General features: G+C 66.0%; 99 protein-coding genes and 1 pseudogene (1 of these 100 cut by a window edge). 39 read left to right on the forward strand and 61 right to left on the reverse strand.

Translation table 11 applies throughout. The features are described from left to right. The 3 genes and pseudogenes from AC1RJ9_RS18150 to AC1RJ9_RS18160 all read right to left on the reverse strand — a co-directional run. Nucleotides 1-569 (reverse strand): annotated as a pseudogene (locus tag AC1RJ9_RS18150) (copper homeostasis membrane protein CopD); the annotation flags it as partial. A 3-nt stretch (nt 570-572) separates the two neighbouring features. Further along, nucleotides 573-935, reverse strand: coding sequence for a copper homeostasis periplasmic binding protein CopC (copC, locus tag AC1RJ9_RS18155; RefSeq protein ID WP_066685876.1), 363 nt, complete (start codon nt 933-935; stop codon nt 573-575). A gap of 88 nt (nt 936-1,023) precedes the next feature. Next, nucleotides 1,024-3,369, reverse strand: coding sequence for a heavy metal translocating P-type ATPase (locus tag AC1RJ9_RS18160; RefSeq protein WP_492838820.1), 2,346 nt, complete (start codon nt 3,367-3,369; stop codon nt 1,024-1,026). 830 nt (nt 3,370-4,199) lie between these two features. Between AC1RJ9_RS18160 and AC1RJ9_RS18165 the strand changes: the two genes are divergently transcribed. Then, nucleotides 4,200-4,736 carry an ATP-binding protein gene (locus tag AC1RJ9_RS18165; RefSeq protein ID WP_492838818.1) on the forward strand — a complete coding sequence of 179 codons (537 nt, stop codon included), beginning with the start codon at nt 4,200-4,202 and terminating at the stop codon, nt 4,734-4,736. On the opposite strand, the gene AC1RJ9_RS18170 is transcribed toward AC1RJ9_RS18165, so the two are convergent. Together AC1RJ9_RS18170 and AC1RJ9_RS18175 are read right to left on the reverse strand one after the other, a co-directional pair. Next, the gene (locus AC1RJ9_RS18170; RefSeq protein ID WP_492838816.1) at nt 4,733-5,212 is read right to left on the reverse strand and encodes a hypothetical protein; all 480 of its coding nucleotides are present in this window, start codon (nt 5,210-5,212) and stop codon (nt 4,733-4,735) included. The two genes, AC1RJ9_RS18165 and AC1RJ9_RS18170, sit on opposite strands and share 4 nt — an antisense overlap. A 487-nt stretch (nt 5,213-5,699) precedes the next feature. Next, the gene (locus AC1RJ9_RS18175; protein ID WP_143324475.1) at nt 5,700-6,089 is read right to left on the reverse strand and encodes a hypothetical protein; all 390 of its coding nucleotides are present in this window, start codon (nt 6,087-6,089) and stop codon (nt 5,700-5,702) included. A gap of 192 nt (nt 6,090-6,281) precedes the next feature. Here AC1RJ9_RS18175 and AC1RJ9_RS18180 point away from each other — a divergent pair, with 192 nt between their 5' ends. Continuing rightward, complete coding sequence (locus tag AC1RJ9_RS18180; protein ID WP_099582488.1) at nt 6,282-7,226, forward strand: LysR family transcriptional regulator; 945 nt, start codon at nt 6,282-6,284, stop codon at nt 7,224-7,226. 188 nt (nt 7,227-7,414) lie between these two features. Here the strand turns inward: AC1RJ9_RS18180 and AC1RJ9_RS18185 are convergent, their stop codons facing one another. Then, the gene (locus tag AC1RJ9_RS18185; protein ID WP_099582487.1) at nt 7,415-8,920 is read right to left on the reverse strand and encodes a tryptophan halogenase family protein; all 1,506 of its coding nucleotides are present in this window, start codon (nt 8,918-8,920) and stop codon (nt 7,415-7,417) included. 64 nt (nt 8,921-8,984) lie between these two features. Further along, entirely contained in the window at nt 8,985-12,020 is a 3,036-nt protein-coding gene (locus AC1RJ9_RS18190) for a TonB-dependent receptor (protein WP_199170747.1), read from the reverse strand. A 310-nt stretch (nt 12,021-12,330) separates the two neighbouring features. On the opposite strand from AC1RJ9_RS18190, the gene AC1RJ9_RS18195 reads away from it, so the two are divergent. After that, nucleotides 12,331-13,665, forward strand: a complete 1,335-nt coding sequence (locus AC1RJ9_RS18195; protein WP_492838812.1) for a sugar porter family MFS transporter — start codon at nt 12,331-12,333, stop codon at nt 13,663-13,665. Between the two features lie 69 nt (nt 13,666-13,734). Beyond that, nucleotides 13,735-14,943 (forward strand): ROK family transcriptional regulator, encoded by a 1,209-nt coding sequence (locus AC1RJ9_RS18200; protein WP_099582603.1) that lies wholly within the window; start codon nt 13,735-13,737, stop codon nt 14,941-14,943. Here AC1RJ9_RS18200 and AC1RJ9_RS18205 read toward each other — a convergent pair. The 6 genes from AC1RJ9_RS18205 to AC1RJ9_RS18230 form a co-directional block, all read right to left on the reverse strand. Continuing rightward, on the reverse strand, nt 14,940-15,719 hold the full coding sequence (locus AC1RJ9_RS18205) for an SGNH/GDSL hydrolase family protein (protein ID WP_492838809.1): 780 nt from the start codon (nt 15,717-15,719) through the stop codon (nt 14,940-14,942). The two genes, AC1RJ9_RS18200 and AC1RJ9_RS18205, sit on opposite strands and share 4 nt — an antisense overlap. Then, nucleotides 15,716-19,150 carry a glycosyl hydrolase 2 galactose-binding domain-containing protein gene (locus AC1RJ9_RS18210; protein WP_492838807.1) on the reverse strand — a complete coding sequence of 1,145 codons (3,435 nt, stop codon included), beginning with the start codon at nt 19,148-19,150 and terminating at the stop codon, nt 15,716-15,718. Before AC1RJ9_RS18210 ends, AC1RJ9_RS18205 begins: the two co-directional genes overlap by 4 nt. 52 nt (nt 19,151-19,202) lie before the next feature. Next, nucleotides 19,203-20,693, reverse strand: a complete 1,491-nt coding sequence (locus AC1RJ9_RS18215) for a carboxylesterase/lipase family protein (RefSeq protein ID WP_099582602.1) — start codon at nt 20,691-20,693, stop codon at nt 19,203-19,205. Next, complete coding sequence (locus AC1RJ9_RS18220) at nt 20,690-21,859, reverse strand: AGE family epimerase/isomerase (RefSeq protein WP_492838805.1); 1,170 nt, start codon at nt 21,857-21,859, stop codon at nt 20,690-20,692. Before AC1RJ9_RS18220 ends, AC1RJ9_RS18215 begins: the two co-directional genes overlap by 4 nt. Further along, nucleotides 21,843-22,766: an ROK family protein gene (locus AC1RJ9_RS18225; RefSeq protein ID WP_099582482.1), complete on the reverse strand. Its 924-nt coding sequence runs from the start codon at nt 22,764-22,766 to the stop codon at nt 21,843-21,845. The genes AC1RJ9_RS18220 and AC1RJ9_RS18225 overlap by 17 nt, the downstream gene beginning before the upstream one ends. A 126-nt stretch (nt 22,767-22,892) precedes the next feature. Next, the gene (locus tag AC1RJ9_RS18230; RefSeq protein WP_492838803.1) at nt 22,893-24,107 is read right to left on the reverse strand and encodes a glycoside hydrolase family 27 protein; all 1,215 of its coding nucleotides are present in this window, start codon (nt 24,105-24,107) and stop codon (nt 22,893-22,895) included. 674 nt (nt 24,108-24,781) lie between these two features. On the opposite strand from AC1RJ9_RS18230, the gene AC1RJ9_RS18235 reads away from it, so the two are divergent. Continuing rightward, nucleotides 24,782-24,985, forward strand: coding sequence for a hypothetical protein (locus tag AC1RJ9_RS18235; protein ID WP_062097789.1), 204 nt, complete (start codon nt 24,782-24,784; stop codon nt 24,983-24,985). Nucleotides 24,986-25,021: 36 nt separating this feature from the next. Here the strand turns inward: AC1RJ9_RS18235 and AC1RJ9_RS18240 are convergent, their stop codons facing one another. Continuing rightward, entirely contained in the window at nt 25,022-25,282 is a 261-nt protein-coding gene (locus tag AC1RJ9_RS18240; RefSeq protein WP_231737527.1) for a S1/P1 nuclease, read from the reverse strand. Nucleotides 25,283-25,328: 46 nt separating this feature from the next. On the opposite strand from AC1RJ9_RS18240, the gene AC1RJ9_RS18245 reads away from it, so the two are divergent. From AC1RJ9_RS18245 to AC1RJ9_RS18255, 3 genes are all read left to right on the forward strand, one after another. Further along, entirely contained in the window at nt 25,329-25,733 is a 405-nt protein-coding gene (locus AC1RJ9_RS18245) for a helix-turn-helix transcriptional regulator (RefSeq protein ID WP_099582479.1), read from the forward strand. Between the two features lie 29 nt (nt 25,734-25,762). Continuing rightward, entirely contained in the window at nt 25,763-28,087 is a 2,325-nt protein-coding gene (locus tag AC1RJ9_RS18250; protein WP_492838801.1) for a TonB-dependent receptor, read from the forward strand. Nucleotides 28,088-28,484: 397 nt separating this feature from the next. Next, a complete protein-coding gene (locus AC1RJ9_RS18255; RefSeq protein WP_492838800.1) occupies nt 28,485-29,756 on the forward strand; it encodes a GntR family transcriptional regulator in 1,272 nt (423 codons plus the stop codon). Between the two features lie 141 nt (nt 29,757-29,897). Here AC1RJ9_RS18255 and AC1RJ9_RS18260 read toward each other — a convergent pair whose 3' ends face one another. Continuing rightward, entirely contained in the window at nt 29,898-31,577 is a 1,680-nt protein-coding gene (locus AC1RJ9_RS18260; protein ID WP_143324472.1) for a tannase/feruloyl esterase family alpha/beta hydrolase, read from the reverse strand. A gap of 230 nt (nt 31,578-31,807) precedes the next feature. Further along, on the reverse strand, nt 31,808-33,898 hold the full coding sequence (locus AC1RJ9_RS18265) for a hypothetical protein (protein WP_492838799.1): 2,091 nt from the start codon (nt 33,896-33,898) through the stop codon (nt 31,808-31,810). A 365-nt stretch (nt 33,899-34,263) separates the two neighbouring features. On the opposite strand from AC1RJ9_RS18265, the gene AC1RJ9_RS18270 reads away from it, so the two are divergent. Then, complete coding sequence (locus tag AC1RJ9_RS18270; protein WP_492838798.1) at nt 34,264-35,160, forward strand: bestrophin family protein; 897 nt, start codon at nt 34,264-34,266, stop codon at nt 35,158-35,160. Here AC1RJ9_RS18270 and AC1RJ9_RS18275 read toward each other — a convergent pair. The 3 genes from AC1RJ9_RS18275 to AC1RJ9_RS18285 all read right to left on the reverse strand — a co-directional run bounded on the left by AC1RJ9_RS18275 (nt 35,157) and on the right by AC1RJ9_RS18285 (nt 37,828). Continuing rightward, on the reverse strand, nt 35,157-35,642 hold the full coding sequence (locus AC1RJ9_RS18275) for a universal stress protein (RefSeq protein WP_099582473.1): 486 nt from the start codon (nt 35,640-35,642) through the stop codon (nt 35,157-35,159). The genes AC1RJ9_RS18270 and AC1RJ9_RS18275 overlap by 4 nt on opposite strands. Before the next feature lie 172 nt (nt 35,643-35,814). After that, nucleotides 35,815-36,588, reverse strand: a complete 774-nt coding sequence (locus AC1RJ9_RS18280; RefSeq protein WP_099582601.1) for an SDR family NAD(P)-dependent oxidoreductase — start codon at nt 36,586-36,588, stop codon at nt 35,815-35,817. A gap of 28 nt (nt 36,589-36,616) precedes the next feature. Then, nucleotides 36,617-37,828, reverse strand: a complete 1,212-nt coding sequence (locus AC1RJ9_RS18285) for a CynX/NimT family MFS transporter (protein ID WP_492838797.1) — start codon at nt 37,826-37,828, stop codon at nt 36,617-36,619. Nucleotides 37,829-37,930: 102 nt separating this feature from the next. Between AC1RJ9_RS18285 and AC1RJ9_RS18290 the strand changes: the two genes are divergently transcribed. Beyond that, the gene (locus tag AC1RJ9_RS18290; RefSeq protein WP_492838796.1) at nt 37,931-38,959 is read left to right on the forward strand and encodes an amidohydrolase family protein; all 1,029 of its coding nucleotides are present in this window, start codon (nt 37,931-37,933) and stop codon (nt 38,957-38,959) included. A 119-nt stretch (nt 38,960-39,078) separates the two neighbouring features. Here AC1RJ9_RS18290 and AC1RJ9_RS18295 read toward each other — a convergent pair whose 3' ends face one another. After that, entirely contained in the window at nt 39,079-39,771 is a 693-nt protein-coding gene (locus AC1RJ9_RS18295) for a helix-turn-helix domain-containing protein (RefSeq protein ID WP_492838795.1), read from the reverse strand. Between the two features lie 329 nt (nt 39,772-40,100). Here AC1RJ9_RS18295 and AC1RJ9_RS18300 point away from each other — a divergent pair, with 329 nt between their 5' ends. Further along, a complete protein-coding gene (locus AC1RJ9_RS18300) occupies nt 40,101-40,940 on the forward strand; it encodes an SDR family NAD(P)-dependent oxidoreductase (protein WP_492838794.1) in 840 nt (279 codons plus the stop codon). Between the two features lie 15 nt (nt 40,941-40,955). On the opposite strand, the gene AC1RJ9_RS18305 is transcribed toward AC1RJ9_RS18300, so the two are convergent. Continuing rightward, nucleotides 40,956-42,332, reverse strand: coding sequence for an MFS transporter (locus tag AC1RJ9_RS18305; protein WP_492838793.1), 1,377 nt, complete (start codon nt 42,330-42,332; stop codon nt 40,956-40,958). Between the two features lie 285 nt (nt 42,333-42,617). On the opposite strand from AC1RJ9_RS18305, the gene AC1RJ9_RS18310 reads away from it, so the two are divergent. The 3 genes from AC1RJ9_RS18310 to AC1RJ9_RS18320 all read left to right on the forward strand — a co-directional run bounded on the left by AC1RJ9_RS18310 (nt 42,618) and on the right by AC1RJ9_RS18320 (nt 45,092). Continuing rightward, nucleotides 42,618-43,694, forward strand: a complete 1,077-nt coding sequence (locus tag AC1RJ9_RS18310) for an amidohydrolase family protein (RefSeq protein ID WP_099582468.1) — start codon at nt 42,618-42,620, stop codon at nt 43,692-43,694. 86 nt (nt 43,695-43,780) lie between these two features. After that, complete coding sequence (locus AC1RJ9_RS18315; protein WP_492838792.1) at nt 43,781-44,227, forward strand: hypothetical protein; 447 nt, start codon at nt 43,781-43,783, stop codon at nt 44,225-44,227. A gap of 19 nt (nt 44,228-44,246) precedes the next feature. Continuing rightward, a complete protein-coding gene (locus AC1RJ9_RS18320) occupies nt 44,247-45,092 on the forward strand; it encodes a fumarylacetoacetate hydrolase family protein (RefSeq protein WP_492838791.1) in 846 nt (281 codons plus the stop codon). A gap of 7 nt (nt 45,093-45,099) precedes the next feature. Here AC1RJ9_RS18320 and AC1RJ9_RS18325 read toward each other — a convergent pair whose 3' ends face one another. Beyond that, a complete protein-coding gene (locus AC1RJ9_RS18325) occupies nt 45,100-45,774 on the reverse strand; it encodes a TetR/AcrR family transcriptional regulator (RefSeq protein WP_492838790.1) in 675 nt (224 codons plus the stop codon). 164 nt (nt 45,775-45,938) lie between these two features. Between AC1RJ9_RS18325 and AC1RJ9_RS18330 the strand changes: the two genes are divergently transcribed. Then, a complete protein-coding gene (locus AC1RJ9_RS18330; protein WP_099582464.1) occupies nt 45,939-46,802 on the forward strand; it encodes an SDR family oxidoreductase in 864 nt (287 codons plus the stop codon). A 73-nt stretch (nt 46,803-46,875) separates the two neighbouring features. Here AC1RJ9_RS18330 and AC1RJ9_RS18335 read toward each other — a convergent pair whose 3' ends face one another. Genes AC1RJ9_RS18335 through AC1RJ9_RS18365 form a run of 7 tightly spaced genes read right to left on the reverse strand, consistent with a single transcriptional unit; the run spans nt 46,876 to nt 52,551 of the window. Beyond that, complete coding sequence (locus AC1RJ9_RS18335; RefSeq protein WP_492838789.1) at nt 46,876-47,589, reverse strand: SDR family oxidoreductase; 714 nt, start codon at nt 47,587-47,589, stop codon at nt 46,876-46,878. Then, complete coding sequence (locus AC1RJ9_RS18340; protein WP_492838787.1) at nt 47,580-48,407, reverse strand: SDR family NAD(P)-dependent oxidoreductase; 828 nt, start codon at nt 48,405-48,407, stop codon at nt 47,580-47,582. Before AC1RJ9_RS18340 ends, AC1RJ9_RS18335 begins: the two co-directional genes overlap by 10 nt. A gap of 22 nt (nt 48,408-48,429) precedes the next feature. Next, the gene (locus AC1RJ9_RS18345) at nt 48,430-49,242 is read right to left on the reverse strand and encodes an SDR family NAD(P)-dependent oxidoreductase (RefSeq protein WP_492838786.1); all 813 of its coding nucleotides are present in this window, start codon (nt 49,240-49,242) and stop codon (nt 48,430-48,432) included. Continuing rightward, nucleotides 49,242-50,156 carry a VOC family protein gene (locus tag AC1RJ9_RS18350; protein ID WP_295106707.1) on the reverse strand — a complete coding sequence of 305 codons (915 nt, stop codon included), beginning with the start codon at nt 50,154-50,156 and terminating at the stop codon, nt 49,242-49,244. Before AC1RJ9_RS18350 ends, AC1RJ9_RS18345 begins: the two co-directional genes overlap by 1 nt. Before the next feature lie 27 nt (nt 50,157-50,183). After that, the gene (locus AC1RJ9_RS18355) at nt 50,184-50,942 is read right to left on the reverse strand and encodes an SDR family NAD(P)-dependent oxidoreductase (protein ID WP_197425281.1); all 759 of its coding nucleotides are present in this window, start codon (nt 50,940-50,942) and stop codon (nt 50,184-50,186) included. Further along, the gene (locus tag AC1RJ9_RS18360) at nt 50,939-52,336 is read right to left on the reverse strand and encodes an MFS transporter (RefSeq protein WP_492838783.1); all 1,398 of its coding nucleotides are present in this window, start codon (nt 52,334-52,336) and stop codon (nt 50,939-50,941) included. The genes AC1RJ9_RS18355 and AC1RJ9_RS18360 overlap by 4 nt, the downstream gene beginning before the upstream one ends. Next, a complete protein-coding gene (locus tag AC1RJ9_RS18365) occupies nt 52,333-52,551 on the reverse strand; it encodes a ferredoxin (RefSeq protein ID WP_062097838.1) in 219 nt (72 codons plus the stop codon). Before AC1RJ9_RS18365 ends, AC1RJ9_RS18360 begins: the two co-directional genes overlap by 4 nt. 149 nt (nt 52,552-52,700) lie before the next feature. Here AC1RJ9_RS18365 and AC1RJ9_RS18370 point away from each other — a divergent pair, with 149 nt between their 5' ends. From AC1RJ9_RS18370 to AC1RJ9_RS18380, 3 genes are all read left to right on the forward strand, one after another. Continuing rightward, a complete protein-coding gene (locus AC1RJ9_RS18370; RefSeq protein WP_062097840.1) occupies nt 52,701-54,077 on the forward strand; it encodes an aromatic ring-hydroxylating dioxygenase subunit alpha in 1,377 nt (458 codons plus the stop codon). Nucleotides 54,078-54,108: 31 nt separating this feature from the next. Further along, a complete protein-coding gene (locus tag AC1RJ9_RS18375; protein WP_492838782.1) occupies nt 54,109-54,687 on the forward strand; it encodes a 3-phenylpropionate/cinnamic acid dioxygenase subunit beta in 579 nt (192 codons plus the stop codon). An 83-nt stretch (nt 54,688-54,770) separates the two neighbouring features. Further along, the gene (locus AC1RJ9_RS18380) at nt 54,771-55,697 is read left to right on the forward strand and encodes a quinone oxidoreductase family protein (RefSeq protein ID WP_062097844.1); all 927 of its coding nucleotides are present in this window, start codon (nt 54,771-54,773) and stop codon (nt 55,695-55,697) included. Between the two features lie 47 nt (nt 55,698-55,744). On the opposite strand, the gene AC1RJ9_RS18385 is transcribed toward AC1RJ9_RS18380, so the two are convergent. Further along, the gene (locus AC1RJ9_RS18385) at nt 55,745-56,293 is read right to left on the reverse strand and encodes a glutathione peroxidase (protein WP_062097846.1); all 549 of its coding nucleotides are present in this window, start codon (nt 56,291-56,293) and stop codon (nt 55,745-55,747) included. A gap of 119 nt (nt 56,294-56,412) precedes the next feature. Here AC1RJ9_RS18385 and AC1RJ9_RS18390 point away from each other — a divergent pair, with 119 nt between their 5' ends. Beyond that, the gene (locus AC1RJ9_RS18390) at nt 56,413-56,811 is read left to right on the forward strand and encodes a limonene-1,2-epoxide hydrolase family protein (RefSeq protein ID WP_099504304.1); all 399 of its coding nucleotides are present in this window, start codon (nt 56,413-56,415) and stop codon (nt 56,809-56,811) included. A 105-nt stretch (nt 56,812-56,916) separates the two neighbouring features. Then, nucleotides 56,917-58,197, forward strand: a complete 1,281-nt coding sequence (locus AC1RJ9_RS18395; RefSeq protein WP_099582457.1) for a cytochrome P450 — start codon at nt 56,917-56,919, stop codon at nt 58,195-58,197. Between the two features lie 167 nt (nt 58,198-58,364). On the opposite strand, the gene AC1RJ9_RS18400 is transcribed toward AC1RJ9_RS18395, so the two are convergent. Further along, nucleotides 58,365-60,800: a TonB-dependent receptor gene (locus AC1RJ9_RS18400; RefSeq protein ID WP_492838781.1), complete on the reverse strand. Its 2,436-nt coding sequence runs from the start codon at nt 60,798-60,800 to the stop codon at nt 58,365-58,367. A 257-nt stretch (nt 60,801-61,057) separates the two neighbouring features. On the opposite strand from AC1RJ9_RS18400, the gene AC1RJ9_RS18405 reads away from it, so the two are divergent. After that, nucleotides 61,058-61,831 (forward strand): SDR family NAD(P)-dependent oxidoreductase, encoded by a 774-nt coding sequence (locus AC1RJ9_RS18405; protein ID WP_492838780.1) that lies wholly within the window; start codon nt 61,058-61,060, stop codon nt 61,829-61,831. On the opposite strand, the gene AC1RJ9_RS18410 is transcribed toward AC1RJ9_RS18405, so the two are convergent. From AC1RJ9_RS18410 to AC1RJ9_RS18425, 4 genes are all read right to left on the reverse strand, one after another. After that, a complete protein-coding gene (locus AC1RJ9_RS18410; protein WP_492838779.1) occupies nt 61,828-62,718 on the reverse strand; it encodes a fumarylacetoacetate hydrolase family protein in 891 nt (296 codons plus the stop codon). The two genes, AC1RJ9_RS18405 and AC1RJ9_RS18410, sit on opposite strands and share 4 nt — an antisense overlap. Before the next feature lie 91 nt (nt 62,719-62,809). Continuing rightward, complete coding sequence (locus AC1RJ9_RS18415) at nt 62,810-65,068, reverse strand: TonB-dependent receptor (protein ID WP_492838777.1); 2,259 nt, start codon at nt 65,066-65,068, stop codon at nt 62,810-62,812. 175 nt (nt 65,069-65,243) lie between these two features. Next, a complete protein-coding gene (locus AC1RJ9_RS18420; protein ID WP_492838776.1) occupies nt 65,244-66,866 on the reverse strand; it encodes an AMP-binding protein in 1,623 nt (540 codons plus the stop codon). Between the two features lie 208 nt (nt 66,867-67,074). Continuing rightward, nucleotides 67,075-68,097, reverse strand: a complete 1,023-nt coding sequence (locus AC1RJ9_RS18425) for an NADPH:quinone oxidoreductase family protein (RefSeq protein WP_492838774.1) — start codon at nt 68,095-68,097, stop codon at nt 67,075-67,077. A 242-nt stretch (nt 68,098-68,339) separates the two neighbouring features. Here AC1RJ9_RS18425 and AC1RJ9_RS18430 point away from each other — a divergent pair, with 242 nt between their 5' ends. From AC1RJ9_RS18430 to AC1RJ9_RS18460, 7 genes are all read left to right on the forward strand, one after another. After that, the gene (locus tag AC1RJ9_RS18430) at nt 68,340-69,620 is read left to right on the forward strand and encodes an MFS transporter (protein ID WP_062099290.1); all 1,281 of its coding nucleotides are present in this window, start codon (nt 68,340-68,342) and stop codon (nt 69,618-69,620) included. Between the two features lie 76 nt (nt 69,621-69,696). Continuing rightward, a complete protein-coding gene (locus tag AC1RJ9_RS18435; RefSeq protein WP_099582613.1) occupies nt 69,697-70,491 on the forward strand; it encodes an enoyl-CoA hydratase/isomerase family protein in 795 nt (264 codons plus the stop codon). Nucleotides 70,492-70,526: 35 nt separating this feature from the next. Then, nucleotides 70,527-70,925, forward strand: a complete 399-nt coding sequence (locus AC1RJ9_RS18440) for a Zn-ribbon domain-containing OB-fold protein (RefSeq protein WP_062099292.1) — start codon at nt 70,527-70,529, stop codon at nt 70,923-70,925. Then, the gene (locus AC1RJ9_RS18445; protein ID WP_062099299.1) at nt 70,925-72,115 is read left to right on the forward strand and encodes a thiolase family protein; all 1,191 of its coding nucleotides are present in this window, start codon (nt 70,925-70,927) and stop codon (nt 72,113-72,115) included. Before AC1RJ9_RS18440 ends, AC1RJ9_RS18445 begins: the two co-directional genes overlap by 1 nt. Nucleotides 72,116-72,165: 50 nt before the next feature. Continuing rightward, nucleotides 72,166-73,134 carry a VOC family protein gene (locus AC1RJ9_RS18450; RefSeq protein ID WP_062099301.1) on the forward strand — a complete coding sequence of 323 codons (969 nt, stop codon included), beginning with the start codon at nt 72,166-72,168 and terminating at the stop codon, nt 73,132-73,134. A gap of 2 nt (nt 73,135-73,136) precedes the next feature. Further along, the gene (locus tag AC1RJ9_RS18455; protein ID WP_099504300.1) at nt 73,137-73,658 is read left to right on the forward strand and encodes a carboxymuconolactone decarboxylase family protein; all 522 of its coding nucleotides are present in this window, start codon (nt 73,137-73,139) and stop codon (nt 73,656-73,658) included. After that, a complete protein-coding gene (locus tag AC1RJ9_RS18460) occupies nt 73,655-74,626 on the forward strand; it encodes a DMT family transporter (protein ID WP_492838771.1) in 972 nt (323 codons plus the stop codon). Before AC1RJ9_RS18455 ends, AC1RJ9_RS18460 begins: the two co-directional genes overlap by 4 nt. A 12-nt stretch (nt 74,627-74,638) precedes the next feature. Here AC1RJ9_RS18460 and AC1RJ9_RS18465 read toward each other — a convergent pair whose 3' ends face one another. The 4 genes from AC1RJ9_RS18465 to AC1RJ9_RS18480 are packed head-to-tail and all read right to left on the reverse strand — an operon-like array spanning nt 74,639 to nt 78,047. Next, nucleotides 74,639-75,307 carry an SDR family NAD(P)-dependent oxidoreductase gene (locus AC1RJ9_RS18465; RefSeq protein WP_099504298.1) on the reverse strand — a complete coding sequence of 223 codons (669 nt, stop codon included), beginning with the start codon at nt 75,305-75,307 and terminating at the stop codon, nt 74,639-74,641. Nucleotides 75,308-75,325: 18 nt separating this feature from the next. Continuing rightward, nucleotides 75,326-75,967: a glutathione S-transferase family protein gene (locus AC1RJ9_RS18470; RefSeq protein WP_492838769.1), complete on the reverse strand. Its 642-nt coding sequence runs from the start codon at nt 75,965-75,967 to the stop codon at nt 75,326-75,328. Further along, the gene (locus AC1RJ9_RS18475; protein WP_062099309.1) at nt 75,964-77,160 is read right to left on the reverse strand and encodes a thiolase family protein; all 1,197 of its coding nucleotides are present in this window, start codon (nt 77,158-77,160) and stop codon (nt 75,964-75,966) included. Before AC1RJ9_RS18475 ends, AC1RJ9_RS18470 begins: the two co-directional genes overlap by 4 nt. After that, a complete protein-coding gene (locus tag AC1RJ9_RS18480; RefSeq protein WP_082749720.1) occupies nt 77,157-78,047 on the reverse strand; it encodes a 3-hydroxyacyl-CoA dehydrogenase in 891 nt (296 codons plus the stop codon). Before AC1RJ9_RS18480 ends, AC1RJ9_RS18475 begins: the two co-directional genes overlap by 4 nt. 307 nt (nt 78,048-78,354) lie before the next feature. On the opposite strand from AC1RJ9_RS18480, the gene AC1RJ9_RS18485 reads away from it, so the two are divergent. From AC1RJ9_RS18485 to AC1RJ9_RS18505, 5 genes are read left to right on the forward strand one after another with little or no spacing between them, the layout of a single operon-like run. Beyond that, nucleotides 78,355-79,452 carry an acyl-CoA dehydrogenase family protein gene (locus tag AC1RJ9_RS18485; protein WP_492870915.1) on the forward strand — a complete coding sequence of 366 codons (1,098 nt, stop codon included), beginning with the start codon at nt 78,355-78,357 and terminating at the stop codon, nt 79,450-79,452. Beyond that, nucleotides 79,452-80,462, forward strand: coding sequence for an acyl-CoA dehydrogenase family protein (locus AC1RJ9_RS18490; protein ID WP_099582594.1), 1,011 nt, complete (start codon nt 79,452-79,454; stop codon nt 80,460-80,462). Before AC1RJ9_RS18485 ends, AC1RJ9_RS18490 begins: the two co-directional genes overlap by 1 nt. Beyond that, on the forward strand, nt 80,462-81,262 hold the full coding sequence (locus AC1RJ9_RS18495; RefSeq protein ID WP_062099316.1) for a crotonase/enoyl-CoA hydratase family protein: 801 nt from the start codon (nt 80,462-80,464) through the stop codon (nt 81,260-81,262). Before AC1RJ9_RS18490 ends, AC1RJ9_RS18495 begins: the two co-directional genes overlap by 1 nt. Before the next feature lie 6 nt (nt 81,263-81,268). After that, the gene (locus AC1RJ9_RS18500) at nt 81,269-82,405 is read left to right on the forward strand and encodes an acyl-CoA dehydrogenase family protein (RefSeq protein WP_492838764.1); all 1,137 of its coding nucleotides are present in this window, start codon (nt 81,269-81,271) and stop codon (nt 82,403-82,405) included. Nucleotides 82,406-82,425: 20 nt separating this feature from the next. Continuing rightward, the gene (locus AC1RJ9_RS18505; RefSeq protein ID WP_062099318.1) at nt 82,426-83,205 is read left to right on the forward strand and encodes an SDR family oxidoreductase; all 780 of its coding nucleotides are present in this window, start codon (nt 82,426-82,428) and stop codon (nt 83,203-83,205) included. On the opposite strand, the gene AC1RJ9_RS18510 is transcribed toward AC1RJ9_RS18505, so the two are convergent. From AC1RJ9_RS18510 to AC1RJ9_RS18520, 3 genes are all read right to left on the reverse strand, one after another. Then, a complete protein-coding gene (locus AC1RJ9_RS18510; protein ID WP_492838761.1) occupies nt 83,202-84,107 on the reverse strand; it encodes a fumarylacetoacetate hydrolase family protein in 906 nt (301 codons plus the stop codon). The two genes, AC1RJ9_RS18505 and AC1RJ9_RS18510, sit on opposite strands and share 4 nt — an antisense overlap. A 190-nt stretch (nt 84,108-84,297) precedes the next feature. Further along, on the reverse strand, nt 84,298-86,757 hold the full coding sequence (locus AC1RJ9_RS18515; RefSeq protein WP_099582592.1) for a TonB-dependent receptor: 2,460 nt from the start codon (nt 86,755-86,757) through the stop codon (nt 84,298-84,300). A 196-nt stretch (nt 86,758-86,953) separates the two neighbouring features. Further along, nucleotides 86,954-87,574, reverse strand: coding sequence for a TetR/AcrR family transcriptional regulator (locus tag AC1RJ9_RS18520; RefSeq protein ID WP_158235513.1), 621 nt, complete (start codon nt 87,572-87,574; stop codon nt 86,954-86,956). A gap of 67 nt (nt 87,575-87,641) precedes the next feature. Here AC1RJ9_RS18520 and AC1RJ9_RS18525 point away from each other — a divergent pair, with 67 nt between their 5' ends. From AC1RJ9_RS18525 to AC1RJ9_RS18535, 3 genes are read left to right on the forward strand one after another with little or no spacing between them, the layout of a single operon-like run. Continuing rightward, nucleotides 87,642-88,373: an SDR family NAD(P)-dependent oxidoreductase gene (locus AC1RJ9_RS18525; protein WP_099582590.1), complete on the forward strand. Its 732-nt coding sequence runs from the start codon at nt 87,642-87,644 to the stop codon at nt 88,371-88,373. A 26-nt stretch (nt 88,374-88,399) separates the two neighbouring features. Next, nucleotides 88,400-89,698, forward strand: coding sequence for an acyl-CoA dehydrogenase family protein (locus tag AC1RJ9_RS18530; protein WP_099582589.1), 1,299 nt, complete (start codon nt 88,400-88,402; stop codon nt 89,696-89,698). Beyond that, nucleotides 89,695-90,759 carry a phosphotransferase family protein gene (locus AC1RJ9_RS18535; RefSeq protein WP_492838758.1) on the forward strand — a complete coding sequence of 355 codons (1,065 nt, stop codon included), beginning with the start codon at nt 89,695-89,697 and terminating at the stop codon, nt 90,757-90,759. The genes AC1RJ9_RS18530 and AC1RJ9_RS18535 overlap by 4 nt, the downstream gene beginning before the upstream one ends. Before the next feature lie 53 nt (nt 90,760-90,812). On the opposite strand, the gene AC1RJ9_RS18540 is transcribed toward AC1RJ9_RS18535, so the two are convergent. Continuing rightward, nucleotides 90,813-92,147, reverse strand: a complete 1,335-nt coding sequence (locus AC1RJ9_RS18540; protein ID WP_062099327.1) for an amidohydrolase family protein — start codon at nt 92,145-92,147, stop codon at nt 90,813-90,815. Between the two features lie 183 nt (nt 92,148-92,330). On the opposite strand from AC1RJ9_RS18540, the gene AC1RJ9_RS18545 reads away from it, so the two are divergent. Then, entirely contained in the window at nt 92,331-92,732 is a 402-nt protein-coding gene (locus tag AC1RJ9_RS18545; RefSeq protein ID WP_492838757.1) for a VOC family protein, read from the forward strand. Nucleotides 92,733-92,743: 11 nt separating this feature from the next. On the opposite strand, the gene AC1RJ9_RS18550 is transcribed toward AC1RJ9_RS18545, so the two are convergent. Continuing rightward, a complete protein-coding gene (locus AC1RJ9_RS18550; protein WP_233206826.1) occupies nt 92,744-93,592 on the reverse strand; it encodes an IclR family transcriptional regulator in 849 nt (282 codons plus the stop codon). A 137-nt stretch (nt 93,593-93,729) separates the two neighbouring features. Here AC1RJ9_RS18550 and AC1RJ9_RS18555 point away from each other — a divergent pair, with 137 nt between their 5' ends. Further along, a complete protein-coding gene (locus AC1RJ9_RS18555; RefSeq protein WP_199170755.1) occupies nt 93,730-94,191 on the forward strand; it encodes a hotdog domain-containing protein in 462 nt (153 codons plus the stop codon). A 29-nt stretch (nt 94,192-94,220) separates the two neighbouring features. On the opposite strand, the gene AC1RJ9_RS18560 is transcribed toward AC1RJ9_RS18555, so the two are convergent. The 11 genes from AC1RJ9_RS18560 to AC1RJ9_RS18610 form a co-directional block, all read right to left on the reverse strand. Then, complete coding sequence (locus AC1RJ9_RS18560) at nt 94,221-95,060, reverse strand: NAD(P)H-binding protein (RefSeq protein ID WP_099582586.1); 840 nt, start codon at nt 95,058-95,060, stop codon at nt 94,221-94,223. Nucleotides 95,061-95,167: 107 nt separating this feature from the next. Further along, nucleotides 95,168-96,376: an NAD(P)/FAD-dependent oxidoreductase gene (locus AC1RJ9_RS18565; protein WP_099582585.1), complete on the reverse strand. Its 1,209-nt coding sequence runs from the start codon at nt 96,374-96,376 to the stop codon at nt 95,168-95,170. 121 nt (nt 96,377-96,497) lie between these two features. Continuing rightward, on the reverse strand, nt 96,498-97,328 hold the full coding sequence (locus AC1RJ9_RS18570; protein WP_099504283.1) for an HpcH/HpaI aldolase/citrate lyase family protein: 831 nt from the start codon (nt 97,326-97,328) through the stop codon (nt 96,498-96,500). Then, nucleotides 97,325-97,774, reverse strand: coding sequence for a MaoC family dehydratase (locus AC1RJ9_RS18575; RefSeq protein ID WP_099504281.1), 450 nt, complete (start codon nt 97,772-97,774; stop codon nt 97,325-97,327). Before AC1RJ9_RS18575 ends, AC1RJ9_RS18570 begins: the two co-directional genes overlap by 4 nt. After that, on the reverse strand, nt 97,774-99,639 hold the full coding sequence (locus AC1RJ9_RS18580) for an acetyl/propionyl/methylcrotonyl-CoA carboxylase subunit alpha (protein WP_492838755.1): 1,866 nt from the start codon (nt 99,637-99,639) through the stop codon (nt 97,774-97,776). Before AC1RJ9_RS18580 ends, AC1RJ9_RS18575 begins: the two co-directional genes overlap by 1 nt. 5 nt (nt 99,640-99,644) lie before the next feature. Beyond that, the gene (locus AC1RJ9_RS18585) at nt 99,645-101,246 is read right to left on the reverse strand and encodes a carboxyl transferase domain-containing protein (RefSeq protein WP_199170763.1); all 1,602 of its coding nucleotides are present in this window, start codon (nt 101,244-101,246) and stop codon (nt 99,645-99,647) included. 11 nt (nt 101,247-101,257) lie between these two features. Continuing rightward, nucleotides 101,258-102,421: an isovaleryl-CoA dehydrogenase gene (locus AC1RJ9_RS18590; protein ID WP_062099353.1), complete on the reverse strand. Its 1,164-nt coding sequence runs from the start codon at nt 102,419-102,421 to the stop codon at nt 101,258-101,260. Nucleotides 102,422-102,437: 16 nt separating this feature from the next. Continuing rightward, on the reverse strand, nt 102,438-103,841 hold the full coding sequence (gene lpdA / locus AC1RJ9_RS18595) for a dihydrolipoyl dehydrogenase (RefSeq protein ID WP_492838753.1): 1,404 nt from the start codon (nt 103,839-103,841) through the stop codon (nt 102,438-102,440). Between the two features lie 4 nt (nt 103,842-103,845). Beyond that, nucleotides 103,846-105,102 (reverse strand): dihydrolipoamide acetyltransferase family protein, encoded by a 1,257-nt coding sequence (locus AC1RJ9_RS18600; RefSeq protein WP_099504273.1) that lies wholly within the window; start codon nt 105,100-105,102, stop codon nt 103,846-103,848. A gap of 3 nt (nt 105,103-105,105) precedes the next feature. After that, the gene (locus tag AC1RJ9_RS18605; RefSeq protein WP_062099359.1) at nt 105,106-106,119 is read right to left on the reverse strand and encodes an alpha-ketoacid dehydrogenase subunit beta; all 1,014 of its coding nucleotides are present in this window, start codon (nt 106,117-106,119) and stop codon (nt 105,106-105,108) included. 4 nt (nt 106,120-106,123) lie between these two features. Next, a complete protein-coding gene (locus AC1RJ9_RS18610) occupies nt 106,124-107,353 on the reverse strand; it encodes a thiamine pyrophosphate-dependent enzyme (RefSeq protein ID WP_062099361.1) in 1,230 nt (409 codons plus the stop codon). 192 nt (nt 107,354-107,545) lie between these two features. On the opposite strand from AC1RJ9_RS18610, the gene AC1RJ9_RS18615 reads away from it, so the two are divergent. Beyond that, entirely contained in the window at nt 107,546-108,019 is a 474-nt protein-coding gene (locus tag AC1RJ9_RS18615; RefSeq protein WP_062099363.1) for an Lrp/AsnC family transcriptional regulator, read from the forward strand. A 16-nt stretch (nt 108,020-108,035) separates the two neighbouring features. Here the strand turns inward: AC1RJ9_RS18615 and bioB are convergent, their stop codons facing one another. From bioB to AC1RJ9_RS18645, 6 genes are all read right to left on the reverse strand, one after another. Next, nucleotides 108,036-109,067 (reverse strand): biotin synthase BioB, encoded by a 1,032-nt coding sequence (gene bioB / locus AC1RJ9_RS18620; RefSeq protein ID WP_492838752.1) that lies wholly within the window; start codon nt 109,065-109,067, stop codon nt 108,036-108,038. A 25-nt stretch (nt 109,068-109,092) separates the two neighbouring features. After that, the gene (locus AC1RJ9_RS18625; protein WP_158235511.1) at nt 109,093-109,752 is read right to left on the reverse strand and encodes a MerR family transcriptional regulator; all 660 of its coding nucleotides are present in this window, start codon (nt 109,750-109,752) and stop codon (nt 109,093-109,095) included. Between the two features lie 77 nt (nt 109,753-109,829). Next, a complete protein-coding gene (locus AC1RJ9_RS18630) occupies nt 109,830-110,759 on the reverse strand; it encodes an electron transfer flavoprotein subunit alpha/FixB family protein (RefSeq protein WP_492838751.1) in 930 nt (309 codons plus the stop codon). Beyond that, nucleotides 110,759-111,505, reverse strand: coding sequence for an electron transfer flavoprotein subunit beta/FixA family protein (locus AC1RJ9_RS18635; RefSeq protein ID WP_099582580.1), 747 nt, complete (start codon nt 111,503-111,505; stop codon nt 110,759-110,761). The genes AC1RJ9_RS18630 and AC1RJ9_RS18635 overlap by 1 nt, the downstream gene beginning before the upstream one ends. Next, nucleotides 111,502-111,903, reverse strand: a complete 402-nt coding sequence (locus AC1RJ9_RS18640; protein ID WP_099504263.1) for a MerR family transcriptional regulator — start codon at nt 111,901-111,903, stop codon at nt 111,502-111,504. Before AC1RJ9_RS18640 ends, AC1RJ9_RS18635 begins: the two co-directional genes overlap by 4 nt. After that, a protein-coding gene (locus AC1RJ9_RS18645; RefSeq protein ID WP_492838750.1) for an acetyl-CoA carboxylase biotin carboxylase subunit crosses the window boundary here: on the reverse strand, nt 111,900-113,317 show its 3' portion. Its footprint extends 577 nt past the window's final position; the window shows 1,418 of its 1,995 coding nt (coding positions 578-1,995); the start codon falls outside the window, past its right edge; the stop codon is at nt 111,900-111,902. The genes AC1RJ9_RS18640 and AC1RJ9_RS18645 overlap by 4 nt, the downstream gene beginning before the upstream one ends.

Here is a 113,317-nt window from a genome sequence, read left to right on the forward strand (position 1 = left end):
TGGAAGGTCGGCGCCTGTCGCGCGTCACGCCGACTGACCCCGGCCAGCCCCAGAAAGAACACCAGGGCGCCGACCCAGACGGCGGCCGCCGCGAGGTGGGCGATGTCGGCCGCCAGGTGCAGGCTCCCGCCGAAACCTTCGGTGGCCGCGCCGTGGCCCATCCAGGCCATGCTGGCCGCAGCCACGGCCCCCAACGTTGATACAGCGATCCAGGCGGCGCGGCCGGGCGGCGCGAGCAGAAGCACGTGCAGCGCCACGACCGCGGCCAGGGCCCGTGCGAGCGAGGCCGCGCCCATCGCCATCTCGCTGATCACCGAGGTCAGGATCGAGGGATCCAGCGCCGCGGAAAGCGACCCGGCGACCACGGCCGTTTGCAGCACAAGACCCAGGAGACTGGCCACGACCAGCAGCGCGGCGCAGCCCGCCAGGAGCCGACGCGGCCAGCCCAGCGCCACGGCGCTGGACGGACCCGCGGCCGGCAGGGCGTAGAGCGCGAAGAGCGCCCCGCCCGCCAGGACGAAGCACGTCACATATTGCGCCCAGCGAACGAGGACTACCGCGGTCTCCATCGGCTACTTCACCGTGAAGGCCAGGGTCCCATCCATGCGGTGGCCGTCATCGGCGGCGGCCGCATGCCAGGTGAGCTTGTAGGCGCCCGCCATCAGCCGGCCCTTGGGCACGCCCGTGATCGTCTTGCGGTCGGCCGAGACGGTGGTCTTGACCGGCGCCTTCATGCCGTCGGCCATGGCCAGCTCGAAGCTCGAGAAGGCTGGGGCGAGCTTTTCATTGAAGGTCAGGCGGATGGTCTTGGGCGCGGCGACCGTGGCGTTGGCGGCGGGGTCGGAGGCCACCAGCTTGGCGTGGGCGCTGGCCTGGCCGCCGGCCAGGATCGAGGCCGACAGAACGGCGGTGGCGAGGAAAGCGCGGTAGGTCATGGGGCGGTCCTGTTGAAAGGCGACTTTGTCCTAAGTTCCTACGCGGGCGGCGGCCCAACCCCTCAACAACGCCCGCGCCAGTCAGCGCCTAAAGCCGCACCGCCCGCAGGCGCAGCGCATTGCCGACCACGCTGACCGAGGACAGAGCCATGGCCGCCGCGGCGATCGCCGGCGACAGCAGCCAGCCGAACACCGGATAGAGCACCCCGGCCGCGATCGGCACGCCCGCCACATTGTAGGCGAAGGCGAAGAACAGGTTCTGCCGGATGTTGCCCATCACCGCTCGCGAGAGGCGACGCGCCTTGACCAGGCCCTCCAGGTCCCCGTGCAGCAGCGTGACCCCGGCGCTCTCGATGGCGACGTCCGAGCCCGCGCCCATGGCGACGCCGACCTCGGCCGCCGCCAGGGCCGGCGCGTCGTTGACGCCATCGCCCGCCATGGCGACCTTGCGGCCTTCAGCCCGCAGGCGCTTGACCACGGCGGCCTTCTCGTCGGGCAGGACGTCGGCCTCGACCTCGTCGATGCCCAGCCGCTTGGCGACGGCCTGGGCGGTCGTGCGGTTGTCGCCGGTCAGCATGACCACGCGCACGCCGTCCGCCTTCAGGGCTTCGACGGCCTTCTGGGTGGTCGGCTTGACCGGGTCGGCGATGGCCAGCACGGCGGCGACCACTCCGTCGATGGCGACATAGATCGCCGTGGCGCCGTCCTGGCGCAGCGCGTCAGCCTGGTCGGCGAGCGGCGCCGACGCCACGCCTTGCTCGTCCAGGAAGCGGGCCGAGCCGATCGCCAGGACGCGCCCCTCGACCTTGCCGACCACGCCCTTGCCCACGGGCGAGTCGAAGTCTTCGGGATGCGACAGCGGCAGCTCCAGCGCCGCCGCGGCTCGAACGATCGCGTCGGCCAGCGGATGCTCGCTGGCCCGCTCCAGGCTGGCGGCCAGGCGCAGGATCTCCTCCTCCGTGAACCCCGCCGCCGGGCGGATCGCCGTGACGGCCGGTCGGCCTTCGGTAAGCGTGCCGGTCTTGTCGACGACGAGGGTGTCGATCTTCTCGAAGCGCTCCAGGGCCTCGGCGTTCTTGATCAGGACGCCGGCGGCCGCGCCGCGGCCGACACCGACCATGATCGAGATCGGCGTGGCCAGCCCCAGGGCGCAGGGACACGCGATGATCAAGACCGAGACCGCCGCCACCAGCGCGAAGGCCATGCTCGGCGGCGGACCGAACGCCGCCCAGGCGCCGAAGGCGATCAGGGCGACGAGCATGACGGCCGGCACGAACCAGCCCGATACCTGGTCGGCCATCCGCTGGATGGGCGCGCGGCTGCGCTGGGCCTCGGCCACCATCGCCACGATCTGCGAGAGCAGGGTGTCGGCGCCGACCTTGTCGGCGATCATCAGGAAGGAGCCGGTCTTGTTCAGGGCGCCGCCGATCACCTTGTCGCCCGGCGACTTGTGGACTGGCATGGACTCGCCGGTCACCAGGGACTCGTCGACCGAGGCCTCGCCCATCAGCACCCGACCGTCGACGGGGATCTTCTCGCCGGGGCGGACGCGCAGATGGAAGCCGGCCTGGATCTCCTCGACGGGAATCTCGAAGTCCTCGCCGTCGAACATTCGGCGCGCGGTCTTGGGCGAAAGGTCCAGCAGCGCCTTGATCGCGCCGGAGGTGTTCTCGCGCGCGCGCAGCTCAAGCACCTGGCCCAGCAGCACCAGGACCGTGATCACCGCGGCGGCCTCGAAATAGATCGGCGTCGAGCCGTCGGGACGGCGGAAGGCGGCCGGGAAGAGCTGAGGCGCCAGGGTGGCGACCACGCTGTAGGTCCAGGCCACGCCGATGCCCATGGCGATCAGCGTGAACATATTGAGCTGGCGCGTCGCCAGCGAGCGCGCGCCACGCTCAAAGAAGGGCCAGCCGCAGCCCAGAACCACGGGTGTGGCCAAGGCCAATTGGACCCAATTGGACACCCCTGGCGTCAGGTGAAGCGCCATCAGTCCGATGTGGCCGCCCATTTCCAGCGCGAAGACGGGCAAGGCCAGGGCCAGGCCGATCCAGAACCGGATCGTCATGTCGCGCAGTTCGGGATTGGGGCCGCTGTCGGCCGTGACGGTCAGCGGCTCCAAGGCCATGCCGCAGATCGGGCAGCTGCCCGGGCCGGACCGCCGAATCTCTGGGTGCATCGGGCAGGTATAGATCGCGCCCGGCGTCGCTTCGGACGATGCCGCCTTCGGCGCGGCGACGTCTTGCAGGTAGCGTTCAGGCTCGGCGTCGAACTTGCGCGCGCAGCCGGTCGAACAGAAGTGGGAATGCCGCCCCGCATTCAGGCGGTGCTCCGGCGCGGTGGCCGGATCCACGCTCATGCCGCAGACGGGATCGCGATGCTCGCCGACTGGGACGCCAGGGTGGTGATGGCCATGGTGTGAGTTCGAACCGGACATCACTTCTCTCCATGCGTCACACGATAATTCGCAATACGCATGCCTCGAAGCTATCCCTCGTTGGGCTAGATCAAACGGCGACGGCCACTGCCGGTTTCTCAGTTGTTGGCGAGGCCGATTATGATCGCTACCCCAGTTGGCGTCGTTCGCTGGGTAGCTTTATTTCCGATAATCTCTATTAGACGTGAAATATCGTTATATTGGCGGATTTTATTTTTATGTTGTCCCTGACTCCGATAGCTGCGAGTCGCAGCCCGCCTTGGATCTGTTGCCACGTCGTTCCGGGTTTTCACGATTTTCTGACTCCAATCGTGCGACTGGCTGATCGCAATTGCTGCGACTGGCAAAGTGCGTCGAAGCCAGGCGTCGAGCACAGTGCTGGTGATCCGGGCGGTTCGGCCCATCCTCCACTTCACCCATAAGCGCAAATGCGACACCACCGCGCCGCGCGTCCTGCCGCATAGCAAGGTGAAAGACGTTAATCCGTCGATGGCCGGGTGAAAATGGCGTCTCAGGTCCTTACTGGACTTCCATCCATACATAGCCAACCGTCTCCGAGCTCACCTCCACATAGGACATGGGGGCGAGTCGCTGGTGCAGTTGGAACTAGACATTAGGGGCTGGATTTATCCTTCGCTGCGATAGGGCTGCGCGTTGAACTAGGCAACGACGAGGAGGGACAGCTGACCGCCCCGGAGAGCACCCAGCGGCTGTTGATGAGGCAGCGCCATCAAGCGTTCGATTGGACGCCAACGCCAATCGGGCCGATGGCGTCATGGCCTCGCGCGCTCCAGACAGCCTTGAGCATCGCGCTCGGGTCTCGACAGCCCATGTTCATCGCCTGGGGCCCCGAACTTACGTTTCTCTACAACGACGCTTACGCGGAGATCCTCGGCGACAAGCACCCCGGCGCGCTCGGACGCCCGTTTCAGCAGGTGTGGTGGGACATCTGGGATGACATCAAGCCGCTGGTGGACCGCGCCCTGGCTGGCGAAGCCACGATCCATGTGGGGCTGGAGACTTTTCACCACCAACATGGATCCGAGCTGAGGCCCGGGCGGTACTTGCAGCTCTGCGTCCACGATACGGGTGTGGGCATGGACGAGGCCACTCGGGTCAAGGCGACCGAGCCTTTCTTTTCGACGAAGGGCATCGGTCGCGGCACAGGCCTTGGGCTATCCATGGTCCACGGCTTGGCGGCTCAGCTCGGCGGCGCGCTCTCTTTGGAAAGCGCTCTTGGCGAGGGGACCACGGTGAAGATATGGCTTCCGCTGTCGGGCGCCGATCCAACCGCGCTCGCATCGGCCTCGGAGTCTATCGGCCTGAGCGGACTTGCCTGCTCACGCCCGAGCGGCGTCGTCGCCTAGTGACGTGTTGAGCCAAGCCCGGCAATTTGCGCGGCGACCGTTCTAGCGGCCTCTTGGGCCACGAGAACAATGCGTTCGCTAGCGCCTCGAGACTTCATCCGTTCGGCCCCCGGCGCAAAGTTCAATCGCCAGGTCACCGAGCGCTCAGCGCCGGGTGCTCCAAGATCACGAATTGAGAGCTGAAGGTTGCCCTCTCTAAGGACGGGAATGATCAGCGGCAGGGCAAAAGCCGCGTCGGAATAGCCATCAGGCGTCTCAAATGGAAAGACCTGCTCAAGTCCCTCGCACACAACGGCCAGGGCGCCCGACGTCGCCGTTTGGTCGAGATCCAACTGGACCGTGAGCCAGCATTCGATGAGGCCGGGTCGACTGCCCGCATAGATGTCAGCGCCAAGAATGCCGATATAGGCTGAAGAGCCATCGGGGCGGTGCTCGACCTTGGAGCAAAGGAGTGCAGAGCGCAGACCGGTGATCATCGAACGGCGACGCTATTCGATTTACTACTGGAAGCAAGCAGGCTTGAGATCGTTTGCCTCTTAAGGGTTCTCGTTCGGTTCGCGCTCCTCTCCGAGTTGGCAGCGCTCCGGCGCATCACCAGCGGACTCTTCCCTCGCCTTTGGTGGCGGGCACTTCTCCATTTTGGGGCGCGACCAGGCGAGCTATGCGTTGTCGCCGGCCTCGTCGATGAAGAGCGCTAGTGAAAGCGGCGCGTCGAACAGGGGTCGTCGAGGTGCAAACGATAGAAGGTTCTGGGCGGCTCGCTCTTGGTGGCCATCTCCCAGGCGTCGCCTATTTCGTCCCGCGCCGGGGTCGAGGTCGGGGCCGGCTGGAGCGGCACCGGGAAGGCCCCCGAGCCCCCCAGTCAGCCTGAACCTGAGCCATCCCGACATCGGTTCGCGCGCTTACAAGCGTCACTCCCGGCCGCGCCGCCGGCTAGGACTGCGGCGACGTCTTCACCTTGATCTAGAACGCCGAAGGACTGAGCGGCCTCTCCCCCGGACGCGCGACAAAACCCCCGCGTCCGGCGACGCGGGGCGAGGCGTGGGACCAAGGGTTCGGGGCGGGCCACGGCCCGCCCCTCCCCTCATTCGGCCGCCAGGATGGCAGGGTTGGGATCGCAGTCAGGGCCACGTCGGGGATCTGGCCGACCTGCGCCGGAGGCCTCACGCGGCGCAGCGCGCAGCCTTGGGCCGGTCGTTGATCCCCTTCCAGGAAGTCGCGCAGGATCGCCTTCTGCGTCTTGACCTTCTCGCCGACATTACCGTCGGCGACCTTCTTGCCGCCGAGCTCGGCCAGCATGGCGTTGATCGCATCGGCCTTGGAGACGGCTTGCCATTCTGAATACCACAACACATTCTGATATCGATCGGATCACGAAGGCGGTCGGGGGAGCATCGGAATGACCGAACCGTCATCGGCGTCGACGACGCCAAGCCCGGGCGGAGACTTTGCGACGCCCGAGGGCCCATCGCCGGTTCCCCCCGCGCTCGCCCTGGTTCACCCAGGAAAAGTCGATCTTCTATCCGCTCGGCCGATAGCGGTGCCATGAACGCCGTGAATTTCAGAACCGCTGACCTCAATCTCTTCCGGGTGTTCGTCACCCTACTGGAAGAAAAGAACGCCACGCGCGCCGGCGAGCGCCTGGGTCTTTCGCAATCAGCGATCAGTCACGCGCTGCGGCGCCTGCGCGCTATGGTGGGCGATGATCTCTTCATCCGCGGCCAAACGGGCCTTCGACCGACCCCGCGCGCCTTGGAGATCGCCGAAACCGCCCGCACGGCGCTGGAGCTGCTGGAAACCGCCGTCAACACACAGCGGTTCGACCCCGCCGTCGATCATCACGTCTTCACCATCGCGGCGGGAACCTACATCTCGTATGTGCTGGGCCCGATGATCGCCGAACGCGTGATCACCACCGCGCCCCATGTGGAGATTCATTTCCGCAACCTCTATGCGGGCATGACCGAGGACCTCGACACGGGCAGTCTGGACATGGTGATCGGCTGTTTCGAGGCCATTCCCGGACGATTCAGCTACGCCCAGTTGTTCGAGGAAAGCGGTGCCTGGGTCATGCGCGAGGGTCACCCGGCCGCCGCCGCCGGTCTCGATTACGAAACCCTGGCCCATCTCCCGCGCGTTGGGGTGACCGGCGGCAATGACGATCCGGATCGGACCTCATCGGGGCACCTGGGCCTGCGGCGGCTTACGTCCTGGGGCGAACAGTACGCTTTGGGAGAAAAGCCCTATCAGCCGTTCTCGACCCAGGACGCGTTCAGCGCCTTGAACATCGTCAGCCACTCGGACATGGTCTGCATCCTGCCTCGCCGCCTGGCCCAGACGAGCGTCAAACGCGGCAGGCTGGTGATGATCGAGCCTCCCAACGCGCCGCCGCCAACCCCGTTTGGAGCGGTCATGCGCGCCAGCGACGGACCGGCCTCTCCCAACGGCTGGCTTCTGGAGATTTGTCGCGCGGCGGCGACGCGCCTCTAGCCGCCTGGCCAGGAGAGGTCTCGCGCTGTCGGTCTCTCTGCAGGACAGACGGGCGCCTATCCGGCGTCGCCATTCCGCCTTCAAGGCCCGTTTTGCCCAAACGCGGCACGAGGTCCGCCCCCGGTCTAACGCACCGTCCGGGGCTTCGTCGCCACAATCATCAGGTCGCCGCGGCAGGCAGGCCGCGGCTAGGCCTTTAGACTCGATAGGAAGGCCTCGTGAGACATGGCCAAGGCTCGGGCCCGCGTGATCGCCGCGCGCATTCGGCTAAAAGCGCTATCCAGTTCGGGCTTGGTGAAGTAGTCCGCCATCGGATCATAGGCTCGCGGCGTGATCTCGAAGCCAGCGTACATCGACAGCCAGCTGGGATCGTGGAACGACTCCCACTCATAGCGAACCATGGTCCCACGGCTGGCGAACATCCGCATCTTGTGGACCAGGGGCTCGGGCAGGGTCACCTGACGCACCTGGTCCCACATCGCCTCGCCCTCGCGGCGGTTGGCGAAATAGTGCAACAGCAGAAAGTCCCGGATCCGTTCGTACTCGAGAGTGGTGATGCGATTGTATTCGTCGGCCAGAGCAGGGTCGAAGTCCAGGGTCGGGAACAGCGCGCCCAGCCGCTCCACGCCGCTCTGGACGAGCACGATGCTGGTCGATTCCAGCGGCTCCATGAACCCGGCGGCCAGGCCCAAAGCGATGCAGTTCTTCTCCCAGAAACGATGGCGGTGTCCGGTCTGGAAGCGCAGCAGGTTGGGCTCGGCCAAGGCCCGTCCTTCCAGCCGCGAGATCAGGGTCGCCGTCGCCTCGTCGTCCGAGATATGCCGGCTGGAGTAGACATAGCCGTTGCCGACCCGGTGCTGCAGAGGGATCCGCCACTGCCACCCGGCCGCCAGGGCCGTGCTGCGAGTATAGGGCGTCAGCGGACCGTCGCGCTCGCAGGGCATGGCCACGGCGCGGTCGCACGGCAGCAGATGAGTCCAATCCTCGTAGCCGACGCCAAGCTGTTGGCCCAGCAGCAGGCTGCGAAAGCCCGAACAGTCGATGAACAGGTCCGCCTCCAGAACCCGGCCCTCCTTCAGCGTCACGCCGGTCAGGAAGCCCGTCTCGGGGTGTTTGGACACCTCGACCACCGTGCCATCGACATGGGTGACGCCCAGCTCGGACGTCGCCTTGCGTCGCAGGAACTGTGCATAGAGGCCCGCGTCGAAATGGACCGCCCAGTTGAAGACGCCCAGATCGTTGGGCGGCGAGACCGGCGGGTCCATCATCTGGTTGGCCATCGCCAGCTGGGTGCACAGGCTGTAGGCGGCCAGCGGAGTCGCGTCGCCCTCGGCGCGGCGCTTGAGCCAGAACTGGTGGAACGCCACCCCGCGTGAGGGCATGCCGTAGAGGCCGAAGGGGTGGAAGAAGCTGTCGCCTTCCCGCTTCCAGTCGCGAAACTCGATCCCCAGCTTCACGGTGCCCTGGGTGGCGGCCATGACCTCGGCTTCGGTCACGCCGATATCGCGGAAATAGTCGCGGATCGCCGGCACGGTGGCTTCGCCGACTCCGACGGTGCGGATGTCGGGCGACTCCACGACGGTGATCTGGATGTTCTGCCGCGCCAGCCGGCCGGCGAGCCAGGTCGCGGCCATCCAGCCGGCCGTGCCGCCGCCGACGATCAGGAGCGAACGGACAGGGTTGGTTTGCGCCATCTGGTCCCACGAAAAAGATGCGGCCTGCCCGCAGGATGGGGCAGGCCGCAGGGGGAGGGCTAGATCAATATTTGAAGCGGACGCCAGCCACGTAGCGGGCTTCGAATACGTTGTTGTAGGCGTGCTCGTCCTTCCAGGTGAGGTAGTACTTCTCGTACTCGCTGGTCAGGTTGGTGCCCTGGACGTAGACGGTCAGGTTCGGCCTAACGTCGTAGCTGACCGAAGCGTCGAGATATTCAGTCGGTGCCTGGTACATCTCCAATCCCGAGATGCCGCCAAAGTCCTGGGAGACCGCGCGCTTGGAGCGGTAGTTCCAGGCGATCCGGGCCTGCAGCTTGGAGTCCTGGTAGTACGCGGCGATATTGGCCTGGTACTTGGAGTTATCCTGGAACGGGATCGAGGCTCCGGCCAGGTCGGTCTTGCCCGACTTCGACGGCGAGTAGGTGAAGTTGGTGTCGACGCCGAAGTTCGACAGCATCGACGGCATGAACTCCAGATCGCTGAAGGCCAGCTTGGCGCCGCCTTCCAGACCCTTGAGCGTGCCGCCTTCGCCCTGAACCTGCGTGCTGATCGAGACGCTGCGGTTACGCACTACCCCGTCGTTGTCGGGCAGGTCGGTGCGGGTGATCGCCCCGTTCTGGATGAAGCTGTCGACCTTGATGTAGAAGGCGCCCACGCTCAGCAGGCTGCCGCGACCCAGATAGTATTCCAGCGAGCCTTCGAAGTTCTTGGAGCGCCAAGGATCCAGCTGCGGGTTGCCGTTCTGGCTGCCGCCGGTCACCCGGAACACCGGCGAGCCGGGGTTGGAGGTGTCGATGGCGTAGGTCGGGTTCAGCCCCCCGCCCCACTGATTGAGATCCAGCAGCGTCATGGTCTTGGAGGCCGCGACGCGGAACTTCAGGTTCTCGGCCAGATCGAAAGCAACATTGATCGCCGGCAGCACGTCGGTGAAGTCGCGCTTGGTCTGGATGCTGCCGCCCAGCAGGTTGGCCACGCCGTAGGGGCGTGGGCTGCCAGTGACGTACTGGGTGATGTCCAGCTTAGTCTGGATGACCTTGACGCCGGCATTGCCGTTGAAGCTCAGGCCGAAGAGCTCGCCCTTCAGGTCGCCCTGGACGTAACCCGAGGTCTGCTTGACCCCGACATTGAACGAGGCGCCGGGGTTCATCACCTCGACATTGCCCGGGTAGTAGTTGTTCTGGAACGCCAGGGCGTTGTCCATGGCCGCGGGATCCAGGACGTACATCGACGGCACACCGGCCACGCCCGGGTTGAACAGCTTGACCTGGCCTTTCAAGGTCGGATCGTTGGCCTTGCGCGTCAGGCCGGCGGTATAGGCGCCCGCCGCGTTGCCGGCGCTGCAACTGGCGTCATTGAGCGGCACATCAAAGGCCTTCCACTTGACCAGACAGCCCGTGCCGTTGGAGGCGGCGCTGCCATAGAGCGGCGCGGCGCGATCGAACTCGAAATCATCGATCGAGCGCTCACTGTAGCGCACGCCGCCCGAGATCTTGAAGCTGTCGCTGAACTCGTACTTGCCATCGGCGCGGATGACCTTCAGGTCGCCCTCGCGGCGATAGTTGCCTTCCGACGACATGGTCTTGAGGGCGTAGTCATTGATGTCGCTCAGTTCGGTCAGCAGCTGGCCCGGCAGGGTGAAGACAGGCTTGCTGCCCGTAAAATCGACCTTGGCCGGCAAGGACGCCGCGCCCGCCAGGGTGTTGACCGTGTAGCCACCGGTGTTGAACGGGCGGTCGCCGCCTAGCGAGGCGGGATAGTGCCCGATGCCGCCCGGCTGCCACTGCGCCCCGTTCGACAGGCTGAACTGCAGATAGCTCTGGTCGTAGTACTGGTGGGCCTTGCCGTAGATGCCGCGCACCGAGCCGGTGAACTTGCCGCCGTTGTCGTACTTCAGTTCCAGATTGTAGTTCTGCGACTGGGACTGGTAGCGGTCGTTCTGGGCGTAGGAGTCGAAATTGCCCAGGTCATAGTTGTAAACCTGGGTGGTGTTGACGTGGTAGCCGCCCACGACCGCGCCGGTGTCACGCGACTTGCCCGGCGTGAACTCGGCGGCCTGCCAGTTGACGTCCTGCATCTGGAAGCCGGCGGTGCGGTCGTGCTCGTCCTGCTTGGTGAAGAAGGCGTCGCCACTCAGTTCCAAGGCGTCGTTGAGCTTCCATTGGGCGGACGCATTGACGCCCAACCGCTTGCGCTCGTTGATCTTGTTCCAGCCGGTGAAGCCCTGCGGCACGATGAAGGCGTCGGTGGCGTCGCCGTCGCCATTGACGTCGCGCCCGCCCGCCACGGCGGTCCCGCGCGTCCGACCGGTAGGCGAGAACCCGCCCGACGAGGTGACGTCGGCCATGCCTTCGTTATGCAGGGTGGCGCCGTAGCCTTCTTGAATGCCGTTGTGGCTGTTGGACAGGCGGACATCCGAATAGGCGGCCGACAGCAAGGCGCCGAAGCGGTCGTTGCGGAAGGAGACCAGGCCGTTGACGTTGGGGTCGTACTTCTTGGTCTTGTCGCCGTAGGAGCCTTCGGCCGCGGCGGCGAAGGTCAGGCCTTCCTTCAGGTCGAAGGGACGGCGGGTGCGCAGGTTCACCGTACCGGTGATGCCGGCATTCAACTGATCGGCCGTCGTGGACTTGATGACGTCCGCGCCCGAGAACAGTTGCGAAGGAATGTCGTTGAAGTTGGGCTGCACAGTCGTGATCGATTGGGCGCCCAGATAGGTTTCGCCGTTCAGTAGAGTCGAGACCTGCGGCAGGCCACGAATGTTGATCGTCGAGCCTTCGCCGGCGCTGCGCAGGATCTGCACGCCCGGAATGCGCTGCAGCGAGTCGGAGATGGTGTTGTCGGGCAGCTTGCCAATGTCCTCGGCCGAGATCGCGTCCACCACCGAGGCGGCGTCGCGCTTGATGCTGACCGCGCGCTGTTGCGAAGCGCGAATGCCGGTGACGACCACCTCTTCAACCGTGGAATCGCTCTGGGCCTGAGCCGGCGCGGCGGCTTGCGCGTGAGCAAGGCTCGGCCCGGCGATTGCCACTCCCGAAACGGCGGCCATCAGCAGGCTACGCCGCGCATGTTTGAATCGAGTCACTTCCCCTGTCCTCCCTGACCTCGTGCATTCGAGGCGTATCTGGCGAGAACCGGTTCGAAGGGCGGCGTCCCTTTCAGGACCCACCAAGCCTCCTCCCCGGCAGCGGCTTTTGCCGTCTTCGGAAAGCACCATTATCCGGCCCCTTGCTCGGGTCAACTTAAATGATTTGTTTTTTCTTATTTTTGCATCACCTTCCCTTGGAGCCTCGTTATGCAGGGCTTGCTCATGCCGTCGCGCGATCCAAACTCGCACGAGACGGAAGAACAGAAGAAGTGGCGACGACACGCATCGCCCGAACCGGGAGGCCAGGATGGAAAGTTCGCCCGCCATGCGGCCCATGAGTCCCACGCTCGTCGGCGCGGTCGCCGCCGCGGCGCTGGCGGGGCTGTTGTTCGGCTTCGACACCGCCGTCATCGCCGGGGTGACCGGCGACATCAGTCGCGTCTATAGGCTGACGCCCGCCACCCTGGGGATCACCGTCTCCAGCGCGCTGTGGGGAACGCTGCTGGGCGCCATGGCGTCGGGCAAGCCGGGCGATCGCTACGGAAGCCGCGATGGCCTGCGCGCGATGGCCGTTCTCTATTTCATCTCCAGCATCGGGTGCGCGCTGGCCTGGTCCTGGCCCGTGCTGCTGACGGCGCGCTTCATCGGCGGCGTGGCGATCGGCGGGTCGTCGGTGCTCGCGCCCGTCTACATGGCTGAGATCGCGCCGGCCCGCCGCCGCGGAGCGCTAGTGGGCCTGTTTCAGGTCAACATCGTGGTCGGCATCCTGGTGGCCTATCTGAGCAACTTCTTGCTGGATCAGCTTGCCCTGGGTCTAAGCGCTTGGCGCTGGAAGCTGGCGGTCACCGCCCTCCCCGCCACTCTTCTGTGGCTGATGCTGGCGCGCGCCCCGCAAAGTCCGCGATGGCTGAGGGCGCAGGGACGGGATGAAGAGGCGCACGCGGCTCAAACGCGACTGGGCGGCGATCTGGATCCTTCGGAAGCCCCCAGCCCGCCCGGCGCGCGACTGAGCTGGCGCCTCTATCGCAAGCCTATCCTTCTGGCGGTGACCTTGGCGCTGTTCAACCAGCTGACCGGCATCAACGCCCTGCTCTATTATCTCAACGACATCTTCGCAGCGGCCGGCTTCGGACACGCCACCGCTGGGCTCCAAGCCGTGGCGATCGGCGCGACCAACCTGGTTTTCACCCTGTTAGCCATGAGCGTCATCGACCGTTTTGGGCGCAAGCGCCTGCTGCTGGTCGGCTCGGTCGGCATGGCCGTCTGCCTGGGCTTGGCGGCCTGGATCCTGGATGGCGGCCACCATTCGAGTTGGCTGCTCTACGTCTTGGTCGGCTTCATCGCCGCCTTCGCCTTCAGCCAGGGCGCGGTGATCTGGGTCTATATCAGCGAGATCTTCCCTACGCCCGTACGCGCCCGGGGACAGGCGCTGGGCGCCTCGACCCATTGGGTGGCCAACGCCCTGATCGCCGGCGCCTTTCCAACCGTCGCCGCCTGGAGGCCCGGCGCGCCGTTCGTCGGTTTCGCGGCGATGATGGTGCTGCAGATGGTCGTCGTCGCCCTGTTCTACCCCGAGACGATGGGGGCGAGATTGGAGAGCATCGCCAAGGCGCTCCACGCCGACAACGACCGATTGGCCTGACCGGTTTTGCTTCGGTCGTCACAGATGCTATCGGGCAGTCTTCGAGAACGGGTTGGAGCAGTGCGCCACGTGGCAAGTCAGGACCCCGCCAAGACCGCGCACCGGGGCGCAAGCCTGTCGGGCACCAACCTCGAGCGGGCCGGCGACTACAACCAGCGCGTGGCGCTGCAGTCGATCCGGATCGGCGCGGCCAAGACCAAGCAGGAAGTCGCCGCGCTCACGGGCCTGACCGTGCCGGCGATCACCAACATCACCAATCGCCTGGTGGAAGACGGTCTCATTTTGGAAGCCGGCAAGCTGCACGGCGCCCGGGGCCAGCCGGCCATGACCTTCGCCATCAATCCCGACGGCTGCTTCTCGATCGGCCTGAATATTGACCGCGATCACATCACCATCGTGCTGCTCGACTTCGCCGGCCAGGTTCGGGGCCGGGTGAGCCAGGAAATCGCCTTCGCGAGCCCTGAGGATGTCGTGTTGTTCTTCGAGGACTCATGGAAGTCGCTTCTGAAGACAAAGGGGGTGCGGGCCGATCGCATCGTCGGGGTGGGCGTGGCGATTCCCGACGACATCGCCAACGTCGACCTGCCCCACCGTCCCGCCGCCTACGAGGCCTGGAACCGGGTGGACCTGCGCAAGCTGCTGTCGCGACGCCACGACCTGCCCGTGATCCTCGAGAACGACGCTGCGGCGGCCGCGTTTGGTGAGCTGCATTTCGGTCATGGCATGCAGAAGCCCAGCTTCTTCTACATGCTGATAAGTTCGGGCCTGGGCGGCGGGCTCGTGGTCGAAGGCGAGTATTTCCGCGGCGCCCAGGGGCGCAGCGGCGAACTGGGCTTTCTGCCCGTCAAATCCGAACGCACGTCCGCGGCCACCTTGCAGGACGCGGTCTCGCTGTCGGCCCTCAATGAGTTTCTCGGCGAGGCCTACGCGGTCGGCGACCCTGGACAGCTGGCGGATCTGCCCGTCGAGGCGCAAGACCGCATCGACGCCTGGATCGATCTAGCGGCCGATCTGCTTTACGATCCGCTGATCTCGATCAGCTGCCTGATCAATCCACAGGCCGTCTATATCGGCGGGCGCCTGCCCGAGGTCTTGATCGACAAGCTGGCCAAGGCGGTGACCCAGAAGCTCAGCGTTCGTCGCTCGATCCTGACCATGGCGCCGGTCTACCGCGCCGCCCTGGCGGCCGATGCGCCCGCCATGGGCGCAGCGATCCTGCCGATCATCAACCGCTTCCTGCCATCGCGCTCGGCGCTGCGCAACACCGATCAGGCCTAGGCGCGCACCGCGCGCAGGGCCTTCAGCGCCACCGGCTCCATCAACCCATAGCCCTCCATCGTCGGGTGGACCTGATCATAGGACAGGCCCGGTTTCATGCCGGCGTGACCGTCGTCGAGCGCGGCGGTGTAGTCGGCGAATCCGTGGCCCTGGCTTCGTGCGAAGCCCGCCAGCCAGGCGTTGAGGCGCGGGATCTCGACATCGGGCCGCAAAGCCGGACGCCAGGGATAGGTCGCCGCCGGCGTCACCGCCCCCAAGATCACCTTGACCCCATTGGCCTTGGCCAGGGCGGTCATGGCCCGAACGTTGTCGCAGGTCGCCACCGGATCGTAGGGCCCGGTGTTGCCGGCGATGTCGTTGGTTCCGGCCAGCAGGTGCACGGCCGCCGGCTTCAGGGCGATCACGTCGGGCCAGAACCGCGCCAGCATCTGGGCCGTGGTCTGGCCGCCGATCCCGCGCCCGATGAAGCCGTTGTCGGTGAAGAAGGCTGGATGCCTGTCGAACCAACCCTGGGTGATGGAGTCGCCCAAGAACACCACCCGCCGGCGCTCCGGCGGAAGGGCCGCATCGGCGAGGTTGGCCTGGCGATAGCGCGCCAGCCACGGCCAGTCGGTGTGCAGCCGCAGCTCCGCGGCGGCGTCGGCCGCCGTTGGAGCCGGCGCTGGGACTAGAGAAGAGGCCTGGGCGAACGCCCGTCCGCCCAGCGCCAGCCCCGACGCCACCAGTCCCGACGCCGTCAGCGCCGCCGCCAGCAGCCCTCGACGATCGGCCCTCATCGCACCTTCGCCGCGACCGGGATCACGTTCCAGCCTCGCAACTCGACCTTCGCGCCGGCCATCGCCTCGCCCGAATAACGGATCTCCACCGTCCGGCGCTCACCTGGCAGCAGCGAGACATAGTTGTCGGCGTAGTAGGCCGGCAGAATCCTGGCGCCCTTGGCGTCCACCAGGGTCAGCTTGCCATTCAGGGCCGGGGCCGAACCGGTGTTGGCCAAGGTCACGGTGACCAGGGTCTCCGCGCCCGACTTGCCAGCCGCAGCGGCCAGCGACACCGGCTGGGCGGCCATGGCCGACAGCTTGCGCTCGCCCTCGGCGTCCTTGGCGGTCCAATAGAGGTTGCTGGACAGCGGCGCGCCGTCGGCGGCGGTCAGGTCCAGCCGCACCACCACCGCGCCCTGGGCGAGCGGTCCCGACAGGTCCAGCGTCTCACCCAAGGCGGTGCTGTTGGCGCCCGCGTCGATCCGCGAGGTCCGATCGGCCAGCAGCTTGCCGTCCAGGCCCAGAACCCGGGCCCGCAGGCTGGCGCCGATGATCGGCGTCAGGCCATTGTTGACCAGGGCCAGGCGATGGTCCGGCTGACTCATCTGGACGTGAATGATCTCCGCCCCCTTCTGGGTTCCGTAGAACGCGGCATGGGTGTCATAGTCGTGGCTGAGGATCTGCCACATGGTCGAGGGCCAGGCCGGCTGGGTCATCCACAGCAGGCGTCCCGACGACTTGGTCCACAGCTCCTGGTTCATGCCCTCGAAGATCGCCCGGTGCGTCTCGTAGTTCAGTAGTTGGGCCTTGCGCTCGAAGTCCTCGACGCTGGTTGGCGCGCCCAGCTTGGCGGTCAGGGCGTCCAGGAACGACTTGGTCGCCCCGTTCCCGGTCGGATGCCAATCATGATAGGCCCAGCTGTCGCTGATCGGCCAGCGGTCGGGCGCGGGCACGGCGGCCTCGAAGGCCTCAAGCGTGGGGAACGACGGCGTGCCGACCTCGACCGAGAAGCCCTTGGCGTGGTCGGTGAAGTAGGTCTGCGGCTCCTTGTAGCTGTAAGGTCCGCTGTTTTGGAGGTTCACCCGGTTGGAGCTGCCGGTGTACCAGCGCGTGCCGTCCAGATCGTGGACCAGCTTTTCCAGGCCTTCATTGAGGATCGGCTGCGGCACGCCTTCGTTGCGGCCGAACCACAGAACGATCGAAGGGTGGTTGCGGTAGCGGCTGATCACGTCGGCCGCGTTGGCCAGGAACAGCGGGACGTCCTGGGCTTCGAGATTGTAGTCCTGGGTCGAGTCCCAAAAGTCGTTCAGCACCAAGAGGCCGTACTCGTCGGCCAGGTCGAAGAACGCGTCTTCGGTGTTCTGGCCCACCCAGTTGCGGATGATGTTGAGGTGGGCGTCCTTGTGCAGCCTGAAATAGGGCTCCAGACGGGCCCGGTCGACGCGCTTGCGCCAGTCGTCGGTGCCCCAGTTGCCGCCCCGCGCGGCGATCTTCACGCCGTTGACCTTGATCACCAGATAGGGCGTCAGGCTGGCGTCGTCCGCGTCGCGGACCGCTGGCGAGGCGTCGCCCTGGGCCGTCAGCGAGGTCGCCCAGCCGTCAGCGACCTTGCGGATCCCCTCGTGACTGCCGTCGGTGATGTCTTGCCCCAACTGGCGGGCCTTGGAGAAGTCGACCTCCACGCGGCGCAGATGGCCCGACGGGCTCATCAGCGACAGATCGTAGGTGATCTGGCGAATGCCGAACCGGATCGTCTTCTGGTCCGAGGCCTGGCCATCGACGGCCACCGACAGCTTCAGGTCGTGCAGGGCCGGATCGCCGTAGCCATTGGGCCACCACAGCTTGGGATGGGCCACCGACAGCTGCGGGAACTCGGCCGGGCTCAAGACCACCGATCCGGCGCCCGGCGCCAGGGTGACGGTCTTGGAGACGTTGAAGCCGTCGAAGGCCGCCGTGACCGTGGCTTGCACTGGATGACCGGTCAGATTCTCGACCGGGGCGGTGATCTCGATATCGGCCTGACTATTGTCGGCCTTCGGAAGCGTGGTGACGACATGGGCGTCGCCCAGTCGCGCCTCGCCGCTGGCAGTCAGCACCACGTCTTGCCACAGGCCCGTGTTGCGATCGCGCACGCTGGGGATCCAGTCCCAGCCTTCGCTGGCGATGAACGTCGGGCCGTCCAGGGCCATCATGCCGCCGTTCTCGCCGACCCCGGCCGTCAGCGACTCCTCGTGGGCCAGGCCCGGATGCGGCGGCGGGGAGACCTTGACGGCCAGGGCGTTCTGGCCGGGCTTCAGCTTGCCGGTCACATCGAATTGGCCGCGAATGAAAGCGCCCTTCAGCTCGCCCAGCTTCTCGCCATTCAGCCAGATTTCGGCGGCGTAGTTGACGCCCTTGAACGTCAGCAGCAGGCGCTTGCCCGCCGCGCTCGCCGGCGTCTCGAAGCTGCTGCGATACCAGTAGGCCTGCTTGTTCAGGCTCTCGGGGATCGCGGTGTTGTTCAGACCATAGTCCGGATCCGGATAGACGCCGCGATCCACCAGGGTCGTCAGCACCGTGCCCGGAACGGTGGCCGCGTACCAAGCCCTTGCGTCGTAGGTCGGCGTGGAGACCACCGCGCCGTCCTGGGCGACCTTGGGCGCCTCGACCAAGCTCCAGCGCTTGAGCGTCCAGGCGTCGGGGCCGTCGGCGACAAGGGCCGGCCCGGCATAAGCCGGCTTGGCGACCGGCGCGGAGATCGCGCCCTTGCCCTTGGGACGCGTCCAGGCCTCTTGGGGCGTCACCTGACCGTACATCTGGCGCACCTGCACCGGCCAGTTTGGGCTGCCGGACTCATAGACGGTCAACGGATCGGGTTTGCGCGCCGCCGCCGTCTTGATCTCAGACGCGGAAAGCGCCCGCCCCTCGGCCGCGAAATCGGCGATCCGGCCGGCGAAGGGCGAAAACCCCGCGACCTTGCGCGGCGCCAGGGCGATGATGGCCGGTGTCGCCGCAGCCGCGACGGGCGCCTCGCCGGCCGACGCGCCGTCGACATAGAGCGTGACCTTGGCGCCATCCGAAACGGCGGCGACGAAACGCCAGTCGCCAGGTTTGATTCCGGTCTTGACGCTCAGCGGCCGACCGCCGGTCCAGACACCGAACGCGCCGCCGTCGATCATCAGAAACCGACCGCCGGCCGCCGGATCGCCCAGGCCGGCCACGAGGGTGGGCGCCGAAACCACCTCGGAGGCCTTCACCCAACCATGGATCGACCAGGGCCCGCCCGCCGGGAGGATATCCCCCTCGGTCTTTCCGGCCAGCGGCCGCGATAGGCCGCCGCCGCCCGCCGGGAAATCGGCGTTGTAGGGTCCCCAGGCAGCTTGCGCCGCCGCGGCGACGGGCGCGGCCAGGGTCAGGGCGGTTGCGGCCAGCAGGGCGGTCTTAAAAAGGCGTTGGCGCAGGGTCGTCATGGTCTCTTTCCTCCGCGCGGCTTTGTCGCCGCTTTGTTGTTTGCCGTGAGCGTCACGGTCTTTGGATGTGCTCGCAAGCAGCGCTGGCCAAGCCTTGCCGGACGACCGGTCCGTTGGTCGTGAAGGCCAGGTAGCGCCCGGAGGCGCCATAGGCCGGCCACGACGGCAGGCCCGGGGTGCTGGGATCGCCGGTGCGCGCGAAGTTCAGCCAGTAGGCCTGCAGGGGCGGTCCCTCCGCGCCGTCGAGCACGTAGCGCAGCTCGGAACCATGGCTGACGTCCGCCGCGCCCGGCGCGGGAACTTCCAGTTCATAGCGCCAGACCTGCGCGCCCAAGGCGGTTCGCTGTGCGGCCACGAAGTTTCCGGGGCAGCGGAACATGCGATCGGTGGCGACCCGCAGGGCGATATCGCCGGCGACCGGATCGGGCGCCGGCGGCGTGGCCTGATCCAGACCGTAGACCTTCAGCAAGGCGTCGGCGTCCGGCCGGGTTCTGATCCAGGCGCGCGCACGCTCGGCGTCGGCGCCAAACAGCGCGATCTCCCGCGTGCTGTCGCCGACGATCATCGCCGCGGCCCCGCCCTCGGCCAACAGGACCTCCGGCGCGCGAGGCAACACCCTTCCGTCGACCACGGCCTGGGTCCAGATGAAGCTCTGGTCGTCGATCGGCGCGGTCAGACCCTTGGCCGCCCGCAGCAGGTCCGCGCCGGAGGTCCGGCGCAAGGCCGCCAGGCCCAAGGCGCCGGAAACCGCTCCGGTCACGCCCGCCCGGCGCGCCAGATCCACGCCGATGGCCTCGTTCTGCGCCAGGGTGCGCGGGGCGAAGCCAAAGCCCGGCGTGCCGCTCTCCAGGATTCCCCGCGCGAACAGGCCTTGCGCCTGCGGCGCCAACATCAGCAGACCCACGTCCTGCGCTCCGGCCGAATGGCCAAACAGGGTGACGTTGTCCGGATCGCCGCCGAACGCGGCGATGTTGGTCCGAACCCAGTGCAGAGCCGCGATCAGGTCCATCAGCGCATAATTGCCCGACGCGCCGCCGCCTTCGGCGCTTAGCGCCGGGTGCGACAGAAAGCCGAAGACGCCTAGGCGATACTGTACGCTGACCACCACCACGCCCTGGCGCGCCAGGCGGGAGCGAACCACGCCGTCGCCCGATCCAGCCCAATTGGCGCCGCCATGGATCCAGACCATGACAGGACGCCGCGCCGTAGGATCGAGGGCCGGCGTGGAGACGTCGAGATAGAGACAGTCCTCGCTGGAGCGCGCCGCGTCCTTGTCGTTCCAGCCCAAGGGGGCCTGCAGACAGGCTGGTCCGGGGGCGCTGGCGGCGCGTTCGCCCGTCCAGCGCAGGGGCTGGGGCGGACGCCAACGCAGGTCGCCGACCGGCGGTCGGGCGAACGGCACGCCGAGGAACAGGCTGGTTCCGCCCTCGCCCGTCACGCCGACCAGCGGACCTTCGGCGGTGACGATGTGCGGCGCGGCCTGGGCATGCGCCGCCAGGGGCGCAACCAGCACGGCCGCGACGGCCAGAATGGTCTCGGTCATGCGGCGCAACGGACGTCTCCCAAGGCCGCGCCCAGCACCTCGATCGCACAGACGATGTGATAGAAGGAACTGGCCGGCGCCGGGCCGTTGGCCAGCGCGCCGTCGGCGGTCATGGTGTCGAACCAAAGGCCCCGCACCGGCGTGCGCAGATAGAGCTCCAAGCCCTCGACGGCGTCGGCGACGATATCCCACCACGGTCCGTCGGCTTGGGCGCTCGCCAGGGCCCAGGCTTTGATCCGCTCGGTCTGCGGCCAGAGCCTGGCCTGCGCGTCATGGATCGAGAAATCGTCCAGCAGGCCATTCATCGCGACGTTACGGACCGGGTCAACCCCGAAATCCTCGGCGTTGGCGATCAGGCGCATGGCCGCGACCCGGGCGGCGAGCATCAGCGGATCGGTCTTGGCCAGGCGGCTCCAGCTCAGCAGCAGCCAGGCCCACTCGAACTGGTGCCCGGGCTCGACGATGCGCCCGGCCTCCCCCGGCGCGGGCCGCCAGGTCTCGTCGAAGAACTCCCGCAAGGCGCTGTTGACCGGCGCGATGAAGTGCTCCAGCGCCAAGCCGACGATCTGACGCGCCGTGCTGGACCACGCCGGATCCTCGCTCACAGCCATCCAGGCCAAGCAAGCTTCGAGCAGGTGCATGTGGGGGTTGGAGGCCAGCGGCAGCGATGGCGGCAGCGTCGTCTCGAACCCGCCGGGGCGCCCGAACTGGACGATGACCGCCCGCAGCAGAACCATCGCGGCTTGCTGGGCGTCTTCACCCAGCAGCGGCTTCAGGCTCGCCAGGGCCAAAAGCGCGAAAGCCTGATCGTAGAGAACCGCCGCTTCATCCAGCACCTGGCCGTCCGCCGCGACGAGGGTCCGGATCAGTCCGTCGGAGCGGATATAGCGGGTCGTGAAGGCCTGGAGGCCTCGGCGCAGCACCGACTCGTCGACCTCAGCGCCGAGCCGGCGCGCGGTCTGCAGTGCGTAGAGCTGCCGGGGCTGGACCCTGGCGCGGCGCGGCGCGTTGACCGCGACGCCGTCCGCGTCGAGGATTTCGTGAAAGGCGCCGCAGGCGTCGATCCCGGCCTTGCCCCACAGCGGGACGGCGGCCTCGGTCAGCCAGTCGAGCAGGCGGACATAGCCGGCCCGCGCGCGGGCCTGGGGATCAGGCTGCGACTTCATCGGCCCACGCGCCCAGATCCCACAGACGGGCCGCGCCGCGCACGCCCGACGAGTCCCCCCATTGGGCCTTGACGATCCGCGCCGACCATTGGTCCGAAAAGACCCGTGGTTCGATCAGTCCCGGGAGGCGCTCGTAGAGCATGTCGATATTGGACAGACCGCCGCCGAGCACGAAGACGTCAGGATCGAGAATATTGCAGATCACCGCCATGGCCCGGCCAAGGCGCTCGACCAGTCGGTCGAAGGCTGCGGAGGCCTCGGCGTCGCCCTGCCCCGCCGCGGCCAGGATCGCCTCGCCCGTCAGGTCGCGCCCGGTCCGCGCCTTGAAGTCGCGACGCAGACCCGAACCCGAGACCCAGGTTTCCAGGCAGCCATGCTGGCCGCACCAACAGGCCGGCCCAGGAACTTCATCGGCTGTCGGCCAGGGCAGCGGAATATGGCCCCATTCGCCGCCGACGCCGTTGGCGCCTTCGACCAGTTTGCCGTCCACCACCAGGCCTCCGCCGCAGCCGGTGCCCAGGATGATCGCGAAGGTCGTCCGCGCGCCCTGCGCCGCGCCGTCCACCGCTTCGGACAGGGCCAGGCAGTTGGCGTCGTTGGCCAGGCGGATCGGCCGGCCCAGAGCCTCGGACAGGTCTTCCCTGAACCGGCGGCCGTTGAGATAGACGGCGTTGGCGTTGCGCATCACGCCCGTCCTTGGCGACACCGATCCGGGCGCGCCGATGCCGATCGACCCGCGCCCGCCGACCTGTTGCTCGGTCCGGCCGATCAGGTCGCGCAGGGTCTCGATGGCCGCGTCATAGGTGTTGGGCGTGGGCGCTCGCAGACTGGCCAGCAGCCGCCCGTCTTCCGACAGGGCCGCGGCCTCGATCTTCGTGCCGCCAAAATCGATGCCGATCCGAACCATGGCGCGCCTCGCCTCCCTAAGCTGGACGCGCGGCCGATGGCCAACGGTCTCTTGCCCTGGCTTACCCGCGCGAAACCGGGCCGCCAAGGGATTTAGAAAAATATTTTTGCTTATTTTACGCCGAGGTCACGGCTGGACTCTTAACATGACGACGCCATGCGACGCCGCGGTCGCCTGGTACCGGCCCGTATGGATCCCGACGTCCTTGCCCGCCCAGAGATCGCGAACCTTGGCCTGCAGCGTCGCCGGGTAATCCATCTGGCTCCAGTCGAGGCTGATCTGGGCCGGCGCCGCGCCGCGATTGAGCAGGACGACGGCCCTGCCCCCGCCCTGCAAAGGCCGGATCCAGACTTCCAGGTCGCCTTCCTTGGACACCCGTCGCCCCTGTTGGCCGAGCGGATCCTGATCCACCGCGATGACCTCGCGGTTGGTGAGGATCGCCTGGGTCGAGGCGTCCATGCTGACGATGTCGTTGCCGGCGATCAGCGGCGCGGCCAGCATCGCCCAGAGGCTGAAGTGCGAGCGATACTCCTCGGCGGTCATGCCCCCGTTGCCCACCTCCAGCATGTCCGGGTCGTTCCAGTGGCCAGGACGGGCGTAGGGATAGAGTTCGGCCTGCTTGTCGACGATGTTCATCACGCCGGAGCTGTAGTCGCGCACACCCTCCCACTTGTCGTAGATGTCGCCGGTGGTGCGCCAGAGATTGCCGACCTTGTCGGCCCACAGCCAGGGCTTGGAAGTCCCCCACTCACAGATCGACAGCATGATATCGCGGCCGCTCGCCTGCAGGGCCGCCGACATGATGTAGTAGGCCGAGCGGGCGTCCTGCGCGCCGGCCATGCACCAGTCGTACTTCAGATAGTCCACGCCCCAGGCCGCATATTGCTTGGCGTCCTGATACTCATGCCCCCAGCTGCCGGGGCGGCCGCCGCAGGTCTTCAGGCCCGCGTCCGAATAGATGCCGAACTTCAAGCCCTTGGCGTGGATGTAGTCGCCCAAGGCCTTCATGCCGCTGGGGAAGCGCTTGGCGTCGGGCTGGATATCGCCGTGCGCGTCGCGCGCGCCGTGCCAGCAGTCGTCGATCACCACGTACTGATAGCCCGCCTCGCGCATGCCGGAACTGACCATCGCGTCGGCGGTCTTGCGGATCAGCGTCTCGTCGACATCGCAGGCGAACCTGTTCCAGCTGTTCCAGCCCATCGGCGGCGTGCGCGCCAGACCATTGTCCTTGAGCGGCGGCGGCGGATCGTCCGCCCGCGCCAAGCCGGCGGCCGCCAGGAGGGAAAGCGCCGCGATCCCTGGGACCACCCAACGACGTTTAGGCCTCAACTGGCGATCCATGGCGATGATCCTCCCCGCTTCTTTGACGCTGACCACAAGCCAGAGCGGCGAAATTCACCTCAATCCACGCTTAGCAGCAATTATAAAAATAACTTCATTTTATTATCATGCCGGCCGAACGCCTTTGGCATCTCCTGGGCGCCGACCGTTCCGACGCCAAGCTGCGTTGAAGCAGCCGCTGATCGCCCCACTCGTCCGCCGCTCTTGCCGCGCCAAACCCGCTTTCGAATCCGATTGACTTTCTTGCCTCGCGGGATGAGAACAATTCAAGAACTCGAAGTCGCCATGTCCGCTTCACGCGCCCTCAGCGCGCGCCCCAACCCCGAGCGGATCATCCGCCGCATGACCGTCAAACTGCAGCGCGTGCGCCAGTGGCGGCGCCGCCTGGCCGCACCCTGATGTTCACCTTCGAGGCGGCACGCGCCGCGCCCGGGATCCTGCCGCGACAGGATCGCGTATCCCCCGTGCGCGTTGGTGACAGCCGCCTATCGACAGTATTTTCCAGTCGATGGCGCGCAGCATGCTCCCCTGAAGCTTGAGCTTCAGAGCTAGAAGTGTTCCCGCCTGAATTGCAAGTTTTGAGAACTCAAAACCAGGAGGTGCTCATCGTGGGTCGCCTTGAAAGCGTCACCAATCGGGCGCGACGTCGCGCTCTCGCGCTGACAGGAGGAAACATGCGCAAGTCCCTCGCTCTCGCCGCCGCCATGGTCATGGCGCTTTCCGCATCCAGCGCGGCCCTGGCCGCCGCCCCGTGCCGCGACGCCAAAGGCAAGTTCATCAAGTGTCCGGCTGCGGCTGCTCCGGCCAAACCGAACATGTGCAAGGACGCCAAGGGCAAGTTCGCCAAGTGCGGCGCGCCGGGCGCCAAGCCCGCCTGACCTCGGCGATCGAGAGGCGGTGGCGACACCGCCCTTCTACTTGAACGCCTCGTTGAGCAGCAGAGCCAGGCGAACGCCGGCGCGCTCCACCTGCAGGGCGACAGCCTCTTTGGCCTGGGCCTCATAGCCGTCGGGCAACGCCAGGGGAGCGGCGTCGCTGGCGCATCCGGGCTTTGACCCGAGCGTGTAGACCTTGGCGCGGGCGACATCGAACGCTTCCATCGCCCAGGTCGTCGCGTCGCACCTAGACGCCTCCGGTTGGCGCAGCACGCCTTGCGAGCTGCGCGCCTGAGCCAAGCCCGGGATCTGGCGGCGGCAGGGCCGTCTGATCCTAGAGGCGCCGATGAGACAGTTCCTGACCACCGAGGAGGTCTCCGAGCGCTACCGCGGTCAGATCTCGACGGGGACGCTGGAGAATTGGCGCACCCAGCGGATCGGTCCGCCCTTCGTCAAGATCGGCAGAGCCGTGCTCTATCCGCGCGACGAACTGGACGCCTGGAACAAGCGCAACCTGGTGACCTGCGCCAACGGCAAGATGGAAGGCCGCCGGCGCCGGCGGACCGTCGAACGCCCGGCCGAGCCGCGCTCTTTCGGCGGACGCCATCGGCTTCCAGCGCGCCGGGACGGGCAGACACAGTCTGCCGCCCGTTCCTTCTCTATTGAGAAGCACATTCTTGTACAGCTCAAAAACATGTGCATAGGATGCGTTCAAGTCAGGCGCCTAAAAATGGCGATCCGGCATCAGTGATCGGTGCTCAGGCCGACGGGGAGGAAAACATGAACCAGCCGAAATTCGGCGCGGGCGAAGTCGTGCGCGCTGCGCGCAAGGTCGGCCTTTTCTGGCTCTGCGCGAGCAGTTGCCTGACCTTGCCATCCATCGCCCTGGCCCAGACCACGTCCACAGCGCCCGCGGCCAACACGCTTGAAGAGGTGGTGGTCACGGCTCGCCGGCGCGAAGAGCGGCTGCAGGACGTGCCGATCGCTGTGGTGGCGGTGAGCGAGCGTCAGCTGGAAGAAAAGAACATCAAGAACGTCAACGACCTGACCGTCGTCGCGCCAGGCCTTTCCATCCAGAACACCACGGGCAACCGCAACAACGTCACCTATTCCATCCGGGGGCAGGGACAGGCGTTCGGACAGAATTCGCCGGGCGTCGTCGCCTATTTCGCAGAAGTGCCCGACTTCTCGAGCGCGATCTTCGACCTTCAGAGCGTGCAGGTTCTCAAAGGGCCGCAGGGGACGTTGTTTGGGCGAAACACCACCGGCGGCGCTGTGCTGTTCTCGCCGCAACGTCCGACGGAGACCCTCAGCGGCTACGTCGTCGGGCGAGTCGGCGACCTGAACCGGCACGATCTTGAATTCGCCGTCGGCGGCCCGATCATCGGCGACAAGCTCATGGTCCGCGTCGCAGGTCAGACCCTCAATCGCGACGGATACACCAAGAACCTCTACAATGGGCGAAAGCTCGACAACGAGAACCGCCGAAGCGTTCGCGCCAGCGTGCTTCTGCGGCCCTTCGACGGGTTCGAGAACCTCACCATCTATCAGGATGACGAGGTCAAGGAGAGCGGCTCGGGCTCGAGCCTCGCCTTCGTGGCGCCCAATATCAACAACGCCCCGATCCTGTCGCAGCTGCAAGGCTACCTGGCGGCCCAAAAGGCGCGCGGGCCGCGTGTCATCAACGCCAGTTGGCCCGACTATACGGTCCTCGATGGTCACGGGATCCTCAACTCGACCTCCCTACGCCTGACCGACCACATCACGCTGAAGAACATCGTCAGCAACCGTCACTACACCGGCGGACAGTCCTACGACCTGGACTCCACGCCGCTCGACCTTCTGAACGTCACCAACCCGCCGGGTAAGAAGATCGAGTCCACGACGGAGGAGTTCCAGATCCAGGCCAGCTGGAACGCGGTCAACACCGTGGTCGGTTACTACCGGGAGAACACAAAATCGCCGGTCAATGTCGGCTTCGACACCAAGCAGTTCTTCTCCGCGCCCGTGCTGGGCGCCCTGGCGCCGCCCTTGGCGCTGGCCTTCCCCAATGGCGTCGCCATCCAGGCCATCGCCTATGGCAACAGCTCCAACTCGTCCGAGGCCGTCTTCGGCCAGGTGGACTGGAAGGCGACCCAGAAGCTGACCCTGACAGGCGGGATCCGCCGGACGGAAGACTATCGGCGCTCGTTCTCCCAGACCTTCCTGGTCCTGCCTGGACAACCCGTGCCCACCGGCCCCACCGCGACGGGCCCGTCCTCGTCGGGCGTCTTCAAGGCCACGACCTGGAACGTCGCAGCCAACTACACCTTCACGCCCAACCTCAGCGCCTATGCGACGGTGCGGCGCGGCTACAAATCCGGCGGCTTCAACGGCACGGCGCTCTCGGCGGCGGACAAGTATTTCCAGCCTGAGTTCGTCACCGACCACGAAGTCGGCGTGAAGGGTCAAACCACCCTGGGCGACATGCATTTCCGCTACGCCGTCGACGCCTTCTACGACGACTACACCAACATCCAGCGCTTCATTAACCTGCCCACGACCCCCGCCTCGACCGTCACGCGCAACGCCGCGTCCGGGAGCATCAAGGGGCTCGACGTCGATGTGGCGGCCCAGCTGGCGGCCCATTTCGACGTCTCGCTGATCTACACCTACATGGACGCCAGCTACGACAAATACGAAGATCCGGTGCAGGGCGATCTGACCTCCAGCCGGTTCCCCAACACGCCCAAGCACCAGCTGACCCTGACGCCGCGCTTCACCTACGACCTGGCCGGCGACTGGGGCTCGCTGAGCGCCCTGGCCAGCATCTACTACCAAAGCGGCATGGCGCTGGATCCGGCCAACAAGCCCAACGGCAATCCCGCCGTGGCCCTCTCGGCGATGGGCGCCAATGTGCCCGGCTACACGCGGGTCGATCTGCGGGTCGACTGGCGCGATATCCGCCAAAGCCCGGTCAGCGCGGCCTTCTATGTCCGCAACGCCTTCGACAAGGACTACGTGGTGGGCAGCAACAATCAGCTCTCAACGCAGTTCGGCGTCGGGACCTTCCTCTACGGGGCGCCGCGCCAGGTGGTCTTCGAGCTTCGCTACGCGTTCCATTGATCCCTGTGTCGCGCCGGTCCAACGCCGGCGCGCCACGTCACGACGCGATGAGCGCCGCCTCCCGGGGCGGCGCACTTTTTTGACCCAGACCCTCGCGGAGATGCTGGCGTTGGCGGACCGCTGACGGGCGTCTTGGCCCTCGATCCGCTGCTGAGGCGCCCCGCCCTTAGCCAATCTGGAAGGCGGGGCCAGTAGGCTAAAATAGGCGCCTGTTTTCATCCGACGCCAATCTGTCTACTAGGAAGAAGGGCAGATTGGGCCGGGGTCTCCGCAGTTGACGACAGAACCGTTTGACGCCGTGTCGCCACCGGCGGATTTCGGGCCGGATTCGGCGGGCGCTCGGCTGGCGGAAAGAATCGCGCGCGAGGTGCTGAGCGCCCGCTCGCCCCCCGGAACGGTGATCGCATCGCAACAGGACCTGCGCGCCTCGCATGGCGCAGGACGCGCCGTCTTCCGCCAGGCCGTACGCATCCTGGAGGAACGGGGCGTGGCCTACATGCGGCGCGGCCCCGGCGGTGGGTTGGTGGTGGCCGAGCCGAATCCGGACTTCGTCGGGCGCTCGCTGTCGATCTTGGTCGAGAGCCTGACCCGCGACATCCAGCAATTGGGCGTCCTGCCCTACGCGCTCGAGACCCACCTTTTTCTCCATGGAGCGCCCCGTCTAGGCCCAGAAGCCTGCGAGCGGATCCGGGGCCTGATCCATCGCCTCGATCGGATGGCCGAGGCCCAATTTCAGGCGGTGGGGGGCCACCGCCTACTGCATCAGGCCATCCGGACCGCCTCGCGCGAACCGGCGGTGCTGCTCGCCAATCGGACGGCCAGCGAGTTCGCCAGCGACATCATGCCTTACAGCATCAATGTCAGCGTTGAGAGCGAGCGCGGAGAAGCCTGGCGCATCACGCGCGAAGCCGCTGAAGCGCTGATCGCCGGCGATACGCCCACGCTGTTCGACTGTCGCCGCCGGATGCTGGCGATGTTCCACGCCAGGTGGCCGACCTGGAACGAGACCGACCACGACCCGGGCTCGCCGCTGAAGACCGTCGATCCGGGTCGGCCCGAGTTCAACCGCGCGGGCAACCAAGCCGAACGCCTGACCCGCGAAATTCTGCGCGAGATCCGCTCCAAGGGCTGGCGAGCCGGAGAGCGTATCGGCAGCGGCGCCGAATTGATGGCGCGATATGGCGCCAGCACGACCATCCTGCGCCAGGCCGTGCGAATGCTCGAGGAGCACTCGGCGGTGGAGTTCATCCGGGGCCGCAAGGGCGGGCTCTATGTCGCCACCCCCAACCGCGCGCGGACCATCGCCCAGGCCGCAGCCTTCCTTGCACGCAGCGCGCCGGCTCCCGCCGACATCCACGCCTTTCTGACCCAATTGATCCTGGAAGGCCTGAACCAGGCTCGCGCGGCAAGGCTGGCTGGCGGGCGCAAACAGCCCCAGGCCCGCGAGACGATCGCCTTTGGTGATTTTTGCACGTTCGCCGCGACGCAGTGCGCCAACCCGATGGTCGAGCTGTTCGTCGAGATTCTCTTGCCGTTCGGGGTCCAGCAAAGTCAGGCCGCAACCCAGCCCGGCGCCGTCCTTGACGCCTTTACGGCGGGCGATCTGGCCACCCGACGGCGCCTGTTCCTGACGGCGGCCTGGAAGGCGGACGGCTCGGAGGCGCGTTGACGATCGTCCGGACCGCCTCTGAAGGCGTTCTGTGAGGCGATGTCGGCTGGCGCGCCGGACCGTGGGGTCGGCGTGGCGGGACCGCCTTGCACGGCGCGATGCGGACCGGCCCCGGCTTGAGCGCCGGGGCCGGCGATCGATCTAGCGGGACGCCACCTTGACCGGCGCCTTGCAGGACCAGTTGTGGGCCTCGCCAACCGCGCCCGGGACGCTGGCCTTCGAGCGGTCGAAACTCGCGACCAGCGGATAGGGGCAGAGCAGGAAGTCGCGGGCGTCGCCGGTCGGCGGCGGCACCAGAACACCGGAGACCTGCTTGGTCTTGGGATCGGCGAAGGTCAGCTGCACGCGATCGGCGCCGCGGTGGGCGACGGCCGGGCCGGGCTTTTGGCTTTTTTCCACCCAGTTGATCAGCTGGTCGAGCAGCACGTCGGGGGCGTCTTGCGGGCCGGTGCCGCCGCCGCAATGGCCCATGCCAGGAACACGGTAGAAGCTGGCGAACTCACGCAGGGCCGCCATGCCGCCGACCTTGGCCGCGGCGTCGGCGTAGTACTGCTGCATTTCGGTGTCGATGCAGCAAGGATCGCTGACACCGTTCCACATCAGCACCTTGCCCCCGCTCTTCTGCAGGCCGCGCAGATCGGCGCTATAGGGGTAGCCATAGCCGACCCTTTGGGCCGCCTTCCACCAGGCGTCGATCTGATCCTGGTTGTTGAAGTCGAAGTCCTTCAACGCGTCGAAGTCCTTGCCGAAATAGACCTTGGCCAGCGAGCTGCCGATGACGTAGCCAGCCGAGGACTTGGCGATGTTCTCGTTGGTCGGCGCGTCCGACCAAGGCGGCGGCACCATGCCCAGGAACCCGGCCCAAATGCCGATGTTGGAAACGGGGAAGCCGACCTTGATCGCGCCCTTGGGTCCGCGCGGACCGGCCACGATCGCCTGCAGGGTCTTCAGTTCGGCGGCGGTCAGGCATTCGGGGCCATCGGCCGACGCGCACTTGATCTTGGTGAAGTCGAAGCGGCAGGCGGTGTGGTCCCAGATGACGCCGTCCTTGGCGCCGTCGAGTTCATCGCAATCGGCCGTGACCTTGCGATCGACCATGGCCAGCTTGGCCGGCGACAGCCAGGCGCCCGGTTCACGCTGGGCTTGCTGGGCGGCGTTGATGAACGCCAGCATGGTCGCCGAACTGCGCCCGCCGGGCGCGCCCAGCAGGACCCCGTCGAAATCACCCGGATATCGCTGGATGGATTCGGTCGCCATGCGCCCGCCGCCCGAACAGCCCGAGAAGTAGCGATAGAAGGTCGGCGCGCCGTAATAGGCGCGGGTGATTTGCTGGGTGGCCACGGCCGTGGCGTGGGCGGCCAGATGGATGTGGTCCTCAGCCAGCACCGGGTCGCTGAGGAAGCCCCAATCCAGCATGTTGCCCTGGTGGCCGGTATCGGTGCCGGCGACGGCGAAACCCTTGACCAGGGGATTGCCGCCGGGGATTTGGGAATCGGTCGGCACATAGCCGGCCGAACCGCCCATGCCGATGAAATAGTAGCGCTTGGTCCAGCCCTCGTCGGGCAACTGGAGCCGGAAATTGGCCTTGTTGGTCGCGCCGCCGGCATGGGTCGTGGTCACATAGCCGTCGATCTTGCAGTGCGGCGTCGGCGCGGCGGTCGGCACGGCCGAAACAATGGTGGTGTCCGCCGGCGAGATGGCTTGGATGGCCTTCACGTCGCACGTCGCCGCGGCGGCCGCAGAGGATGGCGACCCGTACAGCGTCGCCGCGCCGGCGATCATGGCGCAGATCGCCAGCTGAAGTTTCAGTCTGTCTTTCACCGCTTGCTCCCTAAGGTTTCGCCGACTGTGTTCGGCTTGCTCATTCTTGGCGGGGCGTCGCGACGGCTGGCCTAAACCGTGACCTCAATTCCCATTTCGGGATCGCACGCCCTTGGCCATTAGAGGCCTTTGGAGAACGGTGTCCAGTCAAGAGTTCTGTATCTAGAATCTCGTTCTGAATATTTCGATCCAGTAACCCGGCCTGCGGCCGGGTTACTGGACGCGGCGGACTAGCTCACGACGATGCGGGCCGACGCCACGTTTTCGATTTGCCGGCGAGCTGTCGGGTCACCCTCGCGGTTCAACTTCACCCGGGCCGTGGCGAAATACGTACCCGGCCGGTCATAGGCATGGGCGAACGACAGGGTCAGTTCGGTCTGACCCGGCGCGATCGGCTGATTGACGGCGAAGCTCCCCGACCCATCCAGGTCCCAATCGACCCGCGTGAAGGTTCCCGCGCCGGGCGGCGCCTCGGCCCTCACCGTCAGCTCGACCTGTCCGCCGGGCGAGATCTGGCGGCGCAAGGCGCCGTCGGCGGTCACCGACACCACGGGCTGAGTGCCCCCGCGCGCCTTGGCGGTCGGCGGCAGGCTGATCTTGCCGTCGACGAAGCTATACTGCGTCTCGGGAGGAGCCACGCCCTTCTCCACCCAGGCAGCGAGATCGACCAGCCCTTGTTCGATGCTGGGCATGTAGTCGATCAGCCAAGTGGCGGTGGCGCGTTTGGGGTCGGAAGGCAGGAGCATCGGCGGGACATGCTCAGCGTTCTGGGTCCACTGCAGCCGGAACCGTTCACGAGCCTTTTCCGCACCTTGGGCCTGCTCCACGGCGCGTTTGTAGATCACGCCCTGAGGCGGCCAGAGCGAGGCGTCGTGGGTGTGGTGGATCCACAGGAGCTTGCCCTCGTACTGCCCCGAATATGGCACGCCCATAAGCGGCGACTGCATCGGCAGGCCGTGCTGGGGATAGATCGGCTGGCCATCGACCCGGAGGAAGTCGTTCAGCGGATCATCGGAAATGTGGTGCCGGTAAGCGTAGCAGAAGGCCAGGAAGGCGTGGTTGTCGACATGCACCTCGTCGCCGACCTGGACGCCGCGGAACCGCTTCAGATTGGCTTCGGCGCGGCCATCACAGAACAGCATGTCGCCGATCGACTTGGTGCAGTAGAGCTGACGTCCTTGCGCGGCGCCGGAAACGACACGAACGCCGGTCCCGCTGCGGTAGCCCTCGCCCAAGCCCTTGACCTCGACGCCGATGGGCATGTCGAACTGCCCCGTCGAGGAGGCCATGAACATCGCCATCGGCTTGGCGTCGGCGAATTCGGGACCCGCGAAATCCTCGCCGCTCAGCAGGTCCTGAGCGGTGATGACGCGGGTGACGGGCAGGACCTGGTCGATCAGATCGTCGCGCACGGCTTCTGGCTGATCGAAACCGACATAGCCTGGCTGGGTCCAGAAGGCCTTGAAGTAATCGGCGTCCTCTTCCAGCAACATGTCGGCGATAGACGACCACAGCCAGATCTGGCCCATGGGCTTGGCGATCATGAACTCGTCGCCGCGGGGATATCCCAGCCGATAAAGGTTGGCCAACTCCTCGCGTTCGTGGGTGTTCAGCCCCAGGAAGGGATCGCCGCCGCCGCCGGGTTGCATGGCGTCGATGACGCGTTCGAGCTTGCCGCCGCGCAGCAGGCGCTGAACGTTGAACATCGCGCCAAACGATAAGGGCTGCTCGCTCCGCACGCGCGAATTGGTGCCGTGCGGCTCGATGTTGCCGCCGCCCATGAACGGGAGGGCGCCGTCATAGACGCCGTCGCAGTATTCGAGGCACAAGGGCGAGCGGCGGCCGCCGCCGCTGCCGCCCCAGACATAGCTGAAATCCGGCTCCCGACCGTAGACCTGCTTGGCGATATGCTTGGAGAAGCGGGCGCTCTCGACGCTGGCGCGATAGCCATAGAGACCCGGATCGACGCCGGCCCTTGGATCCACGTCGTCGCCGATATGGCCCGAATTGGATTCGACCATGTAGCCGCCCAGCTTGGTCATCATCTCCAGTCCGCCAAGAATGGCGCCCATGGCGCCGGCGAACGCTTCTTCATGGCCCGCGTGCGCGCCCTCGAGCGGGTGGTACATGCGCCCGCCCCACTCGCCCGCGTCCGGAAAATAGAAGGTGAAGCGCGTGTCGGTGTTTTCGAACCCGCCGTGGACGTTGCGGTGGGGATAGGGCTGCTGGCGAAGCTCATCGCGATCGATGTATGGCCGGCCGAAATAGGCGTCTCTGACGGTGTAACCCTCGGTGTCGAGGCTGGATTTAGCTTCTGACATCACACTCCCCAATCTGTGACCTCTATGCGTCCGATCCTTGGCGCCGGCGCGTCTCACGGGTAGTGCCAAGCCGGCGCCTCCGTCAATCACCTCGCCTGGCGATTTCCGATAAAGAGCCCACTAATTTTCGCCATTTTTCGAAACGATCACGACGCTACGGTCAACTATTTCGAAAAACTGGGGCGCTTAAATAGCTTCGCGCGCACAGCGCACCGCGATATCGAGATCAGGGAAAACCGACGCCCTATTCAAGCATCCGCGCACGCGAAGGCTCTCACAAGCGCTGGGCGTCCGTCCCGAGGCTGACGCCCAGCCCGCGCCTCATTGCTCGCGTAAGGCACGATCGATTGAGAGGGTGAGCGTCGATGATCGTCAGAGACAGACCAGGACTGGGCGAGGTCCTGACGGCGATGCACGGCTCCATCGTTCCCAAGATCGCCGGCCGCCTGCTGATATTGGCGGCGATCTCAGTCGGCGCGGTCTTACTCCACCGCACCTTGCCCGAGCCCATGGGTCACCTTGGCGCCATGCCCTTCACCTTGATCGGCCTGGCGTTGTCGATCTTCATGAGCTTCCGCAACAACGCTTGCTATGATCGCTGGTGGGAAGCGCGCAAGCTCTGGGGGCGATTGATCATCGCCGCCCGGTCCTTCGCGCGCCAGACCGCCGTCCTCGACGCCGAGGTCCGAGAGCCCCTGCTGCTGGGTCTCTGCGGCTTCGCCCATGGCCTTGCGGCCAGGCTACGGGATCAGGACGAATCCGCCGCGATCAGGCCCTGGATCGCCGCCGACGACGAGCCTGAACCGCCCAATCCTAGTGATGCGGTGCTGGCCGAGGTCGGCGCGCAATGCGCGCGATTAGCGGCGCAAAAGGCGCTCTCCGACATCCACTATGCGGTTTTGGAAAGTCAGCTATCGGACCTTAGCCAGGTCCAGGCCGGCTGCGAGCGGATCAAGACAACGCCCCTGCCCTTCGCATATTCGCTGCTGCTGCATCGGACGGCCTTGCTGTTTTGCCTGCTGCTGCCGTTCGCCCTGGCGCCGGCGTTAGGCTGGTGGACGCCGCTGCTGGTGCTGATCGCCAGCTACACCTTCTTTGGCCTGGACGCGCTGGGAGACCAGCTGGAGGATCCGTTCGGAACCGACGACAACGACCTTCCACTCGACGCCCTGGTGCGCACCGTTGAGCGCGAGCTTCTACACGCCATCGGGCGATCCGACCTGCCGCCGCCGCTGGCCCCGCTCCGTTATCGGCTCACCTAGGCGTTTACGTGCTGGGCGGCTTTGGAAAACTCGGCCTCGAAGTCCTGATCGCTGATGTCGCTTCGCGCCACCAGCAGGCTGCAATCGAGATTATCGACGATGTAGGCCCCGTTGGCGCCGCTCCACCAACGCTCAAGCAAGCTACGCTTGCGGTGACCGACCACGACCAAATCGGCGCGGACCTTTCTGGCGTAGTCTCCGATCTGCTGGGCCGGCTCGCCGCGAACCAGCGCGCCGGTTGAATCCAAGCCCAGCATCTCCAGCTTTCGAAGCCCTTCGTCGAGGACGGCGCGATAGGCTTCCAAGTGGCCGTGGGCCGCGCCGACATGCGCGCCCTCGGCGAGAGCCAAGCCGCCGCTTTCGGCCAGGACCGATAGCAGGAAGACCTTGGCGCCGCATCGCTTGGCCAGCAACGCGCCCTCTCGCAACGCCGCGCGCCCCGCCTTGGTGCTGTCATAGGCCAGAACAATCCGCCGATACATGATGAAGCCCTATTCCTTGCGCGCTCGGGCGCCGAACGCGGCGGCGCCGGAAACCGCCGACGCCAGCCTTCGAAACCGATCTTCTAATCTTGAACGAAATTGACAAGCTTGTTCAGCTTTTCGTTGACTCCGTCGCGGGCTCGCTCGCCAGGCGCTGCATGGACGCCGCCGCTCAGGCCGACATCATCACCCCCGAATGGAGCGCCATCTGCCCGCCATCGGCGTTGAGGATCAGCCCCGTGAGATAGGAGGCTTCGTCAGAGGCCAGGAAGGCGATCGCCTCGGCCTGCTCCTGCGCGGTCCCCATGCGCCCGAGCGGGACGCGTGCGATCCGGGCGCGCAGCCGCTCGGAAGCCATGCCATCGGCCCCGGTGGTCAGGTCGGTGGCCGTAATGCCCGGACACACGCAGTTGACCCGGAGGCCATAGCGTCCCCATTCGACCGCCAAGGACCGCGTCAGGCCGATCACGCCATGCTTGGAGACCACGTAGCCCAGTTGATGGGGCACAGCGGCCAGGCCGGCGATGGAGGCGACATTGATGATCGCGCCCCGCGCGGCCGGGATCATCGCCGCCTTGGCGACCGCCTTCGACCAGAAAAATTGCGAATAGAGATTGATGCGCAGCACCCGGTCCCAAGCCAGGAAATCCTCGGCGGGCGCGACGACCGACACGCCGGCGTTGTTCACTAGGATGTCGATCCGATCGCGGGCCTGCATCACCTCGGCGACGGCCTGCGCCGCCACCGTCTCGTCGGAGGCGTCGCCCGGTATGGCGAGGGCTTGGCCGCCCGCCGAGCGGATGTCGGCGACGCTCGACAGGGCGGCGGCCTCGTCAAGGTCGTTGACGGCGACGAACGCTCCTTGCGCCGCCAACAGCAGCGCCGTGACCTTGCCAATGCCGCCGCCGGCTCCCGTCACGATGGCGACCTTGTTTGCGAACCGCATGGTGACTCCGTCCTGAGCGTTCATCCCGTTAGGCCCGCGCCAGCTTGATCGAGGTCGGCGACACCTGGGCCGAGACTAGACTGGCGCGGCCGGCGATCAGGCCGGTGATGACCAGACCGGCCCCGATAACCACCACTAGGCCGGCGACGGCCTGGAACCCGCCCGTCCACTGGCGGACGAGCCCGACGCTGAGCGGCGCAAACGCGGCCGGGACGTAGCCCACGCTTTGGGCCATGCCTGACAGGTGCGATGCGACATGGCTGTTGGCCGAGCGCAGCAGGACCATGGTCAAGGCCAAGGCGAACAATCCCCCCTGAGCCAGCCCCTGGATGACCGCCCAGACCCAGACGCCGGAAAGCGGCGCCAGCAGCAGGCCCAATAGTCCGGCCGCCGCGGCCACCGAAAGCACGACCGCGATCATCGACTGAGCCGGCTTGCGCGTGGCGAGCGAGGGCACGGTGAGCGAGGTCGCCAACTGGACTACGATCAGGACGGACAGCACCAGTCCCGCCGTCACCGCGTCCAATCCCCGTTCCCGCAGGATCGGCGCCAACCAGCCCAGCACGCAAAACGCGAGCGCCGACTGCAGGCCCATGAACAGGGCCACGCTCCATGCCAGTCGATCGCGCCACAGGCCCACGACCGGTTCGACGACCAGATCGTCGCGCTCGACCTTTCGCCCCAGCTGTAGCGACCACAGCAGCAAGGCCCCCACCACCGGCGCCGCCCAGATCGACAGGCCCACGCGCCAGCCACCGCCCAGCGCGGTCTCGATAGGCACGGTGACGGCGGCCGCCAAGGCCGCGCCGCCCGAGATCGCCGTGACATAGGCGCCGGTCACGATTGCGGTCCGATCCTCGAAATCCCGCTTTACCAGGGTCGGCAGCAAGACGTTGGCTATGGCGATCGCCGCGCCGGCGAGGATGGAAAAGGCAAACAGGGCCCACACCGCCCCGAGCGCGCGCCCGGCGGTTCCAAGCCCGATCAGCGCCAAGGCGCCAAAAAGCGCGCGCTCGGTCCCCAGCCGATGGGCCAACCGCGGCGCCAAGGGCGCGCACAGGCCAAGACACAGCACCGGCAAGGTGGTCAGCAGCCCGACCTGCCAGGCGGTCATTCCGGTCTCATGCACGACCTCGGGCAAGCGCACCGACAGGCTGGCGAACACCAGGCGCAGGCAAAATGCGGCGCCGACAATGCCGGTCGCCAGCATGAGACGGCCGCTGGGCTTGATCTGCTGCATCGCTCGCCTCCCCACGCGCCATACGAGATTCTGCCGGCACGGGTTGCCACAGATCATTCGACGGTGAGAATATCAATCTAATAACAGATCGACGAGGAAACCATGCTGATCGACGTGCACGCCCACCTCTTCACGCCAGGCATGATGAAGCGACACCCGTTCTGGGGCCCCTTCATGAAGCCCCAGGGCCTGACGGTCGGGCATTTCTCCCTGGGCACCAAGCAGCCCGCCAAGGCCAAGGACGACGCAGAGGCCGAAGCGAACCTGCTGGCCCGCATGACCCATTCGGCGAGACTGGCGGTCATGGAGCAGCGCGGCGTCGACAAGCTGGTTCTGTCCACGCCTTCGCACGCCTTCATGTACTGGGCCGGCGCGTTCGGCACCGAATACGCCAGGATCTGCAACGACGAACTCTCGGCCTTCTGCCAGGTGATGCCCGACAAGTTCGACTTCTGGGCCCACGCCAACTTGGCCGATCCGGATGCGGCGGTCGAGGAGATCGACCGCGCCGTGCGCGTTCTGGGCGCCAAGGGCCTTTGTGTCGGCGGCACTAATTTCGACGGAGTTCAAACCTACGACGAGCGCCTGTTTCCCGTCTGGGCCAAGCTGGCTGAACTCGATGTTCCCATCATGGTGCACGGGTTCAACCAGTCGATCTATCTGGGCGAGCGCCATCACGAGGATCGGTTCGAAACGACGTCCATCGTGGGCGACTGCGTCGATGAGACCCTGTTCTTCTGGTACCTGATCTGTGGTGGAGCCCTGGACGCCTTCCCGACTCTGAAGACCTACATCACCCACGCTGGCGGCATGGCGGTGTTCCAGCTGGGCCGGCTGTCTGAATTGAACGGGGCAATGGCCCCCGATGCGCGTAACCAGCGTCCGCTCATGGACTATATGAAGAACTTCTACTTCGATCTCGATGTCCACCACCCGGCCCTGCGGCGGGCCGTGGTGGAGGTGATCGGTCCAGACCAGCTGCTCTATGGCACCAACTTCGGCGGGGCCTACGACCATGGCGACCTCACCGCCGGGATCGACCTTTCCGAAACCGATCGCGAGAAGATCCGCAGTGGCAACGCCATGCGGTTGCTCAAGCTCGATATGGGCCAGGCGGTGCGGGCCGCCTGATCCCGTCAAGCCGGTGGTGTCGGTCCGGCGATACGGCGCAAGGGCGTCGACATCGCTGGCCAGATCCCCGGGGGACCACCGGACGGCGCGCCCCGCGAGCCTTCGTCGATGTCACGAAATCAGCCCGTCGGCGCCGCCGGACGGCCGGGCCGGCGGCTTGCGCCGGCCATGTCGTCGACCAAGGCTGGCTGGGCCGGGGGACCGCGGAAATCGGCGCGCGGCTCGGCCGAGAAGGGACACGTCAGGACCGCGAGGGCGGCCTCGAAGATGTCGCTGTGGTACTGTTGGTGGCTGACATAGCCGCCAGGCGACAACTTCAGCTTTCCGCCCAGCTCCGAAATGCCGTTTAGGAATATGCTAGCGCTCAATGCGAGCCGGCGACGAAACACGTCCGCCCCCAGATGCGACAGGCTTTCGCTCAATTTGCTGCGGATTTCGGTGGAGGCCGGCGAAATGTCGGCCGAGCGTTCGAACGGATGCTCCTCCGGTTCCAGCTGCATGACGGCGAGCGTGAAGCGCGCATAGTCCCTCATGGCCTGTACTTCCAACATCGTCACGAGCGGCGAGAACAGACAGCTGAGCAGCCGCGGCACGCTGAAATCGCCCTCGGCCCGCGCGACCTCGAGCAGGGTCTGGCGATGGGCTTCCATGGCCGGCAATCGCATCTCGGACACGGCCTGGATCAGGCCCAGCTTGGAGCCGAAGTAATGCTGAACCACGTAGTTGTTGGCCTGCCCCGCGGCCGTCGCCAGCTGCCGTAGCGAGACCCCGTCAAGACCGTGCTGACCATACAGGCGCTCGGCGACCAGCATCAGCTTTTGGGCGGTCTTGGGGTACTCCTGAAAACGTCTCGGCATGCTCGATCCTTGCCCGACTGCCAGCGAAAATAAAAGCCGGCGCTCGACGATCAGACGCCGAAACCCGCCTAATTAAGTCACTTGACTTATAGTAGGGATAAATCTTCCATGCCGCGAGGCGTTTCGTTCGCTGCGGCGCGCCGCCACAAACAGGCCTCGAGCGAGACCCCCATGCGCTGGAAGGGATCGCGCTCCGCCAGCGTCCGGTCAGGGATGGCGGGATGTGCGCGATGGCGGCGCGTGGACACGTGCGGAAGCAACCACCCTACGAGAACGGAAGATCCATGACACGTTTGACCGGCAAGACCGCTGTCATCACCGGGGCCGGCTCGGGGATCGGTCGCGCCTCGGCGCTGAAGTTCGCGGCCGAAGGCGCCGCCGTGGCTGTCACGGACATCCTGGGTGACACCGCCCAGGCCGTCGCCGAGGAAATTCGAAGCGCCGGCGGACGGGCCGTGGGCTTCGCGGTCGACGTCGCCGACGACCAGGCCTTGAAGGGTATGGTCGAGCGCGCCATCGCCGAGTTCGGCCACCTCGACATCCTGTTCAACAACGCGGTCAATACGGCGGCGGGCAAGCGCAAACGAGACGTGGACTTCCTGGAGTTCGATCCAGCGGTCTTCCAGGAGATCGTTCAGGTCAACGTGCTGGGCGGGGTTTTGGCCTCCAAGTACGCCCTGCCGCACATGCTCGAGCGCGGCGGCGGCTGCATCCTGTTCACCTCCTCGACCAGCGCCCTGGGCGGGGATGTCGCGCAGTTTTCCTATGGCGCGTCAAAGGCGATGGTGAACTGGTACGTCAAAACCATCGCCACCAACTACGGCAAGCAGGGCGTGCGGTGCAACGCGGTGATCCCCGGGGTGATCGAGACCCCGGCTATGAAGGCGTGGGCCAGTCCCGAGATGCATTCGGCATTCATGAAGCTGCAGAACGCACCGCGTCTGGGTCGCCCCGATGACATCGCCAACCTTGCCGCCTATCTGGCTTCGGATGAAGCCGCCTTCATGAACGGCGGACTGTACAAGTGCGATGGCGGGATGACCGCGCCTCTGCCCTTCGCCCAACTGCAGCTCGACTATCTGATCCCCCAGCACAAGCCAGCCGCCGATCGCGTGCCCCCTTGATCCGCGGGCTGGCCGTCAGGACCGCGCCGTATCGGCTTCCGCCGCCGCCTCCAAGGCCTCCAAGGCCTCCAAGGTGCGCTGGTAGGGTTTCAGCCCCGACCAGGTCAGCCATAGGCCGAGAAGCGCGATGGGGCCGCCGACGACGGCGAGCGCATAGGGCAGCCCCGCATCGTCCTTAAAGACATGATCCGTGACCAGGGCGACCGACATCGGTCCAAAGCCGATGCCCACCAAGCCGCCGATGAGCAGATAGATCGCCACCGCCTTGCCTCGCATACGGTTCGGCGTAATCGCCTGCACGGCCGTCGGCGCGGCGGCTTGGGCCATCGCGAAGCCGGTGACGACCACCGTCAGCAAGGCGAAGCTGAGCCACGGCGCGCCGACGAGGGACCATAGGCTCACCGTTGGCAAGACCAGCAGCCAGGCCAGCATCGCCACGCGAAGCCGCGCGGCGGGCACGCGCTTGGCGGCCCAACGATCGCTGAGCCAGCCGCTGATCAGGGTCCCGACAAGGCCGCCGGCCGCGACCAGCACCCCGATGATCAAGCCCGAGGTCTTGGTCGGAATACCAAAGCGGCGATCAAAGAGGGTCGGCGCCCAGGCCAGGGTCCCATAGCCGATCACGGCGACCACGCCCGGATAGGTCAGCACGCGCGAAAAAGCGGCGGCATGGCGTTTGAGATAGCTGAAGAAGCCTCCCCAGCCGGCGCTCGTCTTCGACAGAAGCACGCTCACCGCGTCCCGGCGCACGGGCTCGCGGATGGTCAGCAAGAGCAGGGCCAGCGCCAGACCCGGCGCGCCAGCGACCAGAAAGGTCAACCGCCAGGGCGACATCAGCCCAACGCCCGGCAGGTTGAGACCCGCATCGGGGATGATCCGTGCGATCAGCGCGCCCAAGATCAAGGATGCGCCCGAACCAATGGCCAAGGACAGATAGTAGACGCTGAACGCGCGCCCCCTCCGTTCGGGCGAGACGTAGTCGGCGATTATCGAATAGGCGGCCGGCGCTAGCACGGCCTCGCCGATCCCCACGCCCATCCGGGTCAACACCAGCGCGTCGTAGCTCTGCGCAAAACCCGACAGAACCGTCATCACGCTCCACAGAACCATGCCGACGATGATCAGATTTCGCCGGATCGTGCGGTCGATCAGCCAGCCGAACGGCAGCCCGGCAAAGGTGTAGAAGAGGGCGAAGGCGTATCCCTGAAGGAAGCTGAAGGCGGTGTCGGAAATGCCAAACTCGGCGCGGATGGGGCGCACCAGCAGCGCGGGCAGCTGCCGGTCCAGTTGCGAAAGCAACGTCGCCACGAACAGGACGCCGATCACGTACCAGGCATAGCGGATCGGGGGATAGGGCGTCTCGGTCGCCGTCGCGCTCGCCTGTCTGTGCATTGTCCGTATCCTCCGCCGATAAACGCCCTTTTGGGGCCCCGGGCGCTCCGTCGTAGAGTCGACGTCGCCTCTTTCGCCTCGCGCGCTCAAGGCCGCGACGCGTCGGACGATAGGCGATCGGGCCTCGGCGCTGTCAAGGTTTGTTTTGACAGCCGAATTACATTCGCGTTAGAGAATGAACTGAACACTATCGACCAAACCGTTCAAAAAATGCGATAGTCGCGCCAGGGAACGCACATAGCTCGAAGAGCTCCGCCAGGGGGCCTCGACGCAGGAGGAAATCAGATGCTGATCGATCTTCACGCTCACGCCCCGCTGCCGGGCTACTACAACCAAGATCCGCACTGGGGCCCCTTCTTCGAAAAGCATGACGACGGCCATATCCGCCTGCGGGTCGGCGAATGGGTGCTGACTCTGGGCTCGCCCGAGCGTCGCGCCGCGGTCAAGCGGGGCGAGACGATGGAAGTGGCCGAGTTCATGTCGAAGTGGAACGATCCCAAGCACCGCCTGGCCGGCATGGACGCTCTGGGTCAGGACGCCCAAGTCCTCTCGGTGCCGTCGCACTGCTACATGTACTGGGCCGAGCCGGAGTTCGCCAACCGGTTCTCGACCACGGTCAATGATACCCTGGCCGAATACTGCAGCCGTTCGGACGGCCGGTTGATGATGTGGGCCACGGCCGCCCTGCAAGACCCGGTCAACGCGGCCAAGGAAATCCGTCGCGCCTGCACCGAGCTGGGGGCCAAGGGCCTCAGCGCCGGCGGTTCGAACTTCGGCGGCCTCGAGTTCGACGATCCGCGCATGGACCCGATCTGGGAGACCCTCTGCGACCTCGATCTGCCGATGTTCGTACACGGCTACAATCAGTCTGTGACCTGGGGGTCCAAAGCCAACACTGACAAGTACGAGACGACGGCCATCGTCGGCATGAACTATGACGAGACCAAGTGCTTCTGGTACCTGATCTGCGGCGGCGTCCTCGATCGCTTCCCTAAGCTGAAGGTCTATATCACCCACGCGGGCGGCTTCGTGCCCTACCAGCTTGGCCGCCTGGCCCAGACCATCAAGAACCTGGACGTGGTCCACAACAAGAAGGACCTCGAGGAGTACCTGCCGAACTTCTGGTTCGATCCGGAACTGCATGAACTGCCGATGCGTCAGGCCCTGGTCGAGGTCATCGGCGCGGACCGGCTGGTCTATGGCACCAATTTCGGCGGCAGCGACGCGATCCGTGGCGACCTTACCGACGGCCTGCGGATTTCTCCGGAAGATCTCGAAAAGATCCGCTGGAAGAATGCGGTCGACCTGCTGAATATCGACCTGGACAAGATGGGTCGCGCGACCAAATCGATCGCCGCCTAATTCCAGTCTCCGGCGCGGCGGCTCCTTGAAGAGCCGCCGCTTGCCGTTCCGAGCCGTCGCCGGCTTGGCGCGAGGTCCAGGACCCCATGACCCATCCGACCGACTGCAAGATCTGTGGAATGCTGCATGCCGCGGCGACCGAAGACGTCGTGCTTGCCGGCCCGCTTTGGGCCGTCGTGGCCATGCAGGATGTCCCCGGAATGCTGATGGCCTTCACCCGCGATCATGATCGCGGCGTGGGCTTCCTGTCAGATGGAGCCGCGGCCGAGCTTGGCCCGTTAATCAACGCCCTTTCCGCCAGACTGGTCGCGACCGGGGCGTTCGAAAGGACCTCCGTCATCTATCTGGGCGACAGCAACGCCCATACCCATTTCATGCTGCTGGGTCGCAAGCCTGGGGATGAGCGCGTGTTCGACAATGCGCCCCTGCTGGCTCGGTTCGCCGCCAAGGACCGCGATCGCGCGCGGGCCATTGTCGCCGATTTGCGCGACACCCTTGGCGGGACGCTCGCGCCCGCCGCTGCCTCAGCCTAGCCAACGTCGAGGAAAGCCGATGAAACTTGCTCGATGCTCGGATGGCGGCGACGCGTTCTGGGCGCTCGTCGATCCCGACGCCGACACGGCTCAGCCGATCGCCGGCGGCGTGTCGGACTGGGGACCCGATGTGACGCGGGGCGGCGGCCAGGACGCCCTCACCTTCAAGGGCCCGATACGCGCCCTGTCGTCGCTACGCCTGCTGGCGCCGTGCGAGAACACCAGCAAGGTCGTCATCGCCGGCGCCAACTACAGCAAGCACCTGGTCGAATTCGGCGTCGCTGCGCCAACCCAGCCCATCGCCTTTCTCAAGGCGTATGGCGCCTTGATCGGCGCCGCCGATCCGATCCGCTATCCGCCGCTGACCGAGCAACTGGACTATGAGTGCGAGCTCGTTGTGGTGATCGGCGACGCGGCGATCGACCTGGACGATCCTCTCGCCTGCGTGCTCGGCTACACGGCGGGCAATGATGTCAGCGCGCGAGATCTGCAGCGCAGCGGCCCGCCGGGCATCGGCATGGACCTCTATGCCGCCAAGAGCCAGGACAAGGCCACGCCGGTCGGCCCGTGGATCGTCACCCGTGATGAATTTGCGCCGGGCAGCCCGGCCTTGCGCCTGTCGACGACGGTCAATGGCGAAGTCCGGCAAGACGGCACCACCGCCGACATGACGTGGGACGTTCCCGAGCTGATCCGGTTCGTGCATCAGCGTGTCAGCTTCGGCGTCGGCGACCTGCTGTTCACCGGCACCCCCGAGGGCGTGGCCCAGGCGTCCGGCCGCTATCTGAATCCCGGCGACCTGGTCGAGGTCTCGCTCGAGGGCGTGGGCGTCCTGCGAAATCAGATTGCGTCCCGCGCCGGCTGACGCCCGCTCATCTCGCTTTGCGCGCGTTCAGGATCTTGTCGACCGTCTGCTGCAGCCTTAGCGCCAAGGGTTGGCCCTCGCGAGGGGAGACCACGGTCTCGCTGAGCGCCAGACGCACCATCATCTCGGCGATGGCGCTGCGATCGACCGAGACACCGATATCTTTCTCCCAGGCGTCGAACACCGTTTCCAGCGCCGACAATACGCGCGCGATGAAATGGTCGAAGTTCGACTCGAAGTACTGCAGCACGAACGCCGGCTCGACGTGCAGGAACTGAGACCCTCTGCGGGTCTCATTGTTGGAGACGCTGTAGCGCAGAAAGGCCCCGAACCGTTCGGCCGGCGTTTCGCATCCCTCCATCGCGTGGCTCAACTCGTCATCGGTCTCGGTCCTGAGCCGCAGCAGCACCGCTTCCAGGACCGCTTCCATCGACGGGAAATACCGATAGAGCGTCCCGCGCGAGACGCGGGCTTCGTCGCAAACCTCCTGCGCGGTGATCCGAGGGGTGCCATGGTTCATCATCACGTTCTGCGCGGCGTTGATGATGTTCTCGATGGTCTTGGCCGCCCTCGGGTCGGGTCGGCGCGGACGAACGTCGACGTTGGAAGCGGAAGCTTCCGCGCGTCTGGCCGAGCGCCTGGCCAGGATGTCCGGACGAGCCGTCCGGGCGCTGGAGGTCATGCTTGGGGTGCTCCGATATACAATCTTCAGCCTAACTTGCGTCGCCTCGGCGCGCAAACCGCGTACGGCTCGCTTTCGGAAAATAAACGAGACAAAAATCGGAGCTTTGACTAGAAAATATCGACATCGGACAGCTCGTCAGAAGCTTCGAGGAAACATCGGACATGCATATCGATCTGAGCGCCAAACGGGTGATTGTGACCGGCGCGAGCCGAGGAATCGGGCGGGCCACGGCCGCGGCCTTCGCCCGCGAAGGCGTGCGGCTGGCGATCTGCTCGCGCAACCCCGACACGCTGTCGGCCGTCGCTGAAGACATGCGCGTGCTTGGCGCCGCGGAGGTCATCGCGGTCGCGCTCGATGTGCGCAATACCGCCGCCGTTCGCGCCTTCGTCAATCAGGTCGCCGAAACCTGGGGCGGCGTCGACGTGCTGGTCAACAACGCCGGCCAGGGCAAGGGCGGCAGCCTCGAAACCTTGGAGCCCGAGGATATCCTCGACCACGCCAACAACATCCAGATCGCCCATTTCCGGTTCGTCCAGGCGGTCGTGCCTCACATGCGCGCGCAACAGTGGGGGCGGATCATCAACATCAACGCCCTGGCCGGGGCCCTGCCGACGCCGGACGGCATTCCCTCGGTGACCAACCGCGCCGCGGGGATCGCCCTGGCCAAGCTCTTGGGCCAGCAGCTGGCCAAGGACAACATCCTGGTCAACAGCCTGAACATGGGTTGGATCGATACGGGCCAGTGGGATCGCCACTACAAGGAGATGCCCCCGTCCATCTCGCGCGAGGAGTTCCTCGAAATGGTGGTCAAGGTCGTGCCCCTCGGTCGGTTCGGCCGTCCCGAGGAGGTGGCCAATGTCTGCCTGTTCTTGGCCAGCGACCTTGCGACCTTCCTGAGCGCGGCCTCGATCGATGTCTCGGGCGGCCTACAGGGCGCGATCGCCTACTATCCCACCCTCAAGCGCGAAATGCAGGAAATGGGGCTGGAGCGTCAGGCCACTCTCGAAGCGGCCTCCGCCGCCTAGGGCCGCACCGCGCCGGGTCGTCATCCCCGCACCGCCGCGGGGATGACGCATCGCGGCCTTGGAGAGGCCCGGCTTAGTGGGCTTCGCTTTGCGGATAGATCGCCAGGCGCGCGATGGTCGCGTGGTCGGGCTGCTCAAGCATGAACCGGATGGCCCGAGCGATATCTTTGGGATCGAGCGCGACCGGATCTTCAATCTTCGCCGCCGCCATCATCCTGTCGAACATCTCGCTTGAGGTCGAACCCGGCGCGATCGATCCGACCTTGACGCCAGCCGCGGCCAGTTCGATCCGCAGCGATTGGGTGAAGGCCTCGAGCGCATGCTTGAGCCCCCCATAGACGCCGCCCGCCCGGGAGATCAGGTAGGCGCTGATGCTCGACACGTTGATGATCGCGCCAGACGACTGACCGCGAAACTCTCGAGCGAACACGTAGGACGAGCGCACCACGGCCTCGAAGTTAACCCGGATCATGTAGCTGACGGCGTCGAGATCGATGGTGTCCATCGTTCCGACGGCCATGACACCGGCATTGTTGATCACCACGTCGGCGCGCCCAAATCGCGCCTTGGCCAACGCCAGAAGTTGCTCTGGAACATCGGGCTCGGCGATATCCGCCGCCAGCAAGGCGCTGGGGCCCGGCAAGGTCGCGGCCAGCGCCTCGAGCTTCTCCAGCCGGCGGCTCGTCAGCACCAGATTGCACCCGGCGTTGCTCAGATCGAGCGCCGTCGCCGCGCCAATGCCGGCGGAGGCCCCGGTCAGGACGACGGTTTTTCCCTTCAACTCCATTGGCCGGGCGCCTTTCTCATGCCTTCGATAGTGGGCCGCATGTCGGCCACGCTGGGCAGGTGCGCGGTGAACCCGCCGTCGACGGAGAGGATCTGGCCGGTGACGTAGGAGCTGAGGTCGGACGCCAGGAACACCACCATGTTGGCGATGTCGCGCGGGGTCCCCAGGCGCGGCACCAGGCAATGGCTCAGGAAGATGTTCTGGATGTGCGCGGGCAGCCGTTGCTCCATGCCCGGCTGGATAATCAGACCTGCGGCGATGGCGTTGACCCGCACGCCCTTGGGGCTATATGCGGTCGCCAGGTGACGGGTCAGGGCGTTCACCGCGGCCTTGCCCGCCGCATAGGCGAAATTGCTGACGTCGCCCGAAAGGGACTGGCCCGACGAGATGTTGACAATCGATCCGCCGCCCCGCGCCAGCATCGACGGGATGGCGTGCTTGCAAAACAGCATCGGCGCGCGGGCGTTGATCGACTGGACCTGATCCCAAAGCTCGACGGACATCTCAGGGATGTCCAGGTCGCGGGATGAAAAGCCCGTCGCGCCGGCGTTGTTGTCGAGGATGTCGACGCCGCCGAAGGTCGCGACGGCGAACTCGACCACCGCCCGGATGTCGTCCTCGTCGGTGATGTCCCCGACCTTGCAGGCCACCTCGTGACCTTGCGCCTGCAAGCGATCGGTGACCGCTGAAAGCTCCGGAGCCCGAAGGTCGGTCAGCACGACCCGCGCGCCCTTTTCGGCCAGCGCCAGCGCCGTCTCCGAGCCGATAGAGCCGGCCGCGCCGGTGACCAGCGCCACCTTGCCGTCCAGTAAACCCATCTGTGTCTCCCCTTGGACGGCTCTAGCCGCCTTGTTGTTCCATCTCCGCGACGTTCGGCGGTCGCGACTGGTAGCCTGGCATGTGCAGACCGCCATCGACGTTGATCAGTTCGCCGGTCACGAAGCGCGACATCTCCGAGGCCAGGAACACCGCGACGGGCGCGATATCCTCTTCAGGGTCGCCGTTGCGCAGCAGAGGCTTGCGCGAGGCCGCCATCTCGGCGAAGCCCGGCATGGCTTCGGCCATGCGGTGAAAGACCGTGCCCATCGCCGCCGGCGACAGCAGGTTGACCCGGATGTTGAACCGCCCCCACTCGTGGGCGGCGCTACGCGTGAGGCCGCGGAGCGCCGATTTGGTGATGTTGTAGTCGGCGTTCAGCCAGGCGGCTGTCTCCACGTCGATCGAATAGAAGTTGATGATCGAGCCGCCGCCGCGGGCGGCCATGTGGGGCCGCGCGGCTTGCATGGCCCACCACCCCGCCCAGAGCCCCGAATGCAGGGTGCTGTCCAGCATCTCGTCCGTCTTCTGCTCGAGCAGGACCTTGGGGCTGAGGGTGAAGGCGTTGTTGACGAGGATGTCGAGGCCGCCGAACAGATCGACCGCCTTCTGCACCGCGCCCTGGATCTGGTCCTTGACGCGCACATCGGCCTTAAGCACTTCGGCCCGCCCGCCCAGCTCCTCGGTCAGCTCCGCCTTGATGGTCGCGCAATAGTCCTCGTTGAATTCGGCGACCAGGACGGTCGCGCCTTCCCGGATGAAACGGCGGGCGATGCCGCGGCCGATGCCGCCGCCGCCGCCCGTGACCAAGGCGACCTTGCCGTCGAGCAGCCCCATCAGCGCAGCTCCTCGGGCGTGCGGATGGTCGTGCCGAGGATGGGCCCGACCAGCTGGTGCCCCCAGTAGCTCAGGCGCTCGGCGTTCAGTTCGAAGGGATCGCCGGGCCAGGGATGGGTTTCGGCGATCACTTCGACGGCGAAGCCCGAAGGGCTGAAGTGGTAGAAGGAGAAATGCGGGTCCTGGGTGTGTTGCCCCAGGGTCATCTGCACTTGGATCTGGCGCTTGTTGACGATGTCCCAGGTTTCGCCGACATCACGAAGATCGCCGGTCAACAGGCCGATGTGCTGGATGCCCATCCGACCGGGGGCGTGGCCATAGCCGATGTCGTGGCTGGTCAGGTTGTTGAGCCCGGCGCGATAGAACCCGGTCCGGCCCTTGCCCGCGCCCGATCCATACCATTGGAAGCCCATGATATTGATCAGGAAGTCGTCCAGCTCCGGGCCATATTCCGGGGTCATCACCACGACATGGCCAAAGCCCCGGCCGTAGGTGTTGAAGCCGCCATGGCGACGGCCCGGCACAAACGAGCCAGGCTCGCCCTTCTGGCCGTAGAACAGCTCGTACTGATAGCCCACGGGATCCTTGAATCGGACCACATCGCGCACCCCGCGGCGAACCTTGAGGTCATCGCCGCCCTGCTCCACGGCGATGCCCGCGTCCTGGAGCTTCTTGACGGCCTTTTCGAACGCGATCCGGTTGACGCATTCCCAGCCGATATAGGCCAGCTTGTCGATCGGCCCAGGCTGGAAGGCGAAACGATAGCGCCGATCGTCCATCTTCAGATAGAGCGCGTCCGGCTCGTCCTCCGGCGAGGGCGCGATGGCCAGACCCAGGACTTCGGGTCCGTAGCTGCGCCAGGCCTCGATGTTGGGGCTTTCAAAGCCCAGATAGCCGATACCCCGGATATCCATGGTCCAGTTCCTCGTCTTGTCGCTTGGCTAACAGGCGGTCGTGCCGCCATCGATGATGATGTCCGCACCGGTGATGAAGGCCGCTTCGTCGGTGGCCAGGAAGGCGGCCATGCCGACGATATCCTCCGGCTCGCCTGGACGGCCGAGCGGAATATTGGCGGTCAGCTGGGCGCGGACGGTGGGGTTTTCGACAAAGGCGCGCGTTCCCGGCGTGACGACGAAGCCGGGGCTGATGCTGTTGGCGCGGATGCCGACTGCGGCGCCCTCCAGCGCCATCTGCCGGGTCATCGCCACCACACCGCCCTTGGTGGCGTTGTGGGCGATGGTTCCGTTGCCGCGCGAGCCCTGCCATCCCGCCGTGGACGCCACATTGATGATCACCCCGCCGTGCTTGGCCAGATGGGGCCAGGCGAACTTTGTCGTCAGGAAGACGAGGTCGAGCTCGTTTCGCAGGGTGTAGCGCCAGTCCTCGATCGAAAGCTCGGTGATCGAGCCGAACTTCGCGGCCGAGGCGTTGTTGTAGAGAATGTCGATCTTGCCGTAGTCGGCGACGGCCTGGTCGATCCAGGCCCGCGCGCCGTCAGGGTCACCAAGATCGCAGGCCATGGTGGTCATGCGCCCTCCCGTCTGGGCGACCAGCCGCGCGGTCTCGGCGTCGGCCTCGGCGTTGACGTCGCATCCGGCGACCACCGCGCCCTCCGCGACGAACCGAAGCGCCGCGGCCCGGCCCTGGCCGCCCCCCGTGCCTGAGATGAGCGCGACGCGCCCTTCCAGTCGACGCATCATGCCGGTCCTCCGCTCGCCGCATCACGCGCGTCCAGCTCGAGGCGGATGGCCGCATGCTTTTCGCGCGTCAGCGGATAGGTGAAGGCCAGCCAGGCTCCCAGGAGAAACAGCGCCGCCGAAGGACCCGCGAACACCATTTCCAAGCCGGAGATGGCTTGCGGGGTGTTCGCGCCCAAAAGCGCGGGCTTGTAGCCGACCAGAGCCAGGGCGGCGAAGGCCAGGCCGACCGCCAGGGCGCCGCCCAACTTCCAGCTGCTGATCAACAGCGCATAGAGCACGGCGGTTTGATCCGAGCCGGATTCGAGCCGCAGTTCGTCGCCCGCATCGGCCATCATCGCGCGTGGCAGCAGGTTGAAGGCGCCGAACGACAGCCCCCAGCCCATCATGCCCACCGCCATCGCCGGCAGATTGTGGTCAGGCAGGAAGATGAACGCCACGCTGACGATGGCGGCCAGAACGCCCGATATTCCAAGCACGAAATGCTTGTCGAGCCGCCGCGCCAGCCAGGCTACGGCGGGTACGGTGATCATGGCCGTGACCACCTGGGCGATCAGAACGACGCCGACGGCGCTGCGCTCCAGCCCCTTAGCGGCGGTCACGAAGAACACCAGCATCGCCGAGGCGGTGCCAAACCCAAGGCCAAACAGAAGGTCGATGGCGGCGATCCTGAAGACGGCTTTGCGGCCGACCACGGCCAGATAGGCTCTGATCCCGACGATATGTCTTTGGGTGACGAGCAGGGTCTCCGGGACGCGCCAGGCGGCCAAAGCCACCGCCGGCGCGGTCAGGACGATGATGATCCACCCCATGAGCTGGGTGGGCGGCAAGCCGGTCCCGCCAAGCTTGGCAGAGATGATGGGAAAACCCATCACGGTCAGAATGCCCAGCAGAGAGGCGAACTGAAGCCAGGCATAGACCCGCGAGCGCTCGTCGTAGCCAGCCGCCAGGCCGGAGGCGAGCGCCAGTTGCGCCAGCGACAGGACAGACCACCCCAGGAAACTGGCCGTCAGGGTCACCAGCAGATAGACGGGTCCCACGCCTGGCTTGGCCATAAACAACAGATAGACGGCCAACATGAGCGCCGGCGCGCCCAGGACCAGCCATGGGCGATAGCGGCCCCAGCGGGTGTGGGTTCGATCCATCGCCGCGCCGAGCAGCGGGTCAACGACGATGTCGAACACGCGCACGCTGGTGAAGATCAGGCCGATCAACGCCAGCGGCAGGCCCAGAACCGTCGCATAGTGTTCCGGAATCATGACGACGAGCGGCAGCGACAGCGCCGTTAGCGGCACGCCCAACAAGGCCAGCGACAATAGCCCGGGCAGCCTGGGCCGGCCGGACGCGCGGGCTGGGGCGGCGACCGCGCTGCTCGCGGCGTCTGGGACGGCCGTCATCCCTCAACGGCTTCCACGACGATGGCGCCTTGGGGGCAGGACTCTGCGCCTTCGATCGCCCGTTCCAACAGCTCGGCGGGCACGATGTCGGTGGTCACAACCACAAGCCCCCCCTCGAGCTGATAGATCTCGGGGCAGATCTCCACGCAGGTGCCATAGCCGCAGCAGGCGCTTCGGTCCGCCCTGACGCGATGCGGGGTCGCTTCTGAACTCATAACCTTCCTCCGTGCCGGGCGCCCCTTTGGGGCTTCTCCGGAGGGCCAGCGGCCCGTCGTTCCTCACTGAATCGAACAGTTGCATTTTCTATACAGAAATGCCACCTCTGTTCAAAATTATATGGCGCCTAGCGCTGCGGAGGACACCCATGCTGGACCGGACACGGACGACGCTTTCCGACGGGACGACGATCGACGACTTGATCAACGTGCAGACGCGCGAGGTCCAACTTCGGGCGATCTCGGACCCGGAACTCTACGACATCGAGATGCGCAAGGTGTTCGGGAAGACCTGGCTGTTGCTGGGCCATGAGAGCGAGATCCCGAACTCGGGCGACTTCATCACGCGACTGATGGGCTCGGACCCGGTGCTGATCACGCGTCAGAAGGACGGCTCGATCCGGGTTATGCTCAACGTGTGCCCGCACCGGGGCATGCGCGTGTGCACCAGCGACGCGGGCAACGCCAAGGTTCACACCTGCATCTATCACGGCTGGGCGTTCAAGAACGACGGCGACTTCATTGGCGCGCCCGTCGCCGCCGAGCAGATGCACGGCACGATTCTGCCCAAGGAAAAGCTCGGCCTGACCCAGGCGCGCACCCACCTCTACGGGGGCCTGATCTTCGCGACCTGGAATCTCGACGGCCCCTCGTTCGACGAGTTCCTCGGCGAGATGAAGTGGTACTACGACATGCTGTTCCAGCGCACGGATCGGGGCCTGGAAGTTCTCGGCCCTCCGCAGCGCTTCACGATTAAAGCCAACTGGAAGACCGCCTGCGAACAGTCGGCCGCCGACGGCTTCCACACCCTGACGCTGCACCGTTGGCTTGGCGAGTTCGCCAAGTTCGGCGATGGCGACCTGACCACCTCGATGTACGGCACCGAAGTCAGTTCGCTCCAGGGCCATGCGCTGCGGTGCATGCCCGCCGCCAACAAGTTCAAGCAGGCCGCCGGCTTCCGCGACGGGAACCTGACGCTCGAGGAGAAGCTGGCGATCGTGCCGCCGCCCGGCATCACCAAGGAAATGCTGCCCCAGCTGATCCGCAACCTGACGCCTGAACAGCTGGGCCTGCTGGTCGACAGTCCGCCGCAGGTCGGCGGGATGTTCCCCAACGTCCTGATCGCCTTCATCTATGTGCCTCAGCCCGATGGCGAGATCATCGGCCTGACCTCCCTGCACACCTATATTCCTAAGGGGCCGGACGAGCTGGAGTTCTGCAACTTCATCCTGGCCGAGAAGGACGCCCCCGAAGAGCACAAGCAAAAGGCCCTGCAGTTCGCGGTCCGGATGCTGGGCACCTCGGGCATGGTCGAGCAGGACGACTCCGACACCTGGCCCCACATCACCCAAACGGCCAAAGGCGCGGCCGCGCGCAACATCACGATGAAGTATCAGGCCGTCTGCACCACGCCTCCGCGGGCCGACTGGCCCGGCCCGGCCCTGGTCTACGAAGGCTTCACCAAGGACGACACCCAGTGGAACTGGTGGCTGGCCTACCGCGACCTGATGAACAGCTCGCTCTGATCATCGCCGCCATCATCAGGACCTGACCGCCATGACCATCGACGTCACCGCTACCGCCGACACCGCCGTCGCGCCGGACGCTTTCCGAGCCAATCGCGTGCCCGTGGGCTCGCCCGCCTATAATCAAATCGCCGAGTTTCTCTATGAGGAGGCCTGGCTGCTCGACGAGATCCGGCTCGCCGAATGGGTCGAGCGCCTCGACACCAATCTGCGTTACACCTGCCCGGTGCGCCAAACCCGGCCCCTGAGCCAGAACGCGGCCTCCATCGTCCGGACCGTGATGCACTTCGACGAAACCTACGCCTCGATCCGAGGCCGGGTCGGACGCATCACCGACACCCGCAGCGCCTGGGCCGAGGATCCGCCGTCTCGCACGCGACGTCTGATCACCAACATTCTGGTCGAATCGACGGACAATCCCGACGAGTTCGAGGTGAAGAGCTATCTGCTCTGCAGCCGCAGCCGCTTCGAGGAAACCAATCTGCTGTTCCTCAGCTGCGTCCGCCACGATCTGCTGCGACGCCATGGCGCCAGCTTCAAGTTGGCGCGGCGGGAAATCATCGTCGACCAGACGGTGCTGGGCTTCCCGAACCTCGCCATCTTTCTCTGAGCTGACACAGCTCTGATCGGCGGCGGTCTGGCTCACCAGACCGTCGCCGATCTTGGTTCCAAGACCAATCCAGGATTTGCCACATGCGCGCCGCCGTCATCTCCGGCAACGGAGTCGCTCCGGTCCTTCAGGATTTTCCCGAACCGACGGCGCGGGTGGGATCGGTCCTTATCGATGTCGACACCGCCGGGCTCGGAGGCTGGGACGTCCTGGGCGCCTATCGTCTCGGCGTTGAATATCCTTGCGTCATCCGCGGCGAGGGCGTTGGCCGCGCCGAGGATGGACGGCGGGTCTATTTCGGCGAACGCTCGATCGCACCGTGGGGGGCCTGGGCGGAAAAGACCCTGGTTCCGGCGGCGGAGGTCTGGGATGTTCCCGACGACATCGACGATCGCACCGCCATCACCATGGGCATCGCCGGTACCGGGATTCTGGTGCCGTTGGAAGCGGCTAACATCCAGCCCGGGGAGAGCGTACTGATCCTCGGCGCCACGGGCGTCCTGGGACAGATCGGCCTGCAGTTGGCCCGAAGCCTCGGGGCGGGTCGCATCGTGGCCGCAGCCCGTAACCCAGCCGCCCTGGATCGGCTCGTCGAACGCGGCCTGGCCGACGCCGGCGTCGCCCTGGGCGGTGAGAACGACACCGAAGCGCTCAAGGCCGCCAGCGGCGGGGACGGCTTCGACATCGTGCTCGATCTTGTGTTCGGCAAGCCGTTCTTGTCGGCGGTCAAGGCCACCAAGTGGGGCGCGCGGCTGATCACCATCGGCACGGGCGCGGGCCGGGTGGTCGAACTCAACATCGGCGACCTGCTGTTTCGCACCCTCACCTGCATCGGCACCGGACAACGCCCGCCCGCCGATCGCGAAGCGATCTGGCGGCGGCTGCTGGCGATGCAGAAGGCTCAGAAGCTGATCATCGACTACGTCGACTATGACTTCGCCGACGCCGCGGCGGCCTGGGCCGCCCAGGTGTCAGGCCCCCACGCTAAGATCACCGCGAAGGTGCGCTAGGCGCCATGGCGAAGGGCCCTCCCCCCCTTCGCCATGGGCGGCGGACCTCAGTCCGCCGACAGCGCCTTGTCCACCGCGGTGACCAGACGCGGGTCGGCCGCGTCGATATCCGGCGCGAACCGGTCGATGACCTGGCCATCACGACCGACCAGGAATTTTTCGAAATTCCAGACCACCTCGCCCGGACCGCCCGTGGCGATACCATAGCCTTTCAGCCGCTCGCGCATCGGCCCATCGCCGGTCGCCTCCGGCTTCAAGGCCGTCAGCCCCGCGTACAGCGGATGGATGTCGTCGCCCTTGACGCTGATCTTGGCGTAGAGCGGAAAGGTGACGTCGTAGCTGGTCTTGCAGAAGCTGGCGATTTCGTCGTCGGCGCCCGGTTCCTGGCCGTTGAAGTTGTTGGCCGGGAACGCCAGCACCTCCAGGCCCTCGGCCTGCTTGGCGCGATAAAGCGCCTCGAGCCCCTCGTATTGCGGCGTCAATCCGCATTTGGAAGCGACATTGACGATCAGCAGAACCTTACCGGCGTGGTTGGCCAGCGTGTCCGGTTCGCCGCCGATGCGGGTCAAAGGGATGGCGGTGATCGCGTCGGTCATGGGGACTCCATTGATTGCCTGCGGCGCTTGCCGCCGTCAGCGCGCAGCCTAGCAAAGCGCCATCGGCATCGCGCGTCGAAATTAAATTCCGCCATCAGAATTCTTAAGGAACGCGCCCGATGAGCCGTGCGCCGATCGATATTATCCGGACCTTTCTGGACGCCTGGTCCGAGGGGCCCGAGCGGCTCGAGCAGGCGATCCGCGATCTTTTTCGGGCCGACACGGAATGGACCAATATGGGCCTGTCGCGCACGGTCGGCGCCGACGAGGCGCTGGCGCTGGGCGCGCAGTTCGAGGCCAGCATGGGCTATGCGACAATCATCGTGGAAACACTGCATATCGCCGCGACGGGCAATGTCGTCCTGACCGAGCGCGTTGATCGCCTCCTGGCCGCCGACGGGCGCGAGATCGGCGCCTTCTCGATCGCGGGCGTTTTCGAGTTGGACGACGACGGCCGGCTCGTTCGATGGCGAGACTACACCGACCCGGGCGCCGTCAGCGCGATCCACGGACACTGAAGGACCCAAAGCCAAATTCCCATGGACTTCTCTTCTAGAATACTATTCTGCATTTGAAATAATCTGAGTCCGCACAGCGGGCCGAACTTCCGGGAAGGAACACCGATGAGCACCGCCCAGATGGCTCCCAACAAGGATCTTGCCGACGGCTTCGCCCAGGTCGGCGCCCTGTTCGCGGGCAACGACAAGAACCTCGAGGCGATCTATCGCCACCATCGAAACAACCTGCCCGTGATGGAGGGCGACATCTGCGCCGAGCTGGGCGCGGCCTCCTTCGCGGGCCAGACGGGCCGGCCGATCTATACGATCTTCAAGCACGCCGACGTGATGAAGGTGTTGCGCGACACCAAGACCTTCACGAGCGGGATCCTGATGGAGACGGGCCTGGGTCCGTTCCTCGACGGGCTGATGATCACGGGGCTGGACGGCGATGAGCACCGGCAGCTACGCGGCATCTTGCAACCCTCGTTCACGCCCGCGGTCATGGAAGAATGGCGCGAGACCTATATCCGCCCCCTAATCAAGCGCTCGTTCGTTGAGCCGCTCGTGCCGCTGGGCAAGGCCGAGCTGATCGGCAGCGTCGGCGTGATGTTCCCCATTCACGTGGTCTACGCTGTCCTGGGCTTCCAGGACGACGATCCCGCTGCGCTCGAAGCCTTCGCCACCAAGGCGCTGAAAGTGCTGGGCGGCATGGCCAACGACCCGGAGGCCAAACGCGCGGCCTTCCAGGCCTTCCAGGAGCTCTATGACCCGACCCTGGCCGCCGTCCAGGCCCGCCGGGCTTCCGGCGCCGAGGGCGCGGACCTGATCAGCCGCCTGATCCGGGCCGAGTTCGAGGGTCGAACCCTGAACGATCATCAGATCACCAATTTCGTGCGGATGATGCTGCCCGCCGCGTCGGAGACCACCTCCAGGACCTTCGCGATCATGATGACCCACCTCTTCGACCACCCCGAGGTGCTCGAGCGCCTGCGGGCGGATCGGACCTTGATGCGGAAGGTCTTGGACGAGAGCGTCCGCCACGACGCGGTCGCCACGTTCAAGGTCCGCGAGTGCCAGACCGAGGTCACGCTGCAGGACGTGACCATCCCCAAGGGCGCGATCATTTCGGCCTGCGTCGCCTCGGCCAACCGCGACGAGGCCGTGTTTGACAATCCCGACGCGTTCGACATCGACCGCAAGCAGATGGCGGCCTTCGGGTTTGGTTTTGGCGCCCACATGTGCGTCGGGATGTGGCTGGCCAAGGTGGAGATCGAGGAGGCGGTCGGTCTACTTCTAGACATGCTGCCCAATCTGCGTCTGGACCCGGCCCACCCCCGGCCGGAGGTGCGAGGCGTCTCCTTGCGCGGCCCGGACGCGGTCCATGTGGTGTGGGACGCCCCGTAGGCGCTCGCACCCCATTTCCCGCTGCGGCGCGAAGCGCAGGGCCCCCATCGCGCGATGGGGGCCCTTTTGGCGTCGGCGAAACTCTTTTCGGCCGAACATTGCTTATGAAAAAAGCCGCCGACCGTTAAGCGGTCGACGGCCAGTCAGCCCCGAGCGGAACTGCGGGATTAGAAACGCTTGGTGAGGGAGGCTCCGTAGGTTCGCGGCTCGCCGATGAAGTCCGTCGCAAAGCCAAGACCCGCGGCATAGACGTCGGCGAACTGGCGGACGTTGTATTCCTTCTTGGTCAGGTTCTTCCCGTAGATGGCCAGTTCGATGTTGTGAGCGTCGAATTCGACGGTAAAGCGGGCGTTCAGCAGACCATAGCCTGGCGTGCGGGTCAGGACGTTCGCCGTCGCATAGATGCCCTGGGTCGTGGCCGATTGCTGGGCGGCCGGCGTGACCGGATTATAGAACTGCTTGCCCAGATAGGCGTAGTCGGCGTGCAGCGACACGCGCCCGAACGAGGTGGGCAGGGTCTGGGTGGCGCCCAGGTTGAATTGAACCTTGGGAAGCTGCGGCAATTCCTCGCCGCTCCGGTCCACCGGGCAGATCGACGAGGCGCCCGCGGCCTTGCAGCCCGTCAAGGACGCGCCCGGCACGGACTGCTGCTCGATGAACGATCCGCTCTTATACTTGCCGTTCATCAGGCTGAGGCTGCTGGTCAGCTCCATGCCCGTCCACGGACGGTAGGCGCCTTCCAGCTCCACGCCATAGACCCGGGCGTCGCCGGCGTTGACGATGAATTGGGTGCTGGCCCCAGCCGGCGTCAGCGCCGCGGCGTTGCGCTGAACGTCCGACTGCCAGGAGTGGAAGACGGCGATGTTCGTGCGCAGACGGTTTTCCAACCATGTGGCCTTTAGGCCCGCTTCGACGTCCCGCGTGGTCTCGGGCCGGAAGGCCGGAAGGCCGCCGGCGCGCGTGTTCCAACCGCCAGACTTGGACGCCCTCCGCGTCTGCACATAGGCGAACACATCGTCATTGACCTGCCAGTCGATGCCGAATGTCCAAGCGGGATAGTCGAAGCTGGTCTTCTGGGTCTGGGCGCATACGCCCGCGACATCCGGGTTGGGCAGGTTGCACGTCGTGGCGACGCCCCAAGTGGAATAATTATACAGCTTGGTGTCGCGATCGTCCCAGGTCCAGCGAAGCCCGCCCGCGAGCCGGACGGCCTCGGTCAGCTGATAGTAGCCCTGACCGAAGACGCCGACCGAGCGATTGTGCACGTCGGCGAGGTTTTGCCCGGCCAGGCCGGCATAGGGACGGGTGGTGGCCGAATACGGCAGGAAGCCGAAGTTCTGCGACCGGCTGAATTCCTGGCCCTTCTCATCGGAGAAATAGCCGCCCGCGATGTAGGTGAACTTCTCGCCGACGCCCCCGTTGATCTGGAGTTCCTGCGACCATTGCTTGGAGCTGTAGCCGGCCCAGGTCGTCAGGATCGGGGCGGGCGTGCCGTCAGTGTCGACGACGCCGTCGGTATCGCTGAAGCGATAGCCAGTGATCGACTTCAGGGTCACGCCGCCCAGGTCCACCGAACCGTTGAGGCCAAAGCCATAGGCCTCCAGGCGATTGCCCAGCGGCATCGAGTACATGGCCCGGACATTGGCCGGCAGGCTGGCGAAGTTGGGATTGCTCGTCGGGACGAAGAAGCCCGTCGCGTAACTGTCGTAGAAGCCGCGATTGTGCAGGGAGGCGTTCAAGGTCGAAGCCAGACCGAACGGCCCGAACGAGCCGGTGGGTCCAAACAGCTCCGGCGCATAGGCATGCAGCGCGGTGAACTGGCCGTTGTCCTTGATCTTGTTGTAGTCGCCCGACAGGATCAGGCGAACCGGACCGTCTTCGTATTTGAGCTTGGCGCGAACGAAATCGCTGTCCTGGGCCCAGATGTCGCGGCCCAGCGGAATGTCCTGGCCGTACCCGTCGCGGCTCTTGGTGTTGGCGACCAGCCGGCCGGAGATCTTGTCGGTCAGGCCGCCATTGAGCACGAGGCTGGCGCCGTACTGGCCGTAGTTGCCCGCCTCGATCTTCACCAGGCCGCTGTACTCCCCGGTCGGGTCAGCGGACAGGATGTTGACCGCGCCGCCGATGGTGTTGCGGCCAAACAGCGTTCCCTGCGGCCCGCGCAGGACTTCGACGCGCTGCAGGTCGAGCAGGTCGGTGAGCCCTTGGGAGGGCCGCGGAATGTAGACGCCATCGACATAGATGGCGACGGCCGGGTCGTTGGAGACCAGGGCCTGCAGGTTGCCTTGGCCGCGCATAGCCACGAAGGCGAAACCCGACGCGGAAGGCGCGCCGGTGGCGATCGAGAGGCTGGGCGTTGTGCGTTGGAGATCGGTAACGTCGGCCACCTGGGCGCGCTCCAGCGCGGCGGCCCCGATCGCGGTGACCGCGACCGGCGTGCTCTGGAGATTTTCCTCCTGCCGGCGGGCGGTGACGACGACTTCTTCCAGCTGGTCCGACTGGGGCGAGGCTTGAGGCGCGGCGCTCTGGGCGAACGCAGGCGCCGTCAGCGCCGTGCAGGCCAGCAGGCCCAGCGCACTTCCGCGCCACAGAAATTTGGACACAGGTTGATTGGTCCTGAACGGCATCGAAACCTCCCCTCGAGGGTCTAGCGCCCCCGCATTTTATGGCCGCCAGCGACCACTATGTTTACGGTCAAACTAAACAGAATTGGAAATCTGTCGCAAGAATAAAAATCTGAGATAAGAAGATCATTCCATAGAGCGACGATCGGTCGCGCTTTCGCCACACGCGCCGCCAAACCTCATCAAGCGCCCGCCAAACGCCACCACTTCTCCGCACACGGACAGACGAGACCGGCATGACAGACACAGCCACCCTTTCGGGAAAGAAGATCATCGTCACGGGCGCGGCGCGCGGCATCGGCGCCAGCGCCGCCAGGGCGTTGGCCGCAGCCGGCGCGAGAGTCTGCGGTCTGGATGTTTCGGTCGCCGCGGCCGGCGCGCCAGAGGTTAGGGACGCTGGGCGGCTGACCTTCGATCTGTGTGACGTGTCCTCGCGCGCCTCGGCGACGACGGCCATCGATCGGGCCGTCGATGAGATGGGGGGGCTTGATGTCCTGGTCCATGTCGCCGGGATCCAGCGCTACACGCCAGCGGAGGCGATCACCGACGAGGAGTGGGACCTTGTGGTTGGCGTTAACGCCAAGGGCACGATGATCGCCAACCAAGCCGCCTTCCCCCACCTCAAGGCGCGCGGCGGCCGTATCGTCAATTTCGCATCCGCGGCCGGCGCCACGGGCCTGCGCGGCTGCGCCCACTACGCCGCGTCGAAGGGCGCGGTCCTGGCCTGGACGCGCACGATCGCCCAGGAGTGGGGACGCTATGGCGTCTCGGTCAACGCGGTCGCGCCCGGCATGTGGACGCCGATGTACGACACGACCCGCGCGGGCATGTCGCCCGAGCAGCTTGAGGCCCACGACCGGGGCATGGCTATGATGATCCCGCTGGGCGGCCGGCTCGGCGACCCGGACACGGATATGGCGCCGGTGCTGGTGTTCCTGGCCAGCGACGCCTCGCGCTTCATCACCGGCCAGACCCTGGCTGTGGATGGCGGTCTGATGATGGTGCGCTAGCCTTGGTCGCCCGCCCCTGCCCGGGGCGCGTCCACGATCGGATTGACCAGCGTCCCGACGCCCTCGATCTCCACGCGCACCACGTCGCCCGGCGTCAACCACTGGGGGCTGGCCGACGCCGCCGCGCAGCCGGAAGGCGTTCCGGTGGCGATCAAGTCGCCGGGATAGAGCGTGAAGATCGTCGACATCAGGTGAACCAGGTGCGCGACGTCCCAATGCATTTCGGCGATGTCGGCGCTCTGCCGCAGCTCGCCGTTGACGTGGGTGGTGAGCCGCAAGCCCTTGCAGCCTGGCGGCAACTCGTCAGCGGTGACGATCTCGGGACCGAGCCCGCCGGTGTTGAGGAAGTTCTTACCGGCGGTGACCGCCGAAGGAATGTAGTTGTAGGCGCGGACGCTGCCGTCGTTGTGGCAGGCATAGCCGGCGACGTGCTCGAGCGCGCTTTCGCGCGGGATCATCCGCCCGCCCCGGCCAATGACAACCATCAGTTCGCCCTCGTAGTCGAGGGTGTCGGAGACTTCCGGCCGCCAGATAGGCCGGTTGTGGGCGACCATGGAATCGGGCGCGCGCAGGAACATGCCCGGAAACGTCGACGCCTCGGCGTTCATTTCGGCGACGTGCTTCATGTAGGTCTTGCCCAGGCCGATAATCTTGTCCGGTCGAGGGATGGGCACCAGGTGGCGCACGCTCTCGAGCGGGTGACGGGCGTGGCCGGGCGCGGCGGCGGCGGCGCGTTCGGCCGCCGCCAGGGCCTGGGGACCAGCCGCCAGCAACCCGCGGAGGTCTCGCGGCAAATCCGGCGCGGCGACACCCAGATCGATCACCTCATCGCCGAGACGCACGCCAGCGGTCGGCGCGCCGTTCAGATCAAAGGACAACAATCGCATCGTGATTTCCTTGCGATCGGCAGGCGAGCCGGGAAGCGCGGTCCGCCCGGATCACCGCGCCGCAGAGTTTGGCGCGAGCCGGGCGCGTTTGTCAGAAGGCGTAGGAGACACTGGCCCCGTAGGTGCGCGGCGCGCCGATCACCACCGTGTTGAAGTTGCTGGCGGCGAAGGATCCCGAGCGCGCGCCGAAATATTCGTTGGTGAGGTTCTTGCCGTAGAAGGCCACGGTGACCGGCACCCGCGCCAGCGTGAAGGACGCCTGGGCGTTCAACAGCCCGTAGCCGCCCTGACGAACGGAATTTCGCTGAAAGTCGGTCAGGGGAACCGGGCCCGCTCCAGTGATGGTGACGGTGTTGAGGAAGTAGACTTCGGAGCGGTGATTGTAGTCGACATGCAGGTCCAACCGCCCGGCCGACAGGTCGACCGGGTAGTCGGCGCTGAGCGCCACGGTCGTCTTGGCCACGGTTGGCACCGCCGATCCCTTGTAGGGCCCGTCGGTGAATTCCGGATGGATCAAGCCAAGCGCCGCGTTGAGGCGCAGGCGGCCCACAAGCGCGGTCGCCTCGAACTCGCCGCCATAGATCTCGGCCTTACCCGAATTCAGCACGGCGATGATCACCGGGCTGGCCGAAAGAATGGCGTTCTGCTGAATTCCCGAGAAGGTCGAGAAATAGCCGCTCGCGCCGATCCTGAGGCGCTTGTCGAAGAAGGTGAGCTTGGCGCCGGCCTCATAGCTTCCCACGCTCTCCTCGCCGAACGGCGTGTAGAACGCGGCGGTCGTGCCGCTGGCCTGCTGAAAGCCGCCCGACCGGTAGCCCTTGGAGAATTTGCCATACAGCAGACCATCTCCAGGGAGCCGGTAGTCGACGCCGAGCGTGAACGGAACGGTGTTGAAGTGGATGTCGCGCGGCGTGTAGAGGCAGCCGCCGGGCGCGGCGTTGAGGCCGATGGCCGTAAAGGGGCAGGCCGCCGGCGTCACCGCCGAGGCGGGCGGTTCGGGATTGGTCGAATTGGCCGCCGAGACGGCAAAGCGCGCGGGCGTATAGACCATGCTGCGCGTGTCCTTGACCGCCCGCAGCCCGGCGGTGAGACGCAGGCGCGGCAGGACTTCCAGGCCGATCTGGCCAAACAGGCTGACCGATTCATTGGTCGGTCGGATCGTGTTGTCCTGAATGGCGGTGGGCACGCGGGTGATGGGCGAATTGCGGATCTTCTCGCGGAAATAGTACGCCCCGGCGGTCCAGGTCAGCCGGTCGGCGAGGGTGGTCCCATAGAGTTGAAGCTCCTGCGAAACCTGGTGGCCGTCCAATTCGAAGGTGCGGACGTCAGCGGTCGGGAAGGGCGTGCCGTCCAGGTCCGCCGCGCCCTCGAAATCGATGTTGCGATACCCTGAGATCGCCTTGAGGGTGGCGAAGCCGAGGTCGGCGGTGAGCGTGCCGGTCCAGTCGTAGACCTTGGACTGGTTGAGGGGATTGTAGCCCGCGTAGCTGGTGCGCGACTTCGGCGCGGCCACATAGGGCGCATATTGCGCGGCCGTCAGGCCAGGCTGATAGGCGTTGAGCACCCACAGCGGCTGATGGTTGGCGCCGGCATAGTGATCGAAGCTGACGTCAAGCCGCATCCGGGAGGTCAGGTCCGCGCGGAGGCTGGCGCGGATATAGTCGTCGTTCTGATCGGCGACATCGCTCGCGAGCGTGGGATTGTAGCCGTATCCGTCGTGCTCGACGTGGCTGTAGACCAGTCGGGCCGCCAGCTTGTCGGCGATGATCGGCAGATTGACCACGCCGGTTCCGGAGATGGCGTTATAGTTGCCGTATCCCAGCTTCAGCGACCCGCCAAAGTCGTAAGTCGGCTTGTTGGTCGTGATGTTCAGCGCCCCACCGATGGTGTTGCGGCCAAACAGCGTGCCTTGCGGACCGCGCAGGACCTCGGCCGAGGCGATGTCCACCATGGCCAGATTGCTGCCCTCAGGACGGGCGTAGTAGATGCCGTCGACATAGGTGCCTACCGCCTGATCCACGTTGGGCAGGACGCCGCCGGGCGCGACGCCACGGATCGCCAGGATCAGGTCGTTGTTCCCATAGGGCGTGGCCGTAAAGGTGATCGACGGCGCGTTCTCGGTCAGGGCGCGGACGTCCGTGATCTGGCGCCGTTCCAGCTCGCGGGCGCCGAAGGCCGTCACCGCGACGGGCACGTCCGCCAAGCGCTCCTCCCGGCGCTGGGCGGTGACGATAACCTCCTCAAGGCCGGTGGGCGCGGCCTGAGGAGCGGCCTGAGCGCTCGCGATCGAGGGCAGGAAAACAAGCGAAACGCCCGCGCAAAGCGCCGATTTCCAGCTGGAATTGGTCATGGATCGTCCCTCCCTTGAGCGCTATGCGCGGCCACGATCTGGACGATTTCAACGAACTCGCACGATCGCTTATGAGCGGAAGGGAACTCAGCTCCGCATTTAAGTCAATCGCTTTAATCTGATGGAAGAATTCAATTCTGCTATCAGGATAAAATACCTCGCGGCTGGCCTTGAGTTATCGGCTTGGTTTGATGTCCGTGGTCTCGATGTCCCAGGTGTTTGGCGTCGCGCCCTCGTCGCGAAGCTGGAACTTCAGCACCCGCCCCTGCGGATTGACCGGCAGCTCCGCACGAAACTCGATGTAGCGCGGCACCGCGTAGTAGGGGACGCGTTCGATTAGCCATCGGCAGAGCGCCTCCTCCGACAGGACGGCGCCCAGCTTCAACTTGGCGGTCACCTTGAGGTCGTCTTCCTGGAGCTTCGATGGCACGGCGTGCACGGCCACCTGCTCGATCGCTGGGTGGGCCAGGATCGAGGTCTCCATCTCGAAGCTGGAGATGTTCTCGCCGCGCCGGCGCAGGTAGTCCTTCTTGCGATCGACAAAATAGAAGAAGCCATCCTCGTCGAACCGGCCGATATCGCCGGTATGGAACCACATGTTGCCCATGACCTTGAGGGTGTCCTCAGGTCGACGCCAATAACCCTTGAAAATGATGTCCGGCATCAGCGGACGGCACACAACCTCGCCGGACACGCCGACGGGCACTTCGTTGTCGTTGTCGTCGAAAATGCGCACGTCCAGCTCTGGCGCGGCCTTGCCAGACGAGCCTTCCGCGTAGGCGCCGTCGGCCGGCATCGAGGTCAGCAATCCCTCGGTCAGACCATAGACGTTGGATCCGATCTTCTTGGCGCCAAAGCGCTCGCGCCAGATCTGCTTGATGTCTTCGGGAAAAGGATTGCCTTTCACCGTGTGGACCTGGCCAAAGCAGCGCGCCATGGCTTCATGCTCCTCGGCGCGCGCGAGCAAGGTCCCCAGCGAGCCCAGGATAGAGACAACGGTCGCGCCGGACGCTTCGATCGCCGGCCAGAAGCCGGAGACCGAGAACTTGGGCGCGAACGAAATCGTCGCCCCGACCAGCATCACCGACACCACCCCGGTGGCGATGGCGTTCATGTGGAACAGCGGCAGGGGCGTCCAGTAGATGTCGTCCGGTCCGAACGGCGCTGACCGCGTCAGCATGCGCGCGAAGTGACACATCTGATTGCCGGTGATCATGCACCCCTTGGAGGGGCCCGTGGTCCCCGAGGTGTAGATCAGCGCATTGAGCGCTCCGGGATCGGGCAGATCCTCGAACGCGCTGTCGTCGCCACCCCGGTGGTCGTCGAGCGAGACGATCGTCAGGGCCGAACCTGGCGCGGGCTCGAAGGCGCCGCGGACCAACACCGTCTTTAGCGCTGTCAGTTGATCCTCGATATCGAGGACGCGCTGCAGGTAGCGCGCCTCGCAGACCAGCAGGAGCGCGCCAGCGTCCTCGATCTGGTGGCGCAAAAACTGCCCGACCAGCGCGGTGTTCAGCGGCACGCTGATCGCGGAGATCTTGTTGGCCGCGATCCAGGTCGTGACCGCGTCGACATTGTTGTCGAGCATCGAGACGATCGGCGTTCCGGCGGCCAAGCCCAGGGCCTTCAACTCGTGAGCGAAACGGTTGCTCGCCAGATCGAACGCGGCGTAGGTGTGCTTTTCGCCACTGAAGTCCAGAAAGACCTTGTCGGGATGCGCGGCGACGGCGCGGCGCAAAGCGGCGACCGGCGTGTCGCGAGGGCCAGTCCGCCATCCTGCCTCGATCGTCTTGGTCATCTTGATCTTTCCGTCCACCTGGCGATCATCCGCCGCCCGTCGCCACAGCCCAGGCGGCGAAGGAGACAGACATCACGTTCCGTCCCTGGACTTGCACCAACGCCATTCAGTTGCCCTGAAGGCGGGCCAAACCCGCGCGCTTCGCCATGCGAGGCCACTGGGTCACCCATAGTTGGGTGGGCCTCTTTGGTCCAGCACAATTCTGATATTAGTCTTTCGTTCTGTTTTCAGAACTCGATACGGTTACGACAATCTTGCCGGTCACACCCCGCGCGCCCAGCCGCGCGATCGCCCTTCCACCTTCCTCCAACGCATAGCGCTCGGAGATGCGCGGCCGGATCTTGCCCGCCTGATAGAGGTCCAGCAACGCCTTCATGTCCCGCGCGCCGGATTGAGGGTCGCGCGCCATGTAGGCCCCCCAGAAAACGCCGATGATCTGGGCGGCCTTGAGCAGGACGAGATTGAGCGGGATCGCCGGGATTCCGGCCGCAAAGCCCACGACCAGATACCGCCCCTGCGCGGCGATGGCGCGGAATGCCGGCTCTGCATAGGCTCCCCCGACCGGGTCGATGACGACATTGACCCCTTCCCCGCCGCTGGCGGCCCGCACGGCCTCGGTAAAGGCCCTCGCCTGAGCGACACCCTCGAACGCGCCCGGATAGTGCACGAGCGCATCGGCGCCGGCCGCGCGGGCGGCTTCGAGCTTGTCGTGCGAAGACGCCGCGGCGACCACGCGAGCGCCTAGGGCCTTCCCCAATTCCACGGCCGCGAGGCCGACACCGCCGCCGGCGCCCAGAACCAGGAGCGTTTCCCCCGGCCGCATGCCTGCGCAGCCCACCAGGGCGTGAAGGACGGTTCCATAGGTCACCTGCAACGCCGCAGCTTCCTCGATGGGCATGGCGTCAGGCAGAACAGTGCACCGGTCCGCCGCCACGATGGCCACCTCGGCCATCGCGCCGAACGGCAGCGACGCCGAAACCCGATCACCCACGCCCGGCGCGGTGACACCCTCGCCGATCCCGCGCACCACGCCGGCCAATTCGCTGCCCGGCGAAAACGGCCGCGCCGGCCGCAGCTGATACTTATCCTCAATGACCAGCAGATCCGGGAAATTGACCCCGCAGGCCTGGACGGCGACAGCGACTTGACCTGGCCCAGGCGAAGGCTCGTCCACATCGCGGATCTTCAGGGTTTCAGGGCCGCCAGGCTCAAAGCTCGTCAGCGCGCGCACGGGAACCTCGCGTGAATGGCGCGAACGCCTGATGGTCCGCAGGACTCTATCTAGTCAGCGGACCGACGGGAAACAATCGCATTATTCTGATACCAGAAGTGCGTTTCGCTTGCCGAATTGCGTCGGCCGTTCTAGCGTCACCGAAAGAGACGCTGCCCAGACCGCGTCCGGAGGATACCCGTGATCGTCAGCCTACGCACGCCCCCCCAACCTCGTTGCCAACGCATGGCGGGCTCGCGGTCGTGAACGCGTCCCCTCCTCCCGCGCTGGTCAAGGGCGCCTGGTACACCCTTGTGATCCTGACACTCGTCTACGTCTCGAACTCGATCGATCGGACAGCCATGTCGATCCTGATCGAGCCGGTGAAGGCCGAATTCAAGCTCTCGGATGGTCAGCTGGGCCTGCTGACGGGGCTAGCCTTCGGACTAACCTATGCGCTGACCGGCCTGCCGATGGGATGGCTGATCGACCGGGTCAACCGGACCAAGCTGCTGGCGGTCGTCGTCGCGGTCTGGAGCCTTTGCACCGCCATGTGCGGGCTTGCGCAAAACTACACCGCCTTGGTCTTGGCCCGGCTTGCTGTCGGTGCCTCTGAATCAGCGGCCGCGCCCACAGCGATGTCGATGATCGCCGACCTCTTTCCCAAGAGCCGCCGCTCCACCGCCATGGGCGTGTTCTGGACCAGCACCGCCTTCGGAACGGCCATCAGCCTCGTGCTTGGCGGCGTGATCGCCGCCCACTATGGCTGGCGAGCCGCCTTCTTCGTCGCCGGCGCACCGGGGCTGATCTTGGCGATCCTGATCATCCTGACTGTTCGCGAGCCGCGGCGGGAACGGGATTTGGCCCAAGGCGGCGCGGGCCCCGCGCCGTCCTTTCTCCAGACCCTGCGGTTTGTCTCCGCCAACCCAGCGGTCTTCCACGCCTTCGTCGGCATTGGCCTGGCCTCCTTGGCCATGTCGGGCGTGCCGGTGTGGGCCGCCTCCTTCCTGGTGCGCACCCAAGGCTTCACCCTCCCTCAGGCCGGCCTGATGGCGGGCCTGGGCGTGGGCCTCTTTGGCGCCTTGGGCTCTCTGGTCGGCGGTCCCGTTGGGGACGCGGTTGTCCGTCGCTGGGGCGTCCAGGCCTTGCCGGCCGCTCCAATGGTCGCGTGCGCTCTGGCTTGCGCTTCGGGTCTCGTCTTCGCCTTGGGTTCTTCCCTAACCGTCGTGGCTGTAGCCTTCATCGTCTTCGAGATCGTCTCGCGCGGGTTTACGGCCCCCGCCTATGCGATCTTGGTCACCGGCGTGGAGCCGCGCATGCGGGGCGTTGTCGTCTCCGCCGTGCAGGCCGTGACCAATCTTGTCGGCTACGGCGTTGGTCCGTTGGTCGTCGGCGTGGTCAGCGATCGCGTTGGCGGTCCCCATTCCCTGAAGATCGGCATCGCCGCGGTGATGGGCTTTAGCCTGTGGTCGGGCGTGCATTTCTTGGCCGCCTGGCTGGCCGCGCGCCGCTCCCAGCGCTTTGCCGTCGAGGCCGCGGCATGAGTTTCCCACCTCGCAATTCCCAGGACAGCGAATGCGGCCGCGCACGGCTGGCCGGTCGCGTCGGAGCATGATGACCATGGCGGATGGAGCCATCGAACAAACCGTCCAGATCGAGCGCGTCAATCGCGTGGGCTGGATCGTTCTGAACCGCCCTGGGCAGATCAACGCCATCAATCCCGCCCTGCGTCTCGAAGTCACCCAGGCGCTGGAGCAGCTGGACAGCGATCCCGAAATGGGCGTGATCGTCATCCGGGGCGCTGGCGAGCGCGGCTTTTGCGCCGGCGCCGACATCAAGGCGCAAAGCGACGCGACCTCCCTGCCGACGCTCAGGGCTGGGATGACTCCCGGCTGGATCGAGGCCTTGGATCGGGTCCGCAAACCGGTGATCGCCGCCATTCACGGCTTTTGCCTGGGTGGCGGCCTCGAGATCGCCATGGCGTGCGATATGAGGATCGCCGCGCCAAGCGCGGTGTTCGGCCTGCCCGAAACCAGCCTCGGCTTGATCCCGGGCGGCGGCGGCACGCAACGCCTGCCGCGGATCGTCGGCCTTGGCCGGGCGCTCGATCTCTTACTGACCGGCGAGCGGATCGACGCGGCGGAAGCCCATCGCATCGGCCTGGTTTCACGCTTGGCGACGGCGAGTGATCACCTGATCGACGAAGTCCAGGTCTTGGCCGAGCGCATCGCCGCCAAGCCCGCCTCGGCTCTGGCCTACGTCAAGGAGGCCGCACGCGATGGTCTTGAAATGGATCTTCGCGCCGGACTGAAACTCGAGAAGGATCTATTCGTCCTCCTGATGTCGACCGACGACCGCCGCGAAGCCGCCGCCGCCTTCAAGGAAAAACGCCAACCCGTCTTCACGGGCCGTTAGATGGCCGCCCTTCAACACATTCGGGAGGCGCGGCGATGAGAAAACTTCCCCTGCTCAACGCCGAGACGCAGCCGTTCTGGACCGGCGGCGAGGTCGGTGAACTGCGGATGCACCGCTGCGGGGACTGCGCGCAATTCTTTCACCCTCCAGCGCCGATCTGTCGCCATTGCTCCAGCCTCAACGTCGCGCCCACGGCGGTGTCGGGACGCGGTCGGGTGTTGACGTTCACCATCAATCACCAGGCTTGGACTCCCGACCTCAGCGAGCCCTATGTCGTCGCCATCGTCGAGCTGGAGGAGCAGGCGGGCCTGCGCTTTCTGTCCAACATCGTGAATTGTCCGCCTCAGGCGGTCGAGATCGGCATGCCCGTGACGGTCGTGTTCGAGAACATCGAGGACGTCTGGGTGCCTCTGTTCGAAAGGGCGCAAGCCTAATGGGCGCTCGGATCCTCGAAAAGGACGTCGCCATCGTCGGCGTAGGGCAGTCCGAAGTGGGCCGCCCATCGTCGCGTTCGGCCATGGAGCTGACGGTGGATGCCGCGCTGGAGGCTATCGCCGACGCCGGCCTCACTCCCAAGGACATCGACGGCGTCTGTTCCTGGCCTGGCGACAACGCCAACGGCAGCAGTTTCTCGCCCGTCGGTCCCTTGGCGGTGTTGAGCATGCTGGGCCTGCAATGCAACTGGTTCAGCGGCGGCTATGAGGCGGCCGGGCCGCTCGCCGGCGTGATGAACGGCGCCATGGCGATCGCCACGGGCCTGGCCAAGAACGTTCTGGTCTTTCGCACCATCACCGAGTCGAGCAACCGCCTGAGCGGCAGCAAGGACCAGAGTCTCGCGGCGAAGTCCGGCGCGCGCGACGGCAATTTCATGTGGCAGTGGTGCACGCCGTTCAACGTGCTGTCGGTGGTCAACATCACCGCCATGTACGCCCACAGCCACATGCGCAAGTACGGCACCACGCCCGAGCAATTGGCCCAGATCGCCCTCAACGCCCGTCGCAACGCCCTGCTCAACCCCAAGGCCGTCATGCGCAAGCCGATGACGATGGACGACTACTTCGCCTCGAAGATGATCTCCACGCCGCTGCGGATGTTCGACTGCGATGTCCACTGCGATGCTTCGACCGCCATCGTCTTGTCGCGCAAGGACATCGCCAAGGATCTGCGCAATCGACCGGTGCGTATCGAGGCGATCGGAGCGGCGATGAACCAGCCCTATCTCTGGGATCAGGTCGATCTCACCGCCAACGCAGCGCCCGACGCCGCCGCGGCCATGTGGGCTCGCACCGATTTCAAGCCCGCCGACGTGGACACCGCCCAGCTCTATGACGGCTTTAGCATTCTGACGCTGATGTGGCTTGAGGGGTTGGGCCTTTGTCCCGTGGGGCAGAGCGGCGCCTTCGTGGAGGGCGGCCACCGCATCGCGCTGGATGGCGAACTGCCCTTGAACACCAACGGGGGTCAGTTGTCGGGCGGACGAACACACGGGCTGGGCTACGTGCACGAGGCGTGCACCCAGCTTTGGGGGCGCGCGGGCGAACGCCAGATCCGCGATCCGCGCGTAGCGGTCTGCGCCGCCGGCGGCGGGCCGCTCGCGGGCAGCCTGTTGCTGGTCAGGGACTGAAGACAACGAACGGCCAGCGCGCCGCGCGGCCGACGCTAAGGGAGAACAAGATGAGCCTCTATGACCTGCTGCTCAGCGGCGATCTGATGGTCCACGACGCCGACAAGACGGCCGAACAGATCGTCAGCAAACTGGAAATCCACGGCCATGCGAACTGGCGCCAGGCCTTTCCGGGTCATCCCTATATCGCCCACTTCCTGAGGGTGCACAAATCGCTGGCAGTGTCGCCCACGCGCGTCGAACCCCAGGGCCACCTGGACTTCCCCAATCAGGGCGATCCGATGTTCCCAGGCTTTCTCAAGAGTCTCGAGGATTTTCAGGGCCCGTTCCGGCCCATCAAGACCCACGCCACGGTCCTGGTCTCCGACAACATCGGCGGCGTGATCGAGCACCTGCAGAGCAAGGGCCAGCCCTTCCGTCTGGCCCAGCTGACGCCGGAAATGCCGTTCGATCGACTGTGGGTCGGCTGCACGCCGGAAAAGCCCGTCTATGAGCCGTCCGTCGATGGCGGGCTGTGCATCGAGGTTATCCCCCTGGCGGCCATTCAAATGCCGGCCGAGGCGTTCAACGTCCCCCCGCCCCGCCCTCGCGACCCCAAGCCTGGCGACATGGTGCGGGTCGTCGGCCGTGGCTTCCTGGTGCGCGACCTCGACGATGTCCTGCGCCGTCTAGACCTGAACCTGGATCTACAACCGGCCGGTTCGGTCGAGCAATTGGACCGCGAGGGCTACAAACGCGCCCGCATCGGCTTCAATCTGGGAACCAGCGCGACGCTCGATGTCATCCAACCCACGAAGTGGGACAGCCCGACGGGCCGCTACCTGCACAATTGGGGGCCAGGGCCGCACTACATCCGCATTTCGGTCAACGGCCTTGAGGCCAAGGCTGAACGCTTGGCCGCCCTGGGCGTGAAATTCGAACACATCGAGGACTGCCAGGCCGTCGGCGGCGCTCTGCTGCGCGTCGATCCGGCCGAACTGGGCGGGGCGATCTTCGAATTCTGCGAAGACGAGGGCTGATCGTGGCCCGCGTCGCGCCCCTGCCCCTGGAGGCCCTGCCAGAACCGCTCAGCGCTTCGATCGAACGGGGAACCGCGACGCGGATGCTTTCCAACACCTTACCGGTGCAGATCTGGGCTCACCGGCCGGCCGCGGCCAACGCCTGGCTCGCGACGATGGCGGAGATTCACGAGCGCGGTGTCTTACCGGACCGCCTTCGGGAATTGGTCCGCCTGAAGATCGCCTCGATCACCACCTGTCCGGTCTGCCAAATCGCCCGCAAGTCCGACGACGTCAGCGAGGCTGACGTCGTCGCCTGCAGCGACTGGTCCGATCCGCGCTTCAGTCCGTCCGAACAGGCCGCCCTGCGTTTCGCCGAACTTTTCGCCGGCGATTATTTTTCGCTTGGCGACGAGGTCTACGACCATTTGCGCCTACATTTCAGCGAAGAGCAGATCGTCGAGCTCCACCTGTTCAGCGGCCTGATGCTGGCTGGCGGCCGCATGACCTATGTGCTGAAGGGTTATGAGGACACATCCGCTTGAAGGGCCCCTTCTCGCGCCTGGCGCCCAACGTTCAGGGCGCCGTGTGGCTGCTGCTCTCGGCCGTTACCTTCGTCGGCATGACCATCCTGGTGAAGCACCTCGGCGGCGACTACCCCTCGCACCTGCAGAACTTCTATAGGCAGACCGGGTCGCTGATCGTCGCCATCCCCTTCATGCTCCGCAGCCCGCGGCAGGTGCTGCTGGTGCCCCGCGCGACGATGCCCGCCCTGTTCGTGCGCTCACTGCTCGCCACGGTGGGCATGGTCCTGCTGCTCTACACCTACGAAGCCATGCCAATGGCCGAGGCCAACGCCCTGTCGTTCACCCGGCCGCTATGGGTCGTGCTGCTGGCGGCGCTGTTCCTTCGCGAAACGATCGGCCCAAGCCGGATCGCCGCAGTGGTGGTCGGCTTCATCGGCGTCGTCATCATCATGCGCCCTTGGGGCGCGGACACCGCCTTGGGCTGGCCTCACCTGGCCGCGCTCGTCTCGGCCCTGTGCTTGGCCGGCACGATCACGGGCGTGAAATCCCTGACCCGGGATCTGTCGGCGAGCTCGATCCTGGTCTGGTCCAGTATCATGGGCGAGTTGCTATGCTTGCCGTTGGCCCTGGCCGACTGGCGCTGGCCCAGCCCCGCCGATCTTATCCCGCTGTTTCTGATCGGCCTGCTCAGCGCCGCCAACCAAGTGCTGTTCATCAAAGGGATGGCGGTCGGCGAGGCCGCCGTCCTGGCCCCGATCGACTATGCTCGGCTGGTGTTGTCGATCATCGCGGGTCTGGTCGTATTCGGCGAATGGCCCGACGCCTTCACCTATGTCGGAGCCGGGGTGATCGTGGTCTCGACGCTCTACATCACGATCCGGGAAATCCAGAGCAAGCGGGCCAAGACGCTGGCCATCGACGCTGGCCAGCCGGACGCCTCGAACCCGCTGGGGCTCGGCGCCGCTGACGACAACCGGGCCGGCTGAAAATCTCCGCCCCTAGGAAACGGCCAGGGTAATGCCGGATCCGTTGATCGCCACGGCGGCGTCAGACAGCAGAAAGGCGATGACCTCCGCCGCGTCGGCCGGCTTGATCCATTCGGCGGGGTTGGCGTCGGGCATATCCTGGCGATTGGTCGGCGTGTCGAGGATCGTCGGCAGGATGGCGTTGACGCGAACGCCCGTGCCGCGAAGTTCGGCCGCCAGGCTCCGGGTCATGGCCATCACCCCGGCCTTGGAGGCGGCATAGGGCGCCATGCCGGTCGCTGGATCGATGGCGCCGGCCGCGCCGACATTGACGATCGCGCCCCCCTGCTTCAGCAGACTGGGAAGCGCCGCGCGGCTGGCCAGGGCGGCCGTCAGAAGGTTAGTGCGGAACATGCGATCCCAGGTGCCGGCTTCGCCACCGACGATTGGCTCCCAAACGAAGCCGCCGGCGATGTTGGCCAACCCGTTCACCGACCCCAAGGTCGACGCCACGGCCTCGAACGCCGCCCCCACCGCCGCGGCGTCGGCGAGATCCACCTTCGGCAGCACCAGATCCGCATCGATCTCCATGACGGGCGCGGCGTCCACGGCCGCGACGGCGAAGCCGTCGGCCTTCAAACGCATGACCACGGCCCGACCCAAGGCGCCGGACGCTCCGGTGACGATGACGACATTGGTCATGGCAGGCCTCTTCGTTGCTCAAGACGGAAATGGCGGCGTCTTCTCGCGCGCCATGGCGCGCTGAACGCCAGGCCGTTCGGCCAAGCGACGCGCTAGCGCTGAAAAATGCTTCAACTCGGCCATCGGATAGTCGCCCGCGACGCCCCAGGCGTAGAACACCAGCGCATAGGCGTCGGCGACCGAGAGGCGATCGCCCACCAGCCAGTCTCGACCGGTCAGCAACCCGTCGACCTTCCGCAGATTGGCTTCGAACCGACGTCGCCCCTCGGCGCTCAGCGCCTCATGGGTCGTCTGGTCAGGCGTGAAGCGGAACGGGGCTCTCGCCATCCGGCCAGTGATGTGGACGGTGCTCGCGAACCAGGCGGTCAGAGACAGCGCGCTGGCCTGATCGAACCCATCGTCAGGCAGAAGCTGGGCGTGCGGCGCCAGATGCGCAACATGGTGGAGGATGGCGACGTTCTCAGTCAGCAGACGCTCGTCGCACATCAGCGCGGGCACCCCGCCCGCGGGGTTTGTCCGTCGCCAGATCTCGACCGCCTCGGGATCGTGAAGCCGCACCCGGCTGGCTTCGAACGGCAGCCCCGACTCCTCGAGCGCGACATGGGACGCCAGAGAGCAGGTCGTGGGCGTATAGTAGTAGGTGAGTTTGGGCATAGTCATACGACCGCGGGCGCGGCCGACGCGTCCAGATTTTCGTACACGGTGGCGGTCGCCAGGCCGCCAGCGCAGCAGATGGCCTGCAGCCCGTATCGTTGGCCGGTGCGGCGCAACTCGTGGATCAGGCTGGTGGCGATCCGCGCGCCCGTCGCGCCCAACGGATGGCCCAAGGCGATGGCCCCGCCGTTGACGTTCAGTCGATCGGCGTCCACGCCGGTCGCCTGCATCCACATCATCGGCACGCTGGCGAAGGCTTCATTGACCTCGAACAGCGCGATATCGTCAAACGCGAGACCCGCCAGCGCCGCCGCCTTACGGCTGGCGGCGATCGGGCCCTCCAGCATCAGGGTCGGATCGGCCCCGACGACGGCGACGGAGCGGATTCGCGCCAGCGGAGTCAGGTTGAAGCGTTTGACGGCGGCTTCAGAGGCGAGCAGCACCACCGCCGCCCCGTCGGAGATTTGCGAAGCGTTGCCCGCGGTGATGCGCCCCTGCTCACGGAAGCTGGTTTTCAGCGTCGAAAGTTTCTCGCGGCTGGTGTCGCGGCGGATGGTCTGGTCGGCCTCGAGAGGGTCACGCGGCCCCTCCCAGTCTTTTTCGCAGAGCTCGGCGACCGGAACGGCGACGGTTTCGGCGACGAAGCGCCCGGCGTCCGTGGCGGCGGCGGCGCGGCGATGGGACTCGGCGGCGAAATCGTCCAACACGTCACGATCAAAGCCATACTTATCAGCGATCCGCTCGGCCGCCTCGCCCTGCGAAGTCGTCTCGTAGCGATCCGAAACCATCCAGCCGAACGCCTCGCCATGGATGGCTCGATTGGATCCCATCGGCACGCGCGACATTGCCTCGGCGCCGCCGGCGACGACCAGGTCGCTCACGCCAGCGGCGATCTGAGCCGCGCCGATATGGATCGCGGCTTCCGACGATCCGCACTTTCGGTCCACCGTCATGGCTGGAATGCTCTCGGGCCAGCCCGCGCCGAGCAGCGAGGTCCGCGCGATGTTTGCCGACTGCTCGCCGATCTGGGTGACACATCCGAAGATCACGTCGTCGATGTGTTCTGCGCCCACGCCGGCGCGGGCGACCAGCTTATTCAGCGCGTGGGCGCCCAGGTGGTCGGCGCGCACCCCGGCCAACGCACCCCGGAACCGGCCGATCGGCGTGCGCACCGCGGCGACCACATAGACCGGGTTCACAGCTGGCTCCCGCGCATTCCCGAGCCTGGCACCTTCACGCCATTCTCGTACTTGTAGACGCCCCAGCCGACCTTGCGGCCGTAGCGGCCAGCCTTGACCATCTTGATGATCAGCGGACAGGGCCGGAACTTGTCGCCGAGGGTGGCGTGCAGATAGTGCAGCACCGACAGGCGCGTATCCCAGCCGGTAAGGTCGCCCAGTTCGAGCGGTCCCATGGGGTGGTTGAAGCCCATCCTCAAGGCGGTGTCGATGTCTTCGGCGCTCGCGGCGCCTTCTTGCAGCATCCACATCGCTTCGTTGCCGGCCATGGCCGACATCCTGCTCGTGGTCAGCCCGGGCGTTTCGTTGACGACGATCGCGGTCTTGCCCAGCTGGGCGACATAGTCACGGCATAGCGCCACGGCTTCGTCCGTGGTGGCCAGCCCGCGAACCAGCTCCACCAGCTTCATCTTCTGGACGGGGTTGAAGAAGTGCATGCCGATGACCCGCGTCGGGTCCTGGCAGGCGGCCGCGATCTCGGTCACGCTGAGCGCGGAGGTGTTGGTGGCGATCAGGCCCGTCGGGGCCATGACGGCTTCGGCCTTACGCACCACATCGATCTTGATCGCCAGATTTTCCGAAACGGTCTCGACCAGGAGATCGACGCCGACCGCCCCGTCGGACACGCTCTCGGAGGTCGTCAGCGCCGCCAGGGCGGCGGCCGCGACGCCTTCGTCGACCTTACCAAGCCGAACCCCGTCGGCGAGAATGCCCGCGATCGTCTTTTCGGCCTTGGCCAACTGCTCGGATGAAACATCGATCAGGCGCACCTGGTGCCCCGAGGACGCGAACGCGTGCGCGATCCCCACGCCCATCAGGCCAGCGCCTACCACTGCTACCTTGGCCAAAATGTCTTCCCCTTGTTGAACCGGACCGCTCGCGTTGTCGCGAGCGCCGATGCGCCGATGACCGCCGGCGGCGCCGGTCGCGTCAGACGCTGCTCCTCCCGTGCGCGACGGATTCACCGCCGCATCGCCCGCTGAACAGTAAGGGGAAACTCGACCCGGCCGCAAACAAAATTCTCTGTTCAGAACGATATTCTAGCGTGTATAAGTCCAGTCGCTCCAAAGAGAGCCGATCCAACGTCCCTGGGGAGCCCTCGTGAATCTGCTTGATCAGTTCGGCCCGCCTGTTTTGCCGCCAGGCCTGGAGCCGTTGCGCGCGGAGGTTCGCGACTTTCTGGCAAAATGGGGCGCGACCTATCCGGCGGAAAAACGCGCCCTGTCGTGGATGGGTTTTGATCCCGATTTCAGCCGCGCCTTGGGCGCGAAAGGCTGGCTCGGCCTGAGCATCCCGAAGGAATACGGGGGCCGCGACGCCTCGCCTTTTGAAAGGTTCGTGGTCAACGAGGAGCTCCTGGCGGCGGGCGCGCCTGTCACCGCCCATTGGATCGCCGATCGGCAAAGCGCGCCTCTCCTGCTGCGCCATGGCACGCCGGCTCAGAAGCAACGTTTTCTCCCGGCCATATGCGCCGGCGAAATGTACTTCTGTATTGGGATGAGCGAGCCTGCGTCGGGCTCGGACCTTGCTTCGGTGCGCACGAAGGCTGAGCGTCAGGGCGACGGCGCCTGGCTGCTGAATGGCCGCAAGGTCTGGACCACCAATGCCGACCGATGCCAAGCCATGATCGCTTTGGTGCGCACCGACGCCGCCAGCGAACGCCATGACGGCTTATCTCAGTTTCTCGTCGATCTCGCGCTTCCCGGCGTGATGATACGACCGATCAAGGATCTGTCCGGCCACGAACATTTCAACGAGGTCACTTTCGAGGACGTGCGGCTGGACGCCGACGCCCTGATCGGGGTCGAGGGCGAGGGTTGGGCGCAGGCCACCTCGGAGTTGGCGTTCGAGCGGAGCGGTCCGGAGCGCTTTCTAAGCGCCATGACGCTGTTCCGCTGCCTTGTCGCGGCGGTGGGTCCCGAACCGGACGCTCGCCAGGCTTTCGAGATCGGGCGCCTGGCGGCCTGGCTGGTGGCTCTAAGGTCGATGTCGATCTCGGTCACCGCGCAGTTGGCGGCCGGCCACGATCCTGTCTGGGCCGCCTCGTGCGTGAAGGATATCGGCACCGGCTACGAGCAGGACACGGTCGAGGTGGCGATGCGGTTGATCGATTCTCTGCCGCCCGGCGCCAAGACCGCCACCACGCGCCGGGTCCTGGCCATTGTCCAAAGCATGGCGCCCTCGTTCTCGTTGCGGGGCGGCACGCGGGAAATCCTTCGCGGCATTCTCGCGCGCGGCCTGGGGGTTCGGTGATGCGATCCTTGCTTCAGAACAGTATTGAACGGCTCTTGGCCGACGCCGTAACACCGGACGCCCTGCGCGCGGCGGAAGCCGGCGCCTGGCCGGCCGATCTGTGGGCCAAAATCGAGGAACTAGGCCTTCCGCTCGCCGCCGTGCCCGAGGACCAGGGCGGCGCGGGCGCAAGTTGGACCGATATTTTCGTCGTCATTCGCGCTTGCGGCGCCGCCGCCGCGCCCGTCCCCCTGCCCGAGACTATCTTGGCCAACGCCCTGCTGGCCGCGGCGGGGCTGCCCCCTCCCGAGAGCGGGCCCGTCGTCTTCGCCAGCGGCGTGGCCGACGGGCCTTTGGCCGATGTCCCCTGGGGACGCCACGCGCAATGGCTGGTGCTCCATGACCCGCGCGCAGGGCGCATTTCGCTGCACGCCCTGACCGAGGCCGTTGTCGCGCCCGGCAACAATGTCGCGGGCGAACCGCGCGACACGGTCACCTTGGCCGCCAGGTCCAAGGTCGCCGAGGCGGCCGCCTCGGCCGAGACGGATACGGTGATGCTCGGCGGCGCCATGTTGCGATCGGCGCAGATGGCCGGCGCCCTGGGTCGCCTGACCGAACTCAGCGCCGACTACGCCAACGAGCGCGTCCAATTCGGCCGCCCCATCGGCAAATTCCAGGCCGTCCAGCAGCAGCTGGCGGTTTTGGCGACCCAAGCGGCCGCGGCCGTCGCCGCATCGGAGGCCGCCTTCCTGATGGCCGCGCCCAGCGCCCAGCGCGTGACCACCGCCTCGGCCAAGGCCGTGGCCGGCGAGGCCGCGGGCGAGGGCGCAGCGATCGCCCACGCTGTTTTCGGCGCCATTGGCTTCACCCATGAACACAGCCTGCACTTCCTGACGCGCCGCCTGTGGGCTTGGCGCGCCGAATATGGGTCCGACGCCTTCTGGACCGACCAACTGGGACGCATCCTCGCGGCGCGAGGCGACGAGGGCCTTTGGCCGCTCGTGACCGCGGCCTTTTGCGGAGACCACTGATGACCGATTTCCTGCTGAAGTCCCGCGAGGGCCCCGTGGCTATCTGGACCCTCAATCGGCCCGAGGCGCGTAACGCCTTCAGCAAGCCCGAGGACATGTTCGAGATCGAGGACGCCTGCGAGGAGGTTCGCGGCGATCCTTCGGTTCGCGTCGTCGTGCTGACCGGCGCGGGCGCGTCCTTCTGCGCTGGCGGCGACATCAAGGCGATGCGCGACCGCACCGGCATCTTCGAAGGCTCGCCTTACCGCCTGCGCAATCGCTATCGCGACGGCATCCAGCGCATCCCGATGGCGCTGTACGAACTCGAGACGCCGGTCATCGCGGCCGTCAACGGACACGCGATCGGCGCGGGGCTCGATCTGGCCTGCATGTGCGATATCCGCATCGCCTCGCAGACGGCGACCTTCGCCGAGAGCTTCGTCAAACTGGGCATTGTCCCGGGAGACGGCGGCGCCTGGCTCTTGCCCCGGATCGTGGGCATGCCGCGCGCCAGCCATATGGCCTTGACCGGTGACGCGCTGAGCGCTCAGACCGCTCTGGATTGGACGCTGGTGACCCAGCTGACCGAGCCGGAGGCGCTCCTCTCCACGGCGCTGGCGCTGGCCCATCGAGTCGCCAGCAGCCCTGGCCACGCGCTTCGCCTCACCAAACGCCTTCTGCGTGAAGGTCAACATATGCGCTTGGGTTCGCTGCTAGAATTGTCATCGGCCTATCAGGCGCTGGCCCATCATACGTCGGACCATGCCGAGGCGGTCGCGGCGATGATCGAAAAGCGTCCCGCCGCCTATACGGACAACTGACGAGTCATGACCATGCGCAAGGTGTTCCGCGACGACCACGAAATGTTCCGCGATCAGGTCCGGCGGTTCGTCGAGACCGAGATCGTTCCACATCACGCTCAGTGGGAACGCGATGGCATCGTGCCCCAATCGTTGTGGCTTCGAGCCGGCGAGCAGGGTCTGCTGTGCGTCACCGCGCCCGAAGAATACGGCGGCCCCGGCGGTGACTTTGGCCACAGTGCGGTCCTGATCGAAGAGCTGGCGCGGGTCAACGCCACGGCCGTCGGCTTTACCACCCACTCCGACATCGCCGTGCCCTATCTGGTCAACTACGGCACCGACGCGCAGAAGGCGCGCTGGCTGCCGCGCCTGATCAGCGGCGACCTGATCGCGGTCATCGCCATGTCCGAACCGCAGATCGGCAGCGACTTGCGCGGCATGAAGACCAAGGCCGTCCGGGACGGCGACCACTACATCCTGTCGGGCCAGAAGACCTTCATCACCAACGGTATCAATTCGGGCTTGGCGATCGTCGCGGCGAAGGTCGAGGGCCAAGCCAACCCAAAGGACATCACCCTGTTCTGCGTCGAGGCGGGAACGCCCGGCTTCGACAAGGGCAAGAAGCTGGAGAAGGTCGGTCTTCGCGGCCAGGACACCTCGGAGCTGTTCTTCTCGGAAGTGCGGGTGCCGGTCGAAAACCGCTTGGGCGAGGAAAGCAAGGGCTTCGGCTGTCTGATGACCGAGCTGGCCAAGGAGCGGCTGATCATCGGCATCCGCGCCGCCGCCTCGGTGGAGTCGATGCTCGACAAGACCATCGCCTACACCAAGGACCGCATCGTCTTCGGTAAGCCGCTGTTCGAGTTCCAGAACACGCGGTTCAAGCTGGCCGAAGTGAGAGCGCGGAGCCAGATGCTGCGCGTCTTCATCGACGACTGCCTGCAGAAGCTGTTCGACGGCCAGCTGACGGCCGAGACCGCCGCCATGGCCAAACTGACCAGCGCCGAACTGCACGGCCAGTTGCTGGATGAACTCCTCCAGCTTCACGGCGGTTACGGCTATATGAGCGAATACGACGTGGGACGCGCCTGGGTGGATGCGCGCGTTGCCCGCATCTACGCCGGCACGTCCGAGATCATGAAGGAAATCATCGCCCGCACGCTCTGAGGGCGATCTGGAGCACGCCCATGGACCTTGGCATCGCCGGAAAGCGCGCGCTCGTCTGCGCCTCGTCGTCGGGCCTTGGAAAGGCCTGCGCCATCTCGTTGAGCGTCGAAGGCGTCGAGGTGTGGATCAACGGCCGGGACGCCGATCGCCTGGAGGCGGCGGCCCTCGAGATCGAGACCCTGACCGGGCGGCGGCCGCATACGATCCTCGCCGACATCGACACAGCGCAAGGACGGACGACGGCGCTGATCGCCTGCCCCGAGCCCGACATCCTGGTCTGCAACAGCGGCGGCCCCAAGCCTGGCCGACTGGCGGACTGGACCGAGGCGGCCTGGAGCGATGTCGTCGCGGCCAAGATGATCTCGCCGATCCTGTTGATCCAGGCGGTGATCGGCGGCATGCGCCAGAGGGGGTTTGGCCGCGTGGTCGCCATCACCTCGGCCATGGTCAAGACCCCGAAATTCCCGATGGCCCTGTCCACCGGACCCCGCGCGGGACTGACCGCGTTCTGCAAGGCCCTCGCCGGCGAGGCCGCCAGCGACGGCGTCACCGTCAACTGCATCCTACCCGAAAAGATCGAGACCGATCGACTGGCGCAAATGACCCGATCCCTGGCCCGCGCGCGCCAGGTCGACGAGGCCGCGGCCCGCGCCGAAATGATCGGCGCGATCCCCGCTGGCCGGTTCGGGCGCCCCTCGGAGGTGGGTGACGCCTGCGCCTTCCTGTGCTCGGATCGCGCGGGCTATATCACCGGCCAGAACCTGCAACTGGACGGCGGGGCCTATGGCGGCCTGGTCTAGGCGGGCCTGACAATCCGATTGCGCAGCACGCCGATCCCTTCGACGTCCAATTCGACCTCGTCGCCCGGCTTCAGGAACCGCTGGGCCTCCAGGCCGCAGCCGTTGCCGATCGTGCCCGATCCCAGGAACTCGCCCGGATACAGCGTCTCCGACCGCGAGATATAGGCGATCAGATCCTCGAACTTCCAATGCATCGTACTGGTGTTACCCCGACCCCATTCCTCGCCATTGACCCGCGCGATCATGGTCAGGTCGTAGGGGTTGGGCATTTCGTCGGCTGTGACCAGGCAGGGCCCCATCGCGTTGCCGGTGTCGAAATCCTTGCCCTTGGCCGGCCCCAGCTGACCGATCATTTCAACGGATTGCGCGTCGCGGGCGCTAAAATCGTTGTAGATCGTGTAACCGAAGATGTAGTCGCCGGCCTTCTCCGCCGGAACGTCCTTGGCCAGCTTCTTGATGTAGCAGCCATACTCGAGCTCGAAATCCATACTGCGCGAATAGGAGGGCCAGATCACCGCCTCCTCGGAGCCGACTACCGAGAAGCGGTTGGCCTTGTAATAGATCGGCTGTTTGGCGAAGAGGTCGAGAATCCGTTGTTCGGCTGGCGAGGGCCCGGTGTCTGCGATCACCTCGACGCCCTTGGCCTTGGCCCGCATCTCGCGCGCGGCCGAATAGCATTGGCGCAGGTGCAGCTCAAAGCAACTGCAGTCGCGCATTTGGGGCGGTGGCTGGATGGGCGCCCTCAGCTTGACGTCCGCACGGGCCAGGATCGCCGTCTCCGGCGCGGACTTGACCGCTTCCATCGCCTTGTCGAGCGCGTCGTCTCCCCCTTCGATCAACGCCAGGATATCAGCCAGTTCAGCCGCATGGTCTCCATGCCGCTGCTGATGCGCGGCGGCCAAGTCGACGATCCGGCTATCGCCTTCGATGAAGGCCCCCGCCCGGCGACGGCCCTGGGATTCAAATGTGACCAAACGCATCGGCTTCACCCTCCGTTGGCCTCATTCGGCCGGTTCTAGACGCCTGCGCGGTCCGGCCTGCAAGCCGAACCGCGGCGTGTTCTCCTGCCGCGGGACGGCGCGGCCAGTCCTTTCAGAACGGTCGGACGGTCAGTTGCAGCATGATCTCGCGACCGCGATTGACGTTGCCGCTCAGGTCGGCGAGCCCCCCGGTCAGGGCCGACCCCGTTCGGGTAGAGATCCCGGTCTGGGGCACGTTGGAAGCGACGTCGACCCGATATTTTTCCGTCAAGTTGCGCCCCACCAGCGCCAGCTCCCACCGATGGTCGCTGCGGAACACGCGAACGCCAGCGTTCAGGAAGACCACCCCATCCTGCAGGGCGCCAGGATGAAGTTCAGGATGAGGATTGTATTGGGACTTGTAGAGGCCGTCGACGTTCATGCCCCATTCGATTCCCTTGAAACCGCTCTGGCCGGTGTAGGCCGCGCCCAACGACCCGGTCCACTTGGGCGCGTTCACCATGCGCTGGCCCGCCAATTGTTGGCCTGTGTAGCGCCCAGTGGTCGGGTTGATCAGCAGGTTGCACCCTTCGGCGATGGTCTGGCCGATGTAGCAGGTCGCCAGGAAGTCAGTGTACTTGGCGTCGTTGTAGTTGGCCGCGCCGCGGATCGTCAGACCCGGCGCGCCTGCCGGCCTCCAGGTGAAGTCGCTCTCCACACCCTTTACGGTCGCCGCACCGGCGTTGTTTACGCGGATCACCGGCACGCCGCTAGAGTTGTCGAGGGAGTTCACCTGCAGGTTGGTATAGTCGTAGTCGTATGCGGCGGTGTTGACGCGCAACGCCCCGTCAAACAGAAGCGCCTTAACGCCGCCTTCGACCCCTTCGGCCGATTCCGGCAGATAGAGCGCGTTCAGCGGCGTCGTGAAGGCGGCGCCGGTATTGGTGGCCGCAGCGAAGCCGCCCGACTTGAAGCCCTGCTTGTAGGCCCCGTAGAGGGTGAGCCGTGTGGTCGGCCGCCAGGTCAAGGTCACTTCGGGCGAGGTGTTCTTGAAATCCGCCGAGGCGGGCGACACCGGCTGCGGCGCCCCGTCCCGGGTCACCGCGAAATCCTTGGTCTCCTTGCTCCAGCGCAGACCGCCGGCCAGCTCAAGCTTGCCCGTGATGTCCCAGATCGCCTGGCCGAACACCGATCGGGTCTTGCCGTCGATGTCGTGCAGGAAGAGCGGCGCGCCCGCCAGCACGTTGCGGGTGTAGGTCTGCAGATCGGAGTCCTCGTAGAAGGCTCCGACCAGGAAGTTGACCGGCCCGGACAGGTCCGTGGCCAGACGCGCCTCCTGGGTGAACTGAGTGTAGCCGGTATTGCCGGTGAAGTCGTTGGCCGCCACCGCGTCGGAAGGCGCGACAGCGTAGGTGTCGGCGCGGAAATCCTTGTTCTTGGCCCAGCCGGTGACGGATGTCAGGGTTACCCGATCGCTCGGCCGATAGTTCATTTCCAACGAATAGAGTTGCTGGCTGTAGTCGCCAGCGCCGTCCGGATCCGTGAACCCTTCGGGCGAGCCGACCAGAAAGGCCGGGTTGATGTTGCCATTGGCGTAGGTCGCGTCGGCGCGGCAGTTGTCGACCGACAACGCTGCGGCCAAGGCCGGGTTGGCCGCGCCGCCATTCAGGGCCGTGGCCTGCGGCGCCAGTTGGGGCGCGCCATTGGGGCAGTAGATCCGCTGGAACCCGCCCGCTTGATTGTAGCCGATCCCCTTGTTGTCGGCGTAGCTGAGCTTGAGCCGCGCGTCGAAGGCCTCGGTCGGCCGCCACTTCAGGGTGGCGCGCGTGAAGAAGAATTTTTGCTGCGGTCCTCGGTTCGTCGAGCCGGTCACCGAGCCCGACCGGATCGCGTTCGCAGCGGTGGCGGCGCTGTCGGCAATATTGGTGCGCCAGCCGTCCATATCCGCGCCGTAGACGACCAAGCGCGCGCCGAGCGTGCTGGTCAACGGTCCAGAGATCATCGCCTCAAGCTGACGCTCCCGAGCGTTGAACTCATAGCCGCCGCGCACCTCGGCGTCCAACGTCGAGGTCGGGTCGGCCGTGGTGATCGAGATGACGCCGGCCGGGCTGTTCTTGCCGAAGAACAGCGCCTGCGGTCCCCGAAGAACCTCGATCTTCTCCATGTCGATCTGGCCAATGCGCACCGCCCCGCCGCGCGAGAGCTGGATGCCGTCGACATTGACCGCCACCGTCTGCTCGAAGGTCGGGTTTGATCCCGCCGTCGTGCCGACACCGCGCAACGCCACCGTTCCGCCGACGCCCCCCGACACCTCCCCTACGGTGATGCCGGGCGTCACCGCGCGCAGGTCCTGCAGACTGTCAACAGCGAGAGCTTTGAGCTGCGCCGCGCCCAGGACTGTCACCGAGACCGGCACCGAGATCGGTGCCTCGTCGCGACGGCGGGCGGTGACGACAATACTGTCGAGACCGGTGGCGGACTCCTCGGTCGCCGGAGCCTGCGCCTGAACCTGGGCAAGGGCTGGGGCCGACAACATGGACGCCAAGGCCCAGGCCAGGACTCCGCGCGATACGCTCGCTCTCGCATTGGTCATTCAGATCTCTCCCCCGCTCTCGTCTTCGCATCTGTGGCGAAATCCGTTGGAGCCATTGGATCTGCCCGATCGGGCGATCTGCCGCGATGCTAGTCAGAGGCGGGAGACATCGCAAGAAAAAATCTGATACACGAATTTCATTCTGATTTCTAAACGGGAAGACTCATTTCGAGTCCATGCGGCGCACCGCGCGCACCTAGACGCCGGGCTCGGGCGTAACCATGCCCACGAGCGTCTCGACCAGATCCTCCAGCGTAGCAGCGCCCCAGAACGCATGATTGGGATGCGCGGCCAGCGCCGCTTCTCGCGCCGTCATGATCGCGCGCAGCCCCAAGCTCAGGAACACCAGCCGGCGCTCGAGCATCTCCTGCGGCAAGGCGGAAAGCCGCCGGATATGATCCAGGCACCGCTGATAGCCCCGGTTCCAGCCATCAGCGACGATGGCGTCGAAAGCCACTCGGTTTTGCAGGCTGAAAGTGCTGATGAACCGCAGGTAGTCCCCCTCCCCTCCGCCCTCGCCGAGGTCGGTGGACGGCAGGATCAGCACCTCCATCACGTCTCGCAGCGCATGAGGCCCGCCATCGGCTTCCAGCGCATCGAGCCGGGCGTTGCGGCGCTCATCGATCAGACGCGCGCCGTCGATGACCAGCTGCTCAACCAAGTCGTCTTTGGACCCGAAATAGTAATGCAGCGACGCGCCGTTGCGATGGCCGGCCGCCGTCAGGATTTCGCGCACGGAGACAGCGTCCACGCCCCGCGCGGCGAATAGGCTCTGAGCGGCCCGCTTGATCGCGTCCCTGGCGATGTCGGCTTTCATGGATTGACGGTTTATCCCAGGCATGAAAAATAAAGCAACCGTTTCATTCAATCGTTTTAGGCCTCTCGTGGATCTCGACTTCACCGAAAAGCGCGTGCTCGTCATTGGCGGATCGAGCGGGATCGGGCTGGCCTGCGCGCAAGAGTTCGCCAGGCGCGGCGCGACAGTCGCCATAACGGGCACTCGTGCGAACAAGGCCGCCTATGGCGATGGCGCTTCGGCCCTGGAGCCGTTTGAATTTTCCAGCCTGAATCTGGCCACGCCCGGCGCGATCGACCAATGGACCGCGCCTTTTGAGGCTGTTGACGTCGCGATCCTGTCCCAAGGGGCGGTGGAGTACCGGCGCAAGGAGTTCGAGGCCGACACCTTCCGCCACGTGGTGGAAGTTAACCTGACCAGCCTTATGGCCTGCGCCCAGAAGCTGGCGCCGGCGCTCGAGGCGCGGGCCGGAAGCCTGATCATCATCAGTTCGGTGGGCGGCCTGCGCGCCACGCGCGGCAATCCGGCCTATTCGGCGTCCAAGGCCGGCGCGATCCATTTGACGCGGACGCTGGGCGACGCCTGGGCCGGACGCGCCATTCGCGTCAACGGCATCGCGCCGGGCCTGATCGCCACCAAGATGACCGCGGTCACCACCTCCGACCCCGACCGCCTCCAGGAACGCCTAAGGGGCATTCCCCTCAAGCGCCTGGGCCTTCCCAAGGAGGTCGCGGGCGTGGCGCTGTTCCTGGCGTCTCCGCTGGCCTCCTACATCGTGGGCGAGACGATCGTCGTCGATGGCGGCCGCACCCTGTCCTGACAATCAAGTATGAACGGAGGCGGCCAATGGCCTGGGACTTCGAAACCGACCCCGATTTTGCCGAGCAGTTGGCCTGGATCGACGCCTTTGTCCGCGATGAGGTCGAGCCGCTCGACCTCGTCTTGCAAAGCCCATTCGACGTCGACAACCCCCTGAACCAACGTTTCGTTCGTCCGCTGCAGCAACAGGTCAAGGCGCGGGGTCTCTGGGCCTGTCACCTTGGCCCTGAGCTGGGAGGGCCTGGCTATGGCCAGGTCAAGCTGGCCTTGATGAACGAGATTCTGGGGCGCTCGATCTTCGCGCCGACCGTCTTTGGCTGCCAGGCGCCCGATTCCGGCAACGCCGAAATTCTCGCGGTCTACGGCACCGCCGAACAGAAGGCGCGCTATCTCCAGCCCCTGCTCGCCAATGACATCGTCTCCTGCTTTTCGATGACAGAACCGCAGGGCGGCGCCGACCCGACGACCTTTTCGACCCGCGCGGTCCTGAAGGGCGATCAATGGGTGCTCAACGGCGAGAAATGGTTCGCCACCAACGCCCGCTACGCGAGTTTCTTCCTGGTCATGGCCGTTACCGAGCCCGACGCTCCTCCCCATCGACGCCTTTCGGTCTTCATCATTCCCAAGGGCGCGCCCGGGCTCGAGATCGTTCGCAATGTCGGCTACGGCGATCGCGATCCGGCCCATGCCTATTTGCGCTTCACCGATGTCGCCGTTCCGCTCGATCATATGCTGGGCGGCCGCGGCGACGGCTTTGTCGTGGCCCAGGTTCGATTGGGCGGCGGTCGTATTCACCACGCCATGAGAACGATCGGAAAAGCCCGCCAAGCGTTCGACATGCTGTGCGATCGCGCCCTGTCGCGCATCACGCGCAACGAGCTGCTGGCCGACAAGCAACTGGTTCAGGAGAAGATCGCCGACAGCTGGATCGAACTCGAGCAATTTCGCCTGCTGGTCCTACGCACGGCCTGGAAGATCGATCGCGAGCAGGACTACAACAAGGTGCGTGGCGACATTTCGGCGGTCAAGGCGGCCATGCCCAAGGTGCTCCACGACATCGCCGCGCGCGCGGTCTATGTCCACGGCTGTCTGGGACTGTCGAACGAGACGCCGTTGGCGGCGATGGTGCTAGACTCGTTCCAGGTCGGTTTGGCAGACGGACCGACCGACATTCACAAGGTGACCCTGGCCAAGCAGCTCCTGCGAGGCCGAAAGCGTTCGCCGGGTCTCTTTCCGGATTACCATCTGCCCGCGCGTCGTCAGGCGGCGCTGAGCAAGCTTGGCCTGACCGGCGGCGAGGCGGGTCTGAGGGCGGCGGTCGCATGACCATCGATCGTCCCCACGGTCTCGAGTTGGTCGACCTCGACTCCCTGTCCGCGTGGATGGATGGCGAAGGTTTGGGTTCGGGCCCCATCGTCGACGTCGTTCAATTAACCGGCGGCTCGCAGAATGTCCTGCTACGCTTCAACCGAAGCGGTCGCGGCTACGTCCTGCGCCGTCCGCCCGCCAATCCGCGCCATGACGGCAGCGATACGATGCGGCGCGAGGCGCGCGTGCTCAAGGCGCTCAGGGGATCGGGCGTGCCTCACGCCGGCCTGATCGCCGCGTGCGACGACGCCTCGGTGCTCGGGGCGGCGTTCTACTTGATGGAACCGCTTGAGGGATTCAACGCCGCGGTGGGCATGCCGCCCCTGCACGCCGGGTCGCCCGCGGCGCGGCGCGCGATGGGCCTGTCGGTTGTTGACGGCCTGTCCCGCGTCGCGCTCATCGACTATGCGGCGGTCGGGCTTGCTGATTTTGGCAAGCCGGATGGCTTCCTTGAACGCCAGGCGCGTCGATGGCTGACGCAGCTTGAAAGTTACGCGGAGTTCCCAGGCTGGCCCGGCGCCGTCGGCCTGCCCGATGTCGGCCCCATCGGCGACTGGTTGGAAGCCCATCGGCCCAGGACCTTTCGTCCCGGCCTGATGCATGGCGACTTTCATCTCAAGAACGTGCTGTTTCGTCAGGACGCGCCGGTCATCGAAGCCATCATTGACTGGGAGCTGTCGACGATCGGCGATCCCTTGGTCGATCTCGGCTGGCTGCTGGCGACCTGGCCGGGTCCGGGCGGAGACATGAGCCAGACGACGATCGCCGTCGAGCCGTGGGAGGGCTTTCCGGAGTCCGAGGAACTGGTTGAGGTCTATGGCCGGCTGACGGGTTCGGATCTGTCGAACCTGAATTGGTACCGGGTGTTTGCTTGCTACAAGCTGGCCTTGATCCTGGAAGGCAGCTACGCGCGGGCCTGCGCCGGCAAGGCCCCGATGGATATCGGCCAACGCCTGCATGGCAACGCCGTGCGCTTGCTCGGGCGCGCGGGGCGCTGGATCGAGGGAAAGCGGACATAAGAACGCCCGCCGGTGGCTGTTCCGGCGGGCGCCTTGATCTCCGGCCGGGCCGTCTAGCGGCGGCCCGAGACCGTCGATTCCGCAGAAGCGTTCGCGAACATCCGGTTGATGTCGCCCGAGGTCACCGGCTTGCCGGCTTCCCGCTTGGGCGCAGCGCCCCCGAGGCCGAGCAGCGGATCAGTATGAACCGGGACGGCCGCAGCCGCCGCCTTCAGGGCGCCGACGGTGCAATCTTCCTTCTTCAGCACCGAGAACGGGTCATAGGAGAATTCGCGCATCGCATTGATGTGGGTGATCTTGTCGATCGTCTCACGCGACAGGTGCTGAACGTCGTTCCACAGCTTCTCGGCCGAGTGCGGCCAGACCGAGTCCGAGTGCGGATAGTCGCATTCGTACATGACCATGTCCTCGCCGATGTAGTCGAGGTTGGCCAGACCGAACTTGTCTTCGATGAAGCAGCTGATGATGTGCTTCTTGTAGATGTCGCTGGGCATCACGCCGGGGCCGAAATTCGAATTGGTCCAGGCATTGTGGTGGCCGTGGGTGAAATCGGCGCGTTCCAGCAGGTAGGGAATCCAACCGATGCCGCCTTCGGAAAGGGCCATCTTCAGCGTGGGGTACTTCTTCCACATCGGCGCCCAGATCCAGTCGGCCGCCGAGTTGGCGATCGAGATCGGCATCGAGGTGATCCAGGCGTCGATGGGCGACAGGTCCGACGCGTGCGCGGCCGCCGAGCCCGTGCCGATGTGGCAGCAGATAACCACCTGATTGTCGGCGCAGGCCTTCCAGAGCGGATCCCAATAGGCGTCATGCAGCGAGGGCCAGCCCGCAAGCGCCGGGTTGTCCGAGAACGACAGGGCGTGGACGCCCAGCTTCGCCATTCGCTCCACTTCGGCGACGGCCGCCTGCATGTCCCAGAACGGCGTCAGCATAAGCGGGATGAAACGGCCGGGCGCGGCGCCGGCCCAGTCATAGAAGTGCCAGTCATTGTAGGCCCGGATCGCCGCCAGGGCGACCTCGGGATCCTGCTTCGAGGCGGTTTGGAACCGAGCGCCGGCGAACCCCGGGAACGTCGGGAAGCAGATCGAACCCAGGATGCCGTTGGCGTCCATATCCTCAACGCGCGCCTTGATGTCCCACGTGCCGCGGCGCATCTGCGCGTAGTTGAGCGGCTCCATGCCGTACTCTTCCTTCGGGCGGCCGACGACGGAATTGAGGCCCATGTAGCCGGAGGCCTTTTCCTCGAACATCCAGACGTCGCGACCGTCGCGCTCTTCGATGTGCGGCTCGCGGCCTTTCAGGTGCTGCGGCCAGTGTGGCGTAAAGGCATTCGGCGGCTCGATGACGTGGTCGTCCACGCTCACAAGGATCATGTCATCGACTGTCATCTGGCTTTCCTCGCTTCCAAAAGGGCGGCTTGTCGCCGCCTCTCAACCGGGCAGGGCTTTTGGACCGCCACCGCCATTCAGAATTTCTTTCTATAACAAAAATCGCAAAAGTGTCTAGAAAATACCTGCCATCGTCATCTCGGCATGGCGGCAAAAAAAGCGGGGTAGTCGATGATCGTCCGCATGGACCACTTCACCGTCATGACGGACCGATTGACCGAGACTCTCGATTTCTACGCCATGCTCGGGCTGACGATGGGGCCAAGGCCCGATTTTGGCGTCGGCGGAGCGTGGCTCTATGTCGGCGATCATCCGCTTTTGCACATCGTCGAGACGACGCGCATGCCCGAGCCGCGGCGAGGGGCATTGGACCACATGGCCTTCTTCGCGCAGGGCTTTCAGGCGGCCGCCGCGCGCATCGCCGCGGCGGGCCTAACCTATCGGGTGATCCGCACGCCCCGCCCGTTCAGCTTCTGGCAGCTGTTTTTGTTCGATCCGAACGGCGTCGAAGTCGAGCTCGATTTCGCCGCCGATGAAGCCCCGCCGCCGGACTGGAAGACCAGAGCCGGCCTAGGCGATCGTTGATGACGCGGCGATCAGGTCAGGGCGCTGGTCAGGCGCCGGCCAGCGTCGCGCAGGGCAGTGCCAATCTCTTCGAGCGCGGCGTCTTCATACTGGCCGAGCAGCATCACCCCAACGATGCTGAAGGCCACATCGCCGGTTCGGTCAAACACCGGCGCGGCGATGGTCTGCACGCCTTTGGTGAAGTAGCCCGGGTCGCTGGCCCAGCCGCGCCTCTCGGCGGCCTCCACCTGTTCCCAGTAGTCCTCGAAGGTCAGGGGTGTCTGCCAACGCAGAGCCTTGAACGCGGTCTTCAGGTCCTTTCGCGTCCAGCCCAGGTGCGGCGCCATGATCCGGCCCGTCGAGGCCATGAGCACAGGCAGTCGCTGGCCTTCGGCCATTTCAATGCGAACGTTCGCCGGGCTCGGCACGCTCTTGACCAGAATGATCTTGTCGGGCCCCAGTCGCTTCCACAGGGTCACGGTGATGTTGAAGCGATCGGCCAGGTCGCGCATCTGCGGCGTGGCGGTCGCCACACGTTGACCCTCGGTCAACAGATTGCCCATCAGCGTCGTCAAACCAACGCCCACGGTATAGGTCTTGGTGAGCGGATCGAACTCGACGACATCCTCCAGCACCAGAGTGCGAAGGATGTTGAAGCAGGTGCTGGCGTTGAGCCCAAGGCTCCGCGAGATGGTCACCGACCGTGTCGGCCCGCCCGATTCGACCAGGAATTTCAGGATACGGATCGCATTGGCCGCGGGTTTGACGATTACCGTCTTTTCGGAAAGGTCGCTCCCCCCTCCGTCAAGGCTCTCCCCATCGTCGCGGGAGACCGTGCCCACTGCTGATCGCGCCATGCGCACTCCATCTTCGACGAACACCGCCAAATTCAAGCAATTCACTATCAGAATCATACTGAAAGCGAAACATCAGCGCTGCGGCGGGACGCTTCCATACATTCTGATATTCAAATGACGTTTCGCATAGCGCGATCCGAAAACCTTTGGAAGGGTAAGCCTTGGTTGATGAACGCATCGCGCTCTGCAGGGGCTGCCGGGTCGGGGACAGAAGCTGCCGGTTCGGGGCCGACCTATTTAACGCCACGTCTCCCGAAGAGGGCGTGGCATTCGTACAATGTCCCGCCGATTTCGACGGCGGTCCGGAAGTTGCGCACGGCGGCTGGATCGCCGGCGTTTTCGACGATGTCCTGGGCCGTTTTCTGACCCATCGCGGCGTCAAGAGTGTGACCGCCACGCTCTCGGTCAGCTTCCTCATGCCCGTCCCGGTTGCGCGGCCGCTCGTCCTAAGGACGCGGGTCCTGTCGCGTGAGGGACGGCGTATCACCATGGCGGGCGCGTTGCGCCTCGAGGACGAGCACCAAGATCGGGCCACGGCCGAAGGGGTCTGGGTCGAGAGGCGACCGGATCATTTCGAGCGGCATCGCGCTCAGATGTCCGCGGATCGTCCCGACCCGCCCTGACGGTTTGTCGATCGAAGGCGATCGGCGCCCTAGAAGGCGTCGCGGAGGGCGTCTTCCATGGCTTGCGGCGGACGCCCAGCAAGTCTTTCGATATCGCCGGTGACAATGTCGAAACCGCCATCGACGAAGCCTTGCCGAATGGACAGCGCGACCTCGACAACATGCGGCGGAAGACCGCTCTGGCTCAGGCCGGCGCGCAACGCCTCGGGGGTCAGCACTGTTGAGGCCAACGGCCTTCCGCTGAGCCTGACGATCAGGTCCAGACGCTCGGCGACCGACCATGTCCGCGGGCCGGTCCCGGTGTAGATGGCGCCCTCGTGTCCGGCCCCTGCCAGGAGTCCGGCCGCGGCGGCGGCAAGGTCCGCGCGCGAGACAAAGGCGACCCTACTTTCACCAAGCCCGACGAGGGCGCCCTGGTCGAACGCGCGCCGCGCCTCGTCCGCGAAGGATTCGATATAGTAGTTCATTCGCAGAACGCTCCAGCGCGCCGCGGTGCGCATCAGATGCTGCTCGGTGGCGAAGTACGAAGCCCAGACGTCCGGCTCGGGCCTGGCCCTCGCGCCGGACGAGGACATGAAGGCGATATGCGCGACACCGGCTCGGTTCGCCGCGTCGATCGCCGCGATATTCTGCCTGGCGCGTTGGCCAGGCGCGAGCGCTGTCGTTGGAATGATCAGCAGACGGTCAAGGCCGGCATAGGCGGCTGTAAGGCTTTCCGGCTGATCATAGTCGCCGAACCGCGTTTCGGGCGCGGAGAGGTTCGACGGCGTGCGCGATATGCCCACGACGTCATGGCCGCCGCGGCGCAGAAGCTCATCCACGACGCCGGCCCCGAGCTTGCCGCCCGCGCCGCTGATCCCGATCTTCATGTGATGGCTCTCCCCACGCATCGCGACGCCGATGCGAGAATTCGATTCTAATATAAGAATTCTATTCCGGCCGAAGCCGAGCTTTCAAGCGCCGGGCGCGGGTGGCGCTAGACTTCTTTGATTGGGATCGAGACGTCAGCCAGGCGAGCGGGATCCACCTCGCGACGCGACGCCAGCCATTGGCGCCCGACCATGAATTCCGGCGGGCTGTTGATCGCCTCCACCGCCTGGACACGACCCTTGGAGAGGTGAAACAGCGAGAACTTGCGCGCCGCCGGATCGCCGCGCAAAACTACCGCGTCGACGTCGAACGGCATGCCGCCGATCTGCAGCTTGATGTCGTATTGATCGGACCAGAACCACGGCGTCTCGGGCTTTGGCTCGGGCGCGCCGACGATGGCGGCGGCGGCTTGGCGCGCCTGTTCCAGCGCATTGGGCACGCTCTCCAGACGCAAGGTCCTGTCGTAGAACGTCATGGGCCGACGCGTCACGTCACCGATGGCGAAGACGCGCGAATCCGAGGTCCGCGCTCGGCCATCCACGATCACGCCATCATCACACGCCAAGCCCGCAGCCACCGCCAAGTCATCGTTTGGAACGGCGCCGACGCCAACCAACACCGCATCGCAATGGAGCGGCGGCCGACCTGAAAGCCTCACCCCCGACACGTGCCCATCCAGCCCCTCGTATCCTTCGACCGCAACGCCAAAGTGAAAACGGACGCCATTCTGCTCGTGAACGTCGCGAAAGAACGACGACATCACCGGCCCCGCGACCCGGGCCAAAAGGCGGTCTTCACGCTCGAGCACGTCGACCTCGGCGCCCAGCTGGCGCGCTGAGGCCGCGACCTCCAGGCCGACATAGCCGCCGCCGATGATCGCAAGCCGAAAGCCCGGACGGAACCAGGCCTTGATGGCTTCGGCGTCCTCGATCGTGCGCAGTTCTAGGAAGCCCTTCAGATCGCTGCCGGGCAACACCAGCTTTCGCGCCCGCGAGCCCGTCGCCAGGATCAAAGTGTCGTAGGAGAGGGTGTCGTCGGTCGACATCGTCAGCTGTCGCGCCTGGCGATCGATGTTCACCACGCGGGTCGAGGTTCGCAGCTCGACTTGATTTTCGGCGTACCACGCGCGGGGCCGAAGCAGCAGACCATCCTCGCCAACCTCGCCCTTAAGCCACCCTTTCGAAAGCGGCGGGCGCTGATAGGGCGGGTGAGGCTCCTCACCGATCAGAATGATGGGCTGGTCATGGCCGAGCTGTCGAAGAACGGCGGCGGCGGCGCCTCCCGCATGACCCGCCCCGATGATAACCGTGCTCATGACTCGCCTTTCATAGTTTGCGCCGCCATCGCGCCGGCGGACGCAAGCGCCCGCGGCGTCTTCGGCGTCCCGACCGGCACGGCGCCTGCTGATGTTCCGAGACGCCTATCTGGACCCATCCTCACGCCTCGCCAAGAAGACGTAGGGCCTGTTTGAGATGAGGCGCATCCAACATGCGTCCGTTCCATTGCACCGCGCCGGCGCCAGGCGTCTCGGCAAAAGCCGCGACAACCGATCGGGCTTGATCAAGCGCCTCGGCGGTCGGCGTGAACGCCAGGTTTATGGCTTCGACCTGAGACGGATGGATCGCCATCATGCCCGAGAAGCCATCGAAAGCGCCCCTTGCGGCGTAGGCGGCCAGGCCGTCCAGATCGCGGATATTTGGATAGACCGTTTCGATCGCCAGGGTTTTGGCGGCGTGGGCGGCGAACAAGCTGAGCGTGCGGACCAATTGGTAGGGCGCGGTGAGCAGCCCCGCGGCGTCGCGGCTTCCAGCAGCCCCTATGGCGGCGGGCAGGTCCTCGGCCCCCCAGGTCAGCCCGAGCAGACGATCGGCGAAGCGGACGTACTCGGCCATTCGGAACACGGCCAAAGGGGTTTCCGTCGCGATCGGCAGGATCGGCGGCAGCGACAGATCCTTTGCGGCCGCATCCAGGCGGTCAAAGGTCTCAACGCCTTCGGCCTTGGGCAGGACCAGTCCCTGGCTTGCCGCCGCGGTTTGCAGGTCGGCTCGGAGCCATGGGCTGTCCACCGGATTGATGCGGACTAAGTGAACGACACCACCGACGGCCGCGGCCAAATAGTCGGCGACCGCCTGCCGGGCGAAGGCCTTTCGCGCCGGCGCCACGGCGTCCTCAAGATCAAGGATGATCGCATCGGCGCCGGAGGCGGCGGCTTTGTCGAAGCGCTCCGGCCGGTCGCCGGGGACGAATAGGAGTGATCGCAATTTCATGGGCGTCGAGCCACGAGAGCCGTGCGCTGGCACGAACAAACGACCTCGTCACGCTGGTTCAGCAGCTTGTGCGCGAAGGTCACCAGACCGGCGAGGGGTCGCGATCGACTGTCCTTGAGCCCCACGACCTCCGTCTCGGCGCGCAGGGTGTCGCCGATGAACACCGGCGCGGGCATGACCAGCGTGTCGTATCCGAGGTTGGCGACAAGCGTCCCCAGCGTCGTGTCGCCCACAGAAAGGCCGACCATCAGGGCGAAGGTGAAGGTGCCGTTGACGAGGATACGGCCAAATTCGCTCGCCCTGGCCGCCTCGGCGTCCAGATGCAACGGTTGCGGATTGTGGGTCATGACCGAAAACAGGAGGTTGTCCGTCTCGGTCACGGTGCGGCGGATGTCATGCGCCATGCGGTCGCCGATGGTCCAGTCCTCGAAGTGGCGCCCAGCCATCAGTCCGCCCCCGTCTCGATGCGCGCCAGCAGCGCCCCCTCCCCGACCTGGTCGCCGGCCTTGACCACCAGCGTGCGAACGACGCCATCGAAAGGCGCGATCATGCCGTGTTCCATTTTCATGGCCTCCAGCGTCAGAAGCTTCTGGCCACGCAACACCGTCTGCCCCGCTTCGACATCAACCGCGATCACCCTCCCAGGCATGGGGCTGAGGATCGCGCCGTCTGACGCGCGGCCGTCGCCGACGCCGTCCACGCGGCCTGGACCGATGGACCAGGCTTCGCCGTCGAGGAACAGGACGTCGCGCCCATCGATCGACGTAACCTGGCCTCTGGCCTCCGGCGCAGGCTCGGCAAGCTGAATAGAGCCCGCCACGTCGACCGCGACGCGGCGCTGAGCTGGCCCATTGGCTCGAAAGCCGGTCAGGTCAATCCAAGGGCGGCCCATGGGCGCCGAAAGGAGCGCCGAGGCGGCTTCCGCCTGGATCGCTGCGGAGGGTTCGGCGGCTGGAACCAGGGAGGACAGGCCGCGCTCGATGAAGCCCGTATCGACTCTGCCGGCCACGAAGTCGTCATCGGCCGCCGCCCGCGCCAGGAAGGCGGCGTTCGTACGGACGGGCCAGACTTGAACCTGACCGGCGGCGGCGGCGAGCTTGGCGGCCGCCGCCTGGCGCGTCGGCGCATGGACGATCAGCTTGGCGATCATTGGATCGTAGAACGGCGTGACTTCACCGCCTTCGTGAACCCCCGTGTCGATGCGGATATCGCCGGGCAGCCGCAGCCTTGTCAGCGGCCCCGTGGAAGGCAGGAAGCCGGCGGTCGGGTTCTCGGCGTAGAGGCGCGCCTCCATGGACCAGCCGGTGATCTGCAGTTCGTCCTGGCGCTTGGGAAGGCGCTCGCCCGAGGCGACCCGCAGTTGCCACTCGACCAAGTCCTGACCCGTGATCGCTTCGGTCACCGGATGCTCGACTTGCAGCCGTGTGTTCATTTCCATGAACCAGATGCGGTCGGACCGCAGGCCGTCCGAGGCGTCGGCGATGAACTCGATCGTGCCGGCCCCAACGTAGTCGACGGCCTTGGCCGCCTTTACCGCCGCCGCGCAGACGGCTTGGCGTACATCGGCCGTCATGCCCGGCGCAGGCGCTTCCTCGATCACCTTCTGATGGCGTCGCTGCAAGGAGCAGTCGCGTTCGAACAGGTGCACGACGTCGCCGTGAGTGTCGCCAAAGACCTGTACCTCGATGTGCCGCGGCGACAGGATGTACTTCTCGATCAGGACCCGATCATCACCGAACGACGCGGTCGCCTCCCGCTTGCATGAGGCGAGCATATCGAGGAACTCGGCGGAGGCCTCGACCTTGCGCATACCCTTGCCGCCGCCGCCCGCGACGGCCTTGATCAGGACCGGATAGCCGATGGCGTCGGCCTGTGCTCTGAGGTGGTCGGGATCTTGGTTGTCGCCCATGTAGCCGGGGGTCACGGGCACGCCAGCGGCGAGCATCAACGCCTTGGCCGAATCCTTGAGACCCATGGCCCGGATCGAAGACGCGGGCGCGCCGACCCATATCAGGCCAGCGGCCTGCACCGCATCGGCGAAGTCGGCGTTCTCAGACAGGAAGCCATAGCCTGGGTGAATGGCCTGGGCCCCGGTCGCTTTGGCGGCGGCGATGATGCGCTCGCCAAGCAGATAGGATTCTCGAGCCGGCGACGGGCCGATATGCACGGCCTCGTCGGCGAGCCGGACATGCAGGGCCGCGCCGTCAGCGTCGGAATAGACCGCGATGGTGCGCACGCCCAACGCCCGGGCCGTCCGGATGATGCGACAGGCGATCTCGCCGCGATTGGCGATAAGCAGGGACTCGATCATGGACGTCACATCCGGAACACACCGAACGCGGGGCGTTCGGGCAGGGGCGCGTTCAGCGTGGCGGCCAAGGCCAGCCCCAGCACGTCGCGCGTTTGAGCCGGGTCGATGATGCCGTCGTCCCACAGCCGGGCGGTCGCGTAGTAGGGGTTGCCCTCGTCTTCGTACTTTTGACGGATCGGCGCCTTGAAGGCCTCGGCCTCCTCGGGCGTCCACTTGGCCGCGTCGCGGTGGACGGTGGCCAGCACGCTGGCGGCCTGTTCGCCGCCCATCACCGAAATCCGCGAATTGGGCCAGGTGAACAGGAAACGCGGACTGTAGGCCCGACCGCACATGCCGTAATTGCCAGCGCCGAACGAGCCCCCGATCAGGACGGTGATCTTCGGCACGCTGGCCGTGGCCACGGCCGTGACCAGCTTGGCGCCATGCTTGGCAATGCCCTCGGCTTCGTACTTGCCGCCGACCATGAAGCCCGAGATGTTCTGCAGGAACAACAGCGGGACTTTGCGCTGACAGGCCAGCTCGATGAAGTGCGCGCCCTTCTGGGCGCTTTCGGAGAACAGGACGCCGTTGTTGGCCAGGATCGCCACGGGCAGGCCCCAGATGTGGGCGAAGCCGCAGACCAGGCTCGCGCCGTACAGCGCCTTGAACTCATGGAACGCCGAGCCGTCGACGATCCGGGCGATCACCTCGCGCACATCGTAGGGGGCGCGCACATCCTGCGGCGTCACGCCATAAAGCTCCTCGGCCGCGTATTTCGGCGGCTGTACGGCCGAAAGGTTGATCGGCGGCGTGGCCTGCGGCGGCAGGGTCGAGACGATGTCGCGAACGATGGTCAGGGCGTGCTCGTCATTGTCGGCGACATGATCGACGACGCCGGATTTGCGCCCGTGGGTGTCGGCCCCGCCCAAATCCTCGGCCGAGATGACCTCGCCCGTGGCCGCCTTCACCAGCGGCGGCCCGGCGAGAAAGATGGTGCCCTGGTTACGGACGATGACCGTTTCGTCGCTCATCGCTGGGACATAGGCGCCGCCGGCGGTGCAGGAGCCCATGACACAGGCGATCTGCGGGATGCCCTTGGCGGACATGTTCGCCTGGTTGAAGAAGATGCGGCCAAAGTGCTCGCGGTCGGGGAACACTTCGGCCTGATGGGGCAGGTTGGCGCCGCCGCTGTCGACCAGATAGACGCAGGGCAGATAGTTCTGCTCGGCGATCTCCTGGGCGCGCAGGTGCTTCTTCACCGTCATCGGAAAATAGGCGCCGCCCTTCACGGTCGGGTCATTGCAGACGATCATCACCTGGCGCCCCGCCACTCGGCCAATGCCGCAGATCATCCCAGCGCCTGGCGCGCCTTCGGCGTCCGCGGCGGTCGCGTACATGCCGTTGGCGGCCAACTGGCCGATCTCCAGGAAAGGCGACCCGGGGTCCAGGAGCCGATCGACGCGGTCGCGCGGCAGCAGCTTGCCGCGAGAGACATGGCGCTCTCGAGCGCGCGCGTCTCCGCCCAGGCTTGCCTTGCCGACAGCGGCGCGGAGGGCGTCGACCAGAGCGCGGTTATGGCGCGCATTGGCCAAGAACGTGTCGCTCTGGGGCGAGAGCGACGATGTCAGGACCGGCGCGCTCACGAGCCCAGCAGCTCCCGGCCGATCAGGAAACGGCGAATCTCGTTGGTGCCGGCGCCGATGTCATAGAGCTTCGCGTCCCGAACGAGCCGTTCGACGGGCCACTCCTTAGTGTAGCCGGCGCCGCCCAAAGCCTGCACAGCCTCCAGGCTGACCTTCACGGCGTTCTCCGAAGCCAGCAAAATCGCCCCCGCCGCGTCGAAGCGCGTGGTCTTGCCCGCGTCGCAGGCCCGCGCCACCGCATAGACGTAGGCTCGGGCCGAGTTTAGGGCGACGTACATGTCGGCGACCTTGGCCTGCATCAGCTGGAATGAACCGATCGCCTTGCCGAATTGCCTTCTTTCGCGGATGTAGGGCAGGACCACGTCGAGGGCCGCCTGCATGATACCGAGCGGGCCGCCGGACAGGACCGTACGCTCGTAGTCGAGGCCGCTCATCAAGATCCCCGCCCCGCCGCCGACGGGACCCATGACGTTTTCCTCCGGGACCTCGCAGTCCTCAAACACCAGCTCGGCGGTGTCCGACCCGCGCATGCCCATCTTGTCGAGCTTCTTGGAAACGCTGAAGCCCTTCATCCCCTTCTCGATCAGGAAGGTCGTGACGCCACCGCTCCCCTCCCCCGTGCGCACATAGACGACCAGGGTGTCCGCGGTCGGAGAATTGGTGATCCAGAATTTCGTGCCGTTCAGCACGTAGCGGTCGCCCCTCTTCTCGGCTCGCGTCCGCATGGACATGACGTCCGATCCCGAACCGGCCTCCGACATGGCCAGCGATCCAAGGTGTTCGCCTGAAATCAGCTTGGGCAGGTATCTGCGCTTCTGTTCGGGCGTGCCCCAGCGCCGAATCTGATTGACGCAGAGATTGGAGTGAGCGCCGTAGCTCAGTCCGATCGAGGCCGAGGCGCGCGACACTTCCTCCATGGCCACGACGTGCTCGAGATAGCCTAGGCCCAGGCCGCCGAACTCTTCCTCGACCGTGACGCCATGCAGGCCCAGCGCGCCCATCTCGGGCCACAGGTCGCGCGCGAAGGTGTTGGTTTCGTCGATCTCGGCGGCGCGCGGCGCCAGCCGGTCGGCGGCCCAGCGCGCGGTCGTATCGCGGATCATATCGACGGTTTCGCCCAAGCCGAACTCCATCGACTGGGGCGCGAAGGGAATGCTCATGATCAGGTTCCGGGCGTCAAATGTGAATGGCGTGACCGAGCGCCTTAAGGGCGCTCTCGTGGATGGCCTCGCCCAGGGTGGGATGGACATGGATGACGCCGGCGACGTCCTCCAGGACGCCGCCCACTTCCATCAGGGTGGCGAACTCCCCGGCCAATTCCGAACAGTGGCGGCCGACGGCCTGAATGCCGAGGATCCGATGATCGGACTTGCGCGCCAAGATCCGAACAAAGCCGCCATCGTCCCCAGCCTGCATCGACAGCGCGCGGCCATTGGCCTGGAACGGGAATTGACCCACGACGGTCTCGACGCCTTCAGGAGCCTGATCGGGCGTCAGCCCAACGCTGACGATCTCCGGCTCGGTGAAACACACCGCCGCGATGGCGACCGGTTCGAACCGGCGCCGGCGGCCCGCGATGATCTCGGCGACCATCTCGCCCTGGGCTGACGCCTTGTGGGCCAACATGGGCTCCCCGACCAAATCGCCGATCGCCCAGACGTTGGTGGTGGACGTCGCACAGCGCTCATCGACCCTTACGAATGGCCCGTCCATCGCCAGCGCCATTTGGTCGAGCCCCCAGCCCTCGGTTTGGGGCTTGCGGCCCACGGTCACGAGGATGCGCTCGGCCGGCACGACCAGTTGGCGCTCGCCCCCCGCCGTCTGGATCAGCAGGCCCTCCTGGTCCTGACCCAGGGCCTTCGCGCCGAGATAGACCGTGACGCCATGCTTTTCGAGCCAACGCGCCACGGGCGCAGTCAACTGGGCGTCGTAGAGAGGTAGGAGCCGATCCATTGCCTCGATGATCGTGACCTTCGAGCCCAGCTTGGCGAACGCGATCCCCAGTTCCAGGCCGATATAGCCGCCCCCGACCACGGCCAGGGTCGCTGGGACCTCGGGCAGCGACAGCGCCTCGGTCGAGGAGATCACCCGGCCCCCAAAGGGCAGGAACGGCAGCTCGACGGCGGTCGCACCGGTCGCCAGGATCACGTGCTCCGGCCGGATCGTGACCGGCCCTTCGGGGGTTTCGACGGTGCAGGTCTTGGCGTCGGAGAAACTCGCCCAACCGACCACGGACTTCACCTTGGCCTTGCGCAGCAATCCGCCGACGCCGACGCTGAGCCGATCAACGATCGCGTCCTTCCACCCGACGGTCTCCTCGAACCGCAAGGTCGGCGCCTGATTCAAGTGAATGCCGAACCTCCCCGTCTCGGCGCTCGCCATTACCGCCTCTTCATAGAGACCGGCCGCATGGATCAGGGCCTTGGACGGAATGCAGCCCCGCGTCAGGCAGGTGCCGCCCAACCGACCGCTTTCGACGAGCACCGTGTCCAGCCCCAGCTGGCCGGCGCGGATGGCCGCCACGTAGCCGCCCGGGCCGCCGCCGATGACCAGGACCTTGGGTCTGAGAGTCTCGGTCATCGCATCAGTCCATGAAGATCAGGGCGGGATGTTCGAGCAGCCGCTTCACGCGCTGGACGAACAGGGCGGCGTCGTAGCCGTCGACGATGCGGTGATCGAAGGCCGAGGAGAGGTTCATCATCTTGCGGATGGTGACGAACGAGCCTTGAACCATCGGTCGATCCACCAGCTTGTTGGGATTGAGGATGGCGACCTCGGGATGGTTGATGACCGGCGTCGAGACGATGCCGCCCAGGGGTCCCATGCTGGTGAGCGTGATGGTCGATCCAGAGAGCTCGTCGCGCGACGCCGAGCCGTCGCGGACGGCCTTGGCCAACCGGGCGACCTCACGGGCGCAATCCCAAAGGTCTCGCGCTTCGGCGTGGCGCACGACCGGAACAATCAGGCCGTTCGGCGTCTGGGTGGCGATGCCGATGTGCACGCCCTGGTGAGCGCGCAGCACGCCGTTATCGTCGTCATAGAGCGCGTTGACCTGAGGAAAATCCGGCAATGCCTTGACCATCGCTCGCATGATGAACGGCAACAGCGTCAGCTTGGGCTGATCTTCAGCGCGGTGTTCGTTGAGGTCGAGCCGCAGCGCCTCCAGCTCCGTCAGGTCGCATTCCTCGACATAGTTGATGTGCGGAATGCGGCGCTTGGCCTCTTGCATCTTCTCAGCGATCTTGCGGCGCAGACCGATGATACGCGTGTCCTGGACGCCGGTGCGGGCAACCAGACCCGAGGCGCCGACGCTCTTTCCATCGGACGCCAGGAAGGCGTCCAGATCGTCGGGCGTGATCCGGCCGCCAGGGCCGCTGCCAGGCACTTGGGCGAGCGTCACGCCCAGATCGAGCGCGCGCCGGCGGGTCGAGGGCGCGGCAAGCGGCGCCTCTCCAGCCGGGCGGCCGGACGAAGCGGCCGGACGCGGCGGCGCAACCGGCGCGGTCCGCGTGGGTTCGGGGGCGGACGGCGCGCTCGCCTTGGCGGAAACCGGCGCGGCGGGAGAAGCCGCTGGAACGGCGATAGGCTCAGCCTCGCCTGCCTCGCTGTCGAATTCGATCAGTACGGCGCCGACGGGCATCATGCCGCCAATGTCGCCATGAACGGCGGTTACAACGCCCGCGACGGGCGAGCTTAGTTCGACCGTGGCCTTGTCGGTCATCACCTCGGCCACGTTCTGGTCTTCCTCGACCTTGTCCCCGATCTTGACGAGCAAGGCGACGATCTCGGCCTCGGCGACGCCTTCGCCGATATCGGGCAAGCGGAACAGATAGCGCCCCATGGCCTAGTCCTCCATCGCGCTTTTGAGCGCCGCGGCCAGTCGCGCCGGTCCCGGGAAATAGTCCCACTCGAACGCGTGCGGATAAGGCGTGTCCCAACCCGCGACCCGGCGCACGGCGCTCTTGAGGTGGTAGAAGCAGCGCTCCTGAACCAGGGCCGACAGCTCTCCGCCGAAGCCCCCGAACCGCGAGGCCTCGTGAAGGATGACACATCGTCCGGTCTTCTTGACCGAGGCCACGATCGCCTCAACGTCGAGCGGCACGATGGAGCGCAAGTCGATCAGTTCGGCGTCCACGCCGCTGTCTTCGATCCCGGCCAAGGCGACGTGGACCATCGTGCCATAAGCCAACACGGTGGCCTCGCGTCCCTCGCGCACGATCGCGGCCTTGCCGAGTGGCACGGTGTAGCGTTCGGCGGGGACCTCGGCCTTCGGATCGCCGGCCCAGGTCTTCAGCGCCTGGTCGTGACGTCCGTCGAATGGTCCGTTGTAGAGCCTCTTCGGCTCCAGGAAGATCACCGGATCATCGTCCTCGATCGATGCGATCAAAAGACCCTTGGCGTCGTAGGGATTGGACGGGATGACGGTCTTCAGGCCGGTAATATGGGCGAAGATCGCTTCGGGCGACTGGCTGTGGGTCTGGCCGCCAAAGATCCCGCCGCCATACGGCGAGCGCACCGTGATCGGAGCCCAAAATTCGCCATTCGAACGATAGCGCAGGCGCGCGGCTTCCGACACTAGCTGATCGAAGGCTGGTAGAATGTAGTCGGCGAATTGAATTTCGGGGATTGGGCGCAAGCCATAGGCCCCCATGCCGATCGCCGCGGCGACGATGCCGCCTTCGGATATCGGGGCGTCAAAGCAGCGGGTCAGGCCGTGCTTCTTCTGAAGCCCGTCGGTGACGCGAAACACGCCACCGAAATAGCCGACGTCCTCGCCAAAGATCAGGGTGTCGGGGTCCTCGGTCAGGACGACGTCGAGCGCGGAGTTCAGCGCCTGGATCATATTCATGGTGGGCATGGCGTCAGATCCCCAGCTCGCGGCGCTGTTCAGTGACGCGCCAGTCGGGGTCCTTGAAGACGCCCTCGAACATTTCCTTCACGCTCGGCTTGGACTTGCCGAGCGTGCCGACCGCCTCTGCCTCCTTGACCGCTGCGCGCACCTCGGCGTCCAGTTCGGCCGCCAGGGCCGCGTGGCGCTCCTCGTCCCAGGCGCCGAGCGCGATGAGGTGCGTCTTCAGGCGGTCGAGCGGGTCTCCCAGAGGCCAGGCCTCGGCTTCGTCGGCCGGTCGATATTTGGTCGGATCGTCCGAGGTCGAATGGCCAGACGCGCGATAGGTGTAGAGCTCGATCAGCGTGGCGCCGAGGTTCTGGCGCGCCCGTTCGGCCGCCCATTCAGTGGCCGCCCAGATGGCCAGAAAGTCGTTGCCGTCGACCCGAAGCCCCGGCAGGCCATAGGCAAGCGCCTTGGCCGCGAAGGTGGTTTCATTGGCCCCGGCGATGCCCGAAAAACTGGAGATAGCCCATTGGTTGTTGGTCACGCACAGGATGACCGGCGCCTTGTAGACACTGGCGAAGGTCAGGGCCTCATGGAAGTCGCCTTCGGCCGTTGTGCCTTCGCCGATATAGGCCAGCGCGATGGAATCGCCGCCCTTGAACGCCGAGGCCATGGCCCAGCCGACGGCGTGACCAAAGCGGCTGCCGACATTGCCTGACAGGGAATAGAACCCGTATTTCCGCGCCGAATAGAGGATCGGAAGCTGGCGCCCCTTCAGCGGATCCTTCTCGTTGGAGAAGATCTGATTGCACAGATCGATCAGCGGGTAGTTGCGCGCCATCAACCAGCTGAGCACGCGATAGGTCGGGAAACACATGTCGTCACGGTCCAGGAACAAGGACTGCGCCGCACCGATCGCCTCCTCCCCGGTCGACTTCATGTAGAAGCTGGTCTTGCCCTGACGATGCGCGCGAAACAGTCGCTCGTCGAACACACGCGTCAGCAGCATGGCGCGAAGTCCCGCCAGTAGCGTGCTCGTCGAGAGATTGGGATTCCAGGGCCCCGTGGCCTCGCCCGCATCGTCGAGGACACGAACCAAGCCGAAGGGCAGATCGCGCATCTCCGCTTCGAGAGCGTTGGTCTCGGGCCGTCGCGTGGCTCCGGCCGACGGGATCAGCGCACGATCGAACGAGGGCGCATCGCCAGGCCGGGCGGCCGGTTCTGGGATGTGTAGGCGAAGCGTGGGGCGATTTTTCATGACGGGCCACTGAATGAGGTGCCCCAATCTGCCTTCTGATGTCAGAAATTGGATTATCTATTTGGAACGATATGTCGACCCAAACGCATTGGCGGATGCGCGATCGAGCATTTTTTCCGCTTCGTATTGCGAAACTCGCCACAAGATTGGATCAATGACGTCGAACGATGATTGCCTAGCCGCGAGATTCTCATGGCCTTTCTGAACGACCTCGATGAAACCGATCTGAAAATTCTGGACACCATCCAGCGCAATCCGCCGATGACCACAGCGGAGCTGGCCGAGCATGTGGGCATGTCGCAATCGCCCTGCTGGCGCCGCCTCACCCGTTTGAAGGAGGAAGGCTATATCGTCGATCAGGTCACCCGCCTTTCCGCGGAAAGGCTCGGCCTGCGCACGAACATCTTCGCCAACGTAAAGCTCTCCGCCCACGGCCAGAGCAATCTCAACGAGTTCATCGAGGCGGTGTCGCGCATCCCCGAAGTGATGGAGGTCCATCCCACGATGGGACCGTTCGACTTCTTGCTGCGGATCGTCACGCGGGATGTCGAGGACTACCGCGAACTGGCGTTTGGCAGGCTTTTGACCCTTCCGACCGTTCAGGAGATCAACTCCACCATGTCCTTGGGTCCGGTTAAGATGACGACGGCCCTTCCGATCCGATAGGCCCTCGACGCTACGGTCACGCAATCCCCATCAGCAGCTCCAGGTCAAGGAGGCCTTGATCCATCGGACCCGCCGCGTGCATCGGCCTCAGGTCCAGGTCCTGGAACAGCTTTGAGTCCTCGTCCAGGCCCGGCAGCGGGGTGGTCAGCAGCTTGCCGCCGACGAAGATCGAATTGGCGCCGGCCATGAAGCACAGGGCCTGCAGCTCGCGGCTCATGCCCTCGCGACCGGCCGACAGGCGGACCATGGACTTCGGGCAGACGATGCGGGCGACGGCGATGGTGCGGATGAACTCGATGGCGTCGATCGCCTTGCCTTCGCTGAGCACCTTGTCGCCCAGCGGCGTGCCGCTGACCGGCACCAGGCCGTTGATCGGCAGGCTGTCGGGATGAGCCGGCAGGGTGGCCAGCTGATGCAGCAGGCCGGCGCGGTCGCGGCGCTGCTCGCCCATGCCGACGATGCCGCCGCAGCAGGTGCTCATGCCGGCGTCGCGGACATGGGCCAGGGTGTCGAGGCGCTCCTGGTAGGTGCGCGTGGTCACCACGTCCTTGTAGTAGTCCGGACCGGTGTCGAGGTTGTGGTTGTAATAGTCGAGGCCGGCCGCCTTCAGGGCCTTGGCCTGGTCGGCGGTCAACATGCCCAGGGTCGCGCAGGTCTCCAGGCCCAGCGCCTTCACCTCGCCGATCATCTCGGCCAGCTTGGGCAGGTCGCGATCCTTCAGCTCGCGCCAGGCCGCGCCCATGCAGAAGCGCTGGGCGCCGCCGTCGCGGGCGGCGCGGGCCTTGGCCACCACGTCGTCGGCGGCCATCAGCTTCTCGGCCTTGAGGCCCGTCTTGAAGTGGGCCGACTGGCTGCAATAGCCGCAGTTCTCGGCGCAGCCACCGGTCTTCACCGACAGTAGCTGCGACAGCTGCACTTCCGACGGGTCGAACCAGGCGCGGTGAACACTCGCGGCCTGGAACACCAGCTCCATGAAAGGGAGGTCGAAGAGAGCCTCCGTCTCGGCGAGCGTCCAGTCATGGCGGGGGTGCGGCGTTCCGGTGAACATCGTCGACTCCGGCGAAATGAAGGGGCTAGCCCCGAGAGCAGCCCGCGACGATCGCTCCCGCTATCGAGCGCGCGCGCGCGGCTTCGCTTTGGGCGAGGCGCGCCTGGAGGGCTTGGCGCATCTGCGAAACGGTCGGCGGCAAGGTGTCGGAAATCCAAGTGATCTCCTTGACCGAGAAGCCGGCGCGCCGAAGCTCGATCACCATGGCCAGGCTCTCACGCATGGCGTCGTCGACCACGACGCGTCCGCCTTGGCGTGCGAAGGCGACGACACCGGCATTTTCCCAATGCTTGACGACGGTCAGGCTGAGGCCAAAGGCCTTGATGGTCTCGCGAAACGCCGACCCGAGCTGGGTCGACGGCTTGCTCACGGTTTGAGCTTGGCGGGCCGCAAGCGCGTCACGCATCTGCTTGATGGTCGGCGGTAAGGTGTCGGAGATCCAGGCGATTTCCTTGACCGAGAAGCCGGCGGCGCGAAGTTCGATGACCGTGGCCAAATGCTCTCGCGTCGTATCGTTGACAACGACGCGCCCACCTTGCCGCTCGAACGCGACAAGGCCGGCCTCTTCCCAACGCCTGATGATGGTCGGACTGAGGCCGAAAGACGTGATGATCTCACGCAGCGCCGACGGCGGCGGGGCAGTGAGTTTGCGAGCTATCGTCTTGCGTTCGGCGCGAGCGAACATGGCTTCGGCCGACTTGGTGATCGGTCCGACATAGTCGGCGCGAGCAGTCATCCCGGATATCCTTTGTTTGGCGGTCGTCAGGTCAGGGCGTCCATCAGCTCCGGCACGGCCGTCTTGTAGTCGGCGACCAGGCCGAAGTCGGCCACCTGGAAGATCGGCGCGTCGGCGTCCTTGTTGATCGCGACGATCACCTTGGAGTCCTTCATGCCGGCCAGGTGCTGGATCGCGCCCGAGATGCCGATGGCGACGTACAGCTGCGGGGCCACGACCTTGCCGGTCTGGCCGACCTGGTAGTCGTTCGGGGCGTAGCCGGCGTCGACGGCCGCGCGCGAGGCGCCGACGGCGGCGCCCAGCTTGTCGGCCAGCGGTTCGATCACGCGCTGGAACTCCTCGGCCGAACCCATGGCGCGACCGCCCGAGACGACGATCTTGGCCGCGGCCAGTTCCGGACGGTCCGACTTGACCATCTCTTCGCTGACGAAGCGGGTCTTGGCCGCATCGGCGCCCGAGACGCTCTCGACCGAGGCCGAGCCGCCCTCGGCGGCCGCCGCGAAGGCGGTCGGACGGACGGTGATCACCTTCTTGGAGTCGCCCGACTGGACGGTCTCCAGGGCGTTGCCGGCGTAGATCGGGCGCACGAAGGTGTCGGCCGACACGACCTCGACGATGTCGGAGATCGGGGCTACGTCCAGCTTGGCGGCGACGCGCGGGGCGAAGTTCTTGCCGCCGGCGGTGGCCGGGACCAGGATCGCGTCGTAGCTGCGCGCGAGCGCCAGGACGGCGTCGGCCTGCGCTTCGGCGATGCCGTGGCCCAGGGCGTCGGACTCGGCCAGCAGCACCTTGCGGACGCCGGCGATCTTGGCGGCGGCGTCGGCCACGGCCTCGGCGCCCTTGCCCAGGACCAGGACGTCCACGTCGCCCGAGATCTTCAGGGCGGCGGTCACGGTCTTGTGGGTGCCATCGCGCAGGTGCGCGTTGTCGTTATCGGCGACGACGAGAACAGCCATTACAGCACCCCCGCGGTGTTGAGCTTCGAGACCAGATCGGCGGCGGTCTCGACCTTGATGCCGGCCGAACGCTTGGCCGGTTCGGTGACCTTCAGGACCTTGAGGCGCGGGGCGACGTCGACGCCGTAGTCGGCGACGGCCTTGCTCGCGATTTCCTTCTTCTTCGCCTTCATGATGTTGGGCAGCGAAGCGTAGCGCGGCTCGTTGAGGCGCAGGTCGGCGGTGACGACGGCCGGGAGGTCGACGTCCAGGGTCTGCAGACCGCCGTCGACTTCACGGGTGACCTTGGCGGTCGAGCCCGAGATGTCCACGGCCGAGGCGTAGGTGGCCTGCGGCCAGCCCAGCAGGGCCGACAGCATCTGGCCCACGGCGTTGTTGTCGCCGTCGATGGCCTGCTTGCCCATCAGGACCAGGTTCGGATTTTCCTCGGCGACCACGGCCGCGAGCAGCTTGGCCACGGCCAGCGGCTCGAGGTCGGCGTCGGAGGTGATCAGGATCCCGCGGTCACCGCCCATGGCCAGCGCCGTGCGGATGGTTTCCTGGGCTTGCGCCGGACCAATGCTGACGATGACGACCTCGGTCGCCACGCCCTTCTCCTTGAGACGCACGGCTTCCTCGACCGCGATCTCGCAGAAGGGGTTCATCGACATCTTGACGTTGGCAAGGTCGACACCCGTCTGGTCCGCCTTCACGCGGGCCTTCACGTTGTAATCGATAACCCGTTTGACCGGGACCAGGACCTTCATCGGACTTCCCTAGGACTGCGACTGGCTTGGGCGCTGGCCGTGAAGACGGTTTTCAAGTCGCCGAGCAGCTGCCGAATCATCGCCAGTTCACGCGTTTTCTGATCTTGGGCGGACAAGAGCGCTTCACGCACCGCACGCAGATAGGCGGCCTCGTCAGGCCGAAGCGACATGATCGCCCGGATGGTGGCGATCGGGACGTCCGCCTTTCGCAGAAGCGCTATGACGGTTAGACGATCGACGGTTTCAGGATCATAGCTACGAGCGCTCTTGTAGAGACGGTACGACTGGATAAGACCGACCGCCTCGTAGTGGCGCAGAGCGCGTTGCGACACACCCAGTCGCGCGGCCATCGCGCTGATCGACAGAAACATGTCGGTGGAGGAGACGTCCGGCGTCATGAGAACTCCACCAGCACCTCGTCGGCCGCGACCGGATCGCCGCCCTTGGCGTTGACGGCCTTCACGACGCCATCGCGCTCGGCGCGGATGATGTTCTGCATCTTCATGGCCTCGAGCACGCAGACGACCTCACCCTCGCGGACGAGCTGTCCGGCGACGACGTCCATGGAGACGACCAGGCCCGGCATGGGCGAGAGCACCAGCTTGGAGGTGTCGGCGGCCTGCTTCTCGGGCAGCTTGTTGTGCAGTTCGGCCGAGCGCGGCGTCAGGACCAGCACCCGGGCCTTGGTGGCGCGGTGGCGGATGTCGAAACCCTCGGCGGCCGGCGTGGCCTGGACGGTGAAGGCCTTGCCGTTCAGCGCGGCCTTGAACACCGGCTTGCCCGGACGCCAGTCGATGTCGGTCAGGGTCAGGGCGCGGTTCTCGTCAAGAAGCGCGACGATCACGTCGGCCTCGCCGGAGACCTTCACGGAACGCTTGGCGTGGCCAACCGCGACCACCCACTCGTCACGCGCCGGCCCGATCAGGCCCGAGGCGTAGGAGCGGGCTCGCGTGGCGTAGACCCGCTGCATCGCCGCGCCGACGGCGGTCAGGATGTCGATCTGGTCGGCCGTCGGGGCCGCGCCGTGGAAGCCCTCGGGGAACTCGTCCTTGATGTAGTTGGTCGAGATCTTGCCCGAGCGGAACCGCTCCTGGTCCATCACCGCGGCCAGGAACGGGATGTTCTGGCCAAGGCCCTCGATGTGGAAATCCTCCAGCGCCCGGCCCATGCCGTCGATCGCCGCCAGTCGGGTCGGCGCCCACGCGCACAGCTTGGAGATCATCGGGTCGTAATACATCGAGATCTCGTCGCCTTCGCGCACCCCGGCGTCGTTGCGGATCGTGTAGGCGCCGTGCTCGCCCTCATCCGGCGGGTCGTAGCGGACCAGGCGGCCGATGCTGGGCAGGAACTTGCGGTACGGGTCCTCGGCGTAGATGCGGCTCTCGATGGCCCAGCCGTTGATCTTCAGGTCCTTCTGCGCGAAGGCCATCTTCTCCCCGTAGGCCGAGCGGATCATCTGCTCGACCAAGTCGAGGCCCGTGATCAGCTCGGTGACCGGGTGCTCGACCTGCAGGCGGGTGTTCATCTCCAGGAAGAAGAAGCTCTTGTCCTGGCCGGCGACGAACTCGACCGTGCCGGCGCTATCGTAGTTCACCGCCTTGGCCAAGGCGACGGCCTGGGCGCCCATGGCGGCGCGGGTGGCCTCGTCCAGCAGCGGCGACGGGGCTTCCTCGATGACCTTCTGGTTGCGGCGCTGGATCGAGCACTCGCGCTCGAACAGGTGGACGACGTTGCCGTGCTTGTCGCCCAGCACCTGGATCTCGATGTGGCGCGGGCTCTCGATGAACTTCTCGATGAAGATGCGGTCGTCGC

It is taken from the genome of Caulobacter sp. GW822-FHT07D08, assembly GCF_058798735.1.

Excerpts from the sequence above, each read along its gene's own strand:
- AC1RJ9_RS18625 (WP_158235511.1), bottom strand. The coding sequence starts at position 109,752 with ATGTTCGCTCGCGCCGAACGCAAGACGATAGCTCGCAAACTCACTGCC.
- AC1RJ9_RS18415 (WP_492838777.1), bottom strand. The coding sequence starts at position 65,068 with ATGACCAATTCCAGCTGGAAATCGGCGCTTTGCGCGGGCGTTTCGCTT.
- AC1RJ9_RS18215 (WP_099582602.1), bottom strand. The coding sequence starts at position 20,693 with ATGACCGAGACCATTCTGGCCGTCGCGGCCGTGCTGGTTGCGCCCCTG.
- AC1RJ9_RS18570 (WP_099504283.1), bottom strand. The coding sequence starts at position 97,328 with ATGAAATTGCGATCACTCCTATTCGTCCCCGGCGACCGGCCGGAGCGC.
- AC1RJ9_RS18630 (WP_492838751.1), bottom strand. The coding sequence starts at position 110,759 with ATGGCTGTTCTCGTCGTCGCCGATAACGACAACGCGCACCTGCGCGAT.
- AC1RJ9_RS18575 (WP_099504281.1), bottom strand. The coding sequence starts at position 97,774 with ATGGCTGGGCGCCACTTCGAGGACTGGACCATCGGCGACCGCATGGCG.
- AC1RJ9_RS18365 (WP_062097838.1), bottom strand. The coding sequence starts at position 52,551 with ATGAGTTCAGAAGCGACCCCGCATCGCGTCAGGGCGGACCGAAGCGCC.
- AC1RJ9_RS18490 (WP_099582594.1), top strand. The coding sequence starts at position 79,452 with ATGCGATCCTTGCTTCAGAACAGTATTGAACGGCTCTTGGCCGACGCC.
- copC (WP_066685876.1), bottom strand. The coding sequence starts at position 935 with ATGACCTACCGCGCTTTCCTCGCCACCGCCGTTCTGTCGGCCTCGATC.
- AC1RJ9_RS18395 (WP_099582457.1), top strand. The coding sequence starts at position 56,917 with ATGAGCACCGCCCAGATGGCTCCCAACAAGGATCTTGCCGACGGCTTC.
- AC1RJ9_RS18320 (WP_492838791.1), top strand. The coding sequence starts at position 44,247 with ATGAAACTTGCTCGATGCTCGGATGGCGGCGACGCGTTCTGGGCGCTC.
- AC1RJ9_RS18440 (WP_062099292.1), top strand. The coding sequence starts at position 70,527 with ATGAGAAAACTTCCCCTGCTCAACGCCGAGACGCAGCCGTTCTGGACC.
- AC1RJ9_RS18560 (WP_099582586.1), bottom strand. The coding sequence starts at position 95,060 with ATGAAGATCGGGATCAGCGGCGCGGGCGGCAAGCTCGGGGCCGGCGTC.
- AC1RJ9_RS18280 (WP_099582601.1), bottom strand. The coding sequence starts at position 36,588 with ATGCGGTTCGCAAACAAGGTCGCCATCGTGACGGGAGCCGGCGGCGGC.
- AC1RJ9_RS18345 (WP_492838786.1), bottom strand. The coding sequence starts at position 49,242 with ATGGGGCTGCTCGACGGCAAGGTCGCCTTGGTCACGGGCGGCGGCGGC.
- lpdA (WP_492838753.1), bottom strand. The coding sequence starts at position 103,841 with ATGACCGAGACTCTCAGACCCAAGGTCCTGGTCATCGGCGGCGGCCCG.
- AC1RJ9_RS18230 (WP_492838803.1), bottom strand. The coding sequence starts at position 24,107 with ATGGATCGCCAGTTGAGGCCTAAACGTCGTTGGGTGGTCCCAGGGATC.
- AC1RJ9_RS18435 (WP_099582613.1), top strand. The coding sequence starts at position 69,697 with ATGGCGGATGGAGCCATCGAACAAACCGTCCAGATCGAGCGCGTCAAT.
- AC1RJ9_RS18165 (WP_492838818.1), top strand. The coding sequence starts at position 4,200 with ATGTTCATCGCCTGGGGCCCCGAACTTACGTTTCTCTACAACGACGCT.
- AC1RJ9_RS18185 (WP_099582487.1), bottom strand. The coding sequence starts at position 8,920 with ATGGCGCAAACCAACCCTGTCCGTTCGCTCCTGATCGTCGGCGGCGGC.
- AC1RJ9_RS18295 (WP_492838795.1), bottom strand. The coding sequence starts at position 39,771 with ATGCTGGTCGCCGAGCGCCTGTATGGTCAGCACGGTCTTGACGGGGTC.
- AC1RJ9_RS18385 (WP_062097846.1), bottom strand. The coding sequence starts at position 56,293 with ATGACCGACGCGATCACCGCCATCCCTTTGACCCGCATCGGCGGCGAA.
- AC1RJ9_RS18265 (WP_492838799.1), bottom strand. The coding sequence starts at position 33,898 with ATGTCAGAAGCTAAATCCAGCCTCGACACCGAGGGTTACACCGTCAGA.
- AC1RJ9_RS18380 (WP_062097844.1), top strand. The coding sequence starts at position 54,771 with ATGCGCGCCGCCGTCATCTCCGGCAACGGAGTCGCTCCGGTCCTTCAG.
- AC1RJ9_RS18615 (WP_062099363.1), top strand. The coding sequence starts at position 107,546 with ATGGCCTTTCTGAACGACCTCGATGAAACCGATCTGAAAATTCTGGAC.
- AC1RJ9_RS18205 (WP_492838809.1), bottom strand. The coding sequence starts at position 15,719 with ATGAGGGCCGATCGTCGAGGGCTGCTGGCGGCGGCGCTGACGGCGTCG.
- AC1RJ9_RS18245 (WP_099582479.1), top strand. The coding sequence starts at position 25,329 with ATGAGACAGTTCCTGACCACCGAGGAGGTCTCCGAGCGCTACCGCGGT.
- AC1RJ9_RS18590 (WP_062099353.1), bottom strand. The coding sequence starts at position 102,421 with ATGAGCATTCCCTTCGCGCCCCAGTCGATGGAGTTCGGCTTGGGCGAA.
- AC1RJ9_RS18445 (WP_062099299.1), top strand. The coding sequence starts at position 70,925 with ATGGGCGCTCGGATCCTCGAAAAGGACGTCGCCATCGTCGGCGTAGGG.
- AC1RJ9_RS18410 (WP_492838779.1), bottom strand. The coding sequence starts at position 62,718 with ATGCGATTGTTGTCCTTTGATCTGAACGGCGCGCCGACCGCTGGCGTG.
- AC1RJ9_RS18535 (WP_492838758.1), top strand. The coding sequence starts at position 89,695 with ATGACCATCGATCGTCCCCACGGTCTCGAGTTGGTCGACCTCGACTCC.
- AC1RJ9_RS18520 (WP_158235513.1), bottom strand. The coding sequence starts at position 87,574 with ATGAAAGCCGACATCGCCAGGGACGCGATCAAGCGGGCCGCTCAGAGC.
- AC1RJ9_RS18305 (WP_492838793.1), bottom strand. The coding sequence starts at position 42,332 with ATGCACAGACAGGCGAGCGCGACGGCGACCGAGACGCCCTATCCCCCG.
- AC1RJ9_RS18420 (WP_492838776.1), bottom strand. The coding sequence starts at position 66,866 with ATGACCAAGACGATCGAGGCAGGATGGCGGACTGGCCCTCGCGACACG.
- AC1RJ9_RS18545 (WP_492838757.1), top strand. The coding sequence starts at position 92,331 with ATGGACCACTTCACCGTCATGACGGACCGATTGACCGAGACTCTCGAT.
- AC1RJ9_RS18330 (WP_099582464.1), top strand. The coding sequence starts at position 45,939 with ATGCATATCGATCTGAGCGCCAAACGGGTGATTGTGACCGGCGCGAGC.
- AC1RJ9_RS18580 (WP_492838755.1), bottom strand. The coding sequence starts at position 99,639 with ATGATCGAGTCCCTGCTTATCGCCAATCGCGGCGAGATCGCCTGTCGC.
- AC1RJ9_RS18195 (WP_492838812.1), top strand. The coding sequence starts at position 12,331 with ATGGAAAGTTCGCCCGCCATGCGGCCCATGAGTCCCACGCTCGTCGGC.
- AC1RJ9_RS18495 (WP_062099316.1), top strand. The coding sequence starts at position 80,462 with ATGACCGATTTCCTGCTGAAGTCCCGCGAGGGCCCCGTGGCTATCTGG.
- AC1RJ9_RS18350 (WP_295106707.1), bottom strand. The coding sequence starts at position 50,156 with ATGGATATCCGGGGTATCGGCTATCTGGGCTTTGAAAGCCCCAACATC.
- AC1RJ9_RS18640 (WP_099504263.1), bottom strand. The coding sequence starts at position 111,903 with ATGACGCCGGACGTCTCCTCCACCGACATGTTTCTGTCGATCAGCGCG.
- AC1RJ9_RS18610 (WP_062099361.1), bottom strand. The coding sequence starts at position 107,353 with ATGAAAAATCGCCCCACGCTTCGCCTACACATCCCAGAACCGGCCGCC.
- AC1RJ9_RS18530 (WP_099582589.1), top strand. The coding sequence starts at position 88,400 with ATGGCCTGGGACTTCGAAACCGACCCCGATTTTGCCGAGCAGTTGGCC.
- AC1RJ9_RS18235 (WP_062097789.1), top strand. The coding sequence starts at position 24,782 with ATGCGCAAGTCCCTCGCTCTCGCCGCCGCCATGGTCATGGCGCTTTCC.
- AC1RJ9_RS18605 (WP_062099359.1), bottom strand. The coding sequence starts at position 106,119 with ATGCCCACCATGAATATGATCCAGGCGCTGAACTCCGCGCTCGACGTC.
- AC1RJ9_RS18250 (WP_492838801.1), top strand. The coding sequence starts at position 25,763 with ATGAACCAGCCGAAATTCGGCGCGGGCGAAGTCGTGCGCGCTGCGCGC.
- AC1RJ9_RS18565 (WP_099582585.1), bottom strand. The coding sequence starts at position 96,376 with ATGAGCACGGTTATCATCGGGGCGGGTCATGCGGGAGGCGCCGCCGCC.
- AC1RJ9_RS18450 (WP_062099301.1), top strand. The coding sequence starts at position 72,166 with ATGAGCCTCTATGACCTGCTGCTCAGCGGCGATCTGATGGTCCACGAC.
- AC1RJ9_RS18275 (WP_099582473.1), bottom strand. The coding sequence starts at position 35,642 with ATGTATCGGCGGATTGTTCTGGCCTATGACAGCACCAAGGCGGGGCGC.
- AC1RJ9_RS18355 (WP_197425281.1), bottom strand. The coding sequence starts at position 50,942 with ATGATGCGTCGACTGGAAGGGCGCGTCGCGCTCATCTCAGGCACGGGG.
- AC1RJ9_RS18500 (WP_492838764.1), top strand. The coding sequence starts at position 81,269 with ATGACCATGCGCAAGGTGTTCCGCGACGACCACGAAATGTTCCGCGAT.
- AC1RJ9_RS18290 (WP_492838796.1), top strand. The coding sequence starts at position 37,931 with ATGCTGATCGACGTGCACGCCCACCTCTTCACGCCAGGCATGATGAAG.
- AC1RJ9_RS18325 (WP_492838790.1), bottom strand. The coding sequence starts at position 45,774 with ATGACCTCCAGCGCCCGGACGGCTCGTCCGGACATCCTGGCCAGGCGC.
- AC1RJ9_RS18470 (WP_492838769.1), bottom strand. The coding sequence starts at position 75,967 with ATGACTATGCCCAAACTCACCTACTACTATACGCCCACGACCTGCTCT.
- AC1RJ9_RS18180 (WP_099582488.1), top strand. The coding sequence starts at position 6,282 with ATGAACGCCGTGAATTTCAGAACCGCTGACCTCAATCTCTTCCGGGTG.
- AC1RJ9_RS18390 (WP_099504304.1), top strand. The coding sequence starts at position 56,413 with ATGAGCCGTGCGCCGATCGATATTATCCGGACCTTTCTGGACGCCTGG.
- AC1RJ9_RS18210 (WP_492838807.1), bottom strand. The coding sequence starts at position 19,150 with ATGACGACCCTGCGCCAACGCCTTTTTAAGACCGCCCTGCTGGCCGCA.
- AC1RJ9_RS18160 (WP_492838820.1), bottom strand. The coding sequence starts at position 3,369 with ATGTCCGGTTCGAACTCACACCATGGCCATCACCACCCTGGCGTCCCA.
- AC1RJ9_RS18335 (WP_492838789.1), bottom strand. The coding sequence starts at position 47,589 with ATGGAGTTGAAGGGAAAAACCGTCGTCCTGACCGGGGCCTCCGCCGGC.
- AC1RJ9_RS18370 (WP_062097840.1), top strand. The coding sequence starts at position 52,701 with ATGCTGGACCGGACACGGACGACGCTTTCCGACGGGACGACGATCGAC.
- AC1RJ9_RS18340 (WP_492838787.1), bottom strand. The coding sequence starts at position 48,407 with ATGGGTTTACTGGACGGCAAGGTGGCGCTGGTCACCGGCGCGGCCGGC.
- AC1RJ9_RS18515 (WP_099582592.1), bottom strand. The coding sequence starts at position 86,757 with ATGACCAATGCGAGAGCGAGCGTATCGCGCGGAGTCCTGGCCTGGGCC.
- AC1RJ9_RS18540 (WP_062099327.1), bottom strand. The coding sequence starts at position 92,147 with ATGACAGTCGATGACATGATCCTTGTGAGCGTGGACGACCACGTCATC.
- AC1RJ9_RS18505 (WP_062099318.1), top strand. The coding sequence starts at position 82,426 with ATGGACCTTGGCATCGCCGGAAAGCGCGCGCTCGTCTGCGCCTCGTCG.
- AC1RJ9_RS18225 (WP_099582482.1), bottom strand. The coding sequence starts at position 22,766 with ATGGTTCGGATCGGCATCGATTTTGGCGGCACGAAGATCGAGGCCGCG.
- AC1RJ9_RS18285 (WP_492838797.1), bottom strand. The coding sequence starts at position 37,828 with ATGCAGCAGATCAAGCCCAGCGGCCGTCTCATGCTGGCGACCGGCATT.
- AC1RJ9_RS18300 (WP_492838794.1), top strand. The coding sequence starts at position 40,101 with ATGACACGTTTGACCGGCAAGACCGCTGTCATCACCGGGGCCGGCTCG.
- AC1RJ9_RS18600 (WP_099504273.1), bottom strand. The coding sequence starts at position 105,102 with ATGGGGCGCTATCTGTTCCGCTTGCCCGATATCGGCGAAGGCGTCGCC.
- AC1RJ9_RS18170 (WP_492838816.1), bottom strand. The coding sequence starts at position 5,212 with ATGATCACCGGTCTGCGCTCTGCACTCCTTTGCTCCAAGGTCGAGCAC.
- AC1RJ9_RS18315 (WP_492838792.1), top strand. The coding sequence starts at position 43,781 with ATGACCCATCCGACCGACTGCAAGATCTGTGGAATGCTGCATGCCGCG.
- AC1RJ9_RS18270 (WP_492838798.1), top strand. The coding sequence starts at position 34,264 with ATGATCGTCAGAGACAGACCAGGACTGGGCGAGGTCCTGACGGCGATG.
- AC1RJ9_RS18635 (WP_099582580.1), bottom strand. The coding sequence starts at position 111,505 with ATGAAGGTCCTGGTCCCGGTCAAACGGGTTATCGATTACAACGTGAAG.
- bioB (WP_492838752.1), bottom strand. The coding sequence starts at position 109,067 with ATGTTCACCGGAACGCCGCACCCCCGCCATGACTGGACGCTCGCCGAG.
- AC1RJ9_RS18465 (WP_099504298.1), bottom strand. The coding sequence starts at position 75,307 with ATGACCAATGTCGTCATCGTCACCGGAGCGTCCGGCGCCTTGGGTCGG.
- AC1RJ9_RS18405 (WP_492838780.1), top strand. The coding sequence starts at position 61,058 with ATGACAGACACAGCCACCCTTTCGGGAAAGAAGATCATCGTCACGGGC.
- AC1RJ9_RS18220 (WP_492838805.1), bottom strand. The coding sequence starts at position 21,859 with ATGAAGTCGCAGCCTGATCCCCAGGCCCGCGCGCGGGCCGGCTATGTC.
- AC1RJ9_RS18310 (WP_099582468.1), top strand. The coding sequence starts at position 42,618 with ATGCTGATCGATCTTCACGCTCACGCCCCGCTGCCGGGCTACTACAAC.
- AC1RJ9_RS18360 (WP_492838783.1), bottom strand. The coding sequence starts at position 52,336 with ATGACGGCCGTCCCAGACGCCGCGAGCAGCGCGGTCGCCGCCCCAGCC.
- AC1RJ9_RS18375 (WP_492838782.1), top strand. The coding sequence starts at position 54,109 with ATGACCATCGACGTCACCGCTACCGCCGACACCGCCGTCGCGCCGGAC.